We start from the raw sequence: 91,074 nt of genomic DNA on the forward strand, positions 1-91,074 counted from the left end.
GGCTCGCGGGACCGGCCGAGGCGCAGGCCGCGGTCGACTTCGCCGAGCGCCTCCCCGGCGGCTCCTGTTCGCTGGACGCGGACGGGCGGATCACCTTCCTCAGCACCGAGGCCGCCGAGCTGCTCGGCGCCGACATCCCCGAGCTGCTCGGCGCCAAGCCGTGGGAGGCGCTGCGCTGGCTGGCCGACCCGACCGCCGAGGACAGCTACCGGGCGGCCATGCTCAGCCGCGAGACGGTGTCGTTCATCGCCCTTCGCCCACCGGACCGGTGGCTGTCCTTCCACCTGGTCCCGGACGCCTCCGGCATCAGCGTGCGCATCATGCCCACCCACTCGGCACACACCCATGCCGCCGTCTCCTCCCCCGCCGGGCCAGGTCCGCCCGAGCCGCCCACCACGGGACGGGCCACGAACCTGTACCACCTGATGCACCTGGCCGCGACGCTCACCGAGGCCGTGGGCGTGCGCGACGTGGTCGACCAGGTCGCCGACCAGGTCCTGCCGGCGTTCGGCGCGGCCGCGCTGGCCCTGATGACAGCGGAGGACGGCCGGCTGCGGATCACCGGCTACCGCGGCTACACCGCCGAGTTGATGGAACGCTTCGACGTCGTCCCGCTCACCTCGGACACCCCCGCCGTGCACACCCTCACCACGGGCGTCCCCGCCTTCTTCGCCACGTTCGAGGAGCTGAAGCGGGCCCATCCGCCGGCCGTCCTCCAGGACGCGATGGGCGCCTGGGCCTTCCTGCCGCTGATCACCTCGGGGCGTCCGGTCGGCTCCCTCGTCCTGGCCTACGAACAGCCCCACCCGTTCCCGCCGGAGGAGCGTGCCGTCCTCACCTCCACCGCCGGACTGATCGCCCAGGCCCTGGACCGGGCGCGGCTGTACGACACCAAGCACCAGCTCGCCCACAACCTCCAGGCGGGGCTGCTCCCGCACACCCTGCCCCGGGTCGCCGGGCTGGACGTGGCCGCGCGCTACCTCCCGGCCACCCGCGGCATGGACGTCGGGGGCGACTTCTACGACCTCATCCAGCTGGGCCCGACCACGGCCGCCGCGGCCATCGGGGACGTGCAGGGGCACAACGTCAACGCCGCCGCCCTGATGGGGCAGGTCCGCACCGCCGTCCACGCGACCGCCGGCGCGGCCCCCGACGAGGTGCTCACCCGGACCAACCGGCTGCTGACCGACCTCGACCCCGACCTGTTCACCAGCTGCCTCTACGTCCGTCTCGATCTGGCGGCGCACACCGCCTGCCTGGCCGTGGCCGGCCACCCGCCCCCGCTGCTGCGCCACCCGGGAGGCCGCACCGAGCCCCTTCTCCTGCCCGCGGGCCTCCTCCTCGGCATCGACTCCGACGCCGACTACGCGTCCACGGAGATCCCGCTGCCGCCCGGTTCGGTCCTGGCCCTCTACACGGACGGGCTCGTCGAGGCCCCCGGCATCGACATCGAGGACGCGGTCGACGATCTGGCCCGCGTCCTCGCGCGCTCCGATCCGTCGGGCCCGCGCGCCATGGACGCCGTGGCCGACTCCCTGGTCCAGCACGCCCGTCGCTCCGCGCCGCGCAGCGACGACATGGCGCTGCTCCTCATCCACCCCACCCCACCGCCTAGTTCACATACGTGATCAACGGATCAACCCATTGACCCGGAGGCGAGCCCTCCGTAAGGTTCCCGCCATTCCTGCGTACGTGACGGCTGTTCAGGTACATGAACGGTTGGAGGGAGACAACGATGTCAGACGTCCTCATACCTGATGCCGAACGGCGTGCGGTCGGTAAATTCCTGCGCCGCATGCTGCCGATCCTCGTCCTCATGCTGCTGATCAACCAGATGGACCGGACCAACGTCGGCTTCGTCCAGGACGAGTTGCGGGCCGACGTCGGGGTGAGCGCCACCGCGTACGGGCTCGGCGCGGGGCTGTTCTTCATCGGGTACGCCCTCTTCGAGGTGCCGAGCAACATGCTTCTGGAGCGGTTCGGCGCCCGGGTCTGGCTGACCCGCATCATGATCACCTGGGGTCTGGTGATCGTGGCGATGTGCTTCATCCACAACGTATGGATGTTCTACGGGCTGCGCTTCCTGCTCGGTGTCGCGGAGGCAGGGTTCTTCCCCGGTGTGCTGCTCTACTTCACCCAGTGGCTGCCGGATTCCAGCCGCGGCCGGGCGAGCGCGATCTTCCTGGGCGGATCGGCCACCGCGTACATCGTGACCGGGCCGATCACGGGCGCGCTGCTGGAACTGCACGGGGTCGGCGGATTCGCCGGCTGGCGCTGGATGTTCGCGCTCGAGGGACTGCTGTCGATCGTCGTCGGTTTCGTCGCCGGTTTCTTCCTCGTCTCCCGCATCCAGGACGCCCCGTGGCTGACAGCGGAGGAGAAGGCCGCGCTGGGCTCTGCCGTGGCGCGGGACGAGGAGGCGCGCAGCCGGGCTCCGAGGGTGTCGCGGCTCAAGCTGCTGATCCACCCTCAGGTGGCGCTGCTGACCACGGTGTTCTTCGCGATGGCCCTCACCGGGTACGCGATCACCTTCTGGCTGCCGAGTCTGGTCGAGGAGATCGGCGGGCTGTCGCCGTTCCAGGTCGGCCTGCTGTCGGCGATCCCCTGGATCTGCGCGGTGATCGCCATGTACTCGATGAGCTGGTTCACCGACCGTGCCCCCGACCGCCGGCCCTACCTCGCCGTCGCCCTGACGCTGTCCGCGACGGGCACTTTCCTGGCCACGCTGGGCTCGCCCTGGTTCGGCCTTGCGGCCATCACGCTCGCCGCGGTGGGCGGCAAGTGCGCGGCCACCCTGTTCTGGCCGATGGCGCAGTCGGGACTCGACCTGAAGATCGCGGCGCCGGGGCTCGCGGTCGTCAACTCCATCGGAAACCTGGGCGGTTTCGTCTCGCCCACACTCTTCGGCTACCTCAAGGACACCACCGGCACGACGAACGGGGGCCTGTACACACTGTCGGCGGCCTCGCTCCTCGCGGTGCTCGGGGTGGCGCTGATCCGCAGGAACGGCGGGAGCGCGGGCTCGGGGTCGGGGTCGGACGCCGGTGAATCCGCCCTGGCGAAGGGGCGGTTGGCGACGGGCGAGACCCGGTAGGGACCCGGACGGCGCGCCGGCACCGCGCCCGGTTGCCCCCTCGGTCGGTCGCGCGAGTCCCCGCGCCCCTCCCGACCGGTGACACGGTTCAGGGGCCCTCTTCGCTCATCTCGCCCTGCGGACCCGTCGCTTCACACGGGGCACGCGGTCGAAGATCGCGGCGAGGCGGGCCCCCTGGGCGAACAGGTTCTCCGGCCGGGAGCGGTCGCCGTCGAGGTGGGTGAGGGTCTCCATGCCGAGGTAGAAGGCCACGGCCGCCCCGGCCAGGACCCGCACCCGGACCACGGACGCCAGGGGTTTGCCGCGTAGGAGGACCGTGAGCTGTTCCTCGGCCAGGTCCTCCCATTTCGTTGTCTCCAAGGCCAGTTGGGCGGCCAGCCGCGTTCCGGGACGTGCCCCGGCGTACAGCTCCTGGACGGCGGCGATGTGCCCGGTGCGGCTGTCCTCGTCGTACAGCTCGCGCAGCCGCGCGATCATGGGCACGGCCCGGTCGAGGCCGGACAGTTCGGCGCGGTAGCGGTCGATACGGGCCCCGCTGGTCCGTTCCAGCGTCGCCACCAACAGGTCGTCCAGGTCGGCGAAGTGGTAGTAGATGACCCCGGGCGCGAAGCCGCCGACCTGGGCGATCGCCCGTGCGGTGGTCCCGCCGTAGCCGTTGCCGACGAGGCACGCCAGGGCGGCTTCCAGCACCCGGTCACGGGTGGAGCGGGCGTCCCGGTGCTCAGACAACGCGCACCGGCCGTACCCCGTGCGCGGCGAAGTGGCCTTCGAGTCTGCGGGCCAGCTCCGGCAGCCGGTGGCTGGGCACCCTCGGGTACAGGTGGTGCTCCAGGTGGTACGTGAGTTCCAGGAAGACGGCGGGGATGATCCTCCCGCGCAGGGTGCGGGTCTGCGTCAACGGGGTGTCTCCGTAGTCATGGTGCGGCAGATACACCGTCAGCAGCGGGTACACCCAGCTGCCGACGATCGCCATCACCGTATAGACCAGCGGTCCCGGCGTGTACGGCAGCAGCAGCACGCCCCCGGTGAGCGCGGCGAACGGGGCCGCCGCCTCCGCCAGCAGCCAGCACCGGTCGCGGCCCCGCCGGTAGGACCAGAGCCAGAGCCGTACGAGGAAGACGGGGCCGTAACAGACCGCGCCGAGGAGGGACAGTTCGGCGGGGTGGCCCTCCGGGTCATCTGGGTGCGGGAAGAGACGGTGGTGCTGGGTGTGCGTGGCCCGGTAGGCGTGCCCGCTCTCCAGCAGGGCCAGCCCCATCGCGAACAGCGCCCAGTCGGTGGCCCGGGGGGACAGCCCGATCGTGCGGTGCACCACGTCATGGGTGACGGTCACGACGGCGACGAAGATCCCGAACACGATCAGCGGTGTCAGCCACCACCAGCCGAGCCACACCGCGCCCGTGAACAGCAGCACCCCGACGCCCGGACGGACCAGTGCGACGATCCGCTGCCGACGCGTGGTGACGAGCAGGTCGTCGCCGAGTTCGGCGAGGGTGGGCAGGCCCGGGACCGGGCTGTGCGAACCGGTCGTGCCGGGGTCGTCCGATGCGTTCATCCGGCGCGTCTCCTCTCCTTCAGCAGTCCTTCGGCGACGATGCGGCTGCCCAGCACACAGGCGACCGTGCCGAGGCCCGGCCAGGTCGTGTCGCCGGCCAGCCACAGGCCGGGGCCGCCGAGGTCGTGCGGTACGGCGTGCTGGTTGGTGTTGGCGAGGCGCTGGCGCACACCTCCGACGGCGCCCTCCGGGCGGAAGCCGAACCGTTCGTAGCTGCGGGGCGTTCCCGTCTCGGCGAACACGGCCCGCTCCCCGAGCCGTGGGTACGCCCGCCGAGCGAGGGCGAGAAGTCGTTCCCCGGCCTCCTTCTTGCGCTGCCCGTACTCCGCCGCGTCGAGGTGTCGCCAGTCGGCGAGGTCGGTGTGGGTGGAGAGCATCACGGCCCGATGGCCGGGCGGCGCGCTGAGGGTGTCACCGGGCGCGGAGACGGAGACGAACATGTTGTTGCCGTCGCCCAGGGGACGGTCGTAGGAGTGCAGGAGCTGATGATGCGTCAACTCCTGTGCTAAGACCTCCGATTCGGGGACGCCCAGGAAGGCGACGACCGCGCCGCCGACGGCGTCCGCGTCGCGCTCCAGATAGGCGCGCAGCCTGCAGGCCACCGGCAGTCCCGCGCAGATGGTCGCGGTGGCGGCCACCGGGACCGCGCACACGATCCGCCGTGCATGGAACGCTCCTTGACGGGCCGTCACCTCGTAGGCGCCGGGCGCGCCCCGGACCCGGGAGACACGGCAGGCGGTGCGGAGCGTGCCGCCCAGTTCTCGGTAGCGGGCGACCAGCACACGCCAGAAGCCGTGCATGCCGCCGTGGTGCCTGCTGAGGCCCGCGCCCCGGATGGTCACCCCGAGCGCCGCGTTGATGAGGGGCGCGTCGTCGACCCCCGTGTGGACGGTGTCCTCGACCAGCACGCCGAGCAGTCCGACCAGCGCGGAGTCCCCGCGCAGGCCGTGCTCGCGCAGCGCGTCACCCAGGGTCCGGTTCAGATGGCGGGCGCAGGGAAGCCCCGACCGACCCACCGCCCGTAGGTCGTGGAGGGCGTCGGCGGGACCACGGATCGGCAGTCGTACGCCCGCCCGGCTGGCCCGCCAGAAGGTGTCGGCGAGCCGGTCGAGCAGGTCCCAGAACGCGCGGTGCCGATCGCTGTCACCGAGTCGGCGCAGCCGTTCGGCGTGCCAGGCGGCCCGGTCGCGATGGAGTACGACCTGACGGTCCGGCAGATGAGCGCGGTAGCCCGGGAGTTCCTCGGCGTCCAGCGGTGGAATCCCGACGGTGGCGAGGAGTTCGCCGCCGACACCTCCGGGACCGAAGTCGACGAGCGTCGTCGCGCCGACGTCGAAGGAGAATCCGCGTTTGCGGTAGTAGCCGGCGCAGCCGCCCGCGTGGCCGTGCGCCTCCAGCACGATCGTGGACAGGCCCGCCCGTTGCAGGCGCAGCGCGGTGGCCATGCCGGCCATACCGCCGCCGATCACCACCACGTCGGCGCACCCCTCGCCCCGACCGGCGTCTGCCCGGGGCCCGTTCTGAACATTTGTTCTGAACATCCGTTCAGAGTGCGGCCGTTCATCCTCCGCGTCAATGGTTCTGGCATGTGCGAAGAGACTCGCGGGAACCGCTCACGCCGGGATTGCGTACCTCTGTACGATCACCGGTCACACACGGGGTACCGCGGTGGAGGGGGCGGGTGTTGGACGACAGAGCAGCTGGACGAAGAGGTGGTTGGCGGCTGAGGGCCGCCGCGTCGGGGGCCGCCGCCGCGGTGTTCCTCGGCGGTTGCAGCGCGGGCGCGGCGGAGCGGTCGGGCGAGCCCGGGACCAAGTCCTCCGGCTCGGCGACATCTTCCGCTTCCTCGTCCGGGCAGTCGGCGGCCGAGGGCGCGGAGCCGACGGCGACACCGTCCGCCGCACCGTTCACGGCGGCCCCGGACCGCGTGCCGCGTGGGCGGAAGGACGGAGCCGCGTTGGCGCAGGCGGTCGCGATGCGGCCGCAGGACTGGGGTTCCGGCTTCCAGGCCCAGCCGCTCGCCCGCAGCGCCGAGGGAACCATCGCCGTGCTCGACGACGAGTGCCGCTGGCAGCGCCGCCCGCTCCCCGACGACGTACTGGCCTCCCTGTCGCTCTACAGCCAACTGCCCGGCACCGGAAAGCGCGGCACGGTCAGGGTGACCGCGACGGTGACGGTGCACACGGGGGTGCCCGACGCCGACGACCATGTGTCCGCGACGTTGGAGGAGGCACTGCGCTGCCCCGAGCAGCAGGTCCGCGCCGACGAACGGATCGCCGGGCTGATGTCCGTGGGCACCCCGCGGGGCATGCGCGGCAACAACTACGCCGACGACTCGGTCCTGGAGACCGGCGTCTATCTCATCGGCACCGGCAAGGCGGACTACCGCTGGATGGTCACCCGGCTCGGCCAGGTCACCATGACCGTGTCGATCAAGGGCGCCGAGGGCTACACCGTCGACGAACTGGAGCAGTTCATGACGCGCGGTACCACCACCATGCTCGACCGGGTGAGATACGAGCTGGGCGGGGGCGAGGGCTGATGGAGCGGCTGCGTTCGTCCGACCCGGCGCGGATCGCCGGCCACCGGCTGCTCGGCCGGCTCGGCGCCGGCGGCATGGGCGTGGTGTACCTCGCGCGTACGCCGGCCGGTTCGCTGGTGGCGCTGAAGGTCCTGGCGGCGGAGTACGCCGAGGACGCGGGTTTCCGGCAGCGGTTCCGGCGCGAGGTCGCGGTGGCCCGGCGGGTCGACAGCCCCTGGGCAGTGCCGCTGATCGACGCCGACGCCGACGCGGAGGCGCCGTGGCTGGCGACGGCGTACGTGCCCGGGCCGTCCCTGGCCGAGGCCGTCGCCGTGCACGGGCCGCTCGGCGAGCACGGGCTGCGGGTCCTCGGCGGCCGGCTGGCGCTGGCGCTCGCCGAGGTCCACCGGGCCGGGCTGGTCCACCGGGATCTCAAGCCCGGCAACGTCCTGCTGGCGGCGGACGGGCCCCGCCTCATCGACTTCGGCATCGCCAGGGCGCCCGAGGACAGCGGACTCACGGCGACGGGGCTCGTCGTCGGTACGCCCGGCTATCTCTCCCCGGAGCAGGCCGAAGGGCGTGGCGGCCGGACCGTCGGCGCGCCCAGCGACGTGTTCTCCCTCGGCTGCGTGCTGGCGTTCGCGGCGACGGGCCGGCCGCCGTTCGGCACGGGGGCGCTCGACGCCCTCCTCTACCGGGCCGTGCACGACCTGGCCGACCTCGACGGCGTACCGGCACCGCTCGGCGCACTGCTGTCGCGCTGCCTGGAGAAGGACCCGGCCGACCGGCCCGAGGTGGCGGAGCTGATACGGGAGTTGCTGCCCGCGGAGGCGGAGACGGTGGGGGACGCGGCCGCCACCGGCGCGTCCCCGGCAGATGCCACCGAAGGCTCCGCCGTCGAAGGCCCGGCAGACGTGCGCTCGGCGGACGAAGGCTCGGTTGGCGGGACCGCGGCCGGAACCGCCGAAGGCTCCGCCGACGAGCCCTCGACCGCCGAAGCCTCGACCGCCGAGACCGCGGCCCAGCCCTCCGACGCACCCGCCGACGGGCCCGGCGGCGGCTCCGAGTCCTGGCTGCCCGACGAGGTGGTCCGGCTGATCGCCCGGCGCTCCGCCGAGGCGCTCGCCCTGCCGGACATCGACCGCACCGAGATCTCCGCGGGCACCTCGGCCGCGGGCACCGCCTCGACAACCGCACCCGACTCCGCCTCGACGACCACACCGGACGTCGGCCTCCCCGGCACCCCCGCCCCACGGAGCGCCCCCGGCGACACCGTGCCCGTCGCCGCGTCCGGCGCCCCTGGCGCCCCCGCGAGGCGGCGCGTCCTCCTCGCCGGCGCCGGTGCGCTGCTCGCCGCAGGGGGCGGCGCGACCTGGTGGGCCGTGGGCCGGGACGGCGGCGGTTCGGGGGACGGGCAGCCGTCCGCCTCCTCGCGGCGGCCCGCCCACATCGTCGCGCTGCACGGCGACCTGAGCGGCGACCAGCGGGACACCGGCCGGGCCCAGGAGAACGGACTGCGCCTGGCCGTCGCGGAGTTCAACGCCCGACGCGACGCGCCGTTCCAGGTGGAGGTGCGGGCCGAGGACGACGCAGGAGACCCGGCCGAGTCCGCCCGGGTGGCGAAGCGGCTCGCCGACGATCCCGACGTGCTCGCCGTGGTCGGACCGACCACGGACGCGACCGCCCAGTCGGCGCTGGCCGCCTACGACGCCGCCCTGCTGCCCGTGGTCGCCGTGTCCCCCGGCGCCATCGCCCTGTCCGTACAGGGCTTCCGTTCGTTCCTGCACGCCCGCCTGCCCGACTCCCTGCTGCCGTTCTACATGGACGCGTTCCTGCGGAGCACCCGGCCCCGCCGGGTCGGTGTGGTCGTCGACCGGGCCGCCGACAACTACGGCTGGGAGGTCAGCGCCAATCTGAGCAAGCAACTGCGGGCGGCCGGGCAGCCGTACGTGCCCCGTGTGGTCAGCACGATGCACACCGGTTTCGGGGACACGGTGGACGACCTGCTGGCCGCCGACATCGACTCGTTCGCCTTCGCCGGGCTGTCCGACCGGGCCGCGTCGTTCGCGCGGACCCTGCGCGAGCGCGGTTTCACCGGTGCCCGCGCCGCCGGACCGGCCCTGCTCGACGCCCGTTTCCTCACGGCGGCGAAGGAGGCCGCCGACGGCTGGACGATCGTCGCACCGGTCGTCGAACCGGCGGACGTCCCGGAGGCGAAGGCCTTCGTCGACGGCTACCGGAAGCGGTGGAAGAAAGCGCCGCCCCGGTACGCGGCGGAGGCCTACGACGTGACGTCGATGGTGCTCACCTCGCTCGCGGACCTCCCCTCCGGGAGCCGTACCCGCGAGGACCTGCTCGCCGCGCTGCGGGCCGTCAAGTACCAGGGCGTCACCCGGACGTACGCGTTCCAGAAGAACGGTCTGCCGGTCATCGACGGCACCGGCGGCTACCTCTGGCGCGTCGAGAACGGAGCGTTCGTGTACGGCGGCCCGGCGCCGCTGACCGCCTGATGGAGCCACTGCGCACCGCCGATCCGTCACGGCTGGGCGACTACCGCCTGCTGCGGCGGCTCGGCGCCGGCGGCATGGGCGTCGTGTTCCTGGCCCGCGCACCCGGCGGCGCCTACGCCGCGGTCAAGGTCGTCCGGTCGTCCCACGCCGACGACGCCGGGTTCCGGGCCCGCTTCCGCCGGGAGATCGAGGTGGCCCGGCGGGTGGACAGCCCCTGGGTGGTCCCCCTGCTGGACGCGGACGCCGACGCGGAGGATCCGTGGCTGGCGACCCCGTTCGTACCGGGCCCCTCGCTCTCGGAGGCGCTGGAGGGACACGGCCCGTGGTCTCCCGCGTCCGTGGCCGTGCTGGGGCTGCGGCTCGCCGAGGCACTCGACGCGGTCCACCGGGCGGGCCTAGTGCACCGCGACGTCAAACCGGGCAACGTGCTGCTGGCCCCGGACGGTCCGCGCCTGATCGACTTCGGTATCGCGCGCTCGCCGGACGGGGCGGCGCTCACGTCCACCGGGGTCATCGTGGGCTCGCCCGGCTTCCTGTCCCCCGAACAGGCACGGGCGCGCGGCGCGGGGATCGGCCCGCCCAGCGATGTCTTCTCGCTGGGCTGCGTCCTGTCCTTCGCCGCGACCGGTGTCCGCCCGTTCGGCACCGGCGCGGCCGCCGGGGTGCTGCTGCGCACGGTCTACGACGAGCCGGAGCTGCCCGGAGTCCCGGAAGCACTGGAGCCGGTCGTACGGGCGTGTCTGGACAAGGATCCGGCACGCCGGCCCACCGCCGTCGAGGTCGGTGCGGCGCTGGACGCGGCCGTGCCCGTCGATCGGGAGCGGTGGCTGCCGGAGCCGGTGACCCGGCTGATCGTGGAGCGGTCGGCGGCGGTGCTCGCGATGGGGGCGATCGAGCCGACCCGGGTGAGCGCGCCGGCGCCGTCCGCGTCGGCACCGGTCCCGGCGGCGGCGGTCTCGGGCGCCGCCCCGGACGTGCTGACGGTGACGTCGCTCGGCGAACCGGGGCGCGAGGCCCGGACACAGGATCGGGCGCGGGCCACGAGTCGCCGCGGTTTCCTGGCGCTCGGCTCCACGGGGGCGGCCGGACTGCTGGCGGTCGGCGGCGGCGCCTGGTGGTGGCGGAGCCGGGGCGAACCCGAGCCCGGTGCGGGAGCCCCGCCGACGTCCGGTGCGCGCGCGGACCTCGTCGTGGCCTTCCAGGGCGACCTCTCGGGCGCGACCGGCGAGATCGGGCGGGCCCAGCTCGACGGCGCCCGGCTGGCCGTCGCGCACGTGAACGCCGACGACGACCGACCGCTGCGGCTGACGCTGCGCGCGTACGACGACGGGGGCGAGCCCGACCGGACCCTGGACCGGGCGACGCGGCTGGCGAAGGACGACAAGGTCCTCGCGGTGCTGGGCCCGACCACGAACGCCTGTTTCCTCGCCACGGAGGCCACGTACACGAAGGCGGTGCTGCCCGTGGTCACCGTGTCGGTGGGCGTGTCGTCCCAGGTCAGGAACGCCGATGCGTCGACGTTCCGTTCGCACGCACAGCTCTCGCCGGAGGAGGAGTTGCTCGCCGCCCCGTGCAACGTCTATCTCACGGGCGAGACCGACGCCCGCAAGGTGTTCCTGGTCGAGGACCGGGCCGAGGGCGACTTCGCCTGGACCCTCTGCAACTACATCCAGCGGGCGCTCGGCCGCGACGGCAGGGACACGAGCCTCACGAGTGTCGCCGCCGGGACGTTCGACCACACCGCGCTCGCCGCGCGGGTCGTCGCATCCGGGTCGGACGCGGTCGTGTTCAGCGGAGGGCAGGAACGAGCGGGCGCCTTCGCCGCGGCGCTGCGCGAGGCGGGGTTCTCGGGAGCGCGGGTCGCCACCCAACGGGCGTTCGGTCCACGGTTCTTGAAGCGCGCGGGCCGGGCGGCCGACGGCTGGGTCCTCGCCACCACCTTCATCGATCCGACGGCGACCCCGGCGGCCCGCCCGTTCACCGAGAAGTACGAGGCACGGTACGGCGAGCGGCCCGGCCGGTACGCGGCGGAGGCGTACGACGCGGTGCTGTTCCTGGCCGAGGCGTGCACCGACGGGAAGGCGGCCCTGCGGGAACGCGGCGCGATCGTGCGCCGTATGCGGGAGGTCTCCTACGCCGGCATCAGCCGGACCGTCGCGTACACCCCGGAGAACGGGTACAACCACGACGCGTTGTTCCTGTACCGCGTAGCCGAAGGGGAGTTCGACTTCCTCGGGCAGTACCAGCGGGCGAAGGTATGACGGCGGCGGTCGGACCGGGGGCCGGGGGCGAGAGTGGTCATCGGGGCCCGTCCCGAGGGGCTATCGTGCCTTCATGTCGCAGGACCTGATTCGTATCGTCTCCCGAGACTCGCCCATGGCTCTGGCGCAGGTGGAGCGCGTACGCGCCGAACTCGCCGTGCTCCACCCGGCGCTGCGCACCGAGGTGGTCCCCGTGAAGACTACCGGGGACAAGTGGATGGGCGATCTCTCCCAGGTCGAGGGCAAGGGAGCCTTCACCAAGGAGGTCGACGCCGCGCTCGTCGCGGGCGAGGCCGATCTCGCGGTGCACTGTGTGAAGGACATCCCGGCCGACCGGCCCCTCCCGGCCGGCACGATGTTCGCGGCGTTCCTGAAGCGGGACGACATCCGGGACGCGCTCGTGGACCCCGCCGGGCGCACCCTGGACGAGTTGCCCGCCGGAACCCGTATCGGCACCTCCTCCGTACGGCGTACCGCGCAACTGGCCGCCTCCCACCCGCACTTGGACTGTGTGCCGTTCCGCGGCAACGCCAACCGCAGGCTGGAGAAGCTGGCCGCGGGCGAGGCGGACGCGCTGCTGCTGGCCGTCTCCGGGCTGGAGCGGATCGGCCGTGCGGACGTGATCAGCGAGATCCTGTCCGTCGAGACGATGATGCCCCCCATCGGCGCGGGCGTGCTGGCGCTCCAGTGCCGGGAGGGCGACACCGACACCATCGACACGGTCAGTGGGCTCGGCGATCCCGACACCCACCGCGAGACCCTCGCCGAGCGGATGTTCCTGCACGTGCTGCAGGGCCACTGCAACAGCCCCATCGCCGGGTTCGCCCGCACGGACCGCGGCGGCGAACTCTCCCTGCGGGCCTCGGTGTTCACCCCCGACGGCAAGACCGTCCTCAACGCCCACGAATGGGCGGGCCGCCTCGACCCCGCGACCCTGGGCACCTCCGTCGCGGTGGCCCTCCTCCGTCAGGGCGCCCGCGACCTCATCGACGGCATCGCGCACTGAACCGTGCCGGCTCCTCTCCGGCGCCCGGCCCGGACGGTCAGCCGAGTCTGCGGGCGAGCACCTGGCCCGGCCAGGTGCCGGAGATGAAGGGCGTGGTCCGGGTGAAGCCGTTGCGTTCGTAGAACGCGACGAGGCGGCCGCCGTCGCCCGCCCAGCAGTCGACACGGAGGAGTTCCACGCCGGCGCGACGGGTTTCGTCGACGGCGTGGGAGAGCAGGGCCGCGCCGATGCCGTGACCGGCGTGCCGGCGGTCGGAGACGAGTAGGCGGACGTAGCGCTCGGGCTCGTCGGCCGGGGGGATCGGCATCTGCGGGCTGGGGCCGGAATCCAGGACGAGGGCCCCGACGGGTGTGCCGTCCCACTCCGCGATGTACGGGGAGTTCTCGGTCGTGTAGCGATCGATCCGTGACGGTCCGTCGGGTCGCGCCGAGTACGGGATCGTGCCCCATTGTTCGGTGTTGCCGCGCGCGTTCATCCAGGCCACCGCCGCGTCGAGCATACGGAGGACGGCGGGCGCGTCGGCCGGGCCGCCGGGCCTGATCCGGAGGGACTCTGGGGCTTCGGGGGTGTGGGGGGTGTGGGGGGTGTGGGTCACGTCGGCAGCCTAGGTGTTGTCGTGTTCGGTGCGACCGGGGCCGAGGCCGAGTTCGCGGTCGCCGAGCGGGGCGAAGAAGCGGCGCACGTCGCCGTCGGTGACGTCGGAGAGCGTGGCCGGGGTCCAGCGGGGGCGGCGGTCCTTGTCGATGACCTGGGCCCGGATGCCCTCGACGAGGTCGGCGGTGGCCAGCGCGGCACAGGAGACGCGGTACTCCTGGTCCAGCGCCTCTTCCAGGGAGCCGAGGGCCCGGGCCCGCCGCACGGCCGTGAGGGTGACCTTGACGGCGGTGGGGGACTTGGCCAGCAGGGTCTCGGCGGTCTCCTTCGCCGCCGGGTCGCCGTGGGCGAGCAGTCGGCGGACGATCTCCTCGGCCGTGCCGGCGGCGAAACAGGCGTCGATCCAGTCCCGTCGCTCAGCCAACTCGCCCGGCGGCGCCTGTCGTACGTGCCGTGCCACGGCCTCCCGGGCGGGCAGGGCGGCGAGGTCGTCCAGGAGCGCGCCGAGCGACGCGGACGGTACGTAGTGGTCGGCGAGACCGCACAGCAGGGCGTCGCCGGCGCCGACGGCCGCGCCCGTGAGGGCGAGGAGGGTGCCGAGTTCGCCCGGCGCGAGGGCCAGCAGACGGGTGCCGCCGACGTCCGGGACGAAGCCGATGCCGGTCTCGGGCATGGCGATCCGCGACCGTTCGGTGACGATCCGGACGCTGCCGTGCGCGGAGATCCCGACGCCGCCGCCCATCACGATGCCGTCCATGACGGCGACATAGGGCTTGGGGTAGTGGGCGATACGGGCGTTGAGGTGGTACTCGTCGCGCCAGAACGCAGCCGAGGCGGTGCCGTCCTTGTCGCGGGCGTCGTCGTGCACGACCCGGATGTCGCCGCCCGCGCACAGTCCGCGCTCCCCCGCGCCGGAGACGACGACCGTCTCCACGGCCGGGTCGTCCTCCCAGGCGGTGAGTGCCTCGTCGATGCGCCGCACCATGGTGTGGTCGAGGGCGTTGAGGGCCCTCGGGCGGTTGAGGACGATGTGGGCGGCCCGGCCGGTGGTGTGCAGCAGGACGGGCTCCTCGGCGCCGGTCACCTGTCCGCCCCCGTCCGACGTCGGGTCACGTTCACTGGGACACACATGATCTGGTCGTTCCTTCCGGCTCCGGACCGGCGACCGCCCGTCATCAGACGGACCCCGCTCCCCGCTGGAGCTGGGCGGACACGGTCACCGGCGACGCCCTGAGCTTGCCGGTACCCGGGCCCGTCGAGCCTACTCGCACGTGATCACCGACCGACAGCGAGATCCCGGGCCCGCGAGGGGAAGCGCGGTCGGCGGGTCAGCCCGTGTCGGCCGTCCCCCGCGCGTCCGCCTCCGCCAGCAGCGCGTGCGCGGCCGCGTTGACCGCCTCCACCGCGCCCTGCCGGTCGAAGCGGAACAGCAGGGTGCCACTGGTCTGGGCCCAGGTGCGGGCCTGGGGGGTGTAGCCCGCGGCGGAGAAGAAGACGCCGGTCTTCTTCTCCAGGGCGGCGACGCCGTGCAGTTGCTGCACGGTGGGGCGGCCGGTGGGCTTGCCCTCCAGTTTGACCTGGGCGACGGCACGCGCGCTGACCACGTCGACGCCGCCGTCCGCGCCGACGGGCGTGGCGACCGCGTCGGTGAAGCCGAGGTAGCGCATCCACTCGGCGGCGATCAGTTCGGCGTCACGCGCCTCGCGGATCAGCCGCTCGGCCGGCCGGCCGGAGGACGCTGGGGGCGTGCGGCGCGGGACGGAGGCGGCGAGTTCGCGGGCGGCGACGGCCGTCTCCAGGCCGTGGTTGGTGGCGAAGGAGAACACGCGCGCGCCGGAGGCGAGGAAGCCGTGTGCGCCGGGCCGGGTGTCCGGGGTCTCGTCGCGGTAGACGACGTCCCGGTCCTTGACCACCAACGCCCGGTCGGTGAGGACCGCGAGGACCCGGCCGTTGCCGGAAGGGCCGGAGCGGCCGGAAAGGCCGGGAGGGCTCTGCTCCGGGCCGACGGCCAGACCGAGTATGCGCTCGTCGGCGGCCACATGGGCCCGCGCGAGCTTGGTGAACCGCACCGCGAGCGGTTGCGGGTCGAAGGGGCGCAGCCGGTCCATACAGGCGGCGACCGCGTCCTCGACCGTCGAGCCCAGGGGAGGCAGCTCCTCCAACAGCCGCTCCGCGTCCGCCTCGACGTCCCGCGCGGGCGGGCCGGTGCCCGTCGTGGCCGCTCCCTCGGCGACCGCCCGGACCGCCCGTCGGTCGGCGGCGGCCACCCGGGCGGCGGTGCTGAGGTTCGCCCGCCAGACGATCACACCCACCGAGGCCAGCAGGCCCAGCCAGAGCACCGGCCACGAGCCGGACACGACCGCCGCGAGCACGCTCAGGGCCATGGCGCCACAGCCGAGGGCGGGAGTGCCGATCGCGGGGGCGGCGCGGTCGTCCGGCAGGCACGGCGCGCCGTCGGCCCGCTGATGCCGGGCCATTCCCTGCCGCGTCGCCGCCACCTGCTGCCCGCACAGCGGACACGCCAGCCTGCTCATCCGCCCACCCCACGCCGGTACTCGTCGATCACTCCCCGGCCGGGAGACTAACAGCGCCCACCGACAACACCGCCGGTCGGACGACGGACCCGACAGACCGACGACGGACCGATGACGGACAGACGACGGACAGACGACGAGGGCACCGCTCACTCCAAAGACTTCTGCTCCCGCGCCCACTACCGCTTGCGTTCCCGCTCCCGCTCCCGCTTCCGCTTCCGCTTCCGCTTCCGCTCCCGCCAGATCCTGATCTCGGTCGCCGGAAGGCGCTCCGCGAAGCGGCCGTCGGGGGCCGTGTCCGCCAGCAACCTCCGCAGGTCCCGCTCGAAGTCCGGCAGTCCGTCGCCGAACAGGTGGGGCGCGGAATCGGACCGGGAGAACGCCCACGCGACGATGTCGTCCTGGGAACGGGTGACGATCTCCCCCGCGGGCACGACCAGGCGCGTGAGGTCCTCGAAGCCGGCACGCTCGATGATCGCCGCCTCTCCGCCGGGCGTGCCGTCTACCAGCACGCCCTGCCCCGCGCGCCGCACCGGGCCCAGATAGCGGCGTACCAGCTCCCGGATCCGGTCGTACGGTGGCGCGGGCGCCGACGGCGGCGCGGGGGAAGGGACCGGCTCGGGGTGCGGCCCGTGCAGGTCGCTGACGTGGACGAGCGCGCCGTCCGGCTCCAGCATCCGCAGCACGGTGGCCGCGACCCGGTCCCGGTCCGTCCAGTGGAAGGACTGTGCGAAGACCACGGCCCGGAAGGTCCCGAGCCCCGCCGGCAGGTCCTCGGCGCGGGCGGCCGTCCAGCGCGCGTTGGTCACTCCCAGGCGTCGGGCGCGGCGCTCGGCCTCGGCCAGCATGTCCTCGTCGGGATCGACGCCGACGGCCTCCGTGACGTACCGCGCCATGGGGAGCAGCACAGTCCCGGGCCCGCAGCCGACGTCGAGGAGCCGGCCGCGACCGTCCAGCCCGAGGGCTCCGGCGAGGACGTCGGCGAAACCGGTGGCGTACGGAAGCCGCCCCCGCTCGTAGTACGCCGCGCTCCCCCGGAAGAGCGTGGGGTCCCACTCCCATCCGTCCGGCACGCCGCCTCCCTTGCCTCTCCGCTCACCGCCCCCGGTGTCGGAGCGGGCCGCTCCCACAGGTTCCGTCGAACCCCTCACCGCACGGGCCCCGCCCGACACAGCACGGCCGTCGCCCGATGTGGTGTCAGGCGCCGAAGCCGAGCAGGGCGACCTCCAACGGGAGTGCGGGGCGCTCGGGGAGGGCCGGAGGGGCTTCTCCGCGGCCGGTGTGGGTGGGCGGGACGGCACGCAGTGCCTTGATCCCGTCGGCGGCCCATCCCGCGTCCGTCGGAGGCAGCGACAGGGTCATGCGCCGGCCGTCGGTCAGTGTGGTCTCGATCGTGCCCGGGTCGTTCGTCGTCATGGCAACCCACCTCCGTCGCAGGCCGGATGCGTCCGGCCTCACCCGATGGACGCGTGGCGCCGCCCGAGAAGTTCCCGGGATGCCCCACCGGACGCGTCCGCGCCGGGAAACGCCTGCTCGGACGTCGCAGAAGTGTGAACTGGCGTACGAGGCAAGGGGGTCGGGACGTAGGTTGTGTCCGGAACTCTTCGCTTCGGCTGAAAGACGGACGGTAGACATGACCGACCACACGACCACGCCCGGTCCTGCTGCGCATCAGAAGATCGACACCTCGGTGCCGCACTCGGCCCGTATCTGGAACTACTGGCTGGGCGGGAAGGACAACTACCCCGTCGACGAGCAGGCCGGTGACGCCTACACCGCCGTGTTCCCGGGCATCGTGACCATCGCCCGCGGCAGCCGTGCGTTCCTGCGCCGCACCATCACCCACCTGGTCGCCGAGGCGGGCATACGGCAGTTCCTGGACGTCGGCACAGGCCTGCCGACCGCCGAGAACACCCACGAGGTGGCCCAGCGGATCGCCCCGGAGTCGCGGATCGTCTACGTCGACAACGACCCCCTGGTCCTGGCCCACGCCCGCGCCCTGCTCTTCTCCACCCCGGAGGGCGCGACCGCCTACGTGGACGCCGACGTGCTCGACCCCGACCGCATCCTCGCGGCCGCCGCCGACACCCTGGACCTCCACCGGCCCACCGCGCTGATCCTCAGCAACATCCTGGGTCACGTGGCCGACCACGACCAGGCGCGGTCCGTCGTCGACCGCCTGATGGGGGCGCTCCCGGCCGGCAGCTACCTGGCCGTCAACGACGGCTCCCGGGGCATCGACCCGGTCTTCGAGCAGGCCCAGGACAGCTACAACGAGAGCGGCGCCGTACCGTACAACCTGCGTACCGTCGACGAGATCACGGCCTTCTTCGACGGCCTGGAACTGCTCGACCCCGGTGTGGTCTCGGTCCCCCTGTGGCGCCCGGACGCCACCGACCCCGCCCCCGAGGTCGTCGCCGAACACGGCGGCCTCGCCCGCAAGCGCTGAGGAGCCCCACAGATCGTACGTAGGGCCCGCAGAGAATCGGCTGGTCCGGTCGGCCGCTCCGGCAGGCTTTCCGGCGATGACCGATGCGCGTCACCAAACCCTGTCGTCCATCACCATCGGATCTGACGGGATTCGAGCCGCCGTGAACCCCGGATTGCACGGGTTGACGGGACGGTCGTGCAGCCTCTCGTCAAACGATGGCGAGCTCAAGCGGTCAGCGCATTACCGCTGTTCAGGAGGCCGGCGTAGAGGGCGTTGACCGCCCCGGCACTGGGCCGGGGCGGTCATGGGACTCGGTGACGTCCCGCCGGTGGGCGTGGACCGGGCGGCGAGGCCTTGATGACGCCCGGTCAAGCCAGCAGGACATGTTTGCGTAGGCGTTCGAATCCTGCGTGGCCGCACAGCATCTCCCGGACCGGCGAGGCCGCCCACCCTACGGTCGACTCCGGCGGATTTTGCCGGTACGGCGCGTTTCTCGGCGCACGCCCATCCCCGCGACTGAGCAGCGGGACGGGGACGGAAATGTCGTGGCGCGGGGCAGGGTCAGCCCGGGGCGACACGGCTGAGGTGCTCCCAGGACCGGTACAGATCCGCTTGGGCCTGGTCCATCTCCAGGACGTGATCGAAGGACTGGCTGCCGACGATCAGCCGTCGGGGCGGGTCCGGCAGTGCGGCCAGCTCCATGATGACCGGAGCAGCCGTGCCGGGCTCCGGGGGGATGGCATCGCCCCACATCGCCTCCATCTCGGTGCGCAGGGGCTGATACTCCGTCAGGGGCTCGGTGGTCGTGGTGCCGGTGGTGAACAGGCCGGTGTCATAGCCGCCCATCTGCACGATGGTGACCTTGATGCCGAACCCCTCGACCTCCATCGCCAGTGCCTCGCTGACCGAGTCCAGCGCGGCCTTGCCTGCGCCGTAGAAGCCGACGGTGGCCATGCCACCGCCGCTACCCATCGAGGTGACCTGGAGGAGCCGTCCCCCGCCTTGGGCGCGTAAGTGGGGAAGGACCGCCTGAGCCACCCACACAGCGCCGAAGAAGTTCACATCCATATGTGCCCGGATCTGCTCCTCCGTGGCTTCCTCCACCATCCCGTAGAGCATCCCGCCGGCGTTGTTGACGACGACGTCCAGCCTGCCGAACGCAGCTGCCGCCCGCTCCACCCCGTCGAACACGGCCCGGCGGTCGGTGACATCCAAGGCGAGCGGGACCAGACAGTCGGGGTATTTCTCGGTCAGTTCCTCCAGAGGCTCGACGTTGCGGGCGGCAGCCACCACGCGGTCGCCGCCCGCCAAGGCGGCCTCGGCGAAAGCCCTGCCCAGGCCCCGGGACGCGCCGGTGATGAGCCAGACTCTTGCGTTCGTCACAGTCCCTCACTCTCAGTAAACGAAACGGTTCGTTTCGATTCCTTTTCAGCCTAGGGCACGCCCCGGGTTCTTTCAACACGGATCGTCTCGTTTCGTTTACGGGTTAGGCTGGCCGCATGTCCAACGAGAAGGGGCCGGACCACTCCCGGCGCAAGGAACGGTCCCGGCAGGCAATCCTCGCGGCCACCCGCGCCCTGGTCGCAGAGGAGGCGTACGAGAAGGTCACGATCGAAGCCATCGCTGCCCGTGCCGGCGTCGGCAAGCAGACGATCTATCGGCGGTGGCCGTCGAAGAGCGCGGTCGTCTTCGCCGCCCTTCTGGCTCTGAGTGAGGATGCGGACGGGCAGTCGGTCACGCTGCCGGACACGGGCGACCTCGAGGCCGACCTCAAGCTCGTCATGCGTGCCACGGCGGAGGAGTTCGCCGACCCGTCCTTCGACAGGCTGATCCGGGCCCTCAACACCGAGATCGTCAACGATGCCGCGCTGGCGGCCGAGTACCGGGAGAAGCTGGCCCAGCCGCTGGAAGAGGCGAAGAGGGCGCGCTTGCGCAGCGCCCAGAAGGCCGGCCAGCTCGACGCCGACGCCGACCTCGACCTGGCCCTCGAAGTGCTCTACGCCCCCCTCTTCCAGCGGTGGCTGCACCGCAGCGGTCCGCTGACCGCCGCATACGCCGACTCACTTGTCGACGCGACTCTCAGAGCTTTCGGCCCCTGAGCAGAGCGAATCCACAACCGCAAAGCTCGGCCCGGTCGGCTCCTGCCCCCTGAGCGCCCGTCATCAAGCGTTCCAGCGCGGAGACGTAGATGGTGACTCCGGGACCGGACCGCTTTCGATCGCGCAGGCCTGCGGCTCTCCGCCCTCGGCATCGTCCGTCTCGTCGTCCGTCTCGTCGTCCGTCTGCGGGTCGCGCAGCTGCCGCGGGCCCGGCGCCGGCGGGCGGGTGAAGGCATAGCGGCCGAGGAAGCCGATGTGGTCGTACTGGAGTGGGGAGAGCCGGGCGAGCAGTTCGTCGGTCACGGGGAAGCCGTCGGCCGAGAGTTGCTCGACGGCGGCGTCGCCGATGCAGCGGCTGTGAAGAGCGCGAGGGCGTCCAGAACCAGGCCGAGCGCGCCGAGTTGGTCCTCCATTCCTCGGCGCCGGCCTCGACCGCGCCGAGGCGTTCGTTGATCGATCACTTTCCGGCCAAACACTTGTTGTGCCCCTGACACAACAGCTCCACATCTGTCACTCTGTGCACACTCCGTCGCACGGCGGGGCACGCGCATCCGCATCGCAGCACTCCCTGCACCACCCGGTGCCTCGACCCGTGCACCGGGTCCTTCGTACGGCCGCTCGTCCACGCGGCCGCAGCAAAGGAGTTCGCGTGAGATCCACCCCCCACAGACGCACCACGGCCACAGCCGCCCTCGTGGTCGCGGCGGCGGTACTCGCCGTCGCCGTCCCGGGCGCCCCCGCGATCGCGCGTGGTGACGGCGGCGAAGGCACCGTCCGTCCCGCGGCGGCCCGGGCGGACCGCGGGGCACTCCCCGCCCAGCTCACCCCCGCCCAGCGGGCAACCCTCGTCCGGCAGGCCGAGAAGGCCACGGACCGGACCGCGGACCGCCTGGACCTCGGCAGCCAGGAGGAGTTGCGGGTCCGCGACGTCGTCAAGGACGCCGACGGCACCGTGCACACCCGCTACGAGCGCACCTACGCCGGTCTGCCCGTGCTCGGCGGCGACCTGGTCGTCCACGCCGCCAAGTCCGGTGCGGTCGAGAGCGTCACCCGGGCCTACAAGCCCGAGTTGAAGGTGTCGGACCTCAGTCCCGAGGTCAGCCGGGCCACCGCCGAGAAGCAGGCGCTCAAGGCGGCGAAGGAGGAGGGGTCCACCAAGACCGCTCCGGACAGCAGCCGCAAGGTCGTCTGGGCCGCGAAGGGCACGCCGACCCTCGCCTACGAGACCGTCGTCAGCGGCTTCCAGCACGACGACACGCCCAGCGAGTTGCACGTCGTCACCGACGCGCAGACCGGGAAGAAGCTGTACGAGTACGAGGCCGTGCACACCGGCACGGGCAACACCCGCTACAGCGGCACGGTCACCCTCGGCACCAGCCAGTCCGGTTCGTCGTACACGCTGACCGACGCGGACCGCGGCAACCACCGCACGTACAACCTGAACCGGGGCTCCTCCGGCACCGGCACGCTGTTCAGCGGCGCCGACGACGTCTGGGGCGACGGCACCACCGCCGACCTGGAGACGGCTGGCGCGGACGCCCACTACGGCGCCGCGCTGACCTGGGACTACTACAAGAACGTGCACGGCCGCAACGGTCTGCGCAACGACGGCGTCGCGCCGTACAGCCGGGTGCACTACGGCAACAACTACGTCAACGCGTTCTGGCAGGACTCCTGCTTCTGCATGACGTACGGCGACGGGTCGGGCAACGCCAACCCGCTCACCTCCATCGACGTGGCCGCGCACGAGATGACCCACGGTTTGACCTCGGTCACCGCGGGCCTCAACTACAGCGGTGAGTCGGGCGGGTTGAACGAGGCGACCTCAGACATCTTCGCCGCCGCCGTGGAGTTCGCCGCGGGCAACTCCGACGACGTCGGGGACTACCTCGTCGGCGAGAAGATCGACATCAACGGCGACGGCACGCCACTGCGGTACATGGACAAGCCCAGCAAGGACGGCTCCTCGCGCGACTACTGGTCCTCCACGCTCGGCAACGTCGACGTCCACTACTCCTCGGGCCCGGCCAACCACTGGTACTACCTGGCCTCCGAGGGCAGCGGCGCCAAGGTCGTCAACGGTGTCTCCTACGACTCGCCGACCTTCGACGGGCTGCCGGTGACCCCGATAGGCCGGGACGCGGCCGAGAAGATCTGGTTCCGGGCGCTCACCACGTACATGACGTCCACGACCAACTACGCGGGCGCCCGCACCGCCACCCTCCAGGCCGCCGCCGACCTGTACGGGCTCGGCTCGGTGACCTACAACGACACCGCCAACGCCTGGGCCGCGATCAACGTCGGCTCGCGGATCCTCGACGGCGTGACGGTCGTCCCGCCGGCCGCCCAGTACTCCCTGGTCGGCCAGTCGGTCACGCTCGACGTCCAGGCGTCCTCCACCAACCCCGGCGCCCTGTCGTACGCGGCCACCGGGCTGCCGGCCGGGCTGTCCCTCGACGCCGCCACGGGCCGGATCTCCGGCAGCCCGACCGCGGCCGGCACCTCGACGGTGACGGTCACCGTGACGGACGCGGCCGGCGAGACCGGCACGGCGAGCTTCGCCTGGCGCGTGGACGAGGAGGGGAACCAGTCGGTGTTCGAGAACACCGCCGACTACCAGATCCCCGACAACTCCACCGTGGAGTCCCCGATCAACGTCAACCGGGCCGGAGCGGCGCCCAGCACGCTCACCGTGGACGTGAACATCGTCCACACCTGGCGCGGTGACCTGGTCGTGGACCTCGTGGCCCCGGACGGCACGGCGTACCGGCTGAAGAACTCCTCGTCCGCCGACTCGGCGGACGACGTGATCGCGACGTACGCGGTGGACGCCTCCTCGGAGACGGCCGCCGGCACCTGGAAGCTGCGGGTGCAGGACGTCGCCAGCCTCGACACCGGCTACATCAACAGCTGGAAGCTGACGTTCTGACGAACCGTCAACTCTCCTCCCGCTGAAGCGGGTCAGCTGCCGAGCGGTCGGTCCCTCCCCGTCGGGACCGGCCGCTTCGCCGTGTCCCCCTCCGCGTCGATGTGCGGCATCACCTTGTCCAGCCAGTGCGGGGTCCACCAGGCGTGGCGGCCCAGCAGGGTCATCACCGCGGGCACCATGAGCAGGCGGACGACCGTGGCGTCGATGAGGACGCTGACGGCGAGCCCCAGCCCCAGCATCTTGACCACGATGTTGTCGCTGACGATGAACGCGGCGAAGACACTGACCATGATCAGGGCGGCGCAGGTGATGACCCGGGCGGTGATCTCCAGCGCGTGGGCCACGGAGGCGCGGGCGTCGCCGGTGCGCGTCCATGCCTCGTGGACGCGGGAGAGCAGGAAGATCTCGTAGTCCATGCTGAGGCCGAAGATGATGGCGAACATCATCATCGGGACGTAGCTCTCGATGGGCACCTTGCCGTTGACGCCCAGGGCGGGCCCGCCCCAGCCCCACTGGAAGACGGCGACGACGACGCCGTAGGAGGCCGCGATCGAGAGCACGTTGAGGACCGCGGCCTTCACCGCGACCAGGAGGCCGCGGAAGACGGCGAGGATGATCAGGAAGGCGAGGGCGACCACCACGGCGATGATGACGGGCAGCCGGCTCGCCACGATGTCACGGAAGTCGACCTGGGAGGCCGTGGTCCCGGTGACGTACCCCTCGGCCGCGGTCCCGGAGACCGAGGCGGGAAGGGTGTCGTCGACGAGACGGTTGGTCAGGTCCGTGGTGTCGGCGCTCTGCGGGGACTTCTCGGAGTAGACCGTGCCGACCAGGACGTCCCCGTCCTGGGTGGGGGTCAGCGGGGTGACCGCGTGGGCCCCCTCCACCGCGTCCAGGTTCTTCTGCGCGGTGCTCTGCAGGCTCTGACGGTCCGAGGACGGCACCGAGGTCTGGTCGATGACGACCGTGAGCGGACCGTTGGAGCCCGGCCCGAAGGCGTCCGTCATCAGGTCGTAGGCGCGGCGGTCGGTGAAGGAGGTGGGGTCGGCGCCGTCGCCGATGTGGCCGAGCTGGATGGAGAAGAGGGGGATGGCGAGGATCGCGACGGCCGTGACACCGGCCGCCAGGAACCGCCACGGATGGTGCTCCACACGTTGGGCGTAACGGTGCCAGGTGCCGGTGATCTCCTCACCCGTCTCCGCGCCGGTCTCGGCGACGGGCTTGCGGAGGTGATAGCGGTCGATGCGCCGGCCGATGAGACCGAGCAGGGCCGGGACCAGCGTGAGCGCGCCGATGATCGCGGAGACGACGGTCACGGCGGCGGCGAGCCCGAGCTTGCCGATGAAGCTCACCCCGGACGCGTACAGCCCGGCGAGGGCGACGACCACCGTGCAGCCGGAGACGAGGACGGCGTGGCCACTGGTCGAGGCGGCGCGGCCCGCCGCCCGTACCGGGTCGTCGCCGTCCATGAGGTTCTGCCGGTGACGGGTGATCAGGAACAGGGCATAGTCGATGCCGACGCCGAGCCCGATCATCGTCGCCAGGGTCGGTGAGACGGTCGCGAAGGTGAACGCGGCGGCCAGCAGACCGAGACAGGCGAGTCCGCCGACGACGCTCAGCAGCGCGGTCACCAGGGGGAGTCCGGCGGCAATGACACTGCCGAAGCCGATCAGCAGGACGACGATCGCGACCGCGAAGCCGATCAGCTCGCTCACCCGGTCGTCGGCGGCGGGACGGGCCAGTTCGCCGAGCGGTCCGCCGTACTCGACGTCGGCGCCCGCGGAGCGCAGCGGCTGGACCGAGTCGTCCACGCCGTCGAGATAGCCGTCCCCGAGGGTCGAGGGCTGCACGTCGAAGCGGATCGTGATGTACGCCGTCTTCTGGTCGGAGGACAGGGGGCCGACGTTCGGCTGCTGCGACTGCCCCGACGACTGCGACGACTGGCCGGAGGGCGCGGTCAGCGGGTTCTGCACCGACAGCACGTGCGGCAGTCTCTGCAGGTCGTCGACCGTCTGCGACATCTGGGAGCCGAGCGAGGTGAGGGCCTTGTCCGCGTCGTGCAGGACGATCTGGCTGCCGTAGCCGCCGGCCGCCGGGTCGTGCTTTTTCAGCACGTCCAGGCCCTTCTGGGACTGCACGCCCGGGAGGGAGAAGTTGTCGGAGTAGTCTCCGCCGTAGGACCGGTTCAGTACCTGCACGGCCGCGAGGGCGACCAGCCAGGCCACGATCACGATCACGAAGTGCCGGGCGCACCACTCCCCGAGTCGCCGCAGCGGGCCCCCGGCGTCCTCGGTCTCGCCCTTCCCAGCGGTACGGCGTGAGCGCATCGTCTCTCCCACGGAAGCGATCTCCGGCCCTCATTACACGCCGCTCCCGGGGGCCCGGCACCTCAGGAGAGAGACGCTCCCCCGGTTGGCGGCCCCGGCTTGACGGGCGGACGATGAGGGGGGTGGGACGGAACGGAAGGAGCCGTCATGCTGGAGATCAAGTCGGTCGAGAAGCCGGACGAGCGGCGCGACTTCCCTCGGGGCCACCTCGAGGCCGTGCACCTCACCGGGCTCGACTTCGCCGTGGCCGTCTTCGAGCCGGGCTGGCGCTGGTCGGAGTCCGTCGGCCCCATCGCGGGCACGGAGAGCTGCCAGGTCCACCACAACGGGTATGTGGTCCAGGGCCGTATGCAGATCCGGATGGACGACGGTGGTGAAGGCGAGGTCGGACCGGGCGACACCTTCGTGTGTCCGCCGGGGCACGACGCGTGGGTCGTGGGCGACGAGCAGTGCGTGCTGTACGACTTCGCCGGCCAGATGGCCAAGGACTACGCGAAGGCGAAGGGCGACTGAGCCGATTCCGGGTGCGAGAGGGAGCGGAGGCGGGGCGTGCCGTGCCCCGCCTCCGTCCACGCCCGCCGCGCGGGCTCACCCGCGCAGCCGCACACCCGCACACCTGTCGGACCGCGCCTCGCCCGCCCTAGATACCGTCGGACTCCCGCAGGTTGTCGAGGGTCGCGTTCGTGTCGTTCTTGAGCCAGTCCACGACGTCGTCCACGTCCGGCATGGTCACGCTGTCGTAGCTGGAGCCGTAGGCGCTCCACCGCATCTCGTACGTCATCCAGCCGTCGCGCACCGCGAGGGTGGCCGACCGGCTGCCGCTGGTGTCGTCGCCCGAGGTGGTGTCCTCGGTGATGAGGTACGCCTCGTCCCCGAAGCCGTCGAGCTTCTCGACCTCGTAGTCGTCGTAGCGCTGGTCGTACTCGGACCACAGGGCGGTGAACTCGGGGCCGGGGTCGGTCTTCTTGTGCAGGTCCATCTGGACCGAGAAGTACGCGTCCGACAGGGTGGACGACGAGGATTCCTTGAGGGAGATGCTGCAGTAGCTCTGGTCGAGGGCCGCGTGCTTCAGGGAGTTGTTGACGGGGGCGTCGTCCTCCTCCGGGTACTCGGTCTTGAAGGACGAGTAGTCCACCGACGGGCAGATGTCCGACTTGGCCCGGTAGCCGCGCAGGTCGGCCTCGGCATCGCCCTTGCCGAGCAGGAACACCCCGCCCGCCCAGGCGGCCGAGGCCACCGCCGCGCCGACCAGCGCCCACAGCACGGCGCGTCCGCCGGCCCCCTTGGCGGGCGGTGCCCCGAGGGGCGGATAGCCGCCCGGCGGGTAGCCACCGGGCGGGTAACCACCCGGCGGCTGCCCGTAGGGGTTGGCCTGGGTGGTCACGGGGGCGGCCGGAGGGCCGTAGCCGACCGGGGGCTGGGGGTTCGGGGCCGGGGACTGCGGATTCGGGTACGGGTAGGCGCTCGGCACGGCCGCCTGCGTGGGGGCGTGCGGCTGGGCCTGGGCCGGCTGGGCGGGTATCTCGGCCTGGGTGGGTGTCTGTGGCGGGGCCTGCCCGGGCGGGGGCACCGACGGGGACGCGGACGGCTGGTCCTGCGGCTGTGGCTGGGCCGGCGCACCCTCGGGGCGTTCGGTCATCGGGGTCTCCTCGGTCGTGGCGGACGGGGTGCGGCGGCGGAGCCGGATCGCCCCGCGGGTCCGCGGGGCGGGGTGGCGTGACGGCGTGGTCGAAGGCGTGGAGGAGGGATACCCACGGCCGGATCCCCTCCATGCGGCCTCGCCGGTCCCGGCCGCACCTGAAGATCCGAGCCTCGCAGAAGCCCTCCGGCGCGGTCGTCCGTAGAACTACGCACCCTGGTTACGGAACCTGGCGCCCCGGCCGGGGCGGGTCCCGGCACGGCGGTCGTCCTGGGGCGGGCGCCCGCGCCCGGTGCTTTCATGGGAGGCATGACCAGCAGAAGTGTCGTCGTCGAGCGACGGGTGGCCGCTTCCCAGGGCCGGGTGTGGGAGGCCCTGACGGACCTCGGCGGCATGGATCGGATGCTCAGCGGTGTCACGAGGGTCGAGGTCCTCACGGACGGGGGCTTCGGAGTGGGCACGCGGTGGCGGGAGACCCGTCGGATGTTCGGCAAGGACGCCACCGAGGAGATGTGGGTGACCGTCAGCGAGCCGCCCGAGCGCTATGTGGTGGAGGCCGAGTCGCACGGCTCCCGCTATGTCTCGGAGTGGGTGCTGCGGGCCGACGGGCCGGGGTCGACGACGATCCTGATGACGTTCTCCGCCCGGCCGACCGGCTCCGTCGCGGGTCTGCTCGCCCGGGTCATGGGTCCGGTGGGTGCTCGAGCCGTGCGCAAGGCCATCGCGAAGGACCTGGACGAGGTCGCCGGGTGGGTGGAGGGCCGCAGGGGCTGAGCCCCCGCGGCCCTCCGGTCACCGTGGCCGGGCGCCCGTCAGGAGTTCAGTCCGTAGCCCGAGGTCACATAGGCGCACTCCGTGTAGATGTAGCCGGACTCCAGCTTGGCCGTGTCGGAGGCGGCGCTGGAGGCGTTGTCGCCCTTCGGCTTGTGCAGGAAGTACGTGGTGCCGACCGGCAGGCTGATCGTGCGCTGCGGGTACTTGTCGTTGCCGCTGCACGGCTTGAAGGTGGAGACCAGGGTGCTGCTCCAGGCGTAGCTGGTGCAGGTGCCGCATCCCTTGAGGGTGAAGGTGCCGGTCACCGGGCCGGTGTACATGACCTGGATCTCGTCGGGGCTGTCGTTCTTGACCGTGACGGAGATGCTGCCGCCGGTCCGGGTGGTGGGCAGCTTCTTGCCCGCGGCGGGGACCTCCTGCGCGATCTCGGCGGCGATCGCTATCTTCTTGGCGCGCGGCGCGTTCTTGTGCTTCTTGTTGGCGTCGACGAAGTCGTTCATCGACGTCACCGCCTCGGCGAACTCGCCGTCCTTGTACTGGTCCACACCGCAGGTGTAGACCCCGGCGGAGGCGGAGTCCTCGGCCTTCTTCGATGCGGCGGCGAGGGCGTCGGCCACCCCGGCCTTCTCTCCCGGCAACGCCTTGACCTGGGAGCCGAGCGTCTCCAGCCGGTCCACGGCGGTGCACGGGTCGTCGCCGCCGACGGCCTTGACCGCCTTGTCGACGGCCGCCTCGACGTCGGGTTCGACCTTCGCCGCCTGGTCGGAGTCGGGGAACGTGGTGAGGAGGTCGCTGAACTGGTCCTGCCAGCCCTCGGTGTTGCCCGCCAGGCTCTCCGAGGCGCACTCGTACAGCGAGGTGGCGAGACGGTCGTCGGGCCAGGCCGCCAGCGAGCCGAGGTCCTGCTCGCTCACGGTCTTCGGGACCGTCCGCAGGTATTCGAGGGGAGCGACCGCGTCGCAGTACCGCTGCTCCTCGTAGGGGGCGCCGACCGTCGTGTAGAAGGTCTTCAGCCGGTCCGGGACCTTCTCGGCGGCCCGGGAGTCGGGGTGGTCGGTGCTGAGGTCGTCGTAGGCGGAGAGCGCCCTGCGGTACTCGGACTGGGTCGTCGAGAAGGACTCCCCCGAGGCCTTGTCCACGAGTGCGTCGGCCTTCTCCAGCCGGTCCAGGAGCATCTCCTCGACGGCTTCCTTCCGCGCGGTCTCGTACAGCAGACCGCCCGCGACCGGTACGGCCAGGAGGAGGACGCCGAGCGCGATGGCGAGCGGGGACTTCGCGGGCCACACCAGGCGGTTGCGCAGGCCGAGGAAGGCGCCGTGGGCCGCGGCGAGGAGGAGGAAGAGGACGTAGACGGTGAGGGTGGTGCCCGAGACGCCGTCAGGGTCGGCCGGCAGGACCGAGAAGAGCAGCAGGCCGGTGGCGGCCCAGCACAGCAGCGTCAGGAGCGGGCGGCGCATCAGCGCGTAGCCGAGCCCCAGTCCGCTGAGGTTCAGCAGGCCCACCCCGACGGCCCGCCAGCCGTCCGCGGGGCCGGGGGGTGGTGCCGACGGCATCGGCGGCACGACGTAGCTGTGACTCCACCCGTCCTGGTCTCTTACACCGTACTGATCCCCGGACATCTCGGATCCCCCCGTCAACTCCACCCGCATGCTTACGAATTGTCAGTGTACGGCCGAAACTAGATGCCGCGACAGGTGATTCTCGGGCGCAGGCGGAGATCGATTTCACTTCGTGACCACCGCCCGAGAGGTGGCGCGAAAGCATCGGTCGCACCGCCGGTCGGTGCGTGCAACGTACAGGCCTCACAGCTGGTTGACGCACCCGGGTCAGCTTCCGGTTCGCCCGGCGGGCGACGGATTCCCCGCCGCCGGGGCGGGATCGGCGGCGCGGCGGGCGGGGGACGCCCGGGCGAGGATCACGGCAGCCGCCGTACCGGTCGTGAGGACACTCGGGGTCCCCGTCGAGCACCATGCGTCCCGCGCCGGCCTGCACCAGCATGGCGTTCACCGAGTGGCCGACGACGTCGTGCGACTCCCGCGCGATGCGCACCCGTTCGGCGACGACCGTCTCGCGGCGCAGCGACCGCCGCAGTTCCTCCGTCTCCCTGCGGCGGGCCGTGGGCCGGCACCCCGGGCGGCACGAGGAGCGCCCCGAGCACGGCCCTGCGAGGAATCGCGTACAGGCCCAGCGAGTGGACGCCGATGAGGTTCGCGACCGGCGTCCACTGGCCGGGGCCCATGGGCCCACCCACAGGGCCTCGCCGACGAGCCCCGCCGTGCCCACCACGTACCCGGCGAGCGGACCGCGCGCCGCCATGCTCCGCCCGCCCCGTCAGCTGATGCAGGAGCAAGTCCCGCTCAGGCTGACAAGGTTGGCGGAGCATGGACATCGCATCCGGTCGGCGTAGGGGTCAGTGGTTCCCGCGCCTGACCCGGCGCAGCAGTACGACACCGGCGAGCACGGCCACGCCGCCGATCATCGCGGGCCACAGCTGCGAACCGGTCTCGGCGAGGCTGCCGCTCGCCGAGCCGGACCCCTGTGCGCCGGGCTGCCCGGCGGCCGACGGCACGTTCGCCGCGGGTGTCTGCCCGGGGGCCGCGTTCGCGTCGTCGCCGGTGCCGGTGCCGTTCACGTCCTTGCCCCCGTCGGCGTCAGCTGCGGAGTCGGCGGGGTTGCCGCGCTGGGTCGCCTTCACCGAGCCCAGAACCTGGGGTTCCTTGTCACCGCCCTTGTCCGTTTCGTCGACCTGGTCGCCCTGGTCGTCCCCGCCGCCGGGTGCCTGGGCGGTCTCGGTGGGCTCGGCCGCGTTCTCGTCCTGATCCTGGTCACCGCCATCGCCTTGACCGTTGCCCGGCTGCTCCTGGCCCTGGCCCTGGCCCTGGCCCTGGCCATCGTCTTGTCCCTGACCGTCACCCTGACCCTGGCCCGGGTCCTGCCCCTGGTCGTCACCCTGGCCGCCGCCGCCATTGCCCTGGTCGCCGCCGAGGTCCGCCGCGTCGCACTCGCGCCCGTCGTTGATGCAGTCCACCATCGCCCGCATCAGGTCCTCGTCGAAGACGTTGATGAAGTCGCCGTGGTCGGTGCCGGGCTTGTGGAGCTGCTCGGGGAAGGAGTCCACGGCGAACAGCGGCGTCGTACGGCCGCCGTCCTGGAGGCTCGGGGCGTCGACGTCGTAGACGATGCGCTGGACCAGCTGCGGGATGGCCTTGAACCCGGCCGCGCAGCCGCCGTCCGCCGCGGCGAAGGCCACGTGGGTGCGGTGGTTGGCGCTGTCGATGTTGCGGCCGTCCCAGCAGCTCTGGAACTTGAACGTGCGGACGACGTCGCTGCCGGAGGGGCACAGCGGGTACTTGTCCTTCAACTGCCGGTCCTCGAAGCCGGTGCAGCTCCAGGACGCGTTGGCGTTGACCGGGCCGTTGACGAAGGCCTTGGCGTCACCGGTGATGATGCGCAGCAGCCGCGGCATCTCCACGACCTCGCCCCGCGGGCTGCCGACGAAGGTCATCGTGACGTCCTTGGGCGTCACGATCTCGCCGGCGTTGCCCTCGATGCCGCCGCCGGGCGAGTCGGCGTCCTGCTCGGCGGTGCCGTTCTGCAGTCGGATCACGGGCCAGAAGTACGACGACCTGTCGCCCTGGTTCTCACAGCTGGTGTCGGCGGCGGCGAGGTCCTCGTCACTGGCGAACGCGCTGTTGCCCTGGTTGCCGACGTAGTCGTGGAAGTGGTGGGCGCCGTTGGAGACACCGGGGGCGACGATGACGTTGTCGGAGTTGAACACGCCATTGGCGTTCACCCCGCAATCGGTGCTGAAGGACCCGGTGGAGCCGTTCCCCCCGCCCCGGTTCCCGGCGTTCGGCTGGACGGACCTGATGTCGGCGTAGTCCGCGGCCACCGGCCCGTTGCCGGCCTGCCCGCCGTTGCCCTGCTGCCCCTGACCGCCCTGCTGCTCGCCCTGGCCGTCCTGGTCTCCCTGGTTCTGGTCGCCGTCGCCGTTCTGACCGTCGTCGTTCTGGCCGTCGCCGTTCTGGCCGTCGCCGTTCTGACCGTCGTCGTTCTGGCCGTCGCCGTTCTGGCCGTCGCCGTTCTGCTCTCCGCCGTTCGGACCGCCGTCCTGACCGGCGTTCTGGTTCTCGGCGGGACGCAGTTCACAGGCGGCGAGGGAGTCGAGCCCCTCGGGGCGGTCCCCCACGCGGTCGATGGCGATCGCGATCCGCTCGATCGTGGCCGCCCGCTTCTCCTCGAGCGGGTTCATGATCGCGTCCTCGGCGAAGCCGCCGTCCTGCTGCTGGGCCCGGCCGGAGTTCTGCAGCCGCTGGTAGGCCTCGGCTATCTGCTGGTCCAGGGCGGCGAGTTCCCTGTCGACGCCCTCCCGTGCCCCCTCGGGCACCTCCGTGAGCCCGCTGCCGACGTCCGGGCAGTCGATCGTGCCGGCCGCGGAGCCGACCTGTTCGACCCAGTCGTCGGGCGCACCGTGCTCGGTGGCCGACGCGTAGACATTGACGGCCACGAGACCGCCTCCGCCCAAGATCAGCGCGATCGCGGCGGAAGTCGCGCGCCGTGCTCCGGATGGGCGTCTGCGCCTGGTGGTGCGTCCCACGGATAGCTCCTACAACGTCGTGGCCGGGTCCGGGCATAAAAAACCCCAGCCTTATACGGATCCGGACCCCGATGTGTTCAAACGTCTCGCAGATTCACAGGAATCCGACAGGTAGCAGGGCATCACACATGGTCAAAGCGGTAGCAAGCGCTCTCGCGGCCGAGCCGCCGACGGCCTCGGCCGGGACCGCGCACGACCCCCTCTCGCCTCTGGGCGCGGGGCAGTGTAGACATGGGCACATGGTCCGTCTCCTGGGTCGATCTCGCTCTCAGTCGACCCGCCGTCCCCAGAGCCGGCCTGCGCAGGGCCGGGACGACCGTGCCCGGCGGGTGCCGCACGGATCGGACGGCGGCGCAAGTCGGGAGCCGGGGCACGGCTGGGGCCCGCTTTCGGGGCTGCGCGCGGCGCTGAGCGGGCGCAGTGTCGCCGGGCAGGTGTTCCTGCTTCAGGTCGTGATCGTGCTGGTACTGGTCGTGTCGGCCGTGGTGGCGCTGGTCCTCCAGGTGCGGCACGACAGCTCCAAGGAGGCGCACAACCGTTCACTCGCCGTGGCGGAGACCTTCGCCAACGCGCCGGGGACCCGGGAGGCGCTGAGCGCCCCCGATCCGACGGAGGTGCTCCAGCCGCGGGCCGAGGCCGCCCGGGTGCAGTCCCAGGTGGACTTCATCGTCGTGATGAGCACCGACGGGATCCGCTACACCCATCCGAAGCCGGACCGCATCGGCAAGAAGTTCGTCGGCACCATCGAGCCCGCGCTGAAGGGCGAGTCCTTCACCGAGGAGGTGAACGGCACCCTCGGCCCGCTGGTCCAGGCCGTGGTGCCGGTCAAGGATCCCGACGGCAAGGTGGTGGGCCTGGTGTCGGCCGGGATCACCACCGAGAACGTGGGCGGGGTCGCCGAGCAGCAGTTGCCTCTCGTGCTGGCCGCCGCGGCGGCGGCCCTCGCCCTCGCCACGGCGGGCACGGCGCTGGTCAGCAAGCGGCTGCTGCGGCAGACCCACGGGCTCGGCCCGTCGGAGATGACCCGCATGTACGAGCACCACGACGCGGTGCTGCACGCCGTACGGGAGGGCGTGATCATCGTCGGCGGCGGGGGCCGGCTGCTGCTCGCCAACGACGAGGCGCACCGGCTGCTGGACCTGCCCGCGGACGCCGAGGGGCGGGACGTCCACTCCCTGGGCCTCGAAGCGCCCATGGCGGACCTGCTGTCCTCGGGCCGGGTCGCCAACGACGAGGTGCACCTGGTGGGCGACCGGTTGCTGGCGGTCAACCAGCGGCCCACCGATCTCCAGGGCGCGCCCTCCGGCAGTGTCGCCACGCTCCGCGACTCCACGGAGCTGCGCGCCCTCTCGGGCCGCGCGGAGGCCGCCCGGGAGCGGCTGAGGCTGCTCTACGACGCCGGGGTGGGCGTGGGCACCGGCCTGGACGTGACCCGTACCGCCGAGGAACTGGCGGAGGTGGCGGTCCCCCGGTTCGCGGACTTCGTCACCGTGGACCTGGCCCCGGCGGCGCTCAGCGGCGACGAGCCCGAGACGGCCACCACACTGCGCCGTACGGCGTGCAGCGGGATCCGCGAGGACGCGCCGCTGTACAAGGTGGGCGAGCGGATCGACCTGGTCCCCTCCTCGCCGCAGGCCCGCAGTATCGACAGCGGCAGCTCGACCCTCGTGGCCGACCTCAGCCGGGCGCCCGGCTGGCGGGCCCAGGACCTCGAACGGTCCGCCCAGGTCGTCGAGTACGGCATCCACTCGCTGATCACCGTGCCGTTGCGGGTGGGTCAGCTGGTGATGGGGGTCGCCAACTTCTGGCGTTCGGAGAAGCCCGAGCCGTTCGACCAGGAGGAGCTGGCGCTCGCCGAGGAGCTGGTGGCCCGCGCGGCGGTCTCCATCGACAACGCGCGCCGCTACACCCGCGAGCACACGATGGCCGAGACACTGCAACGCAGCCTGTTGCCGCGCCATCTGCCCGAGCAGAGCGCCCTGGACGTCGCCTACCGCTATCTCCCCGCGCAGGCCGGGGTGGGCGGCGACTGGTTCGACGTCCTGCCGCTGTCCGGCACCCGGGTCGCCGTCGTCGTGGGCGACGTGGTCGGTCACGGTCTGCACGCGGCGGCCACGATGGGCCGGCTGCGCACGGCGGTCCACAACTTCACCGCGCTGGACCTGCCGCCGGACGAGATCCTGGGACTGCTGGACGAGATGGTCAGCCGGATCGACCAGGACGAGGCGGTCCTCGACGGCAACGCCCCGATCACCGGGGCGACATGCCTGTACGCGATCTACGACCCGGTCTCGCGGCGCTGCACCGTCGCCCGCGCCGGCCATCCGCCGCTCGCGGTGGCCCGGCCCGACGGCACGGTCGACTTCCCCGAGGTGCCGGCCGGTCCGCCGCTCGGTCTCGGCGGACTGCCCTTCGAGACGGCCGAGCTGGACCTCGCCGAGGGCAGCCGCATCGTGCTGTACACCGACGGTCTCGTCGAGGACCGGGAGCGGGACATCGACGACGGACTCGAACTGCTGCGCACCGCGCTGACGGGCGCCGACACCTCACCGCAGGGCACCTGCGAGGCCGTCCTCGACGCGCTGCCGCCGAGCCGGGCGAGCGACGACATCGCGCTGATCGTCGCCCGCACCCGGGCGCTGGACACGGGCCGGGTCGTCGAGTGGGAGGTGCCCGGCGACCCGGCCGCGGTCCGCCGGGCGCGCTCCGACGCCACCCGGCAGCTGGCCGAGTGGGGCCTGGAGGAGCTGGAGTTCACCACCGAGCTGATCCTCAGCGAACTGGTCACCAACGCCATCCGGTACGGCGGCGGCCCCATCCGGGTCCGTCTGATCCACGACCGGCAGCTGATCTGCGAGGTCACCGACGGCAGTCACACCTCGCCCCATCTGCGGTACGCCGCCACGACCGACGAGGGTGGCCGGGGCCTGTATCTGATCGCCCAGCTCACCCAGCGCTGGGGCACCCGCTACTCCCCCACCGGCAAGACGATCTGGACCGAACAGGCGCTGCCCTGACGGCCGTCGGTAGGACCCGTCCCCGAGGACCCCGAGGGCTCCGAAGGACACGGCACCCAACGCACAAGGAGAGACCGAGGCATGCGTATCGGACTGCTCGGAACCGGACCGTGGGCCGAGATGACCTACGCCCCCGCGCTGAGCGCGCACCAGGAGCTGGACTTCGCAGGGGTGTGGGGCAGGCGCCCGGAGGCGGCCGAGGAACTGGCCGGCCGGCACGGCGGGCTGCCCGTGTACAAGGACGTCGACGCCCTGTTCGCGGACGTGGACGCGGTCGCCGTGGCCCTGCCGCCGTCCGTCCAGGCGCCGCTCGCGGTGCGCGCGGCGCGGGCGGGCTGTCACCTGCTGCTCGACAAGCCGCTGTCGACCGACGTCGAGCAGGGGCGGGCCGTCGTCCGGGCGGTCGAGGAGAGCGGGGTCGCCTCGGTCGTGTTCTTCACCGCCCGGTTCCAGACCGCGATCGACGCGTGGATCACCGAACAGGCCGCCCGTGACGACTGGTTCACGGGCCGGGCGGAGTGGTTCGGGTCGCTGTTCGACGACGAGAGCGGCAGCCCCTTCGCGGACTCGCCGTGGCGGCGGGAGAAGGGCGGTCTGTGGGACGTGGGCCCGCACGCCCTGTCCGTGCTGCTGCCGGTCCTCGGGGACGTGGAGAAGGTGGCCGCCGCCGTGCGCGGGCCGAGGGACACGGTGCATCTGGTGCTTCTGCACACCGGTGGGGCGTCGAGCACGCTCACCCTCAGCCTCACCGCCCCGCCCGCGGCCTCCGGCGCCACGGTCGAGCTGCGCGGCCGGGCCGGGACGACCGTACTGCCCACGACCGACGAGGGGGCCGTACCGGCTCTCGTGCGGGCGGGGGACGCGCTGTCGGCGGCGGCCCGTAGTGGTCGTCCGCATCCGTGCGACGCCGCGTTCGCGTTGCGTGTGACGGAGCTGCTGGCCACCGCGGAAGGGCAGTTGACCGGCTGACCCGTCCGACTCGCGGGCTCACGTTCGAGTTTGCGTTCGACCGGTGCCGGACATCGTCCGGTGGCGGGCACGGCTTCGCCTCGCGTGTACAGGTGAGGAGGTGCCCGTGAGCGCTACGGACGCGGACGCCGCCGAGCCCCCGCGGCGCGGGGCGGCGGCCCGGACGAAGGACCAGGACGCGCGGACGGTCATGCGGCTGCGCCTGGGGGTCGGGGTCATCGGTGTCCTGCTCCCCCTCGCGCTGCCGGCCGGCAACTGGATCGCGGCGCGGCTCGACGGCCGGTCCGGTGCGGACGCCTGGCCCGGTTCCATGAGCGGCGCCTACCACACGAGCACCCGGGACGTGTTCGTCGGCGCGTTGTGCGCGCTCGGGATCTTCCTGATCGTCTACCGGTTCGACAGGTCCAACGACATCCTGGGCACCGTCGCCGGCACCTGCGCCCTCGGCGTCGCCCTCTTCCCCACGGCACCGGGGTCCGGGGGCGATGCGGGACAGACGACGGTCTCCGTGCTCCACCAGGTCTTCGCCGTCGCCCTGTTGACGGCGATGGCGGCCTTCTGCCTCTCCATGTACCGGGCGCCCGGCATCGCGGACCGGCCGTACGCGCGGCGCCCCTATCTCGTGGCCGGGGTGCTGATCCTCGTGTTCATGGCGCTCGCCGCCGTGGCGGCGGTCACCGAGGTGGGCGACGACTGGCCGGTCACACCTCTCTACCTGTGCGAGTGGCTGTCCGTGTGGTCCTTCGGCTTCGCGTGGACGGGCGCGGCCCTGGCCCTCGCCGCGGACATCGACCGGCTGCCCCGGACCCGCGCCTTCGTCGGCGCGGTCCTCGGGCGGCTGCGCTTGCTCGGCGGTCTCGGCGCGTGGGCCGGCGGCGGGCTCAGACCCGGGAGCCGCTGAGGAAGCGGTCCAGGGTGGCGGTCAGCTCCGCCGGCTTCTCCACGGGGAGTTCGTGCCCCGCGTCCAGGATCCGCACCTCGGCGTCCTGGTAGGCCTTGGCCATGCGGAGCATCTGGGCGACGGGGAGCTGGATGTCGTGGTAGCCGTGGACGAGCAGGGTGGGGGTGCTGACCTCGCCGAGGCGGTCGAGGACGTCGAAGGCGCGCATGGCGCCGTACAGGGTCCTCACCACCTCGCGCGGGGTTGCCGTGGAGGCGCGGATGTACGACCGGATCTCCTCGCGCGGGTAGCCGGGCGCGAAGGCGCGCTGGATGTTGGCGGCGACGAACAGCTTGAAGGGGACCCGGGTGGAGACCGCCATCAGCAGGCCGCGGCCCCTGCTGTAGGTCATGCGGCCGATGGAGTTGACCAGCACCAGGCGTTCCACCCGCTCGGGGTGGGCGAGGGTGATGGTCTGGGAGATCATGCCGCCCATGGAGTGGCCGACCAGGACGAACCGCTCGATCTCCAGATGATCGAGGAGGGCGAGCACGTCCGCGGCCAGTTCCTCGATCGTGCGCACCCCGGCGCCCCCGCTGTCGCCGTGCCCGCGCAGGTCGAGGCGGATCACGCGCCGCTTCTCGGCGAAGTGCGCGACCTGGTGGTCCCAGCGGTGCCGGTTGGCGGTCCAGCCGTGGACGAACACCAGGGGGACGCCGTCGCCCTCACGGGGGCCCTCGTCGTCGTACGTCAGCGTGGCGCCGTCGACTTCGAGCTGCGGCATGGGGCCTCCTGCTGTCCGGTCCGGCCCGGTGCGGTCCGGTTACTGACCGGTACGGTAGCCGGTGGCCCGGCCCGCGTAAATCGTGCGCACCCCCTGCGCCACCCTGCTAATTTCCCCCGGTGTTCTCCCTCCAGCAACCCCCGTTCTTCACACGGCTGCGCGACGCGCGGCGTGTTCTCATAGCCGGTGCCGGCGGCGGCTTCGACATCTACGCCGGGCTGCCGCTGGCCCTCGCCCTGCGGTCTGCGGGCAAGGAGGTCCATCTCGCCAACCTCTCCTTCGCCGATCTGTACGGCCTGAGCCTCGACGTGTGGCTGGAGCAGGACGTCGCGGCTGTCGGCCCCGACACCGCCTTCCGGGGCGACTACTTCCCCGAGCGCGCCCTCGCCGAGTGGCTGGACCTGCACGGCATGCCGAGCACCGTGTACGCGCTGTCCCGTACGGGTGTGGCACCCCTGCGGGCCGCCTATCGCGCGCTGATCGGCCATCTGGGCGGGGTGGACGCCGTCGTGCTGGTGGACGGCGGCACCGACATCCTGATGCGCGGCGACGAGCACGGCCTCGGGACGCCGGAGGAGGACATGGCGAGCCTGGGCGCCGTCGCCGGTCTCGACGAGGTGCCGGAGCGGCTGGTGGCCTGCCTGGGCTTCGGCGTGGACGCCTACCACGGGGTCAACCACGCGCTGGTCCTGGAGAACCTGGCCGCGCTCGACCGCGACGGCGCCTATCTGGGGGCCTTCTCGCTGCCCCGCGACAGCCGCGAGGGCACGCTCTACCTGGACGCGGTGGCGCACGCCCAGCGGGCCACGCCGACCCATCCGAGCATCGTCAACGGCTCGGTCGCGGCGGCCGTACGCGGTGAGTTCGGCGACGTCCGGTTCACCGAGCGGACCCGGAACAGCGAACTGTTCGTCAACCCGCTGATGGCGCTGTACTTCTGCGTGGACGCGGTGGGCCTGGCCCGTCGCAACCTGTATCTCGACCGGCTGGAGAAGACCGAACTCACCCGGCAGATCAGCTCGGTCGTCGCGGAGTTCCGGGACGAGCTGCCCCGGCAGCGTCCGCCGCGTGCCTACCCGCACTGACCACGGGGAACAGGTGACAGACTGACGCCATGGAAGAACGCGCATTCGGTAGGTCGGGTCAGCACGCGTCCGTGGTCGGTCTCGGCACATGGCAGCTGGGCGCCGACTGGGGAGACGTCGACGACGGGGAAGCCCTCGCGGTGCTGGAGGCCGCGGCCGAGTCGGGGGTGACCTTCTTCGACACGGCCGACGTCTACGGCGACGGACGCAGCGAGCAGACCATCGCCACGTTCCTGCGGAGCAGGCCCGATCTGCATGTCCTCGTCGCGACGAAGATGGGCCGTCGCGTGGAGCAGATCCCGGAGAACTACGTCCTCGACAACTTCCGGGCCTGGAACGACCGCTCCCGCCGCAATCTCGGCGTGGACCGCCTCGACCTGGTCCAGCTGCACTGCCCGCCCACCCCGGTCTACTCCTCCGACGAGGTGTTCGACGCGCTCGACACCCTGGTGGAGGAGGAGCGGATCGCCGCGTACGGCGTCAGCGTGGAGACCTGCGCCGAGGCGTTGACGGCGATCGCGCGGCCGAACGTGGCGAGCGTGCAGATCATCCTCAACCCGTTCCGGATGAAGCCGCTCCTCGACGTCCTCCCGGCGGCGGAGAAGGCGGGCGTCGCGATCATCGCGCGCGTTCCGCTGGCCTCGGGTCTGCTGTCCGGCAAGTACACCAAGGACACGGTCTTCGCGGAGAACGACCACCGCACCTACAACCGGCACGGCGAGTCCTTCGACCAGGGAGAGACCTTCTCCGGTGTCGACTACGGCACGGGGGTGGAGGCGGCCGTCGAGTTCGCCGCGCTCGCCCCCGAGGGCTTCACCCCGGCCCAGCTGGCGCTGCGCTGGATCATCCAGCTGCCGGGCGTCACGACGGTCATCCCGGGCGCCCGCACGCCCGAGCAGGCCCGCGCCAACGCGTCGGCCGCCGCGCTGCCGGAGCTGTCCGGCCAGACGCTGACGGCGATCCGGGAGCTGTACGACCGGCGGATCAAGGAGCAGGTGGAAGGCCGCTGGTAGGACGGCCTGCGGGGGTCGTCCGGCGTTCCGCGCCGGACGACCCCCGCAGGCAGGTCGAGGCAGGTCAGATACGACCGCCGGTGAGCCGGGTGATCGGGCCTTGGACTTGGCGGCCCGAACGGCGGCCGACCGCGTAGGAGGCGGCCGTCAGGGCGGTCAGGCCCGCGCCCACACCGGCGGCGACGAGCTTGCGGTGGGCGATGACGGTCATGGCCGTCTTCGCGGTGGCGGCCACCTGGCCGGAGGCCTGCACCACCGCCTGGCGGCCCGCCTCGACACCCTTCACCGCACTGTGCACGGCACTGTTCGTGCTGTCGGCGGCGCGCTTGGCCGCGTCGGCCGCGTGTCCGGCCCCGGCCTTGGCGGACGATGTCACGTCGTCCATCTTGACCGCGGCCGTCTTCGCGGACGCGGTGGCCGGTGCCGTCGCCTTGCCGGCGGTCCGGCGGGCCTTGGCAGCGGTCGTCTCGGCGGACGCGGAGTTCTGGTTCGGGTCCTTGTTCGGCTGAGTCATGGAAACCGCGTTGCCGTTCACCGCCGAGGCAAACACGTCAGGTCGACAGAGGAGACCGCGGACGGGCCTCGGAGGTCTCCACCGGCCGTTCCCAGGCCTCCCCGCCGTCCGCCCATTCCCCCGCATGGCATAAGATCGCCTTATGAGGTCATAGACCCGACCCCCGTACCTGGTAAGGGTTACCTTAGTTTAGGGTTGCCGACGAGACGCTTTTCTTCCGCTCGAAGGGAACCTGAACATGCCCCGCCCTCTGCGGGTAGCCATTGTCGGAGCCGGACCCGCCGGGATCTACGCCGCCGACGCGCTGCTGAAGTCCGACGTCGCCACCGAGCCCGGTGTGTCCATCGACCTCTACGAGCGGATGCCCGCCCCGTTCGGACTGATCCGTTACGGCGTGGCCCCCGACCACCCCCGCATCAAGGGCATCATCACCGCCCTGCACCAGGTGCTCGACAAGCCGCAGATCCGTCTCTTCGGCAACGTCGACTACCCGACGGACATCAACCTGGACGATCTGCGCGCGTTCTACGACGCCGTGATCTTCTCCACCGGCGCGACGGCCGACCGCGCGCTCGACATCCCCGGCATCGACCTCGACGGCTCCTACGGCGCGGCCGACTTCGTCTCCTGGTACGACGGCCACCCGGACGTCCCGCGCACCTGGCCCCTGGAGGCCGAGAAGGTCGCCGTCCTCGGTGTCGGCAACGTGGCGCTCGACGTCGCCCGGGTCCTCGCCAAGACCGCCGACGAGCTGCTGCCCACCGAGATCCCGGCCAACGTCTACGAGGGCCTGAAGGCCAACAAGGCGCTGGAGATCCACGTCTTCGGCCGCCGCGGCCCGGCGCAGGCGAAGTTCTCCCCCATGGAGCTGCGGGAGCTGGACCACTCCCCCAACATCGAGGTCATCGTCGACCCCGAGGACATCGACTACGACGAGGGCTCCATCGCGACCCGGCGCGGCAACAAGCAGGCCGACATGGTCGCCAAGACCCTGGAGAACTGGGCGATCCGCGACGTCGGCGACCGCCCGCACAAGCTGTTCCTGCATTTCTTCGAGTCGCCCACCGAGATCCTCGGCGAGGACGGCAAGGTCGTCGGTCTGCGCACCGAGCGCACCGCCCTGGACGGCACCGGGAACGTCAAGGGCACCGGCGAGTTCAAGGACTGGGACGTCACCGGCGTCTACCGCGCGGTCGGCTACCTCTCGGACAAGCTGCCCAAGCTGCCCTGGGACGTCGACTCGGGCACCGTCCCCGACGCGGGCGGCCGGGTCATCGAGGAGACCGGCGCGCACCTGCAGTCGACGTACGTCACCGGCTGGATCCGGCGCGGTCCGGTGGGCCTCATCGGGCACACCAAGGGCGACGCCAACGAGACCGTCTCCAACCTCCTGGACGACTTCGCGAACGGCCGGCTGCACGAGCCGTCCGCGCCCGCGCCGGAGGCCGTCGACGCGTTCCTGGCGGATCGGAACGTGCGCTTCACGACGTGGGAGGGCTGGTACCGGCTCGACGCCGCCGAGAAGGCGCTCGGTGAGCCGCAGGGCCGTGAGCGCGTGAAGATCGTCGAGCGCGAGGACATGCTGCGCGCCAGCGGCGCGTAGGCGCTCCGCTGGAAGCAGGGGGGACTGCGGGCCGTTCTGACGCCGCGGGTCGGCCGTGGCTGGTCGCGCAGTTCCCCGCGCCCCTTTCAGGGGCCTGCGGCCCCATCGAGGGCCGTGCGTCGCTCGTGGGCATAAGCTCGTCCAATGGCCAAGTACTACGACGTGCACCCCGACAACCCCCAGCCGCGTGCCATCTCTCAGGTCGCCGACAGCATTCGTCAGGGCGGGCTGATCGCCTATCCGACGGACTCCTGCTTCGCGCTGGGGTGCCAGCTGGGCAGTCGTGACGGCATCGAGCGGATCCGCACGATCCGGCAGCTCGACGACCGGCACCACTTCACCCTGGTGTGCGAGAACTTCGCGCAGCTGGGTCAGTTCGTCCATGTCGACAACGACGTGTTCCGCGCCGTGAAGGCGTCGACGCCCGGCAGTTACACCTTCATCCTCCCCGCGACGCGGGAGGTGCCCCGCAAGCTCCTCCACCCCAAGAAGAAGACCGTCGGGGTGCGCATCCCCGATCACCGCGTGGTCCAGGCCCTGCTCGCCGAGCTGGGCGAGCCGCTCGTCTCCAGCACCCTGCTGCTGCCCGACGAGGAGGAGCCGCTGACGCAGGGCTGGGAGATCAAGGAACGCCTGGACTACCTGGTCGACGCGGTGGTGGACTCGGGCGACTGCGGCACTGAGCCGACGACCGTCATCGACTTCTCCAGCGGCGAGGCGGAGATCATCCGCAAGGGCGCGGGCGACACGGCACGGTTCGAGTGATCCCGCGAGCGGCGGCCGGGATCAGGTCTGCCGCAGCGGTGCGTACGCCTCGGCGCTCAGGCCGAACGTCCAGGCGACGCCCTCCCGTGCCGTGGTCGTGGCGGGCGGCACCCGCAGCCAGTAGGTACGGCTCGTGCCGTCCGGCTCCGGCGTGGAGTTGACCACCTCCACCATCACCACGTCCTCGTCGCCCGGCAGGGCTATGCGCCACAGCACACCCGTCTCGTCGCGGTGCACGGGCTGTGCGCCGGACTCCTCCAGATAGCGGTCGTAGCCGTAGAACTCGAGCATCACGCGGCGCAGTTCCGCGTTCTCCTCGGCTCTGATCAGCTGCGGGGTCAGTGTGCCGAGCCGGTCGAGGAACGGACCGGGGACGGGCAGTCCGCGCCAGGCGTGCAGGGCGAAGCCGTCGGAGAAGGCGAGCGCGGGACCGTCGCCGCGGTCCAGCCGGCCCGCCTCGTCTCGGTGCAGTTCCACCGGCCGTTCGGCGACGACCGCGACGCTCGCGTACGGCCACCACCAGCCGGCCGTACGGGCCACCTCCGCGAGTCCGTCCAGCTCGGGAGCCGCGTCGAGGGCGGAGAGCCAGGCCGCGTCGTGCTGGCCGAGGACCGCGTCCAGGAGCAGCAGCCGAACGCCGGTCTCCTCCTCGCGGCCGGCGGGGGCCAGCGCCTCGACGACGCCGGTGCGGACACGATCGACCAGGGGCCGGGTGGTCTCCCAGAGGTCGGCGCCGGTCGCCCTCCAGTGGTCGCTCCAGCCGGTGGGGCCCAGCCGCGTGTGCAGCCGGGCGCGGGCGGCGGCGACCTGTCTGTCGCGGACGGCGTCGCGGACGCTCGCCCCGGTCGCGGGGAGGACCTCGCCGTCCTCCGCGGCCCCTCCCGAGAGCAGGCGCACCGCCGCCAGGGGCGAGGGCGCCCAGACGATCCGCTCGGGCTCCGCGAGCCCCGCCCGCCGGTACGCGAGGCGCACGCCCGCCTCGGTCCGCGCCCGGTCTCCCGCTCCCGTGGCCGCCGCCACCGCCCGCCAACTCGTCTGCCGCGTCACGCCGTTCCTCCTGGATCCCGATGCCTGTCCCTGCGGCTGCCGTACCTCACGGCCGCCCTCTCCCCGTCCCACGGGGTTCAGTCGGCGACGATCCGCACCGACCCCGGCACGTACTCGCGCTGGCGGACGACGCGGTACCAGCCCTTCGGCAGGGAGATCGCCGCGTGCTCCTCGTGGACGACGCGGGCGCCCTCCGGCACGTGCAGCAGCATCGGCCCGAACACGCTCGCCTCGCGGATCAGGCGGCCGGGGCCGACCACGGCGTGCGCGTGACCGGTGACCTCGCCGAGGGCGAGGACGAGCCGTCCACGTCCGTCACGCGGCTCCGAGGGAGCGTCGAGCGCGCCGCGCGGCACCGCGCTCTCCGCCAACGGCGCGATGAGGACATCTCCTTGCCGGTACATGGGTCTCCCTCCCGTCGGGCACTCCCCGTGCCACGAGACGACCGTAGGGGCAGCCACTGACAATCGGTCCCGCGCGGCGGTTCCCCGGGCCGAGGGCGGGTGTTCGTCCACAGGACAGGGGTCCGCCGCACACGGTGTCAGTGCGGCTTGGTAGAACTCCTCTACCCGGCGGCGCAGTGCGCTCCGGGTGCGCAACGGGCGGACCGGGCAGGGACTCTGCCACCGTCCACGGACATGGAACGAAGGGGCGGGGCGCACATGACCATCGGGAGCCATCTGGAGGAGTTCCACGGCCTGCCGGTCCACCGCTTCCCCACGTCGGTGAAGGACCCGCAGGGCTCCGCCGGTCTGCCCGAGCCCGAGTCGGTGGCCTGGGCCATCGCCGTGGACTCCTACGACAGCGAGGAGTCCTGGGAGGAGGCGTTCGCGCGGTTCCTCGCCTCGGTCGACACCGAGAAGGTGCGGGCGCTGGTGGTGGGCGCGTGGAGCGACGCCTACGACAACGGCCCCGAGGAGATCATCGAGGCCCTGGTGGCGGCGCAGGACCGGCTGCCCTCGCTGCGCGCGCTGTTCCTCGGCGACATCGTGGTGGAGGAGTGCGAGATCTCCTGGATCAACCAGGGGGACGTGGGCCCGCTGCTGAACGCCTTCCCGGCGCTGGAGGAGTTCGGGGTGCGCGGCGGTCAGGGGCTCGTCTTCCCGGCGGTGCGGCACGAGCGGCTGCGGTCGCTGACGGTGGAGACCGGCGGCATGCCCGTCGAGGCGGTCCGGGGTGTCGCGGGCAGCGATCTGCCGGCCCTCGTCGCGCTGGACCTGTGGCTGGGCACCTCCGAGTACGGCGGCGACTGTGAGGTGGCCGACCTGGCGCCGATCCTCGCGGGCACCCGGCTCCCGGCCCTCAAGCGTCTGGCGCTGCGCAACAGCGAGATGCAGGACGACATCTGCGCGGCCCTGGCCGCCGCCCCGGTGGTGGCCCGCCTCGATGTGCTGGACGTGTCGATGGGCGTCCTCACGGACGACGGCGCGACCGCGCTCCTCACCGGTCAGCCGCTCACCCACCTCACCACACTGGACCTGCACCACAACTACCTCAGCCCGGCGATACGCGACCGCCTCCGGGACTCCCTGGAGGCCGCGGGCGTCCAGGTCGACGCCGACGCCGACGACGCCGAGTCGGACGAGGAGGAGGACGGCACGGTGTGGCGGTTCGTCGCGGTGGGCGAGTGAACACGTAGGAGTGCGGGGGTTCTTGGACGAGGGGGGCGGTGTGGCCGGCTGGACCGGTACGACGGGAGCGGGGCCGGGCCCGTACAGGTGGGTGGTCGTCGGGAACGGCGAGAACCGCAGGGTCGGGCTGTTCGTGGCGGCGGCCGAGGCGGCCGGGGCCGGGACTCCGCGTGTGGTCGAGTGGCGGGACGTGCTGCGCGACGGCGGCCACGTGTTCGCCGACGACGAGATCGTCCGGCTGGACTCGCCGGGTGAGAACGCCGAGGTGGACCGGCTGCTGCGGGGGGTCGACGACCCGACGCGGGTGGAGGGCTCGGCCACCTGGTACGCCCGGTTCCTGGCCGCCGTGGGCTCGCTGCGGGGCGGGGTCCGGCTGGACGGTCCCGCGGACCTGGCGGTCCTGTTCGACAAGCGGCTGTGCCATGCCCGGCTCGACGCGGCGGGGGTGCCGGTGCCGCCGTCGCCCACCTCGGGCGACACGCTCGTGGTGCGCGGCTGGGACGACGTACGGGCGGTGATGCGGGACCACGGCATGCCGCGGGTCTTCGTGAAACCGGCCCACGGCTCCTCGGCGTCCGGGGTGCTGGCCGTGGAGTCGTCGGCGGGCGGACGGCTACGGGCCACCACCTCGGTGGAGGTCACCGCCGCCGACGGGCCACACGCACCGCCCCGGCTGCACAACTCCCTGCGGGTGCGGCGCTATTCGGACGAGCGGGAGATCGCCGGCGTCGTCGACGCCCTCGCACCCGACGGCCTGCACATCGAGCGCTGGCTGCCGAAGGCGTCCGCGCAGGGCCGGTCCGCCGATCTGCGGGTGCTGGTCGTGGCGGGCCGGGCCACACACGCCGTCGTCCGCACCAGCCGCTTCCCGATGACGAACCTCCATCTCGGCGGGGCACGGGGCGATCTGACCTCGGTCGTGGACGCGGCGGGCGACCGCTGGCGGCAGGCGCTGGACATCTGCGAGCGCGCCGCGGCCTGTTTCCCGGAGACGTTGTGCGTCGGGGTGGACCTGCTCCCGGCGATCGGCTGGCGCCGGTTCACGGTGGGCGAGGTCAACGCGTTCGGCGATCTGCTGCCCCGGCTGACCGGACTGCCGGGTGGCCCGGCGGAGGGCCTCGACACCTACACGGCACAACTCGCGGCGGTGCGCGGCGCGATGCTCACGCCGTCCTCGCACCACCCCCAGGCAAGGAAAGACCATGCACCCTCCTGACCGGACCGACACGGCCCCGGGGCCCTCGGAAACCGTCCGGCCGCCCGACATGAACGAGGTGGTGGGCCGCGACGACCTGCTGCTGCTCACCCTCGACACCCTGCGGTACGACGTGGCGGAGCAGCTCGCGCGGGATGGCCGGCTGCCGAACCTGGCCGCCCGGCTGCCGGGCGGCACCTGGGAGAAGCGGCACGCGCCCGGCAGTTTCACCTACGCCTCGCACCAGGCGATGTTCGCGGGGTTCCTGCCCACCCCGGCGGCGCCCGGGCCGCATCCCCGGCTCTTCGCGGGCCGGTTCGCCGGCAGTGAGACCACCGAGGGGCGCACCTTCGTCTTCGACAGTCCCGACCTGGTCTCGGGGCTCGCCGCGCACGGCTACCGCACGGTGTGCATCGGCGGTGTCGGCTTCTTCAACAAGCAGGGCGCGCTCGGCAGCGTCCTGCCGGACCTGTTCCAGGAGAGCCACTGGGAGCCGGAGTTCTCCGTCGCGTCACCGACGTCGTTCGAGTCCCAGGTGGCCCGCGCCGAGCGGGTCGTGGCCGAACTGCCCGCAGACCGGCGGCTGTTCCTCTTCCTCAACGCCTCGGCGCTGCACCAGCCCAACTGGTTCCATCTGCCGGGCGCCACCCGTGAGGCCGGCGACAGCCTGGCCACGCACGCGGCGGCCCTGGAGTACGTGGACCGGCACATCGGCCGGCTCTTCGCCGCGATGAGTTCACGGCGCCGCTGCTTCGCGGTCGTCTGTTCCGACCACGGGACCACCTACGGCGAGGACGGCTACACGGGGCACCGCCTCGGCCACGAGGCCGTGTGGACCGTCCCCTACGGCCACTTCTTCCTGGAGCCGTCCGCATGACCGTGACCGCGCCACTGGTCCGCCCCTACCAGCACTATGTGTACGCCTACCCGCACAAGACGGCGTACCGGAGGCTGCCCGGCGAACCCCGGCTCGCCGACCTGTGGGCCGGGGAGTCACGGCAGGCGCTGTCGCTGTACGCGCACATACCGTTCTGCGAGGTGCGCTGCGGCTTCTGCAACCTCTTCACACGGATCGGCGCGCCCGACGGGCTGACCGGCCGCTATCTCGACGCCCTCGAACGGCAGGCGATCGCGGTGCGGGAGGCGCTCGGGGACGCGGAGCCGGTGCGGTTCGCGAACGCCGCGTTCGGCGGTGGCACCCCGACCTATCTGGAGGCCGCGGAGCTGGAGCGGCTGTGCGACATCGCCGAACGGCACCTGGGCGCGGACCTGCGGGCGATCCCGCTGTCGGTCGAGGCCTCCCCGGCCACGGCGACGGCCGACCGGCTGTCCGTGCTGGCCGAGCGGGGCGCCACGCGGCTGAGCCTCGGCGTGCAGAGCTTCGTGCCCAAGGAGGCGCGTGCGGCCGTACGACCGCAGCGCCGCGCCGATGTGGAGGCGGCGCTGGCCCGGATCCGGGACGCCGCCGTGCCGGTTCTCAACATCGACCTCATCTACGGCATCGACGGGCAGACGGCGGCGAGTTGGCGGCTGTCGCTGGACGCGGCCCTCGCCTGGCGGCCGGAGGAGATCTACCTCTATCCGCTGTACGTCCGGCCGCTCACGGGCCTCGGCCGGAACGCCGACCCGGCGCTCGCGGACCGCGACTGGGACGAGGAGCGGCTGAGGCGCTACCGCGAGGGCCGCGACCATCTCCTCGCGCACGGCTACGAGCAGGTCTCCATGCGGATGTTCCGCCGCGCGGACGCTCCGCCGCAGGGCCCGGACGACCACGCCTGCCAGACCGACGGCATGATCGGCCTGGGCTGCGGCGCCCGTTCGTACACGTCGACGGTGCACTACTCCTTCGACTACGCGGTGGACATGGGCCAGATCCGCACGATCATCGACGACTACACCGCCACACGGGACTTCGGCCGTGCGGTGCACGGCCGGGTGGTCGACGAGGACGAGGCCCGGCGTCGCCATCTGCTGCAGTCGCTGCTCCAGGCGCGGGGGCTGCCGGTGGCGGAGTACCGTCGGCGGTTCGGGTCCGACCCGTACGCGGACTTCGCCCCGGAGCTGGACCTGCTGGCCGCGCGCGGCTGGCTGGCGGACACGGGCTCCGGTCTGTTGCAGCTGTCCGCCGAGGGGCTGGCGCACTCGGACGCCATCGGCCCCGGGTTCTTCTCCCCGGCCGTCCGGGCGGCGATGGCCGCCTACGAGCCGAAGTGACGGCGCCCGTGGACCTGACGATCCTCTACCGGGGCCCGCTCGCCTCCTGCGACTACGACTGCCCGTACTGCCCGTTCGCCAAGCGCCGCGACTCGACGGAGCGGCTGCGGGCCGACCGGGCGGCGCTGGACCGTTTCACCGCGTGGGCGCGGGAACAGACCGGCGACCGGCTGTCGGTGCTGTTCACGCCGTGGGGCGAGGGGCTGGTGCGCTCCTGGTACCGCGAGGCCCTGGTCGAGCTCTCCCACGAGCCGCACATCGACCGGGTGGCGATCCAGACGAACCTGAGCTGCCGCACGGAATGGCTGTCGGAGGCGGACCCGGACACGGTGGCCCTGTGGTGCACCTACCACCCCGGGCAGACCCCGTACGAGCGGTTCCTCGGCAAGGCGCTCCGGCTCGCCGCGAACGGGATCCGCTTCAGCGTGGGGATCGTCGGCCTGCCCGAGCACCTGGAGCACGCCCGACGGCTGCGCCGGGAGCTGCCGGGGCAGGTGTACCTCTGGGTGAACGCCGCCGAGGGACACACCTACACCGACGAGGAGGCGGCGCTCTGGACCGAGCTGGACCCCCTCTTCCCCTTCAGCCGCCACCCGCACCGCTCGGCGGGCCGCGCCTGCCGCACGGGCTCCTCGGTGGTGTCGGTGGACGGGGACGGCACGGTGCGGCGCTGCCATTTCGTCAGGACCGAACTGGGCAACCTCTACGACGGATCCTTCCGTACGGCACTCGCGCCCCGCCCCTGCCCGTTGTCCGTGTGCGACTGCCACATCGGCTACGTTCACCTCGAGACGCTGCCCCTGTACGACGTCTTCGCGGGCGGCGTCCTGGAACGCGTGCCGACGCCGGTGGCGCGAGAAGGAACCGGAAGGCGAGTGAGTCCATGACCTCAGCGGTCAACAGCGGTCCGTGGCTGCGGAACTACCGACCCGCCCCGGATGCTCCGGTGCGGCTGTTGTGTCTGCCGCACGCGGGCGGTTCGGCGAGCGCCTACCACCCCATGGCGCTGGCGCTCGCCCCGGCGGCCGATGTGCTGGCCGCGCAGTACCCGGGGCGCCAGGACCGTTTCGCCGAGCCGCCGTCGTCGAGCGTCCGGGAACTGGCCGAGCGCATCGCCGAGGCCGTCTCCGGCGACGACGACCGGCCGCTCGCCCTCTTCGGGCACAGCATGGGCGCGCTGGTCGCCTACGAGGTGGCGCTGGCGCTCCAGACGGCCGGGCGGCCCCCGGTGCGGTTGTTCGTCTCGGGGCGCCGCGCTCCCTCCACGCCCCGGACCGGCCCTCGGCTGCACCTCGGCAGCGATGCCGAACTGCTGCGGGCGGTGCGCCGGTTGGGCGGCACGGACGGGCAGGTCTTCGAGGACGAGGAGCTGGTGCAGCTCGTCCTGCCCGCGCTGCGCGGGGACTACCGGGCGCTGGAGACGTACGAGCCGCGCCCCGACGACCGGCTGACCTGTCCGGTCACCGTCCTCACCGGCGACGCCGACCCCGTGACACCGGTGGCGGAGGCGCGGGCCTGGACCGGCCACACCGACGGGCCGACGGAGCTGTGCGTGTTCCCCGGCGGCCACTTCTACCTCAACGAGCGGCCGGAGGAGGTCGTCGCCGTCGTACGACGGCACCTGGGGCTGTAGCCGGGCGAGGGCGGCGGGAGGGGGTGGGCCCGCGCCCCGGGGGCCCGGGCCTCACACCCGCCAGCTGTAGCGCCGCTCCGGGCGCCCGGCCACGCCGTAGCGCAGGGAGACGTCCGCGCTGCCGGTGCCGTGGAAGTACTCCAGGTAGCGGCGGGCGCTGACCCGGGAGATGCCGGCGAGGGTGGCGCACTCGGTGGCGGAGAGGGTGCCGTCGGCGGCGCGCAGGGTGGCCTCGATCAGCTCGGCGGTCTCCACGCTCATGCCCTTGGGCAGGGCGCCGGCCGTCGACGCCGGCGCGGCGGCTCCGGCGAGGACGCGGTCGACGTCGGCCTGACCGCGGACGACGGTGGTGAGCAGCCGGCCCCGCTGGGCGGCGTACCGCTGGAGCCGGGAGCGCAGCTCCTCGAACTCGAAGGGCTTCAGGAGGTAGTCGACGACGCCGTGGCGGACCGCGCCGCGCACGCTGTCGGCCTCCCGGGCGGCGCTGATGACCATGACGTCGCAGTCGTGTCCGGCGGTGCGCAGCCGCGGTATGACGTCGAGGCCGAAGCCGTCGGGGAGGTAGAGGTCGAGGAGGACGAGGTCCGGGCGGAGTTCGTCGACGGCGGCGACGGCCTGTTCGCCGGTGCTGGCGACGCCGACGACGTGGAACGGCTCGACGCGTTCGACGAAGGTGCGGTGGACCCGGGCCACCATGAAGTCGTCGTCGACCACGAGCACGTCGATGGTGCCGGGCGGGCTGCTCGTGCCGGTCATGGTGTCGCTCCTTCCGCCACCGCGTCGGCGAGGTGGCTGACGGTCATGCGGGCGGTGAACATGGCCCCGTCGGGGGTGTTGGTCACCGAGATCTCCCCGCCGTGGCGTTCGCACACCAGGCGGGTGAGGGCGAGGCCGATGCCGCGTTCGCCTTCCCGGGCGGCCTTGGTGGTGAATCCGTGGGAGAAGACCTCGCGGGCGAGTTCGGGGGCCACACCGGGGCCCGAGTCGCGGACGACGATCTCCACGCTGGAGGCGTCCTGGCGCAGTTCCACCTCGACCCACGCCTCACGGGCGCCGGTGCCGGTCCAGCGGTCGGTGTCGTCGGGCGGGGTCGTGGTGGCGGCCGCGTCCACGGCGTTGTCGACGAGGTTGCCGACGACGGTCGCCACGTCGGCGGCGTCCTCGGGGGCGAGCCGGTCGAGGTTGGTGGCGTCGGAGATCCGCAGGGTGACCCGGCGTTCTGCGGCCAGCGAGGTCTTGGCCGTGAGCAGGGCGGCGACGGCGGTGTCGCGGACGCGGCGGCTGAGGGTGACGTCGAGGGAGTGGCGGTGCCGGCTCAGCGCCCGGATGTAGTGGACGACCTCGTCCTGCTCGCCGATCTGGATGAGCCCGGAGATGGTGTGGAGCTGGTTGGCGAACTCGTGGGCCTGGGCGCGCAGCAGCTCGGAGGAGCTGCGGAAGGAGCCGATCTCGCGTTCGAGGCGGGCCAGTTCGGTGCGGTCCCGGAGCGTGGTGACGGAGCCGAGGTGGCGGCCGTCCTTGGTGACGGTCATGCGGTTCATCACCAGGACCCGGCCCCGCCGGATCACGACCTCGTCGCGCTGGTGGGACGCCTCCTCCTGGGCCCCGGCGAGGACGTCCCGCAGCCGTCCGTCGACGCCGAGGTCGGTGAGGCTCTTCCCGACGCAGTCCTCGGGCAGGTCCAGCAGACGCCGCCCCATCTCGTTGACGAGGGTGAGCCGGTGGTGGGGGTCGAGGGCGATCACGCCCTCGGCGATGCCGTACAGCATGGCCTCGCGGTGTTCGGCGAGGCCGGCGATCTCCTGGGGCTCCAGGCCGAGGGTCTGCCGTTTGACGCGGCGGGCGAGCAGCCAGGAGCCGACGAGGCCGAGGCCGCTGGCGATGCCGAGGTAGGCGAGGAGGTAGGAGGAGGCGCCGCTGAGGCGCTGCCACACGGTGGGGGACGCCTCGCCGATCATGACGGTGCCCAGCAGCATGCCGAGGTTGTCGTCGGTCGTCGCGCCGAGGACGGGGACCTGGGCCACCAGCTCGCGGCTGCCGTCCAGAGTCAGTGAGCCGGACCAGCCGCGGCCCGCGACGGCGCCCTCGCCCACCGGCATCGGGTCGCCGATCGCTGTGGGGTCGGTGGAGCTGACGATCCGGCCGTCGGCGTCGGCGACGGTGACCGAGGTGACCCCGGACTGGGTCTGGGTGGAGTTCACCAGGGGGGCCAGCGCCTCGTGCGCGACGGGCCGCGCGAGCCGGTCCCGGACCAGGGGGTTGGCGGCGAGCTGCTCGGCGAGCGCGGTGACCCGGCGGCCCTCGACCCGGTTGAAGGTGGCCGCCGACTGTGTGAGCGAGACCGCCGCGACCGCCAGCAGCACCACCACGACGATGGCGAGCTGGAGGACCAGCATCTCGCCTGCGAGGGTATGGCGACGGAACACCACGACGGACTCTTCTCTCGTGCCGACGCCGCCCGGGGCGTCCCGATCTTCTCTCGTGCCGACGCCGCCCGGGGCGTCCCGATCTTCTCTCGTGCCGACGCCGCCCGGGGCGTCTCGCGGCCGGGGTGCGGCCTTGTGCGGTGGGTCGCACAATCATGGCGCCCGCGTGCCGTCCGGGAAAGGGAGGTGTGGGGGACGTGCCCATAAGGTGACAGGGGCCGTGACCACTACGACCACAACCTCCGTTGCTTCCGCAAGGGCGTCGGGACCGTCCCGCGCGGGCACGATGTGGCCCAGGTCACCCTCCCCCTCGACCCGACCGACAGGTGGTGGCATTCGTGCAGCTGCGCACCCCGTTCGCCCTGCTCGGGGCGGCCGTGCTCGTGCTCGTGGGACCGCCCCTGCTGACCACCGGCGGCGGCACCGAGAGCGGCACGCAGATCCCCGGCCTGCGTTTCATGGTGCCGAACACTCCGGGCGGCGGCTACGACATCACGGCGCGGACGGCCGCGAAGAACGCCGAGGACGCCGGGCTCACCCACACCATCGAGGTGTTCAACCTGCCGGGTGCCGGGGGCACGGTCGGTCTGAGCCGGCTGGTGAGCGAGCACGGCAACGGCAGGCTCGCGATGTCGATGGGGCTCGGTGTCGTCGGCGCCGTCCGCTCCAACGACGCGCCGAAGACCCTCGCCGACACCACGCCGATCGCCCGCCTCACCGAGGAGCAGGACGTCGTGGTGGTCGCCAAGGACTCCCCGTACAAGACGATCGACGAGCTCGTCGGGGCCTGGAAGGACGACCCGGGGAAGCTGCCGGTGGGCGGTGGTTCGGCGCCGGGCGGGCCCGACCATCTCGCGCCGATGCTGATGGCGCGGGCCGCCGGGATCGCGCCGAAGGACGTCAACTACATCCCGTTCGACGGCGGCGGTGAGCTGCTCGCCTCGATCCTGGGCGACAAGGTCGCCTTCGGGGTGTCCGGGGTCGGCGAGTACCTGGACCAGATCAAGGCGGGCGAGCTGCGGCTGCTCGCGGTGACCGGCCCGAAGCGGGTGGCCGGGCTGGACGCGCCGACCCTCCAGGAGGCGGGCTACGACGTGGACTTCACCAACTGGCGCGGCATCGTCGCTCCGCCCGGCCTCACCGAGGCCGAGCGCGACAAGCTCACCCGGCTGATCGAGGAGCTGCACGACTCGCCGGAGTGGCGGCAGTCGCTGAAGCGACACGGCTGGGACGACGCGTTCCTCACCGGCGAGAAGTTCGGTGACTTCCTGTACGCCCAGGACAGGCGCGTGGTGTCGGTGTTGAAGGAGCTGGGGCTGTGACGGCGGAGACGGACAGCACCGGCACTCCCCCGCCCGCCGACGAGCACCGTTCCTGGCTGCGCGACCACTCCGAGCTCGGCGTCTGCGTCCTGCTGCTGGCGCTCGGCGTCCTGGTCCTGACGGACGCGCTCACCATGGACGTCGACATCGCGCAGCGCGGGCCGGTCGGCCCGAAGACGGTACCGATCGTGGTCGGCGGCGGTCTGCTGCTGATCGCCGCGCTGCTCGCGGTGGACGTGCTGCGCGGCGGCCGGGGTGAGGCGGAGGGCGGGGAGGACATCGATCTGTCCGAGCCCGCCGACTGGCGCACGGTCCTGCTGCTGGCCGGGGTGTTCCTCGGCGCGGCCGTCCTGATCGAACCGCTCGGCTTCCCCATATCCGGCGCCCTGCTGTTCTGGGGCGCGGCGTACGCCCTCGGCAGCCGGCACCTCGATCGTGACCCGCTGATCGCGGCCGTCGTCTCCCTGGTCACGTACGCGGTGTTCAACCACCTGCTCGGGGTGCCGCTGCCGGGCGGCCCGCTGATGGGAGTGCTCTGACATGGATGCCTTCAGCTCCCTCCTCGACGGGTTCGGTACGGCGCTGACACCGATCAACCTGCTGTGGGCCGCGACCGGTGTCCTGCTCGGCACGGCGATCGGGGTGCTGCCCGGGATCGGGCCCGCGATGGCGGTGGCGCTGTTGCTGCCGGTGACGTACGGGCTGAACCCGGTCGGGGCGTTCATCATGTTCGCGGGCATCTACTACGGGGCGATGTTCGGCGGTTCCACCACCTCGATCCTCCTCAACACGCCCGGGGAGAGCGCGGCCGTGGTCGCGGCCATGGAGGGCAACCCCATGGCCAAGTCCGGGCGGGGCGCGCAGGCGTTGGCGGCGGCCGCCATCGGGCACTTCGCGGGTGGCATGGTCGGCACGGTCCTGCTGGTGGCGCTGGCGCCGAAGGTCGCCGAGCTGGCCGTGGACATCGGCGCCCCGGACTACCTCGCGATCATGGTGCTGGCGTTCATCGCCGTGACGTCCGTCCTCGGCTCCTCCCGCATCCGGGGCCTCGCGTCCCTGCTCATCGGCCTGACGATCGGGCTGGTGGGCCTGGACCAGATGACCGGCCAGCAGCGGCTGACCTTCGGTTCCCTGCAACTCGCCGACGGGGTGGACGTGGTGATCGTCGCGGTCGGGCTCTTCGCCATCGGGGAGGCCCTGTGGGTGGCCGCCCACCTGCGGCGCAGCCCGCCCGAACCGATCCCGGTGGGCCGGCCGTGGCTCGGCCGCTCCGATGTGAGGCGGACCTGGAGGTCCTGGTTGCGGGGCCCGTTCATCGGCTTCCCCTTCGGCGCGATCCCGGCGGGCGGCGCGGAGATCCCCACGTTCCTGTCGTACGTCACCGAGAAGCGGCTGTCGAAGCACAAGGACGAGTGGGGCAAGGGCGCCATCGAGGGCGTCGCGGGCCCGGAGTCGGCGGCGTCGGCCTCGGCGGCGGGCACCCTCGTCTCCATGCTGACCCTGGGCCTGCCGACCACGGCGGTCGCGGCGGTGATGCTGGCCGCGTTCCAGCAGTACGGCATCCAGCCGGGCCCACTGCTCTTCGAACGTGAGCCGGACCTGGTGTGGGGCCTGATCGCCTCCCTCTTCGTCGGCATGGTGCTGCTGCTCGCGCTCAACCTGCCGCTGGCCCCGCTGTGGGCGAAGCTGCTGCGGATCCCGCGCCCGTATCTCTACGCGGGGATCCTGTTCTTCGCGGCGGTCGGCGCGTACGCGGTCGGCGGCGAGGTGATCGACCTGGTGATCCTGCTGGTCATCGGCCTGATCGGCTTCGGCATGCGCCGCTACGGACTGCCGGTGCTGCCCGCCGTCATCGGCGTGATCCTCGGACCCAACGCCGAGCAGCAGCTGCGGCGGGCCCTCCAGATCAGCGACGGCAGCGCCACCGGCCTGGTGAACACACCGTTCTCGGTGACGGTGTACATGATCATCGCCTTGCTGCTGGCGTGGCCGCTGCTGAGGCGGCTGGTGGCCGGCAGGCGCAGCGCCGAGGCAGGGTGAGCGGCGGCCGTGCGCTCAGCTCGCGCCCCGCTCCGCCTCCTCGTGCAGGAACGCGGTGATCTGCCCGGCGATGTCCGCGCGGCCCTGGCCGCCCGTAGGGTCGAGGAGGTCCTCGTCCACGCCGATGCCGCCGGACCACAGGTACCGCTCGGTCCACTCCTCGTCGGCGCGCAGCTGGACCTGGATGTCGAACTGGGTGAGGTGGGCCTCCGGGGCGGCCGCGTACAGGACGGAGGTGGCGCGGCGCAGCGGGTAGAGGTCGAAGCCCTCGATGAACTTGGAGTTGCGCCAGTCGAGGAAGGCGCTCTCGCCGTCGGGGCCGGTGCGGATGTCGAGCTGGCCGTCCTCCAGGTGGAGGCCGACGTGGTCGCTGCCGCGGTTCTCCACGGTGACCCGGAAACGGAAGTACGTCAGGCCCTCGGCGGCGTCGTCACGGCCCCGTGGCGGCTCGGCGCACTCCACTCCGTGGACGCGCACACGCAGGCCGGCCAGATCGCCGTCGTACTCCTGCCAGTCCCCGATCACGTTGGGCTCGCGCACCGTCCACCTCTCCACATCGGCGGGACACCTCCCGCGTCGCGCGCACCACAGTGCCACACCCGTCGGACGTCCGGATCCGGGGCATCACCGCCGGTCAGAGGTGATCAAGCCGTGGGCAGCGACGATTCCCGGGAGGGTCCCACGAAGGAGGTCGCCCACGTGCCGCACATCACGTTCACGGCCCACGGTGCGGATGCGGGGAGGCCGACTTGCCGATTCCCCGGGCGGGCTTCGGCGCCGTACGCTACGTTCGATCACCGCCGGTTGGCGCACCGTCGGCGAGTCGCGTGCAGGGAAGGTTCTGAGCGTCGCATGGGCAACTTCGGCATCGCTCCACCGACGGGACCGGTCATGGCCGGAGGGCTGGCCGATGCGCTGTTCGACACGGCGATCCGTGATCCCGCGCTGCCGCAGCTCGCCCGCCGCGACACCACCTCCCCCGACACCTGGACGCGGGTGAGCGCGGCCGAGGCCCGGGACGAAGTGGCCGATCTGGCCAAGGGGTTGATCGCGTCCGGGATCCGGCCGGGCCACCGGGTGGCCGTGATGGCGCGGACCCGGTACGAGTGGACGGTGCTCGCCGTCGCGCTGTGGGCCGTGGGCGCCGAGATCGTGCCGGTCTGTCCGACGTCGTCGCGCGACCAGATCGAGTGGATCCTTAGGGACGCGGCCTGTGTGGGCGTGGTCGTCGAGGACGAGTTGGGTGTGATGACCGTCGGGTCGGTGTGCGCCAAGCTGCCGCTGCTGCGGTACGTGTGGCAGCTGGACACCGAGTCCCTGCCGCAGCTGGTCGAGGCGGGCCGGGACGTACCGGACGCGACCGTGGACTCGCTGCGCCGTATCGTCATGCCGGACTCCACCGCCGTGATCGCGTACACCTCGGGCACCACCGGCCGGCCCCGGGGGTGCGCGCTCTCCCACCGCAGCCTCGCCAGCCCCTGCGACGCCCTGCTCGCCGGCTGGCGGCAGACGGCGGCGGCGCCCGGTGAGCAGCCGGCGATCCTGGCCTTCCTGCCGTTCTCGCACGTCTACGGCCTGATGATCCAGGGGATGTGTCTGCGCGGCGGGCTGCTCCTCGCGCACGAGCCGGAGTTCAGCGAGGAGGCGCTGTCGGCCGCGCTGCGCTCGTTCCGGCCGACGTTCCTCTTCGGTGTCCCGTACCTCTTCGAGAGGATCTACAAGAACTTCCTGCGCAAGGCGCAACAGGCGGGCCGGGGGCCCCTGTTCGAACGGGCCGTGCGCACGGCCCAGGACCACGCCCACGCCGTCGAGCGGCAGCGGCTGGGCACGGGTCCCGGGCCGGCGATGGATCTGAAGCTCCAACACGCCTTCTACGAGAAGACGGTGTACCGCAAACTGCGGGCGGCGCTGGGCGGCCGGGTGCGCGGCGGCACTTCGGGCGGCTCCCCCCTCAACCGCGATCTGGCGCTGTTCTACGCGGGCATCGGCATCCTCGTCCACGACGGGTACGGGCTGACCGAGACGGCCGGGGGCATCACCGCCCAGCCGGTGGGCCGGGAGAAGTTCGGGACCGTGGGCCGGCCGCTGCCGGGCACGGAGATCCGGGTGGCGCGGGACGGGGAGATCCTGGTCAACGGGCCCTCGGTGTTCCAGGGGTACGTCAACGACGAGGCGGGCACCCGGGCCGCGCTACAGGACGGCTGGCTGGCGACGGGGGACATCGGGCGGCTGGACTCCGAGGGCTATCTGTCGATCACCGGCCGGAAGAAGGAGATCATCATCACCAGCGGCGGCAAGGGGGTGGCCCCCGCGCCGCTGGAGGAGCAGCTGCGGACGCATCCGCTGATCCACCAGGCGGTGATCGTGGGTGACAACCGGCCCTGTGTGGGTGCGCTGCTCACGCTGGACCCGGAGTTCCTCGCGCACTGGCGGATGTCGTTGTCCGCGCCGGGCGAGCTGCTGGGGCGGGAGGCGCGGGAGGAGAACGCGCTGCGGCAGGAGGTACTACGGGCGATCGCCGCGGCCAACAGCACGGTGTCGCGCTCGGAGTCGATCCGCGTCCACCGCATCCTGCCCGAGCCGTTCGACCTCGCCAACGGGATGCTGACGCCGTCGATGAAGCTGCGCCGGGACACCATCGTGCAGCGGTACGAGGCCGAGATCGAGGCGATGTACGCGACCTCGGCACGCACCGCCCGCCGCACCCTCTCGGAGGAGATCACGGGCTGGGACGACTCGGACTCCGACGACGTGTTCCGCCGCGCCCGGCGCTGACCGCCGCGCCCGACCGTCGCAGACCGACCGACCACAGGTCGGGCCGCTGTTGACGAAACGGTCCTTCGGATGCGGAGATGCTCCAGGCGCCGGCGGGGGAAACCGCTTGCCCGAACGCACTCCGCACCACCGTGAGACGAAGGCAGAGGACCCATGGCACTGCAGATCAGCGCCACCAACCCGGAACACCCCGCGCTGCTGCTCGAACTGCCGTGGCACCTGCCGCTGGAGGAGTGGCCCGAACACCACCTCGTGCCGCTCCCCCGGGGCATCTCCCGCCACGTGGTGCGCTACGCCCGCGCCGGTGACGAGGTCGTCGCCGTCAAGGAGCTCGCCGAACGGCCCGCCCTGCGCGAGTACGAGCTGCTGCGCGACCTCGACCGGATCGGCATCCCCGCGGTGGATGCGCTCGGCGTCGTCACCGGCCGTCTCGACGAGGCGGGCGACCCGCTGGAGCCGGTGCTGATCACCCGCCACCTCGGCGGTTCGATGCCGTACCGCTCGATGTTCGAGACGACCATGCGGCCGGCCACCATGCACCGGCTGATGGACGCCCTCGCCGTCCTGCTGGTGCGGCTGCACCTGGCCGGATTCGCCTGGGGCGACTGCTCGTTGTCGAACACGCTGTTCCGGCGGGACGCGGGCGCGTACGCGGCGTACCTGGTGGACGCCGAGACGGGCGACCTGCACGCGCGGCTCAGCTCCGGGCAGCGGGAGTACGACCTCGATCTGGCCCGGGTGAACATCAGTGGCGAGCTGCTGGACCTGGAGGCGTCGGGGGCCCTGCACCCGTCGGTGGACCCGATCGACTTCGGCAACGAGATCTGCTCCCGCTACCAACGGCTGTGGGAGGAGCTGACCCGCAGGTCGGTGTACCCGGCCGGCAAGTACCACTACATCGAGCGTCGCATCCGCCGTCTCAACGACCTCGGTTTCGACGTCGCCGAGATGCAGATCGAGCATGCCGACAACGGCGACACGGTGACCTTCGTGCCCAAGGTCGTCGACGCGGGCCACCACCAGCGGCAGTTGCTGCGGCTGACCGGTCTGGACACCGAGGAGAACCAGGCCCGGCGGCTGCTGACCGACCTGGAGAGCTGGATGGCCACCCAGGACGACTACGCCCCGGGCGACCCCCTCGGCGCCCGCCCCGAGGTGCTGGCGCACCGCTGGGTGCGGGAGGTGTTCCGCCCGACCGTGCGGGCCGTCCCGCTCGAACTGCGGGGTTCGATGGACCCGGCGGAGATCTACCACCAGCTCCTCGAACACCGCTGGTACCTGTCCGAGCGGGCCCAGCACGACATCGGCCTGGACACGGCGGTGAAGGACTACATCGACAACGTCCTGCCGAAGACGCTCGCGCTGCTGCCGCCGAAGGTGGACGACGTCACCACCGGGTGAGCCCGCGTCACTTGTGGGGGACCACCGCGACCGGGCAGTGCGCGTGGTGCAGGACGCCGTGGGCGACCGAGCCGATGCGGGCGCCGACGGCCGTACGGCGGGCCCGGCGTCCGACGACGACCAGCTGCGCCCGCTGGGTCACCGACAGCAGCACCTGCCCGGCGCTGCCCATCTCGACGTGCTGGGTGACCCGCACCTCGGGAAACCGTTCCCGCCACGGCTCCAGCGCGGCGGCCAGCGCCTTCTTCTCGTACGGCTCCAGCCCGCCGGCCTCGTCGAGGAGCTTCAGCGAGCCGGGGCTGTACGCGTACAGCGGGGGCAGCGTCCACGCCCGCACCGCGCGCAGGGACGCCCCCCGGGCCGCCGCCGTCTCGAACGCGAACCGCAGCACGTCGGCGCTGTCCTCCGGGGTGCCCTGCTGTCCGACGACGACCTCGCGCCCGGCGGCCTCGGCGCTCGGGATGTCCTCGGCGCGCACGAGCACGACCGGACGCGGTGACTCGACGATCACCTGCTGCCCCACGGAGCCCAGCAGGAAGCCGACCACCGCACCGTGCCCACGTGAGCCCAGCACCAGGGTCTCGGCGTCCTCGGCGGCGCCGACCAGCGTGTCGACCGGCGGGCCCTCCAGCAGGTCCGTCGTCACCTCCAGCTCCGGATGGCGCTCGGCCACACCCCGCGCGGCCTCGGCGAGGGCCTCCCCCGCCCACCGCTCCTGTCCTTCCCGGTCCACGCTGATCGCCTCGTGCGGCTCCCACCGCCACGCGTGCACCACCCGCAGCGCCAGGCCCCGGCGTACGGCCTCCCGGCCGGCCCACGCCAGCGCGGCGAGGCTCTCGGGGGTACCGTCCACTGCGGCGGTGATCGGGCGCGTCGTCATCGGCCACCTCTCGGTCGTCACATGGCTGACGGGTCCAGTCTTCACTACGCTCGCCGCATGACCTTGGTGTGGGAGCAGGTGCTGGTGGACGCGGCCGATCCGGCGACGCTCGGGCGCTGGTGGGCCGAGGCGCTCGGCTGGGTGGTGGTCGACGAGTCGCCCGAGGAGTACGAGATCCGCCCGGCGCCGGACCGTCTCCCCGGCCTGCTGTTCGGGCGCAGCCCGGACGCCAAGAACGGCAAGAACCGCCTCCACCTCGACTTCCGCCCCGCCGACCAGGAGGCGGAGGTCACCCGCCTGCTCGCCCTCGGGGCCCGGCACGCGGACGTCGGGCAGACCGGGGACGAGCCCTGGGTCGTGCTCCAGGATCCGGAGGGCAACGAGTTCTGCGTGCTCGCCCCGCGCCGGAACTGACACCGCCGTCGGCGTACCGGCCCGTGGCGCCGGGGAAACCGCGCACATCGGCGCGGTCGAACATACGATGGGCCCGTTGGTCTCGGGGCGGAGGAGTATGACGCAGGCGGTCGGTCCGGCGCGGAACGTGATCCTCACGGTGGATGACGATCCCGGGGTGTCCCGTGCGGTGGCGCGGGATCTGCGCCGCAGGTACGGCGAGACGTACCGGATCGTGCGGGCGGAGTCCGGACAGACGGCGCTGGAGGCCCTGCGGGAGCTGAAACTGCGCGGCGACCAGGTGGCGGTGATCCTGGCCGACTACCGGATGCCGGGGATGAACGGCATCGAGTTCCTGGAACAGGCCCTGGACGTCCATCCGGGGGCGCGGCGGGTCCTGCTCACCGCCTACGCCGACACCGGCGCGGCGATCGACGCGATCAACGTCATCGACCTCGACCACTACCTGCTGAAGCCGTGGGACCCGCCGGAGGAGAAGCTCTATCCGGTCCTGGACGACCTGCTCCAGGCCTGGCGGGCCGCCGACCGCTCCTGTGTGGGCACGACGAAGGTGGTCGGGCACCGGTGGTCGGCACGGTCCTCGGGCGTACGGGAGTTCCTGGCGCGCAACCAGGTGCCGTACCGCTGGTTCTCCTCGGACGAGCCGGAGGGGCGACGGCTGCTCGCGGCGGCCGGGACGGACGGCGAACGGCTGCCCCTGGTCGTCACCCCGGACGGTACGCCGCTGGTGGCGCCGGAGGACCCGGAGCTGGCGGAGAAGGTGGGGCTGGCGACCACCCCGGCCCAGGAGTTCTACGACCTGGTCGTCATCGGCGGCGGACCGGCCGGGCTCGGCGCCGCCGTGTACGGGGCCTCCGAGGGGCTGCGGACGCTCCTCGTCGAGCGGTCGGCCACAGGCGGACAGGCGGGGCAGAGTTCACGGATCGAGAACTACCTCGGGTTCCCCGACGGGGTGTCCGGAGGCCAGCTCACCGGCCGGGCCCGCCGTCAGGCCACCAAGTTCGGCGCGGAGATCCTCACGGCCCGCGAGGTGAGCGGGCTGGAGGTGAACGGGGCGGCGCGGACCGTCCGGTTCACCGACGGTTCGGCGGTCGCCGCGCACAGCGTGATCCTGGCGACCGGCGTGTCGTACCGGCAGCTCGCCGCGCCGGGCTGCGCGGACCTCACCGGCTGCGGGGTGTTCTACGGTTCCGCGCTGACCGAGGCGGCCGGCTGCCAGGGGCACGACGTGTACATCGTGGGCGGCGCCAACTCGGCCGGACAGGCGGCGATGTACCTGGCCCGGGGCGCCAAGTCGGTCACCCTGCTCGTACGCGGCGAGTCGCTCACCGCCTCCATGTCGCACTATCTGATCCAGCAGCTCGCGGAGGCGCCGAACATCTTCGTGCGTCCCGGCACGGTCGTGGAGGCCGCGCACGGCACGAACCAGCTGGAGCAGCTGACGCTGAAGGACGTGGCGAGCGGGCGGGAGGAACTCGTCGACGCGCAGTGGCTGTTCGTGTTCATCGGCGCCGAGCCGCACACCGACTGGCTGGAGGGGACCGTGCTGCGCGACGAGCGCGGGTTCATCGTGGCCGGACCCGACATGACCGCGGACGGGAGCCCGCCGGCGGGCTGGGAGCTGGACCGGCCGCCGTACCACCTGGAGACCAATGTGCCCGGTGTGTTCGTCGCCGGGGACGCGCGGTCGGAGTCCGCGAAGCGGGTCGCCTCCGCCGTGGGAGAGGGAGCGATGGCCGTGATGCTGGTGCACCGGTATCTGGAGCAGTCATGACCGGCGCGGAGGCCTCGGGGGCCGCGTCATGAGCGGGCAGCCGTCGCCGTGCGACCGGGCCGAGCTGGGCCGGCTGTTCCTGTTCGAGAAGCTGGACGACGAGCAGTTGGACCGGCTGTGCCGTGAGGGCCGCGTGGAGCGGTTCGAACCGGGTCACGTCTACCGCGAGGGCGAGCCCGCCACCTGCTTCTTCGTGCTCCTGGAGGGCACGGTGGTGCTGTCGCGACAGGTCGGCGACGACGACGTGGAGGTCAGCCGCAGCTCCCAGGTGGGGGTGTACGCGGGCGCCTTCCAGGCGTATCTCGGCGACCAGGCGGACCAGGCCCGCTACAAGGGCTCCATGCGGGTCACCGTGCCCTCCCGCTTCTACGTCCTCCCGGCGGCCGCCTTCGCCCGGATCATGCGCGACTGGTTCCCCATGGCCGTCCATCTGCTGGAGGGGCTGTTCTTCGGGAACCAGAACACCCAGCGGACCATCAACCAGCGGGAACGGCTGCTGGCGCTGGGCTCGTTGGCGGCCGGTCTGACGCACGAGCTGAACAACCCGGCCGCGGCCGCGGTCCGGGCGACCTCGGCGCTGCGGGAGCGGGTGGCCGGGATGCGGCACAAGCTCGGGGCGATCGCCGCCGGGCCGCACAAGCGGGCCATGCTGGAGTCGCTGGTCGATCTGCAGGAACGGACGGCCGAACAGGTCGCCAAGGCCACCCCGCTCAGTCCGCTGGAGGCCTCCGACCGGGAGGACGAGCTGACGGACTGGCTCGACGACCACGGCATCGCGGGCGGCTGGCAGCTCGCGCCGAACTTCGTGCAGGCCGGACTCGACACCGCGTGGCTGGACCAGGTCGCGGAGGCCGTGGACGAGCACACCCTCGAAGGGGCGGTGCGCTGGCTCAACTACACCGTCGAGACCGAGCTGTTGATGAACGAGATCGAGGACTCCACGACCCGCGTCAGCCGGCTCGTCGACGCGGCGAAGCAGTACTCACAGCTCGACCGCGCGCCCTACCAGAACGCCGACGTCCACGAACTCCTCGACAGCACCCTGCTGATGCTCTCCGGGAAGATCGGCGACATCGAGGTGGTCAAGGAGTACGACCGCACGCTGCCGCGCATCCCCGCCTATCCGGGTGAGCTGAACCAGGTGTGGACGAACCTGATCGACAACGCGGTCTCGGCGATCGACGACACCGGGGGCGCGGGCACGCTGACGGTACGGACGGCGCTGGACCACCGGGACCAGGTGCTGGTCGAGTTCCGTGACACCGGTCCCGGCATCCCGCTGGAGATCAAGGGCCGTATCTTCGACCCGTTCTTCACCACCAAGCCGGTCGGACAGGGCACTGGGCTCGGCCTCGACATCTCCTGGCGCATCGTCGTCAACAAGCACCACGGGCACATCGAGGTGGACTCCCGGCCGGGCGAGACCCGCTTCCAGGTCTTCCTGCCGCTGACGGCGCCGGCCGCCGACCTGGACCTCAGGCTCGCGGACGATCCCGAGGACGGCTCGGCCCCCCGACCCCCGCACGCCCGAGGAGACGACATGACCCTGCCCGCCGGAATCGACCCCGCCGTCCCGCCGAGCGGCGACGGGTGCGTGGAGTGCGACGCGGCCGGCGGCTGGTGGTTCCACCTGCGGCGCTGCGCCCAGTGCGGTCACGTCGGCTGCTGCGACTCCTCCCCCTCCCAGCACGCGACGGCCCACGCGGGCGCCACCGGGCACCCCTTCGTGCAGAGCTACGAGCCCGGTGAGTCGTGGTACTGGAACTACGAGACGGACGAGATGTACGAGTCGGGTCCCGACCTCGCGCCGCCGCTCAGCCATCCGGAGGGCCAGCCGGTGCCGGGCCCCGCGGGGCGCGTACCGCGGAACTGGACCGAGGCACTGCACTGACGGGGCTGCGTTGTCGGGTGCGGCTCCGGTGGGGGCTGGTCGCGCAGTTCCCCGCGCCCCTGGAAGACCAGGCCCCGCGGGCCTGAAAAGCACGGGGCGCAGCCCCTGTTTTTCAGGGGCGCGGGGAACTGCGCGAGAAGCCCCACCCACCCGCACCCGACAACGCACCCCACTGAATCCAGCCCCACCGAACGGAGTGACATCGTGTTGATCGGGATCGGCGAGATCCAGGACGCCGCCCACCGGATCGCCGGCCATGTCGTGCGGACCCCCACCGTGGCGAGCCCGGGGCTGTCCGCGCTCCTCGGTGCCCCGGTGACCACGAAGCTGGAACTGCTCCAGCGCACCGGCTCGTTCAAGGCGCGCGGCGCGACGGCGAAGCTGCTGACGTTGACGGACGCGGAGCGGGCGGCCGGGGTCGTCGCGGTCAGCGGTGGCAACCACGGCATCGCGCTGGCGCACATGGCCGCCGCGCTGCACATCAAGGCGACCGTGGTGATGTCCCGGTCCGCGCCCCGGCGGGCGGCCGACCTCGTCGAGGCCGCCGGTGCCTCGCTGCGGCTCACCGACGGGATGGCGGAGGCGTTCGCGCTCACCGATCGGCTCCGGTCGGAGGGGCTCACCCTCGTCCACCCGTTCGACGACCCCTTGGTGATCGCCGGGCAGGGCACCGTGGGCCTGGAGTTCGCCGAGGACCTGGAGACGTCCGGGTCGACGTCGGACACCGGCGCGCTCACGGACGTGCTCGTCAGCATCGGTGGCGGCGGGCTGATCGCCGGCGTGGCGGCGGCCTTCGAGCACCTGCTGCCGGGTGTCCGTGTCTGGGGCGTGGAGACCGTCGGAGCCACGGCGATGAGCGAGGCCGTCACGGCGGGCGGCCCCGTGACGGTCCCGCTCTCGTCCGTCGTCACCACTCTCAGCGCGCCCTCCGTGTCCCGGCTCACCTACGACCATGTGGCCGCCCTCGTCGAGGACGTCCTCGTGGTGCCCGACGCCGAGGCGGTGCGGGGGGTCCTCGACTTCGCCGAGCACGGCAAGGTGTGGACGGAACCGGCCGCCGGCTGTCTGCTGCCCGCCGCCCGGCAGGTCCTGGAGCGCGTCGGCGACGGCGCCCGGCTGGGCCTCGTGGTCTGCGGCGGCAACGCGACGACGGCCGACATCTCGGAGTGGGCGCGCCGGTTCGAGCTGCGGTGACACAGCAGCCGGCTCGGTCAACGCCCTTGCCCCGCACGGCAGTTGAGGCCGCTCACCGGTCACCCGGCATAATGCTCGGGTGACCAACCCCGCTCCCCTGCCGGGCCCGACTCCGCCCGAGCGCACCCCCGTCGTCATCGTCGGCGCCGGACCGGCCGGGCTCACCGTCGGCAACCTGCTGCGTGCCGCCTCGGTGGACTGTGTGGTGCTGGAGACCGAGAGCCGCGCGTTCATCGAGCGGCGCCCGAGGGCCGGGTTCCTGGAGGAGTGGGCGGTGCGTGCGCTCCAGGGACGCGGACTGGCCGACCGGCTCGTGGAACGGGCCCCGGTGCACACGGAGTTCGAGTTCCGTTTCGGCGGTGGGCGGCGGCGGTTCCCGTACACGGAGATCACCGGTCACCACCACTACGTCTACCCGCAGCCCCTGCTGGTGACGGACCTGGTCAGGGAGTACGCCGACGTCCGGGGCGGCGACATCCGCTTCGGCGTGCGCGACGTCGAGCTGCACGACCTCGACGGTGCGCAGCCGTCCGTGTCGTACGTGGATCCGGCGACCGGCGAACGGCACGTCCTGCTCTGCGAGTTCGTGGCGGGCTGTGACGGGGCCCGCGGTGTCACCCGGACCGCGTTGCCGGCCGGGCATGCCACGGTCGCCCGGCACGACCATGGGGTCGGCTGGCTGGCGCTGCTGGCGGAGGCGCCTCCGTCGTCCGACTGCGTCGTCCTCGGGGTGCATCCCAGTGGCTTCGCCGGGCACATGGCGCGCAGCCCCGAGATCACCCGCTACTACCTGGAGGTCCCGGCCGGCGACGACCCGGCGAACTGGCCGGACGGCCGGGTCTGGTCGGAGCTGCACACCCGCCTCGCGGCATCCGGCGCTCGGCCGCTCACCGAGGGCCCGTTGGTCGAGAAGCGGGTGCTCGACATGCACAACTACGTCACCGAGCCGATGGCGTACGGCCGGCTGTATCTCGCCGGTGACGCCGCGCACCTGGTCGCGCCCATCGCCGCGAAGGGCATGAACCTGGCCCTGCACGACGCCCTGCTCCTGGCGGACGCCCTGGTCGCCCGCCTCGGCAAGGGCGACGACAGCGGGTTGCGCGGCTACTCGGACGCCTGTCTGCGCCGGGTCTGGCACTACCAGGAGTTCTCGCAGTGGCTGGCGGAGCTGCTGCACGGGCCGTCCTCCGGCGACCCGTTCCGGGCGGGTGCCGCCACCGCGAGGCTCCGCCGTGTGCTCGACTCGCCCGCCGCCGCGTCGACCTTCGCGGAGCTGTTCATCGGCAAGGGCACCGATCACTGACGTCGGCCGGTCCTCGGGGGCGGCACCGTCGTCGAGACGTCAGTGGCCGTCGTGGCAGCAGCCGTCGCGGCGCATCGTCCGGCCGACCTCCAGCCAGTCCTCCTCCGTCCCGGCGGCCTTCGCGCGGCGGGCTGCGGGCCGGTACGCGGCCACCAAGTCCTCGGTGGTGTAAGGGTTTCCGCCCCGGAGGACGGACACCGTGCGGATGAGGTCGGCGAAGTCGGTGAAGGGGTCGCCGTCGACGATCGTCAGGTCGGCGAGCTTGCCCGTCTCGACGGTGCCGAGGTCGTCGTCGAGGCCGAAGAGACGGGCCGGGAGGACGGTCGCGGTGCGCAGGGTCTCGGCGGGGCCGAGACCGCCGGCGTGCAGGGCGCGCAGGGCGAGGTGGAGGAAGAGGCCGACGGGTCCGAGCGGCTGGTCGGTGCCGAGGGCGACGACGCCGCCGTCGGCGAGGATCCGCCGGTAGATGTCGGTCTCGGTGCGCAGCGCGGCGAGCTGGGCGGGGGTCGGCGGGATCCCCGCGCCCTGCCGGACGACGGCGGCGTCCCACGGCGGCATGACGACCGTGACCCGAGGGTCGTCGGCGAGGGCGGGGTCGGCGCCCATGAGGGGTGCGGCGGTGAAGGGGGTTGCGATCAGGGAGAAGTCGACGCCCTGCCGGGTGTAGATCTCCACGACGTCCTGGTGGGCCCGGCCGCTCGCTGTGACGGCGTGGCCGAACTCCGCGCGCTGGGTGGCCTGGAGATGGGTCGTCAGGTCCTGGCCGAGCTGGACTCCCGGGGAGAGCAGATGGCCGCCGGTGCGGACGCCGAGGCGTTCGTGGGCGAAGCGCGCCGCCTCGCTCATGACCCAACCGGGCGCCCGCACATAGGTCTTGACGAAGTCCCAGTCGAGCGCCTCGGCGCGTTCGAGCGAGCGGCGCAGTCCGGCCCTGGTGCGGTGGGCGCGTCCCATGCTGTAGGCGACCCGGGCGCCGTCGAGGAGTTCGCCGGTCGTGAGGAGCCGGGGTCCGGCGAGCCGGCCGGCGTTCACCTCCTCGCGGATGCGGGCCTGTTCGTGGGCGAAACCGCCGAGGGAGACGGCGGTGGTGACGCCGTAGGCGAGCTGTGCGGTGGCCTGGCGGCTGCCGTAGGTGCTCTGCCAGGGGTGGGTGTGGCTGTCCCAGAGGCCGGGGATCACGGTGTGCGCGGAGGCGTCGATCCGGCGGAGCGCGGCGCGGCGGTTGCCGCGGTGCGGTTCGACGGCGGTGACGCGGCCGCCGCGCACGACGATGTCGACGTCGTCGCGGACCGTCTCGCCGGTGCCGTCCCACAGCTGCCCGGCATGGACGACGGTGTCGGCGGGCGTGGGCCGGGTGCGGTCGAGCGGCACCCGGACGGTGCGGGCGTGGGCGCCGGAGACGTCGATCAGGCGGAGCCGGGTGCCGGACTGGTGGAGCAGGGTCCTGGAGTCGCCGGACCAGGTGGGGTGGTCGGCGGGTTCGGTGGTGAGGGTACGGAGTCCGCCGCGCGGGGTGCCGTCGGGGTCGACGGGCAGCAGGCACAGCGCGGATTCGACGATCACGGCCATCCAGCGTCCGTCGGGTGACCAGACGGGCCCGGAGTCGTAGCGGTCGGCGATGGAGGTGTGGGGCGCGACCGCGTGCAGCCGGTCGGCACCGGTCGTCGTGTCGACGATCCGGATCAGGTTGTAGCCCTCCCGGAAACGGGCGCCCAGGCGGTTGCGATCGCACAGCGCGAGGTACCGGCCGTCGGGCGACCAGCTCGGCCTGCCGGGGATGCCGCCCCCGCCGAGCGGTGCCACGAGGACGCGCTCCGCTCCGCTCGCCAGGTCCCGAACGACGAGCCGGCCGGCCATGTCGAGGCAGGCGAGCCGCTCGCCGTCGGGCGAGAGCGCGGGCATGACCCGGCCGCCGGTCGCGAGGGCGGTCTCCTCGCCGGTGGCCGGATCGTGTCGGTACACGCCGAGCAGGCCGTCGCGGTCGTCGGCGTAGACGAGGGAGCGCCCGTCGGGTGCCCAGGAGGGCGCGAGCAGGGTGCGGGTGGGCGGCGACCGGCGCAGCCTCTTCGGCCGGCGGCCGCCCGACGTGTCCGCCAGCCAGAGCGAGTTGAGGGCGGCGAAGGCGATGCTGCGGCCGTCCGGCGACAGGGCGGGCAGGTGGATGCCCCGGGCGGGACGTACGCGCTCCTCCCCGAGATCGTACTTCTTGACCCGATAGCGGGGCCGGTCCACCGGGAGCACCCCCTCGAAGGGGATCTCCTCCGGCTGCGCGGGTTCGTCGGGGCGTACGAGGCTGAACCGGCCGTCCAGTGTGAGGAGCAGGCGGCCGTCGGCCGTCCAGCGGGGCGGCACGGGCGCGAGGTCGCCGTCGACGGGGACGCGCCGCCCGTCGACGACAAGGGTGCAGGAGCCGTCGGGGGAGGCCGTGGTGCGCAGGTGGGCCAGCCGGCCGTCGGCGGCCACGGCGGGGGTCATGACCTGGGCGGCGGTGGTCTCGGTGTGCTCGACGGTCACCGCGCCGGTGCCGTCGGCGGCCACGGCGGCGATCGTGCGGGACTCGACGGACGGGGTGGTGCCGGTGGTGACGACCTTGCCGCGCACGAACAGCAGCCGGGTGCCGTCCGGTGACCAGGAGGGGTCGAAGTCCTCCCACGGGCCGTCCTGGAGGGGGCCGTCCTGGTCGGGCAGGCCGGTGACGCGGGTGATGTCGCCGGTGGCGAGGTGCAGGACGTGGATGCGGTAGGGGCTGCCGCCCGAGGGGGCGTCGGGGTCGCCGCCGCGTTCGGAGCCGAAGGCGAGCCGGGTGCCGTCGGGCGACCAGGCCGGTGCCCGGTCGTCCCAGGGGCCGTCGGTGCGCTGTCGCAGGTCGGAGCCGTCGGGGCGCATGGTCCACAGGTGGAAGCCGCCGCCCTGGTAGGCGCAGAAGGCGACGAGAGCGCCGTCCGGGGAGTGCACCGGCCGGTTGGGTTCGAGGCCGGCGGGGGTGAGGGGGACCGCCCTGCCTCCGACGCGCGGGAGCGACCACAGGCCGCTCTGGATCTCGGCGATCAGGGTGTCGCCGGCGGGCGCGAGGGTCGCCGAGCCGTTGGTGGCGCGGGTGAAGGTGAGGGAGAGGCCGGTGCCGGCGGTACGGGGCCGGGCGGCGGCGGGTGCGGCCGGGCCGGCGGTGCCGAGGACCGCGGCGGCCCCCGTGGCACCGGTGGCGGCGAGGAGTCGACGGCGGGTCAGGGGTGGGGTGGGGCGACTCTGGTCACGGTCCATGACATGGCACGCTCGCGCACCACCCGGCCCACGGGCAACACCGCCATTCACGCCATCGGGGGACGTCACCCACGGGTGTGACGGCGCCCGGCCGCACCCGTCGGCACGGCGGCGCGTGGTGTCACCGGTCGACGGGCCGGCGCGCCGGGGGTTCGTCGCCGGCGTGGCGGCGGCGGATCCAGGCCGGGAGCGCGAACCAGCACAGCAGGTACCACAGGACCACGCAGCCGACGAGCCACGGCACGTACGCGTCGTGGGTGGCCACGCGCAGGATCAGCAGCAGGGCCGCGGTCATCGTGGCGAGGAGCAGGACGAGACCGACGACGGTCAGTCTGCTCGCCCACTGCACGGCGGCCGGTTTGATGCGGCGTCCGGCGACGATCCGGTGGAACGAAACGGGGCCGATCAGGGCGCCGGTGGCGGCGGCGCCGAGGACGACGGTGACGATGTAGATGGTCCTCTCGGTCTGCGGCAGGTCGTCGTAGCGCGGGGTGAAGACGACGGTGAGGAGGAAGCCGAAGAGGATCTGCACGCCGGTCTGGGCGACCCGCACCTCCTGGATGAGTTCGCTCCAGCGGCGGTCGGCCCGTTCGTCCTCGGTCTCGTCGCGGCCTCGGCCCTGATTGCCGTGCGCCTCGGTCACAGGTCCTCCCGGTCGGTCGATGTCCCCTTCCCTGGATGGTGCCGTGACCGCGCGGCACAAGCACACCCCTGCGCGCCTTCACTCACACGAGTGAATCCACTTGACGGATCGGTCACGTGTGTCATTTTCGGCCTAGCGTGATCGTCGTGACCGACTCCTCAGCACCGTCCCGCCGGGGTTTCCTCCTCGGCGCCGCCGCGCTCGCCCTCACCCCGCAGTTCGTCCGCCAGGACCCGGCCGCCGCCGCGGCCGAACTGCCCGGCTTCCCCCCGGACGTCGAGCTGTACAGGTCGGTGTACCGCAACTGGGACGGGGAGATCACCGCGCCCGCCCTGTGGGCGTGCGCCCCGGCCGACGCGGAGGAGGTGGTGGCGGTCGTCAACTGGGCGCGCGGGCAGGGCTGGACGATCCGCGCGCGGGGCCTCTCCCACGGCTGGTCACCCCTGACGATCACCCCCGGCACCGACTCCGACGCCCCGGTGCTGCTCGTCGACACCACCACGCACCTCACCGGCATGACGCTGGAGTCCACCGACCCGGCCGCCGTCCGGGTGGGCTCCGGCGCCTCGCTGGAAGGACTGCTCACCTTCCTGGAGGGCCACGGCCTCGGCATGACCGCCTGCCCGGCGCCCGGTGACCTCTCGATCGGCGGCGCCCTCGCCGTCGACGCCCACGGCACGGCCGTACCCGCGCGCGGGGAGACCCGGCCGCCCGGTCACACCTACGGCTCGCTCAGCAACCTCGTCCTGTCGCTGACGGCCGTGGTGTGGGACGCCGACCGCGACGCGTACGTGCTGCGGACGTTCCGGCGGGACGACGCGGACGGGGCCGCGCTGCTCACCCATGTCGGCCGGGCGCTGGTCACCGAGGTCGTGCTGCGCACAGGACCCAACGCCAACCTGCGGTGCCTGAGCCGCACCGACATCTCCGCCGGGGAGCTGTTCGCCGCGCCCGGCAGCGGCGGGCGCACCTTCGCGAGTTTCCTCGACGAGGCGGGGCGCCTGGAGGCGATCTGGTTCGCGTTCACCGAGTTCCCCTGGTTCAAGGTGTGGAGCGTCGAGCCGACCCGCCCGCTCACCTCCCGGCACGTGACCTCGCCGTACAACTACCCGTTCTCCGACAACGTGCCGACCGTCGTCGCCGACCTCGTCGGCCGGATGGTGTCCGACGCCGCCTGGTATCTCGCGCCGGTGCTGGGCAACGCCCAGTTGACCACGGCCTCGCTGGGACTGACGACCACGCTCTCGGCGGACATCTGGGGGCCGTCGAAGAACACGCTCCTGTATCTGAAGCCGACGACCCTGCGGGTGACGGCCAACGGGTACGCGGTGCTCACCTCGCGGGACCAGGTGCAGCGCGTGGTCTCCGAGTTCGCGGCGTTCTACCGGGAGCGCCTCGCCGCGTACGCGGCCCGGGGGCGGTACCCCGTCAACGGGTCGGTGGAGATCCGGGTGACCGGCCTCGACGAACCGGCGGACGTCGGGGTGACCGGCGCCCGGGCCCCGCTGCTGTCGGCGCTGCGGCCACGCGCCGACCGTCCCGAATGGGACACCGCCGTGTGGCTGGACGTGCTGACGCTGCCGGGGACGCCGGACGCCGAGGCGTTCTTCCGGGAGCTGGAGCGGTTCCTGCTCGCCACGTACGACGGGAGCCACGCCCTCACCCGGGTCGAGTGGTCCAAGGGCTGGGGCTACACGGACGAGGCCGCCTGGAGCGACGAGGAGGTGCTCGGCACCGTCGTACCGGAGTCCTTCGACGACGGCGCGGGGCCGGGCTGGGTCGGCACCCGGGAGATCCTGGACCGGCTCGACCCGCACCGGGTGTACGGGAACGCCTTCCTCGACCGACTGTTCCCGTGAGCGAATCCGGCACCCGGCCGGAGGCGAGGCGTCCCGCGCTCCGGCCGGATCGTCCTCCCGGCGTCCCTCACACCTTGCGCCAGCGCGCCATGGAGAACGAGAACAGCCCGAACAGGACCAGTCCGGCCGCGACACAGGCCAGGAGCGCCGGGCCCGCGGGGGCCTCGGCGAAGGAGCGGAGGGTGTCGTCGAGACCCTTCGCCTTGTCGGGTTCGTACTCGATCGCGGCGCGGACGGCGAAGACACCGGCGGTGGCGAACACCAGGCCGCGGGCGACCCCGCCGACCACCCCGGTGACGTCGACGAGACGGCGCGTGCGCCGTGACATCTCGCCGAGCCTGAGGTGCTTGTGGTACGAGCGCATCGCGGCCCGTACGCCGATCCACCCGCCCGCGGCGATCACACCCACGCCCGCCGCGCCCACGAGCCACTGGCCGCCGGGGAGTTCGAGCGCGCGTGCGGTGATGTCCCGGGACTGCTCGTCGCTGGAACCGCCGCCTCCCCCGCTGCCCCCGCCCGCCGCGAAGGTCAGCACCGAGTAGGCGACGAAGGCGTAGAAGACGAAGCGCGCGGCCGACGCGAGCCGCTTGGTCCACTTGCGGCCGTCGGGGCCCGCCGCCCCGAACACGGCCTCCGACAGCCGCCACAGCGCCATGCCCACCAGGCCGATGCCCAGGGCCCACAGCATCACGGAGCCCAGCGGCTTCTCGGCGATCTCCTCCAGGGCGCCCTTCCGGTCCGCCTGTTCCGAGCTCCCGCCGAAGGCGATCTGCAGGGCCAGCGCCCCGACCAGCAGATAGATGACGCCGCGCGCGGTCAGTCCGGCACGGGCCGCGCCCTCGGTCACCGAACTCCGGGCCGCGCGCCCGGTGCCCACCCCCAGAGTCGTCATCAGACCCGCCCCTCCCGCCCCTCGATCCGCAGCTGGAGCTGGACCTCCTGGTCACCGGCGTCCACGCCGACCTGACGCACGGCGTACTCCTCCTCCAGGGCGGACCGCAGCAGCCGTACGGCGGGCGGGCTGCCCTGGACCTCGACGGTGACGGGCGCGGACGGCGGCTCGGGCCGGCGGCCGGCGCCGGTGGAGACGGCGGCGGTGTCGTACATGCCGGTCCACATCGTGGGCCGGTCGGTGCCGGTCTCGTGCGGCGGGTCGTCCGGGCGCCGGTCCGACTCGAAATGGGCACGCAGACAGGCGAAGACGCGTTCGGCGTCCTGGGCGGAGCAGTCGCAGAGCACGACCTCCACCTGGGACACGGGCAGACTGGGCAGGGTCACGAGCCTTCTCCCTCGGGTGAGCGACAGGGTGCGGGTACCCCGGGTACCCCCATGGTGTGCCCGAAACGGGGTTCTCGCAGGTCGCGGGATCCGCCCGGCCCGGCACGGGCCGTGGGCTATGTTGAGTGCTCGTGGGAGACGAAGGAGGCGCGCGGGTGCCATCGCCGCAGCAGGCACGTGCGCAGGCATCAGCGATCACGTCGGGGCGGACCGCCCCGGACACCGAGCAGTCGCCCACGTCCCGGCTCAGGGAGCTGTTCGACGGCCCCCGGCTCTCCCCGGGGCAGCGGCGGATCGCCCAGTACCTGATCGAGCACATCACCGAGGCCGCGTTCCTGTCGATCACCGACCTCGCGGAACGGGTCGGCGTGAGCCAGCCCTCGGTGACCCGGTTCGCGGCGGCCGTCGGCTTCAGCGGCTACCCCGCGCTCCGCGAGCGGCTCCAGGCCATCGCGCTGGCCACCCTCGGCAGCGCCCCGGGCGTTTCGGTGGCGGACCGCAGCAACGAACTGCAGGCCGCCGTGGACGCCGAGATCGAGAACCTGGAGAACCTGCGGCGCGACTTCGCCGACCCGGACCAGGTGATCGAGGTCGGCCGCGCCCTGTCCCGCTCGGCTCCGCTGACCGTCCTCGGCCTCAGGATCTCCGGCGCGCTCGCCGAGTACTTCGCGTACGCCGCGCGCCGTATCCACCCCGACGTGCGGCTGGTGACGAAGGGCGGCACGGTCGCCTACGACGCGCTGCTGCAGTCCCGTGAGGCGGGCGGTACATGGGTCCTGGCGTTCTCCATGCCCCGGCACGCGCAGGAGACGCTGACCGCGCTGCGGGTGGCCCACGGTGCCGGGCTCAAGGTGGCCCTGGTGACCGATCTGGCGCTCGGGCCGCTCGCGGACGAGGCGGACGCCGTCTTCGCCACCGGCACCGGCTCCCGCCTCGTCTTCGACTCCTACGCGGCCCCCGTGATGATGTCCTCCGCCCTGCTGCAGGCCATGACCGACGCCGACCCCGAGCGCACCCAGGCCCGGCTGGAGGCGTACGAGCAGGTGTCGGAGCAGCACCAGTTCTTCCTCAGGGACTGATCGCGCTCCACCCCCCATGCCAGGACAGCGGGGGATTCTTCCTGTCTTTCCCGGCATGAATTTTTCCATGCCCTTGCATACTCAGGGGTATATATAAATACTGCTCGCGGATCGTGACCCGGTGGAACGCCGGGTCACGTCGTCCACCGGGGACCGTCCGCTCCTACCCGCCACGGCACCCCGGGAGGCGGCCCCGGCCATCCCCTATGCCGGGGCCGCCCGGACTCCCCCCACCCGCTGCTGCACCCACGGCGTCGATGCAAGACCGGAGTGTTGAAACATGGCCCTGACCACCTCGCCCCTCCGCACGGACTGGCCGTGTCAGGTCAAGACACCCGGCAGTTACGACTGGGAGAGGTCCGCGGCCAAGTGGCTGCGCGAGCTGGTACCGGCCCGCTACGGCACCTATCCGGCGATGATGCGCCACCCCGTGCTGCTCGCCCGCCACGCGCAGATCCAGGTCCAGCACGAGATCCGGGTCGCCCGCACCGCCCTGCAGACCGCCCGCTCCGAGCTGCCCAGCCTCGGCATGTCCGAGTCGGTCATCGAGCACACCATCAAGATGTACGCCGCCGAGGTCATGCAGCTGAACCACATGGCCCGCTCCATCCGGGCCGTCAGCCAGGCCCTCGTCGACCACAACCTGGCCCGCGCCGCGCACTGACCCGCCCCCCGTTCCCGCGCGCCTCGGTACACGGCGCCGCCGGGGGTAGACGATGGACAGGCACCGGCCGGGCGCCCCGCCCGGCCCGACGGAGGGGCGGGAGAGATGGATTCCTGGACGTGGGTGATCGTCGCGGTCGCGGTGGTCGCGGCCGCGCTGCTCGGAGCGGCCCTCTGGCTGCTCCTGCGGCTCGTCCGCACCCGACGCGAACTGCGCCGGGCCGGACTCCCCACCGGCCCCAAGTGGGTCTTCTGGGGTGCCGTCCTCTATCTCGTCCTGCCGACCGACCTGGTGCCGGACCCGGTCTACCTGGACGACATCGGGGTCCTCCTGCTGGCGATCAGGTCCATGCGCTCCGGCCGCCAGGACGCCCTGGCGGCGATGGAGCGGCAGGAGGGCACGGGAACCGCCGTACGGGGATGAGGCGTTGTCGGGCTGACGGTCACTGCGACGGACGGCACCGATGAACGAGCTGGTACCCGGGGGCAACGTCCCTCTGCCGAGCGGCACCCTGACGATCAGGGTGCCGGGCCCCTTCGACGTCTCCGCCCTCGTCACCGACGACACCGGAAGAGTCCGCGGCGACGCGGACTTCGTCTTCTACAACCAGCCGACAGCCCCGGGGGCCCGGCTGGCGGGTGACACCCTGACGGTGGATCCACCGGGCCTCCGCCCCGGCGCGACCCGTCTCACCGTCGTCATCAGCCCCGCCGAGCCGGGCACCCCGTTGGGCCATCTGCCCGCCCCGACCCTGCTCGTCACGACCCCCGACGGCCGCACGATCACCCGCTTCACCCCGCCGAGGCCCCAGCGCGAGACCGTACTGCTGTTGGCGGAGCTGTACCGCAAGGGGCCGGGCTGGAAGCTACGGGCCCTCGGCCAGGGATACGCGGATGGACTGGCGGGGGTGGCGCGGGACTTCGGCGTGGAGGTGCTGGAGGACGCGACGGCGGGCGCGCCCCGTCAGGGGCGCGGGGAACTGCACGACCAGCCCCCACCGACCCGCACCCGCCCCACAACCCCACCCTCCCCCACCTCCGTCCCCACCGACTTCCTCGACCTGGTCAACTCCGCCCGAGCCGCCGCGGGTTCTCCGCCCGTCTCACCCGACGCCCGCCTCTCGACCGCCGCGCAGACCCACGCCACCGCGATGGCCGCCCGCGGCCGGCTCGCCTCGGAGAGCGAGGGCCTCTCCGTCCACCAGCGCGTCACCTCCACCGGTTACGCCTACCTCACCATCGGCGAACACCTGGTCTCCGGCCCCCGTACCGCCGCCGAGTTCGTGGACCACTGCCGCTCCGACCCCAAGGCCAGGCGCACCCTCTGCGAACCCGCCTGCACCCAGGCGGGCTTGGGCCAGGCCACCGACCCCCGCTCGGGAACCGTCTACTGGACGGCCCTCTGGGCGCAGCCCTTCTCCCCCGCCGGCCTCCGCCGGACCGCCACCGAGGTCATCACCCTCACCAACACCGAACGGGCCAGGGCCGGCCTCCCCCCGCTCTCCCCCGACCCCCGTCTCACCGACGCCGCCCAGGCGCACAGCGCCGACATGGTGGCCCGCGCCTTCTACGCGCACACCTCCCCCGACGGCCGCGAACCCTGGCACCGCGCGGCGGCGGCCGGCTCCACCCTGCGGTCCATCGGGGAGAACATCGCGTGCGGCCAGCGGTCCGCCGCCGAGGTGGTGCTCGGCTGGATGAACAGCCCCGGGCACCGGGCGAACATCCTCAAACCCGGCTTCACCCGTATAGGTATCGGATTCGTCGGCGGCGGCGCGGCCGGCACGTACTGGACCCAGCTCTTCGGCGGCTGAAACCGATCCACCCGACTGTCCCTCTTTCGGGTCGGGCAACTCGCCCCCAGACCTGGCTACTTGACTCTCCGTGATCACTCGACTCCAATGCACGTGTCGATGACGGCGGGCAACAGGAGACGAATCGGATGGTTCAGATGGTTTCGAGAACGCTGGTTTCGAGAACGGTGGGCACGGGTGTGGCGACACTGGGCGCGGTCGTCCTGTCCTCCCTCCTGACGGCCCCGGCCCACGCGGCCCCCGCGGCGGGGCCCGATACGACCGAACTGCGAAAAACGCTGCGCACGGCGCTGTCGCAGGGGGCGCCGGGCGCGTTCGCGAGGATCGACGACAACGGCAAGGTGCACCACCTGGCGGAGGGCGTCGCGGACCGGTCCACCAAGCGGGCCCTCGGCACCGGGGACCGCATCCGCGTCGGCAGTGTCACCAAGACGTTCACGGCGGTGGTCCTGCTGCAACTGGTGGACGAGGGCAAGATCAAGCTCGACACCTCCGTCAACACCTATCTGCCGGGCCTGCTGCCCGACAAGAAGATCACCGTGCGCCATGTGCTCAGCCACCGCAGCGGGCTGTACGACTACGCCAACACCCTCTTCTCCCCCAGCGTGGCGGGGTTCGAGAACGTGCGGAACAAGGTGTTCACCTACCGTCAGCTGGTGGACCTGTCGCTCGCCAAGCCGCTGACCAACAAGCCGGGCGCGTCCTACGCGTACTCCAACGCCAACTTCGTCGTCGCGGGCATGCTCATCGAGAAGATCACCAAGAAGCCGGTGGCGACCGCGTACCAGGACCGGATCATCAAGCCGTTGAAGCTGGCGGACACCTTCTACGTCCACCCGAAGAACACGATCCCCGGCAAGCACTCGCGCGGTTACATGACCGCCGACTCCTCCGGCAAGAAGATCGACTCGACGTTGCAGACGACGTCGTGGGCGCAGAGCGCGGGCGGTCTGGTGTCCGGGGCCAAGGACCTGAACAGGTTCATGTCGGCTCTGGTGCAGGGCAAGCTCACCTCGGCGGCCCGGCTGAAGGAGATGCTGACGTGGACGCCGGTGAACAGCACCCAGGCGTACGGGCTGGGGCTGCGCCGGCGCGACCTGTCGTGCGGGGTCTCGGTGTACGGGCACACGGGGACGGTTCAGGGCTACTACACCTGGGCGTTCACCTCGAAGAACGGCAAGCGCAGTGTGACCTCGTTCGCCAACACCTCCAACAACGGCACGGTGTACGCGACGGTCAACCGCACGCTGGAGTCCACCTTCTGCGGCTGACGGCCGCGCGGGGCACGCCCTCGGCCGCCCGGCGTCTCAGCCCGCCCTCCCCCGGTGGCGTCCGGGGCGGCGGTGCGGCGGCTGGTCCGGCGCCGGGCCGGGTGAGGTCGGCGCCGGGATGTCCAGCCGCCGGGGCTTGTCCCCGTCGAGGGTGACCGGCTCGCCGTGGTGACGGATGGTCAGCGTGTCGCCGGACAGCAGGGTGTAGGTGGCGTGGCGGGGTTTGATCTCCACGCGCAGACAGGTGTCGAGCAGCCCGACGTTGAAGGCGAGCCTGCTCAGGCGCTCGGGGAGGCGGGGTGCGAAGCCGACGGTCGTGCCGTGCTGGCGCATCCCGCCGAAGCCCGCGACCAGCGCCGTCCAGGTGCCGGCGAGGGCGGCGATGTGCAGGCCGTCGCGGGTGTTGTGCTCCAGGTCCGCCAGATCCATCAGCGCCGACTCGGTCAGATAGTCGTAGGCGAGACCGAGGTGGCCGACCTGGGCCGCGATAACGGCCTGGCAGCAGGCGGACAGGGAGGAGTCGCGGACGGTGAGCGGTTCGTAGTAGGCGAAGTCGCGGGCCATCTGGTCGTCGTCGAAGTGGTCGCCGCACTTGTACATCGCGAGGACCAGGTCGGCCTGCTTGACGACCTGTTTGCGGTAGAGGTCGAAGTAGGGGAAGTGCAGCATCAGCGGGTACTGGTCGGGCCCGGTGTTCTCGAAGTCCCAGCGCTGGTGGCGGGTGAACCCCGCGTGCTGCTCGTGGACGCCCAGCTCGTCGTCGTAGGGGACGTACATGGCCTGGGCGGCGTCGCGCCAGGCGGCGCTCTCCTCCTCGTCGACGCCGAGCTGCCGGGCGCGGTCGGGATGGCGTTCGACGGCGTCGCACGCGGCCAGCAGGTTCCGGCGGGCCATGAGGTTGGTGTACGTGTTGTCGTCGACGACGGCGCTGTACTCGTCCGGGCCGGTCACACCGTCGATGTGGAAGGCCCCGTGGTGGTCGTGGTGGCCGAGGGAGCGCCAGAGCCGGGCGGTCTCGACGAGGAGTTCGACGCCGGTGTCGCGTTCGAAGGCCGTGTCGCCGGTGACGGCGGTGTGGCGGACCACGGCGTCGGCGATGGCGGCGCCCACGTGGAAGGCGGCCGTGCCGGCGGGCCAGTACGCCGAGCGCTCCGAGCCGTCGATGGTCCGCCAGGGGAACGCGGCGCCCTTCAGGCCGAGTTGAGCCGCGCGGTCACGGGCGGCGGGCAGGGCGTTCTGCCGCCAGCGCAGGGCCTCGGTGACCGCGCCGGGGGCGGTGTGGGTGAGCAGCGGCAGGACGAAGGTCTCGGTGTCCCAGAAGGCGTGGCCGTCGTAGCCGGACCCGGTGAGGCCCTTGGCGGGGATGGCGCGCTGTTCGGCACGGGCGCCCGCCTGGAGGACGTGGAACAGGGCGAAGCGTACGGCCTGCTGGATCTCCTCGTCGCCGTCGACCTCGACGTCGGCGCGGGCCCAGAAGTCGTCGAGGTAGGACCGCTGTTCGTCGACGAGGCCCTGCCAGCCGCCGTACGCGGCGGCGGAGAGGGCGGCGTCGACCTGGTCGCCGACCGCGGGCAGCGAGCGGGTGCTGGACCAGCCGTGGGCGACCGTCTTCTCCACCCGCAGCCGCTCGCCGGGCGCCAGGACGGTGGTGGCGGTGAGGCGGGCGACGTCGTCCCGGCTCTCGGCGCCGGTGGTGATCTGGCCGGGCCCGGTGACGACGTGGTCGGCGGCGGCCGCGACGCGCAGACCGCTGCGCCGGGTGCGGTGGACCAGCCGGAGCCGCGTCCCGTCGGCGAAGTGCTCCTCCGCCTCCAGCGGGGCCTCCAGGGCGACGGCGGCCCGGGGATCGCCCTCGCGCCGGGGCAGTTGCTCGTTGGCGACCAGCTCCGACTGGACGACGACGCGTGCCTCGCCGTCGACGGCCTCGACCTCGTAGGCCACGGCGGCGATCGCCCGCTGGGTGAAGGACACCAGGCGGGTGGAGCGCACCCGGACGGTCGTGCCGGCCGGGGAGGTCCACTCGCAGCTGCGGCGCAGCACGCCCGCGCGGAGGTCGAGGACGCGTTCGTGGGAGCGCAGTCGGCCGTAGCGCAGGTCGAAGGGTTCGTCGTCGACGAGCAGGCGGAGGAGCTTGCCGTTGGTGACGTCGATGACCGTCTGCCCGGACTCGGGGTAGCCGTAGCCGGCCTCCGCGTAGGGCAGCGGGTGCAGTTCGTGGACGCCGTTGAGATAGGTGCCGGGCAGCCCGTGCGGTTCGCCCTCGTCGAGGTTGCCGCGCCAGCCGACGTGCCCGTTGGCGAGGGCGAACACGGATTCGCTCTGGGGCAGGACGTCGAGGTGGAGGCCCTGTTCGCGCAGCGCCCACGGATCGACGCCGTACGACCTGTGTGTGATCACGCCCACTCCCCCAGGTCCGTGAGGTCCGCCACGACGGTGTCGGCGCCGTGGGCGCGCAGGGCGTCGGCCTGGCCGACGCGGTCGAGGCCGACGACGTGTCCGAAGCGGCCCGCGCGTCCGGCGTCCATGCCGGCGAGGGCGTCCTCGAAGACGGCGGCGTCGGCGGGTTCGACGCCGAGGTCGTGGGCGGCGGCGAGGAAGGTGTCGGGGCGGGGTTTGCCCGGCAGGCCGCGTTCGGCGGCGACCACGCCGTCGATCCGTACGTCGAAGAGGTCCTCGGCGTCGATGGAGCGCAGGACGTCCCGGCAGTTGGCGCTGGAGGAGACGATGGCGGTGCGCAGGCCGTGGGCGCGGACGCGTTCGATGTAGCGCAGGGTGCCGTCGTAGGCCTCGACACCGTCGGTGCGGATGAGGTCCAGCAGGATGTCGTTCTTGCGGTTGCCGAGGCCGTGCACGGTGGGGGCGTCGGGCGGGTCGTCGGGGGTGCCGTCGGGGAGGTGGATGTCCCGGGAGGCCAGGAAGGTGCGGACGCCGTCGGCGCGGGGCAGGCCGTCGACGTACTGGTCGTAGTCGGCGGCGGGGTCGAAGGGCCGGAAGTCGTCACCGTCGCGTCGGCGCAGGAACTCGTCGAACGCCTTCTGCCATGCGGCGGCGTGCACGACGGCCGTCCTGGTGACGACCCCGTCGAGGTCGAAGAGGCAGGCGCGGATCCGCCGGGGCAGACCCAGTTCGGTGAGTTCGCTCGTTGCGGTCATGGAGGTGGGGTTCCCCGTCGTACGGAAGTCAGTGTGCCGGGCGGGTGAGAACCGGGTCATCGGCGGCTGATGCTGCCGCCGCCGCCCTGCGCGCGGCCGAGGGTGTGCAGGTGCTCCAGAGCGTCCAGGACGACGGTCCGGTCGTGCCAGGCGAGCCACTCGCCGGTCTCAGCGGCCGCGACGGTGAGCGCCTTGAGCTGAGCGCGCGTCAACCCCTTGAGCGGGCGTTCGAAGTGGGCGGAGACCATGCCCACGCACAGTCCGGAGGACGTGGTCAGGGGCACGCTGTGGCAGGCGCGGCTGCCCGCGCGCAGGATCGCCGTGCGGGCGTCCTCGGTGAACACCGGGTCCGTCGCCACGTCCTGGACGGTGACCTGGGCGACGTCCCGCGCGGCCTTGGCGCAGGCGGTGCCGTCCTCACCGACGTGCGCGAAGAAGTCGACGAACTCCGCCGGGTGGCCCGTGTGCCGTTCGATGCGCAGTCCGCCCTCGGTGCGGTCGGCGATCTGCACGTTGCCCATGTCGGTGCCGACGACGGTGAGGGCCTGGCTGAGGACGGAGGTCAGCACCTCGCTCCGGTTGCGGCGTCCGGTGCGGCGGTCGCGTGCCTCCCCGAAGCTGAGGGCCGGCTCCGCGTGCCGGGCCCGGCCGGGGAACCACAGCGCGTCGCGGGCACCCGGACGCGGTGCGCTGACCGCCGCGTCGGCGAGGGTGCGCAGTTTGACGTTGTACTGCTGCGAGGCCCGCTGGAGCAGCGCGAACGCGGACTCGGCGTCCGGCAGGGCGTAGCGCTCCCGCAGCATGCCCTGGGCCTGGGCGACCGACGCCCGGCTCTCCGTCCGGGTGCGCAGCTGTCGTACCTCGGCGCGCAGCCGCGCCAGTTCCTCCCGCACCGCCTCGTCGTCGCCGTCCGGCTCCGACCAGGGTCCTGCACGCATGGGCACCTTCCACTTGTCCCGCTCGAATGACAGCAGGGGTCGTCTGCCCGGCCCGGGTCGGAGTACGCCGGTCGGGTCTACCGTCTTCCTCATGCCTCTGACCTTCGACGACCTGCTGCGCCGGGCCGCCGCCCTGGCCCGCCCCGACCGCCGCGCCCTCCTCGGAATCGCGGGCGGCCCCGGCGCCGGGAAGACCACCTTGGCGGAGCGGCTGACCCGGGAGCTGAACGGCGCCGGCGAGCCCTGGGTCGCCCATGTCCCCATGGACGGTTTCCATCTGGCGGACGTGGAGCTCGACCGCCTCGACCGCCGGAACCGCAAGGGCGCGCCGGACACCTTCGACGCGGCGGGGTACGCGGCCCTGCTGGAGCGGTTGCGGGGCGACGAGGACGACGTCGTGTACGCGCCGGGGTTCGAGCGGACCCTGGAGCAGCCGATCGCGGGGGCGATCCCGGTCCCGCCGTCCGCGCGGCTGGTCGTCACCGAGGGGAACTATCTGCTGGTGCCCGGCGAACCCTGGTCGCGTGTCCGTTCCCAGCTGGACGAGGTGTGGTTCTGCGAGCTGGACGAGGCCGAGCGTGTCCGTCGTCTGGTCGCCCGCCACGAGGAGTTCGGCAAGGGGCATGACGAGGCGGTCGCCTGGGTCCTCCGCACGGACGAGCGCAACGCGGAGCTGGTGGCGACGACCAGGCCGTACGCGGACCTGGTGGTGCCGGCGTCGGCGATGCCCGCGGTGGAGGCGGGAGCGTAGGAACGGGCCGGGGGAATGAGGCAGCCCGACGTCGTCAGGAACGTCGGGCTGCCGGCTTGTGCGGCTTTTGGCCGGGGGCGGGAGGTCAGGGGCGCAGGGTCAGGGTCGGTTCGCCCCGGTCGTCGCCCGCCGGGTCACCGATCACGGCCGTGAACGCCTCCGTGCGGACCCTCAGCCCCTCCGCGACGCGGTCGAACGTGGGGTCGAAGATGTCGCCGGAGCCGCCGTAGCGGACGGCGAAGACGCTGAGGTCGTCCGGCGCACCCGGTGCGGGGGTGGCCTCGATGGCCGTGGAGGCCACCAGGTGGGACCAGCCCTCGTCGGGGTTTCCGTAGCCGCGCGGGTCGGCGGCGAGGGCGAAGGCGGCGCGTTCCTGGGTGGTGTCGGCGCGGGCGTCGAAGAACTCCGGGCCCTCGGCGGCCGGGTGGGTCAGCCACAGGTCGCCGGCCGAGGTCACATCGGCGTCCGCGATCCGGCGCAGGCCCTGGGCGTCGTCCGCCACGTACGGCAGTCCGGCGAGGAGGTACGGCTCGCCCGGTAGGCGTTCGACGGCGACCGTGGTCCACAGTCGGGTGCCGTCGGTGACGTACAGGGACTGGACGTGCCGCAGGACGTGGTCGCGGGTGACGACGGGCTTGGTGACGAGCTTGGCCGCGAGGCCGTCGGCGCGGACGTCCCGGACCCGGGTCTCGCCCATGGGCCGGCAGAGCAGGAAGCCGTCGACGACCGGCCCGAAGCCGTGCTGGCGGTCGACTGCGGCGGGGAGGAGATAGGTCCCGTCGGCCTCGATCAGGGCGGGCGTCATCCTGGAGTCGAAGGCGACGGAGACCCGGCCCGCCCGCAGTTGGTGCCGGGCCGGCCGGGTGGACGGGGCGCGGTGCCAGGGTGTGGTGTCCAGGATCTGCCAGACCAGCATCCACGCGAAGTGGCCGTCGACGCCGCCGTCCGGCTTGACCGCGTGCCGGCCCCATCGGGTGTCGCCCCGGTAGCGGCCCAGGTCGGCGCCGATGCGGTGGCCGAAGTAGCGCAGGCCGAGCACGGACTCGAAGCCGGAGTGCTGTTCGCTGTAGCGGGGGCCGCCGTTGTCGAAGCCGCCGACGGTGAGGCGTGCGTCGATGTAGCGGGCGACCGCCTCCCCGTCCTCGGCGAACATCTCCTCGCCGCTCACCCGGTGGGCCTGGGCGAGGAAGGACAGGGAGATGGGGCCGTAGTTGTTGTCGTAGGCGCCGCCGTGCTCGGGTGGGAGGAGGGCGCCCCGGTCGCGTACCCGGTGGGCGCGGATCTCGTCGGCGTACAGGGTGATCGCCTGTGCGCGGACCCGCTCGCCGTCCTCGGGCGGAAGGTGGCGGGCCAGCATCAGGCCGCCGACGACGCAGCCGATGGCCTGGTTGCCGGCCTCCTGCGGGTTGAAGAAGGTCGCCTCGGTGAGCCAGCGCCAGTAGCCGCGGCTCATCTCCCGCAGGGCGCCGGTCTGTTCGTCGGTGAGGAGGCCCTCGGCGAGGTCGAGCAGGTTGACGGCCTGGAGGAGCGCCCAGACGGTGCTCGGCCAGTCGCCGATCGGGTGGGCGCCGGGCGCCAGGGTGTAACGGGCGTACGGGAAGCCGGAGTTGCGCACCCGCAGGTTCGGGTAGCCGGGGTTGTCGTCGGTGAAGACGCGCTCCCGGAGGTGGAAGTCGGTGCTGCGGCCGACCGCCTCCGGCAGACGCGGGTCCTTGGTGCGCTGCCAGGCGAGGGCGAGCAGGGAGGTGATGCCGAGGGAGGTGTCGCCGATGTCGTCGACACAGTCGGGGTGTTCGAGGTTGCCCTCGGGCGTGATGCGCGCGAGGGCCTGCTCGACGACCTCGGTGAGGACCTCGTCGTACGCCTCGGGGGTGGACGGCAGGTCGTGCAGGGGCCGGCGCTGGTGCGTGAGGTGCACGGGAGGGGACGTGAGGTCCACGGGGATCAGCCCTTCGTACCTGGGGTGGCCATGGCGTGGTGCGTCGGAGTCACACGACGGGTGCGGGCCGGCGGGCACGCAGTGCGACGGTCAGTGTGTGGGGGCCCAGTCCACCGAGGTAGACACGGTTGCCGGTCGTGGCGTCGGTGCCGCCCACCACGGTGTGGTCCTGGCCCGGGTCGTACCGCAGTACGTCGCTCCGGTCCGGCCCGGCCGGCGGTTCGCCCGCCTCGATCTCGGCCTCGACCCGGATCTCGTCGTCGCCGACCCGGTAGGTCATCGGCCCGTTCGTCAGGCACCAGCGGCCGTCGCCGATCGGTACGGCCCCCTCCGGCTCGCCGCCCGGCCGGAAGGTCAGTTCGAGGGCCCAGGGGACCCGGGGTCCGCTGATGTCGATCCGCAGGTCGGCGCCGTCCTCCCGGAGTTCCACGTCGACGCGGGTCGTGTGGGAGACCTCGTCCCTGGGCCGGTCCGGGAAGGCCATCGAGGCCGAGAAGCGTCCGTCGTCCACCAGCCGGTAGGCGCCGTCGTCCCGCCGCCGGTCCTCAGGGAGCGGCTGGTAGTAGGCGGCGGTGAGGGTTTCGGTGAGCCGGTACCGGTGGTCGGCGATCTGTCGCATGTCGGCGGCACGGAACGGGCCCAGGTCGAAGAACCCCCGCGAGAGACGAACCGCGTCGAGGACCGCGTCGCCGGCGAACAGGCGCAGGAAGGTGGGGTTGCAGGCGAGGCCCGAGCGGATGCGTCGGTGTTCGGGCACGTCGGAGCCGCCATGGACCACCGTGTGCGCGGTCGCCGAGGCGCGCGCGGCCAGGCGTGCGGTGGTGAGGTACCGCTCACGCGGCAGGGTCTCCGCGGCCGGGGCCGGCAGCGCGCGGCACAGGTCGGGGGTGAGCAGGGTCTGCGCGAGCAGGTCGGGGTCGTCGATGCCACCGGCGGCCGCGAGCCGTGCCGCCCTGGCGAAGTCGCCCCGGCCGGTGCGGATCGCGAGCAGCCGGTAGTGCGGCAGGTAGGGCGCGAGCGGGAACGGGTGGTACTGGTCCTGCCGTCGCGAGTGGACGGTCTCCACCGTGCCGTCCGGCCTGATCAGGTCCAGGGTGGTGGCGAGATTGCGTTCGACGGCGCCCTGGAGGTCGGCGCGGCCGAGCACCTCGGCGAGGAGCAGCAGCGACGGGTTGGACACATGGGCCGCGTAGTTGGCGCTGCGTTCCGAGTACAGGCCGTCCGCGTCGATGTCGACGCCCTCGGCGAGCCACTGCTCGACGCGGTGGAGCAGCCGGTCGTCCGGGAACGACCGGTGCAGCCGGGCCAGCGCCGCGCACAGCTCCCAGCGGTGGTTCGGGGTGTGCACCCCACCGGTCAGGAGACTGGCCGTCGCGGCGCCGGCGATGTCGGCGAGCGCGGCGGTGACGTCGCGCAGTTCGGGCCCCGCGCCGGCGGCGAGGACGTGCGCGTCGCACACGTCGTTGACGGTGAAGGCGGAGTCCGGCGGTGACTGCACGTTGTCGCCGCCGGCGAAGAGTCCGGTGGTGGTCTGCGTGGCCCGCAGGGCACGCAGGTGGGTCAGCGCGGCGGCGACGGCCGGCCCGCTGCCGTGCAGGGCCGAGTCCGGGGAACGGTGGGCCGCGACCAGGGTCTTCACCCGCCACGCCAGCCCACGGTGCGGGACACCGGTGGGTTCCCTGTCGGGGTCGGCCGCCAGGGGGGCGGCCGACCGGTCGGCGGCGCGGGCCGCCGACCGGACGAACTCGTGGTCGAGCGGGGAGGGCAAGGTCAGTCCTTCAGTCCGGCGTTGATGTCGGCGTTCATGACGTACTTCTGGAACACCAGGAAGACGACGATCAGCGGGACCATGGAGATGACCGATCCGCCGAGCAGCACCGACCAGTTGATGTTCTGTGCGCCGACGAGGCTCTGGATGCCGATCTGCACGGTGAACTTCTCGGGGTCGTTCAGCATCAGCAGCGGCCAGATGTAGTCGTTCCACCGCCACTGGAACGACAGGATGGCGAGCGTCAGCATGATGGGCCGGGAGAGCGGCACCATGATCCGCAGGAAGATCGACAGCTCTTTCGCGCCGTCGATGCGGGCGGCCTCGATGAGCTCGTCGGGGACCGTCAGGAAGAACTGGCGGAACATGAAGCAGCCGGTCGCGGTGAGCAGGGCCGGGAGGATGATGCCGGAGAGCGAGTTGTAGAAGCCGAGGTCGCGGACCACCAGGAACAGCGGGGCGAGCATGACCTCGGCCGGCAGCATCGTGGTGGCCAGGATGCAGAGGAAGAACGCCTTGAGCCACTTGTTGTCGTACTTGGCCAGCGCGTACCCGGTGCAGCAGCTGACTCCCACCGTGAGGATCGTCGCGATCACACACACGATGGTCGTGTTGATGAAGTACTCGGAGAAGTTGGCGCTCGCCCACGCCTCCTTGTAACCCGACACGGTGGGGTCGTCGGGGAACACCGTCAGCGGAAGGGAGAACAGGTCTCCGGCCGGTTTGAGGGAGCTGAGGACGAACCACAGCACCGGCACCCCGTAGAGGGCCGCGAGGACCCACAGCAGGGTCGTCGGGGCCACCGCGCGCCGAAGCCCACCGGTGGCCGAGCCGCCGGCCCGCTTCTTGCGGACAGGTCGTCCGGGTCCGGCGTCGACCTTGCGTGGCATGTCTGTGGTTGTCATCGGTTCTCCACCCGCCGGTTCACCATCATCTGGATGATCGCGACGGCCATCAGGATGAGCATGAGCACGAACGACGCGGCGCTCGCGTAGCCGATCTGGCCCGACTTGAACCCCGTCTGGTAGATGTACTGGACCAGCAGGTTGTTCGACGTTCCGGGTCCACCGTTGTTGAGGGAGGCGAACACCGCGTATTCCTTCATCGCGTGGATCGTGTTGAGCAGGATGACGATGAAGGACGTGGGGGCGATGCTCGGCAGGGTGATGCTGAAGAACTGGCGCCACGGACCGGCGCCGTCGAGCGCGGCCGCCTCGTAGTACGACGTCGGGACGTTCTTGATCGCCGCGATGAACAGCAGCATGGAGAAGCCCGTCCAGGCCCAGGCCGCCGCCACCACGACCACGAGCAGTGACAGGTCCGCGTTCGACTGCCAGGGAACGGCGCTGCCGCCGACCTTCTCGATGAAGTAGTTGACCAGTCCGAAGTTCTCACCGAACAGCCATCGCCACAGGACACCCACGATGATGGGCGACAGCAGCCACGGGATGAAGAAGAAGATGCGGGCGACCGACGCGCCCTTGGCGTGCTTGCTCACCAGCACGTTGGCGATGAGCAGCGAGAGCACGAAGTTCAGCGGGACGAAGAGCACGGTGTACAGCAGCGTGCGGGTCGTCGCGGCGTAGAAGGTCGAGTCCCCGAGCAGCTTCTGATAGTTGTCCAGTCCCACGAACTGGAACGCGCCCACGCCCGTGTAGTTCGTGAAGGAGTAGACGAGCCCGATCACCGCCGGCCAGACGAAGAACAGCGCGAAGAGCACGACGTTGCCGGAGATGAGGACGAGCGGTGCGAGGGTGTACTTGCTTCGTCTCCTGGGCGGGCTCACGGACACGTCCGAGGCGTCCGGGGCGCGTTTGGTCATCTTGCTGACTCCGTGCTGGTGGAATGGGTTCCTGGAGGCTCAGGCCATGAGCCCGGCATCACATGGGTGGGGTCCGCGGTCCCGGGGGGGGGGGGGGGGGGAAAGACGCCCAGGAACGCCAGTTCCTTCTCCGCCCCCCCCCCCCCCGTTTTCCTCCTCTCCCCCTCTCTTCCCGGCCCTTTTCTGCCAACCTTA

General features: G+C 72.4%; 74 protein-coding genes and 2 pseudogenes (1 of these 76 only partly in view). 42 read left to right on the forward strand and 34 right to left on the reverse strand.

Features of this window, described 5'->3' with window-relative positions:
- Both ACZ52C_RS34680 and ACZ52C_RS34685 read left to right on the forward strand, forming a co-directional pair.
- Positions 1-1,628 carry the 3' portion of a SpoIIE family protein phosphatase gene (locus tag ACZ52C_RS34680; RefSeq protein ID WP_469078513.1) on the forward strand. Its footprint begins 589 nt before the window's first position, so only the last 1,628 of its 2,217 coding nucleotides appear in the window; its start codon lies beyond the left edge, outside the window; it ends in the stop codon at positions 1,626-1,628.
- Between the two features lie 107 nt (positions 1,629-1,735).
- The gene (locus tag ACZ52C_RS34685; RefSeq protein WP_469078514.1) at positions 1,736-3,094 is read left to right on the forward strand and encodes an MFS transporter; all 1,359 of its coding nucleotides are present in this window, start codon (positions 1,736-1,738) and stop codon (positions 3,092-3,094) included.
- 105 nt (positions 3,095-3,199) lie between these two features.
- Here ACZ52C_RS34685 and ACZ52C_RS34690 read toward each other — a convergent pair whose 3' ends face one another.
- From ACZ52C_RS34690 to ACZ52C_RS34700, 3 genes are read right to left on the reverse strand one after another with little or no spacing between them, the layout of a single operon-like run.
- Complete coding sequence (locus ACZ52C_RS34690; RefSeq protein WP_469078515.1) at positions 3,200-3,823, reverse strand: TetR/AcrR family transcriptional regulator; 624 nt, start codon at positions 3,821-3,823, stop codon at positions 3,200-3,202.
- Positions 3,816-4,649, reverse strand: coding sequence for a fatty acid desaturase (locus ACZ52C_RS34695; RefSeq protein WP_469078516.1), 834 nt, complete (start codon positions 4,647-4,649; stop codon positions 3,816-3,818). Before ACZ52C_RS34695 ends, ACZ52C_RS34690 begins: the two co-directional genes overlap by 8 nt.
- Complete coding sequence (locus ACZ52C_RS34700) at positions 4,646-6,124, reverse strand: phytoene desaturase family protein (RefSeq protein ID WP_469078517.1); 1,479 nt, start codon at positions 6,122-6,124, stop codon at positions 4,646-4,648. Before ACZ52C_RS34700 ends, ACZ52C_RS34695 begins: the two co-directional genes overlap by 4 nt.
- A 206-nt stretch (positions 6,125-6,330) precedes the next feature.
- Between ACZ52C_RS34700 and ACZ52C_RS34705 the strand changes: the two genes are divergently transcribed.
- The 4 genes from ACZ52C_RS34705 to hemC all read left to right on the forward strand — a co-directional run bounded on the left by ACZ52C_RS34705 (position 6,331) and on the right by hemC (position 12,947).
- Positions 6,331-7,191 carry a hypothetical protein gene (locus ACZ52C_RS34705; RefSeq protein ID WP_469078518.1) on the forward strand — a complete coding sequence of 287 codons (861 nt, stop codon included), beginning with the start codon at positions 6,331-6,333 and terminating at the stop codon, positions 7,189-7,191.
- The gene (locus tag ACZ52C_RS34710) at positions 7,191-9,680 is read left to right on the forward strand and encodes a bifunctional serine/threonine-protein kinase/ABC transporter substrate-binding protein (protein WP_469078519.1); all 2,490 of its coding nucleotides are present in this window, start codon (positions 7,191-7,193) and stop codon (positions 9,678-9,680) included. The genes ACZ52C_RS34705 and ACZ52C_RS34710 overlap by 1 nt, the downstream gene beginning before the upstream one ends.
- On the forward strand, positions 9,680-11,941 hold the full coding sequence (locus ACZ52C_RS34715; protein ID WP_469078520.1) for a bifunctional serine/threonine-protein kinase/ABC transporter substrate-binding protein: 2,262 nt from the start codon (positions 9,680-9,682) through the stop codon (positions 11,939-11,941). The genes ACZ52C_RS34710 and ACZ52C_RS34715 overlap by 1 nt, the downstream gene beginning before the upstream one ends.
- 73 nt (positions 11,942-12,014) lie before the next feature.
- Complete coding sequence (gene hemC, locus ACZ52C_RS34720; RefSeq protein WP_045560199.1) at positions 12,015-12,947, forward strand: hydroxymethylbilane synthase; 933 nt, start codon at positions 12,015-12,017, stop codon at positions 12,945-12,947.
- Positions 12,948-12,984: 37 nt separating this feature from the next.
- Here hemC and ACZ52C_RS34725 read toward each other — a convergent pair whose 3' ends face one another.
- The 5 genes from ACZ52C_RS34725 to ACZ52C_RS34745 all read right to left on the reverse strand — a co-directional run bounded on the left by ACZ52C_RS34725 (position 12,985) and on the right by ACZ52C_RS34745 (position 17,491).
- Positions 12,985-13,446 (reverse strand): GNAT family N-acetyltransferase, encoded by a 462-nt coding sequence (locus ACZ52C_RS34725; protein ID WP_469078579.1) that lies wholly within the window; start codon positions 13,444-13,446, stop codon positions 12,985-12,987.
- 105 nt (positions 13,447-13,551) lie between these two features.
- A complete protein-coding gene (locus ACZ52C_RS34730; RefSeq protein ID WP_469078521.1) occupies positions 13,552-14,625 on the reverse strand; it encodes an enoyl-CoA hydratase/isomerase family protein in 1,074 nt (357 codons plus the stop codon).
- 244 nt (positions 14,626-14,869) lie between these two features.
- Positions 14,870-16,075, reverse strand: a complete 1,206-nt coding sequence (locus tag ACZ52C_RS34735; protein WP_469078522.1) for a restriction endonuclease — start codon at positions 16,073-16,075, stop codon at positions 14,870-14,872.
- A gap of 179 nt (positions 16,076-16,254) precedes the next feature.
- Complete coding sequence (locus ACZ52C_RS34740) at positions 16,255-17,148, reverse strand: class I SAM-dependent methyltransferase (RefSeq protein ID WP_469078523.1); 894 nt, start codon at positions 17,146-17,148, stop codon at positions 16,255-16,257.
- Positions 17,149-17,272: 124 nt separating this feature from the next.
- Positions 17,273-17,491, reverse strand: coding sequence for a hypothetical protein (locus ACZ52C_RS34745; RefSeq protein ID WP_469078524.1), 219 nt, complete (start codon positions 17,489-17,491; stop codon positions 17,273-17,275).
- Positions 17,492-17,708: 217 nt separating this feature from the next.
- Here ACZ52C_RS34745 and ACZ52C_RS34750 point away from each other — a divergent pair, with 217 nt between their 5' ends.
- The gene (locus ACZ52C_RS34750) at positions 17,709-18,524 is read left to right on the forward strand and encodes an SAM-dependent methyltransferase (RefSeq protein ID WP_469078525.1); all 816 of its coding nucleotides are present in this window, start codon (positions 17,709-17,711) and stop codon (positions 18,522-18,524) included.
- A gap of 543 nt (positions 18,525-19,067) precedes the next feature.
- On the opposite strand, the gene ACZ52C_RS34755 is transcribed toward ACZ52C_RS34750, so the two are convergent.
- Positions 19,068-19,889: an SDR family NAD(P)-dependent oxidoreductase gene (locus ACZ52C_RS34755; RefSeq protein ID WP_469078526.1), complete on the reverse strand. Its 822-nt coding sequence runs from the start codon at positions 19,887-19,889 to the stop codon at positions 19,068-19,070.
- Positions 19,890-20,005: 116 nt separating this feature from the next.
- On the opposite strand from ACZ52C_RS34755, the gene ACZ52C_RS34760 reads away from it, so the two are divergent.
- Positions 20,006-20,605 (forward strand): TetR/AcrR family transcriptional regulator, encoded by a 600-nt coding sequence (locus ACZ52C_RS34760; protein ID WP_469078527.1) that lies wholly within the window; start codon positions 20,006-20,008, stop codon positions 20,603-20,605.
- Positions 20,606-20,668: 63 nt separating this feature from the next.
- On the opposite strand, the gene ACZ52C_RS34765 is transcribed toward ACZ52C_RS34760, so the two are convergent.
- Entirely contained in the window at positions 20,669-21,112 is a 444-nt protein-coding gene (locus tag ACZ52C_RS34765; protein ID WP_469078528.1) for a Tn3 family transposase, read from the reverse strand.
- Between the two features lie 142 nt (positions 21,113-21,254).
- Here ACZ52C_RS34765 and ACZ52C_RS34770 point away from each other — a divergent pair, with 142 nt between their 5' ends.
- A complete protein-coding gene (locus ACZ52C_RS34770; protein WP_469078529.1) occupies positions 21,255-23,534 on the forward strand; it encodes a M4 family metallopeptidase in 2,280 nt (759 codons plus the stop codon).
- Positions 23,535-23,566: 32 nt separating this feature from the next.
- Here ACZ52C_RS34770 and ACZ52C_RS34775 read toward each other — a convergent pair whose 3' ends face one another.
- Entirely contained in the window at positions 23,567-25,861 is a 2,295-nt protein-coding gene (locus ACZ52C_RS34775; RefSeq protein ID WP_469078530.1) for an MMPL family transporter, read from the reverse strand.
- Between the two features lie 147 nt (positions 25,862-26,008).
- Here ACZ52C_RS34775 and ACZ52C_RS34780 point away from each other — a divergent pair, with 147 nt between their 5' ends.
- Positions 26,009-26,374 carry a cupin domain-containing protein gene (locus tag ACZ52C_RS34780; protein WP_045560188.1) on the forward strand — a complete coding sequence of 122 codons (366 nt, stop codon included), beginning with the start codon at positions 26,009-26,011 and terminating at the stop codon, positions 26,372-26,374.
- A gap of 127 nt (positions 26,375-26,501) precedes the next feature.
- Here ACZ52C_RS34780 and ACZ52C_RS34785 read toward each other — a convergent pair whose 3' ends face one another.
- Entirely contained in the window at positions 26,502-27,500 is a 999-nt protein-coding gene (locus tag ACZ52C_RS34785) for a hypothetical protein (protein WP_469078531.1), read from the reverse strand.
- 309 nt (positions 27,501-27,809) lie between these two features.
- Here ACZ52C_RS34785 and ACZ52C_RS34790 point away from each other — a divergent pair, with 309 nt between their 5' ends.
- Positions 27,810-28,274: an SRPBCC family protein gene (locus ACZ52C_RS34790; RefSeq protein ID WP_469078532.1), complete on the forward strand. Its 465-nt coding sequence runs from the start codon at positions 27,810-27,812 to the stop codon at positions 28,272-28,274.
- A gap of 38 nt (positions 28,275-28,312) precedes the next feature.
- Here the strand turns inward: ACZ52C_RS34790 and ACZ52C_RS34795 are convergent, their stop codons facing one another.
- From ACZ52C_RS34795 to ACZ52C_RS34805, 3 genes and pseudogenes are all read right to left on the reverse strand, one after another.
- Positions 28,313-29,827 carry a hypothetical protein gene (locus ACZ52C_RS34795; protein ID WP_469078533.1) on the reverse strand — a complete coding sequence of 505 codons (1,515 nt, stop codon included), beginning with the start codon at positions 29,825-29,827 and terminating at the stop codon, positions 28,313-28,315.
- A 406-nt stretch (positions 29,828-30,233) separates the two neighbouring features.
- Positions 30,234-30,590 (reverse strand): annotated as a pseudogene (locus tag ACZ52C_RS34800) (histidine kinase dimerization/phosphoacceptor domain-containing protein); the annotation flags it as partial.
- 94 nt (positions 30,591-30,684) lie between these two features.
- The gene (locus ACZ52C_RS34805; RefSeq protein ID WP_469078534.1) at positions 30,685-32,781 is read right to left on the reverse strand and encodes a DUF1996 domain-containing protein; all 2,097 of its coding nucleotides are present in this window, start codon (positions 32,779-32,781) and stop codon (positions 30,685-30,687) included.
- 329 nt (positions 32,782-33,110) lie between these two features.
- Here ACZ52C_RS34805 and ACZ52C_RS34810 point away from each other — a divergent pair, with 329 nt between their 5' ends.
- The 3 genes from ACZ52C_RS34810 to ACZ52C_RS34820 all read left to right on the forward strand — a co-directional run bounded on the left by ACZ52C_RS34810 (position 33,111) and on the right by ACZ52C_RS34820 (position 37,758).
- Complete coding sequence (locus ACZ52C_RS34810) at positions 33,111-35,888, forward strand: SpoIIE family protein phosphatase (RefSeq protein ID WP_469078535.1); 2,778 nt, start codon at positions 33,111-33,113, stop codon at positions 35,886-35,888.
- A gap of 81 nt (positions 35,889-35,969) precedes the next feature.
- Positions 35,970-36,857: a Gfo/Idh/MocA family protein gene (locus ACZ52C_RS34815; protein WP_469078536.1), complete on the forward strand. Its 888-nt coding sequence runs from the start codon at positions 35,970-35,972 to the stop codon at positions 36,855-36,857.
- A 106-nt stretch (positions 36,858-36,963) separates the two neighbouring features.
- The gene (locus ACZ52C_RS34820; RefSeq protein WP_469078537.1) at positions 36,964-37,758 is read left to right on the forward strand and encodes a hypothetical protein; all 795 of its coding nucleotides are present in this window, start codon (positions 36,964-36,966) and stop codon (positions 37,756-37,758) included.
- Here the strand turns inward: ACZ52C_RS34820 and ACZ52C_RS34825 are convergent.
- Positions 37,739-38,521 carry an alpha/beta fold hydrolase gene (locus ACZ52C_RS34825; RefSeq protein WP_469078538.1) on the reverse strand — a complete coding sequence of 261 codons (783 nt, stop codon included), beginning with the start codon at positions 38,519-38,521 and terminating at the stop codon, positions 37,739-37,741. The genes ACZ52C_RS34820 and ACZ52C_RS34825 overlap by 20 nt on opposite strands.
- Positions 38,522-38,640: 119 nt before the next feature.
- On the opposite strand from ACZ52C_RS34825, the gene ACZ52C_RS34830 reads away from it, so the two are divergent.
- Together ACZ52C_RS34830 and ACZ52C_RS34835 are read left to right on the forward strand one after the other, a co-directional pair.
- A complete protein-coding gene (locus ACZ52C_RS34830; protein ID WP_469078539.1) occupies positions 38,641-39,606 on the forward strand; it encodes a DUF1152 domain-containing protein in 966 nt (321 codons plus the stop codon).
- Positions 39,607-39,635: 29 nt separating this feature from the next.
- The gene (locus ACZ52C_RS34835) at positions 39,636-40,619 is read left to right on the forward strand and encodes an aldo/keto reductase (protein WP_469078540.1); all 984 of its coding nucleotides are present in this window, start codon (positions 39,636-39,638) and stop codon (positions 40,617-40,619) included.
- A gap of 64 nt (positions 40,620-40,683) precedes the next feature.
- Here ACZ52C_RS34835 and ACZ52C_RS34840 read toward each other — a convergent pair whose 3' ends face one another.
- Positions 40,684-41,169, reverse strand: a complete 486-nt coding sequence (locus ACZ52C_RS34840; protein WP_469078541.1) for a hypothetical protein — start codon at positions 41,167-41,169, stop codon at positions 40,684-40,686.
- A gap of 202 nt (positions 41,170-41,371) precedes the next feature.
- Here ACZ52C_RS34840 and ACZ52C_RS34845 point away from each other — a divergent pair, with 202 nt between their 5' ends.
- Positions 41,372-42,736: an FAD-dependent oxidoreductase gene (locus ACZ52C_RS34845; protein WP_469078542.1), complete on the forward strand. Its 1,365-nt coding sequence runs from the start codon at positions 41,372-41,374 to the stop codon at positions 42,734-42,736.
- Positions 42,737-42,880: 144 nt separating this feature from the next.
- Positions 42,881-43,501 carry an L-threonylcarbamoyladenylate synthase gene (locus ACZ52C_RS34850; protein ID WP_045560178.1) on the forward strand — a complete coding sequence of 207 codons (621 nt, stop codon included), beginning with the start codon at positions 42,881-42,883 and terminating at the stop codon, positions 43,499-43,501.
- A gap of 21 nt (positions 43,502-43,522) precedes the next feature.
- Here ACZ52C_RS34850 and ACZ52C_RS34855 read toward each other — a convergent pair whose 3' ends face one another.
- Together ACZ52C_RS34855 and ACZ52C_RS34860 are read right to left on the reverse strand one after the other, a co-directional pair.
- Positions 43,523-44,548 carry a DUF6745 domain-containing protein gene (locus tag ACZ52C_RS34855; RefSeq protein WP_469078543.1) on the reverse strand — a complete coding sequence of 342 codons (1,026 nt, stop codon included), beginning with the start codon at positions 44,546-44,548 and terminating at the stop codon, positions 43,523-43,525.
- A gap of 77 nt (positions 44,549-44,625) precedes the next feature.
- Entirely contained in the window at positions 44,626-44,952 is a 327-nt protein-coding gene (locus tag ACZ52C_RS34860; protein ID WP_469078544.1) for a hypothetical protein, read from the reverse strand.
- Between the two features lie 258 nt (positions 44,953-45,210).
- Here ACZ52C_RS34860 and ACZ52C_RS34865 point away from each other — a divergent pair, with 258 nt between their 5' ends.
- The 6 genes from ACZ52C_RS34865 to ACZ52C_RS34890 are packed head-to-tail and all read left to right on the forward strand — an operon-like array spanning position 45,211 to position 51,221.
- The gene (locus ACZ52C_RS34865; protein WP_469078545.1) at positions 45,211-46,179 is read left to right on the forward strand and encodes an STM4015 family protein; all 969 of its coding nucleotides are present in this window, start codon (positions 45,211-45,213) and stop codon (positions 46,177-46,179) included.
- 40 nt (positions 46,180-46,219) lie between these two features.
- Positions 46,220-47,395 carry an STM4014 family protein gene (locus tag ACZ52C_RS34870; protein WP_469078580.1) on the forward strand — a complete coding sequence of 392 codons (1,176 nt, stop codon included), beginning with the start codon at positions 46,220-46,222 and terminating at the stop codon, positions 47,393-47,395.
- A gap of 49 nt (positions 47,396-47,444) precedes the next feature.
- The gene (locus tag ACZ52C_RS34875) at positions 47,445-48,251 is read left to right on the forward strand and encodes an STM4013/SEN3800 family hydrolase (RefSeq protein ID WP_469078581.1); all 807 of its coding nucleotides are present in this window, start codon (positions 47,445-47,447) and stop codon (positions 48,249-48,251) included.
- Entirely contained in the window at positions 48,248-49,588 is a 1,341-nt protein-coding gene (locus tag ACZ52C_RS34880) for an STM4012 family radical SAM protein (protein WP_469078546.1), read from the forward strand. Before ACZ52C_RS34875 ends, ACZ52C_RS34880 begins: the two co-directional genes overlap by 4 nt.
- Positions 49,589-49,596: 8 nt before the next feature.
- Complete coding sequence (locus ACZ52C_RS34885; protein WP_469078582.1) at positions 49,597-50,475, forward strand: STM4011 family radical SAM protein; 879 nt, start codon at positions 49,597-49,599, stop codon at positions 50,473-50,475.
- On the forward strand, positions 50,472-51,221 hold the full coding sequence (locus ACZ52C_RS34890) for a thioesterase II family protein (protein ID WP_469078547.1): 750 nt from the start codon (positions 50,472-50,474) through the stop codon (positions 51,219-51,221). The genes ACZ52C_RS34885 and ACZ52C_RS34890 overlap by 4 nt, the downstream gene beginning before the upstream one ends.
- A 51-nt stretch (positions 51,222-51,272) precedes the next feature.
- Here ACZ52C_RS34890 and ACZ52C_RS34895 read toward each other — a convergent pair whose 3' ends face one another.
- Together ACZ52C_RS34895 and ACZ52C_RS34900 are read right to left on the reverse strand one after the other, a co-directional pair.
- Complete coding sequence (locus tag ACZ52C_RS34895; RefSeq protein WP_469078548.1) at positions 51,273-51,977, reverse strand: response regulator; 705 nt, start codon at positions 51,975-51,977, stop codon at positions 51,273-51,275.
- Positions 51,974-53,617 carry a sensor histidine kinase gene (locus ACZ52C_RS34900; RefSeq protein WP_469078549.1) on the reverse strand — a complete coding sequence of 548 codons (1,644 nt, stop codon included), beginning with the start codon at positions 53,615-53,617 and terminating at the stop codon, positions 51,974-51,976. The genes ACZ52C_RS34895 and ACZ52C_RS34900 overlap by 4 nt, the downstream gene beginning before the upstream one ends.
- Positions 53,618-53,985: 368 nt before the next feature.
- Between ACZ52C_RS34900 and ACZ52C_RS34905 the strand changes: the two genes are divergently transcribed.
- From ACZ52C_RS34905 to ACZ52C_RS34915, 3 genes are read left to right on the forward strand one after another with little or no spacing between them, the layout of a single operon-like run.
- A complete protein-coding gene (locus ACZ52C_RS34905) occupies positions 53,986-54,969 on the forward strand; it encodes a Bug family tripartite tricarboxylate transporter substrate binding protein (protein ID WP_469078583.1) in 984 nt (327 codons plus the stop codon).
- Positions 54,966-55,508 (forward strand): tripartite tricarboxylate transporter TctB family protein, encoded by a 543-nt coding sequence (locus ACZ52C_RS34910; protein WP_469078550.1) that lies wholly within the window; start codon positions 54,966-54,968, stop codon positions 55,506-55,508. Before ACZ52C_RS34905 ends, ACZ52C_RS34910 begins: the two co-directional genes overlap by 4 nt.
- A gap of 1 nt (position 55,509) precedes the next feature.
- The gene (locus ACZ52C_RS34915) at positions 55,510-57,009 is read left to right on the forward strand and encodes a tripartite tricarboxylate transporter permease (RefSeq protein WP_469078551.1); all 1,500 of its coding nucleotides are present in this window, start codon (positions 55,510-55,512) and stop codon (positions 57,007-57,009) included.
- A gap of 15 nt (positions 57,010-57,024) precedes the next feature.
- Here the strand turns inward: ACZ52C_RS34915 and ACZ52C_RS34920 are convergent, their stop codons facing one another.
- Positions 57,025-57,549 carry a hypothetical protein gene (locus ACZ52C_RS34920; RefSeq protein WP_469078552.1) on the reverse strand — a complete coding sequence of 175 codons (525 nt, stop codon included), beginning with the start codon at positions 57,547-57,549 and terminating at the stop codon, positions 57,025-57,027.
- A 312-nt stretch (positions 57,550-57,861) separates the two neighbouring features.
- Here ACZ52C_RS34920 and ACZ52C_RS34925 point away from each other — a divergent pair, with 312 nt between their 5' ends.
- The gene (locus ACZ52C_RS34925; RefSeq protein ID WP_469078553.1) at positions 57,862-59,784 is read left to right on the forward strand and encodes an AMP-dependent synthetase/ligase; all 1,923 of its coding nucleotides are present in this window, start codon (positions 57,862-57,864) and stop codon (positions 59,782-59,784) included.
- Between the two features lie 153 nt (positions 59,785-59,937).
- Positions 59,938-61,185 carry a DUF4032 domain-containing protein gene (locus ACZ52C_RS34930; RefSeq protein WP_469078554.1) on the forward strand — a complete coding sequence of 416 codons (1,248 nt, stop codon included), beginning with the start codon at positions 59,938-59,940 and terminating at the stop codon, positions 61,183-61,185.
- Positions 61,186-61,192: 7 nt separating this feature from the next.
- Here ACZ52C_RS34930 and ACZ52C_RS34935 read toward each other — a convergent pair whose 3' ends face one another.
- Complete coding sequence (locus ACZ52C_RS34935) at positions 61,193-62,065, reverse strand: universal stress protein (protein WP_469078555.1); 873 nt, start codon at positions 62,063-62,065, stop codon at positions 61,193-61,195.
- A gap of 57 nt (positions 62,066-62,122) precedes the next feature.
- On the opposite strand from ACZ52C_RS34935, the gene ACZ52C_RS34940 reads away from it, so the two are divergent.
- The 6 genes and pseudogenes from ACZ52C_RS34940 (at position 62,123) to ACZ52C_RS34965 (ending at position 68,641) form a co-directional block, all read left to right on the forward strand.
- Positions 62,123-62,479 (forward strand): VOC family protein, encoded by a 357-nt coding sequence (locus ACZ52C_RS34940; RefSeq protein ID WP_469078556.1) that lies wholly within the window; start codon positions 62,123-62,125, stop codon positions 62,477-62,479.
- A gap of 97 nt (positions 62,480-62,576) precedes the next feature.
- Positions 62,577-64,253 (forward strand): NAD(P)/FAD-dependent oxidoreductase, encoded by a 1,677-nt coding sequence (locus ACZ52C_RS34945; protein ID WP_469078557.1) that lies wholly within the window; start codon positions 62,577-62,579, stop codon positions 64,251-64,253.
- 28 nt (positions 64,254-64,281) lie between these two features.
- Positions 64,282-65,751, forward strand: a pseudogene (locus ACZ52C_RS34950) (ATP-binding protein); the annotation flags it as partial.
- 42 nt (positions 65,752-65,793) lie between these two features.
- Positions 65,794-66,144 carry a UBP-type zinc finger domain-containing protein gene (locus tag ACZ52C_RS34955; protein WP_469078584.1) on the forward strand — a complete coding sequence of 117 codons (351 nt, stop codon included), beginning with the start codon at positions 65,794-65,796 and terminating at the stop codon, positions 66,142-66,144.
- Positions 66,145-66,351: 207 nt separating this feature from the next.
- Positions 66,352-67,338, forward strand: coding sequence for a threonine/serine dehydratase (locus ACZ52C_RS34960; RefSeq protein WP_469078585.1), 987 nt, complete (start codon positions 66,352-66,354; stop codon positions 67,336-67,338).
- 79 nt (positions 67,339-67,417) lie between these two features.
- Positions 67,418-68,641: a 4-hydroxybenzoate 3-monooxygenase gene (locus ACZ52C_RS34965; RefSeq protein WP_469078558.1), complete on the forward strand. Its 1,224-nt coding sequence runs from the start codon at positions 67,418-67,420 to the stop codon at positions 68,639-68,641.
- 39 nt (positions 68,642-68,680) lie between these two features.
- Here the strand turns inward: ACZ52C_RS34965 and ACZ52C_RS34970 are convergent, their stop codons facing one another.
- Positions 68,681-71,902 carry an amidohydrolase family protein gene (locus ACZ52C_RS34970; protein ID WP_469078559.1) on the reverse strand — a complete coding sequence of 1,074 codons (3,222 nt, stop codon included), beginning with the start codon at positions 71,900-71,902 and terminating at the stop codon, positions 68,681-68,683.
- Positions 71,903-72,023: 121 nt separating this feature from the next.
- Positions 72,024-72,545: a DUF6328 family protein gene (locus ACZ52C_RS34975; protein WP_469078560.1), complete on the reverse strand. Its 522-nt coding sequence runs from the start codon at positions 72,543-72,545 to the stop codon at positions 72,024-72,026.
- Positions 72,546-72,691: 146 nt separating this feature from the next.
- Between ACZ52C_RS34975 and ACZ52C_RS34980 the strand changes: the two genes are divergently transcribed.
- Positions 72,692-74,404, forward strand: a complete 1,713-nt coding sequence (locus tag ACZ52C_RS34980; RefSeq protein ID WP_469078561.1) for a cholesterol oxidase substrate-binding domain-containing protein — start codon at positions 72,692-72,694, stop codon at positions 74,402-74,404.
- A 67-nt stretch (positions 74,405-74,471) separates the two neighbouring features.
- Here ACZ52C_RS34980 and ACZ52C_RS34985 read toward each other — a convergent pair whose 3' ends face one another.
- Together ACZ52C_RS34985 and ACZ52C_RS34990 are read right to left on the reverse strand one after the other, a co-directional pair.
- On the reverse strand, positions 74,472-75,296 hold the full coding sequence (locus tag ACZ52C_RS34985; RefSeq protein ID WP_469078562.1) for a DUF1206 domain-containing protein: 825 nt from the start codon (positions 75,294-75,296) through the stop codon (positions 74,472-74,474).
- A complete protein-coding gene (locus tag ACZ52C_RS34990; protein WP_469078563.1) occupies positions 75,296-75,682 on the reverse strand; it encodes a hypothetical protein in 387 nt (128 codons plus the stop codon). The genes ACZ52C_RS34985 and ACZ52C_RS34990 overlap by 1 nt, the downstream gene beginning before the upstream one ends.
- Positions 75,683-75,837: 155 nt before the next feature.
- Here ACZ52C_RS34990 and ACZ52C_RS34995 point away from each other — a divergent pair, with 155 nt between their 5' ends.
- The 5 genes from ACZ52C_RS34995 to ACZ52C_RS35015 all read left to right on the forward strand — a co-directional run bounded on the left by ACZ52C_RS34995 (position 75,838) and on the right by ACZ52C_RS35015 (position 80,509).
- Complete coding sequence (locus ACZ52C_RS34995) at positions 75,838-76,761, forward strand: MurR/RpiR family transcriptional regulator (RefSeq protein ID WP_469078564.1); 924 nt, start codon at positions 75,838-75,840, stop codon at positions 76,759-76,761.
- 280 nt (positions 76,762-77,041) lie between these two features.
- A complete protein-coding gene (locus ACZ52C_RS35000) occupies positions 77,042-77,425 on the forward strand; it encodes a hypothetical protein (RefSeq protein ID WP_045560154.1) in 384 nt (127 codons plus the stop codon).
- A 105-nt stretch (positions 77,426-77,530) separates the two neighbouring features.
- On the forward strand, positions 77,531-77,848 hold the full coding sequence (locus ACZ52C_RS35005; RefSeq protein WP_469078565.1) for a YkvA family protein: 318 nt from the start codon (positions 77,531-77,533) through the stop codon (positions 77,846-77,848).
- 40 nt (positions 77,849-77,888) lie between these two features.
- Complete coding sequence (locus ACZ52C_RS35010) at positions 77,889-79,238, forward strand: CAP domain-containing protein (RefSeq protein WP_469078566.1); 1,350 nt, start codon at positions 77,889-77,891, stop codon at positions 79,236-79,238.
- 167 nt (positions 79,239-79,405) lie between these two features.
- Complete coding sequence (locus ACZ52C_RS35015) at positions 79,406-80,509, forward strand: serine hydrolase domain-containing protein (RefSeq protein ID WP_469078586.1); 1,104 nt, start codon at positions 79,406-79,408, stop codon at positions 80,507-80,509.
- A gap of 36 nt (positions 80,510-80,545) precedes the next feature.
- Here the strand turns inward: ACZ52C_RS35015 and ACZ52C_RS35020 are convergent, their stop codons facing one another.
- Genes ACZ52C_RS35020 through ACZ52C_RS35030 form a run of 3 tightly spaced genes read right to left on the reverse strand, consistent with a single transcriptional unit; the run spans position 80,546 to position 84,599 of the window.
- A complete protein-coding gene (locus ACZ52C_RS35020; RefSeq protein ID WP_469078567.1) occupies positions 80,546-82,906 on the reverse strand; it encodes a glycoside hydrolase family 65 protein in 2,361 nt (786 codons plus the stop codon).
- Positions 82,903-83,661: an HAD family hydrolase gene (locus ACZ52C_RS35025; RefSeq protein WP_469078568.1), complete on the reverse strand. Its 759-nt coding sequence runs from the start codon at positions 83,659-83,661 to the stop codon at positions 82,903-82,905. Before ACZ52C_RS35025 ends, ACZ52C_RS35020 begins: the two co-directional genes overlap by 4 nt.
- 56 nt (positions 83,662-83,717) lie before the next feature.
- Positions 83,718-84,599 carry an ANTAR domain-containing protein gene (locus tag ACZ52C_RS35030; RefSeq protein WP_469078569.1) on the reverse strand — a complete coding sequence of 294 codons (882 nt, stop codon included), beginning with the start codon at positions 84,597-84,599 and terminating at the stop codon, positions 83,718-83,720.
- Between the two features lie 91 nt (positions 84,600-84,690).
- Here ACZ52C_RS35030 and ACZ52C_RS35035 point away from each other — a divergent pair, with 91 nt between their 5' ends.
- Positions 84,691-85,350 carry a nucleoside/nucleotide kinase family protein gene (locus ACZ52C_RS35035; protein ID WP_469078570.1) on the forward strand — a complete coding sequence of 220 codons (660 nt, stop codon included), beginning with the start codon at positions 84,691-84,693 and terminating at the stop codon, positions 85,348-85,350.
- 85 nt (positions 85,351-85,435) lie between these two features.
- Here the strand turns inward: ACZ52C_RS35035 and ACZ52C_RS35040 are convergent, their stop codons facing one another.
- The 4 genes from ACZ52C_RS35040 to ACZ52C_RS35055 form a co-directional block, all read right to left on the reverse strand.
- A complete protein-coding gene (locus ACZ52C_RS35040) occupies positions 85,436-87,268 on the reverse strand; it encodes a hypothetical protein (RefSeq protein ID WP_469078587.1) in 1,833 nt (610 codons plus the stop codon).
- A gap of 70 nt (positions 87,269-87,338) precedes the next feature.
- Positions 87,339-89,057 carry a hypothetical protein gene (locus ACZ52C_RS35045; RefSeq protein ID WP_469078571.1) on the reverse strand — a complete coding sequence of 573 codons (1,719 nt, stop codon included), beginning with the start codon at positions 89,055-89,057 and terminating at the stop codon, positions 87,339-87,341.
- 2 nt (positions 89,058-89,059) lie between these two features.
- Positions 89,060-89,962, reverse strand: coding sequence for a carbohydrate ABC transporter permease (locus tag ACZ52C_RS35050; protein WP_469078572.1), 903 nt, complete (start codon positions 89,960-89,962; stop codon positions 89,060-89,062).
- Positions 89,959-90,879, reverse strand: coding sequence for a carbohydrate ABC transporter permease (locus tag ACZ52C_RS35055; RefSeq protein ID WP_469078573.1), 921 nt, complete (start codon positions 90,877-90,879; stop codon positions 89,959-89,961). The genes ACZ52C_RS35050 and ACZ52C_RS35055 overlap by 4 nt, the downstream gene beginning before the upstream one ends.
- Positions 90,880-91,074: the final 195 nt, after the last annotated feature.

The organism is Streptomyces sp. NPDC034049, assembly GCF_055575575.1.

What these genes read in the sequence shown, in the direction of transcription:
- ACZ52C_RS34685 (WP_469078514.1), top strand. Translation starts at nt 1,736, where the DNA reads ATGTCAGACGTCCTCATACCTGATGCCGAACGGCGTGCGGTCGGTAAA.
- ACZ52C_RS34695 (WP_469078516.1), bottom strand. Translation starts at nt 4,649, where the DNA reads ATGAACGCATCGGACGACCCCGGCACGACCGGTTCGCACAGCCCGGTC.
- ACZ52C_RS34710 (WP_469078519.1), top strand. Translation starts at nt 7,191, where the DNA reads ATGGAGCGGCTGCGTTCGTCCGACCCGGCGCGGATCGCCGGCCACCGG.
- ACZ52C_RS34715 (WP_469078520.1), top strand. Translation starts at nt 9,680, where the DNA reads ATGGAGCCACTGCGCACCGCCGATCCGTCACGGCTGGGCGACTACCGC.
- hemC (WP_045560199.1), top strand. Translation starts at nt 12,015, where the DNA reads ATGTCGCAGGACCTGATTCGTATCGTCTCCCGAGACTCGCCCATGGCT.
- ACZ52C_RS34725 (WP_469078579.1), bottom strand. Translation starts at nt 13,446, where the DNA reads ATGCTCGACGCGGCGGTGGCCTGGATGAACGCGCGCGGCAACACCGAA.
- ACZ52C_RS34735 (WP_469078522.1), bottom strand. Translation starts at nt 16,075, where the DNA reads ATGAGCAGGCTGGCGTGTCCGCTGTGCGGGCAGCAGGTGGCGGCGACG.
- ACZ52C_RS34745 (WP_469078524.1), bottom strand. Translation starts at nt 17,491, where the DNA reads ATGACGACGAACGACCCGGGCACGATCGAGACCACACTGACCGACGGC.
- ACZ52C_RS34750 (WP_469078525.1), top strand. Translation starts at nt 17,709, where the DNA reads ATGACCGACCACACGACCACGCCCGGTCCTGCTGCGCATCAGAAGATC.
- ACZ52C_RS34760 (WP_469078527.1), top strand. Translation starts at nt 20,006, where the DNA reads ATGTCCAACGAGAAGGGGCCGGACCACTCCCGGCGCAAGGAACGGTCC.
- ACZ52C_RS34765 (WP_469078528.1), bottom strand. Translation starts at nt 21,112, where the DNA reads ATGTGGAGCTGTTGTGTCAGGGGCACAACAAGTGTTTGGCCGGAAAGT.
- ACZ52C_RS34775 (WP_469078530.1), bottom strand. Translation starts at nt 25,861, where the DNA reads ATGCGCTCACGCCGTACCGCTGGGAAGGGCGAGACCGAGGACGCCGGG.
- ACZ52C_RS34780 (WP_045560188.1), top strand. Translation starts at nt 26,009, where the DNA reads ATGCTGGAGATCAAGTCGGTCGAGAAGCCGGACGAGCGGCGCGACTTC.
- ACZ52C_RS34785 (WP_469078531.1), bottom strand. Translation starts at nt 27,500, where the DNA reads ATGACCGAACGCCCCGAGGGTGCGCCGGCCCAGCCACAGCCGCAGGAC.
- ACZ52C_RS34790 (WP_469078532.1), top strand. Translation starts at nt 27,810, where the DNA reads ATGACCAGCAGAAGTGTCGTCGTCGAGCGACGGGTGGCCGCTTCCCAG.
- ACZ52C_RS34795 (WP_469078533.1), bottom strand. Translation starts at nt 29,827, where the DNA reads ATGCCGTCGGCACCACCCCCCGGCCCCGCGGACGGCTGGCGGGCCGTC.
- ACZ52C_RS34810 (WP_469078535.1), top strand. Translation starts at nt 33,111, where the DNA reads ATGGTCCGTCTCCTGGGTCGATCTCGCTCTCAGTCGACCCGCCGTCCC.
- ACZ52C_RS34815 (WP_469078536.1), top strand. Translation starts at nt 35,970, where the DNA reads ATGCGTATCGGACTGCTCGGAACCGGACCGTGGGCCGAGATGACCTAC.
- ACZ52C_RS34825 (WP_469078538.1), bottom strand. Translation starts at nt 38,521, where the DNA reads ATGCCGCAGCTCGAAGTCGACGGCGCCACGCTGACGTACGACGACGAG.
- ACZ52C_RS34835 (WP_469078540.1), top strand. Translation starts at nt 39,636, where the DNA reads ATGGAAGAACGCGCATTCGGTAGGTCGGGTCAGCACGCGTCCGTGGTC.
- ACZ52C_RS34845 (WP_469078542.1), top strand. Translation starts at nt 41,372, where the DNA reads ATGCCCCGCCCTCTGCGGGTAGCCATTGTCGGAGCCGGACCCGCCGGG.
- ACZ52C_RS34850 (WP_045560178.1), top strand. Translation starts at nt 42,881, where the DNA reads ATGGCCAAGTACTACGACGTGCACCCCGACAACCCCCAGCCGCGTGCC.
- ACZ52C_RS34860 (WP_469078544.1), bottom strand. Translation starts at nt 44,952, where the DNA reads ATGTACCGGCAAGGAGATGTCCTCATCGCGCCGTTGGCGGAGAGCGCG.
- ACZ52C_RS34865 (WP_469078545.1), top strand. Translation starts at nt 45,211, where the DNA reads ATGACCATCGGGAGCCATCTGGAGGAGTTCCACGGCCTGCCGGTCCAC.
- ACZ52C_RS34875 (WP_469078581.1), top strand. Translation starts at nt 47,445, where the DNA reads ATGAACGAGGTGGTGGGCCGCGACGACCTGCTGCTGCTCACCCTCGAC.
- ACZ52C_RS34880 (WP_469078546.1), top strand. Translation starts at nt 48,248, where the DNA reads ATGACCGTGACCGCGCCACTGGTCCGCCCCTACCAGCACTATGTGTAC.
- ACZ52C_RS34890 (WP_469078547.1), top strand. Translation starts at nt 50,472, where the DNA reads ATGACCTCAGCGGTCAACAGCGGTCCGTGGCTGCGGAACTACCGACCC.
- ACZ52C_RS34895 (WP_469078548.1), bottom strand. Translation starts at nt 51,977, where the DNA reads ATGACCGGCACGAGCAGCCCGCCCGGCACCATCGACGTGCTCGTGGTC.
- ACZ52C_RS34900 (WP_469078549.1), bottom strand. Translation starts at nt 53,617, where the DNA reads ATGCTGGTCCTCCAGCTCGCCATCGTCGTGGTGGTGCTGCTGGCGGTC.
- ACZ52C_RS34915 (WP_469078551.1), top strand. Translation starts at nt 55,510, where the DNA reads ATGGATGCCTTCAGCTCCCTCCTCGACGGGTTCGGTACGGCGCTGACA.
- ACZ52C_RS34925 (WP_469078553.1), top strand. Translation starts at nt 57,862, where the DNA reads ATGGGCAACTTCGGCATCGCTCCACCGACGGGACCGGTCATGGCCGGA.
- ACZ52C_RS34930 (WP_469078554.1), top strand. Translation starts at nt 59,938, where the DNA reads ATGGCACTGCAGATCAGCGCCACCAACCCGGAACACCCCGCGCTGCTG.
- ACZ52C_RS34935 (WP_469078555.1), bottom strand. Translation starts at nt 62,065, where the DNA reads ATGACGACGCGCCCGATCACCGCCGCAGTGGACGGTACCCCCGAGAGC.
- ACZ52C_RS34940 (WP_469078556.1), top strand. Translation starts at nt 62,123, where the DNA reads ATGACCTTGGTGTGGGAGCAGGTGCTGGTGGACGCGGCCGATCCGGCG.
- ACZ52C_RS34945 (WP_469078557.1), top strand. Translation starts at nt 62,577, where the DNA reads ATGACGCAGGCGGTCGGTCCGGCGCGGAACGTGATCCTCACGGTGGAT.
- ACZ52C_RS34955 (WP_469078584.1), top strand. Translation starts at nt 65,794, where the DNA reads ATGACCCTGCCCGCCGGAATCGACCCCGCCGTCCCGCCGAGCGGCGAC.
- ACZ52C_RS34970 (WP_469078559.1), bottom strand. Translation starts at nt 71,902, where the DNA reads ATGGACCGTGACCAGAGTCGCCCCACCCCACCCCTGACCCGCCGTCGA.
- ACZ52C_RS34985 (WP_469078562.1), bottom strand. Translation starts at nt 75,296, where the DNA reads ATGACGACTCTGGGGGTGGGCACCGGGCGCGCGGCCCGGAGTTCGGTG.
- ACZ52C_RS35000 (WP_045560154.1), top strand. Translation starts at nt 77,042, where the DNA reads ATGGCCCTGACCACCTCGCCCCTCCGCACGGACTGGCCGTGTCAGGTC.
- ACZ52C_RS35005 (WP_469078565.1), top strand. Translation starts at nt 77,531, where the DNA reads ATGGATTCCTGGACGTGGGTGATCGTCGCGGTCGCGGTGGTCGCGGCC.
- ACZ52C_RS35010 (WP_469078566.1), top strand. Translation starts at nt 77,889, where the DNA reads ATGAACGAGCTGGTACCCGGGGGCAACGTCCCTCTGCCGAGCGGCACC.
- ACZ52C_RS35025 (WP_469078568.1), bottom strand. Translation starts at nt 83,661, where the DNA reads ATGACCGCAACGAGCGAACTCACCGAACTGGGTCTGCCCCGGCGGATC.
- ACZ52C_RS35030 (WP_469078569.1), bottom strand. Translation starts at nt 84,599, where the DNA reads ATGCGTGCAGGACCCTGGTCGGAGCCGGACGGCGACGACGAGGCGGTG.
- ACZ52C_RS35035 (WP_469078570.1), top strand. Translation starts at nt 84,691, where the DNA reads ATGCCTCTGACCTTCGACGACCTGCTGCGCCGGGCCGCCGCCCTGGCC.
- ACZ52C_RS35050 (WP_469078572.1), bottom strand. Translation starts at nt 89,962, where the DNA reads ATGACAACCACAGACATGCCACGCAAGGTCGACGCCGGACCCGGACGA.
- ACZ52C_RS35055 (WP_469078573.1), bottom strand. Translation starts at nt 90,879, where the DNA reads ATGACCAAACGCGCCCCGGACGCCTCGGACGTGTCCGTGAGCCCGCCC.